Here is a 115,343-nt window from a genome sequence, read left to right on the forward strand (position 1 = left end):
GGCCTCGACCGCTTGCTGCGTCATCGGGTGATAACCCGACTTGGCTTTGGCGTAGACCTGCTCAGCATAGGCGAGGCCTTCCGGCGTCTTGGCGAAGGCCTTGTACAGCGGCATGGTGAGGTACAGGCGGCCGATGCGGCTCATGTGCTCGGCGGCGGCGCTCCACACGTCCTTGTCGCCGGCGGCGATCGCATGGGTGTACCAGCGCATGCCGATCTCGGCGTTGGGCGTGCCGGTGAGATGCCAGGTCGCATCGAGCTGCTTGAGCTTGTCCAGCGGCGCCACGTCCGGCATGCCGTCCAGGAAGTACATCCACTCCTGCGTATTCCAGCCCTTGGCGTCGAGCTTGTCGGCGGCCAGGGTGCCGGCGAGGAAAGCGGCGCGTTCCTTGTCGATCGCATCGAAGCGCGGCGACGACGGCAACGGCGCGTTCTTTGGAATGCCCGGGTCGTACACCCAGGCCTTCACTTCGTCCCAGCTCATCTTGCCCGGATTCTTGTCGAACAGATTCGCCTTCAGGTAGTCCAGCATCTGCTCGGTGGTGATGCTCTGGAACGCGAAGTGGTTGAAGTAGCCCTTCAGGTACTCATCGAAGGTTTCACGACCAAAGCGCTGCTCCAGCGTGCGCAGGAACCACGAGCCCTTGTCGTAGGGAACTTCGGAAAGCGAATCGTCGGCGCCGATGCCGCGCGGCTCCGGAGCGAGGCGCTGCGAATTGACCGGCATCTCGCCGATGGTCTTCTGCAGTCCGCGTGCCGACAGCAAGGCTTCCTCATCGGCCAGGGTCTTGCCGTAGACGGCCTCGGTGATGCGGCCCTGCACGTACGTGGTAAAGCCTTCATTGAGCCATATGTCGCGCCAGGCGGCGCTGGTCACCAGGTTGCCCGACCACGAGTGGGCCAACTCGTGCGAGATCACCGAGACCAGGCTCTTGTCGCCCACCAGCAAGGTCGGCGTGGCGAACGTCATGTTCGGGTTTTCCATGCCGCCGAACGGGAACGACGGCGGCAGCACCAGCAGGTCATAACGGTCCCAGGCGTACGGACCGTAGAGCTTCTCGGCGCTGGCGATCAGCTTTTCGGTGTCTTCGAATTCCTTCGCCGCCTTGCCAACCACACTGGGCTCGGCATACACGGCTGAGCGCGGACCGGTTTCCTTCGCGGCGATGTCGCCGGCGGCGATGGCCAACAGGTAGGAGGGAATCGGGTGGGGCTGGTTGAATCTGAAGTTGCCATCGAGCGGATGGTTGGCGTCGTTGATCGCGCTCATCACCACGCGCACATCCTTCGGTGCGGTCACGTTCGCGGTGTAAGTGAAGCGAACTGCTGGGGTGTCCTGCAGCGGTACCCACGAGCGGGCGTGGATGGATTCCGACTGCGAGAACATGAAGGGCAGCTTTTTGTCCGCCGTCTGTTCCGGCGTCAGCCATTGCAGGCCCGATGCGGTGGGCACGGTGGTGTAGACGATGCGCACCTGCGCCGGCTGTTGCGGCGTGGCGATGGTCAGCTTGCTGCCCAATTCCTTGTCGCGCGGGGCCAGGGCGAACTTCAATGCATTGGCATGACCCTTGGCGTCGATGCCTTCGATGCTGGCGATCTTCAGGTCGCGCGTGTCCAGCGCCAGCGAGGTGGCCTTGGGGTTCTTCCAGTCCAAGGTCAGCGTGGCTTTGCCGTCCAGCTGTTTCTGCGGGAAGTCGATCTTCAAGTCCAGATCCAGGTGGGTCACGCGGACCTGGTCGGGCTGGGCGAAGGAATGCGGATCGGCGGCGAAGGCGCTCAGCGGCAGCACGAGGGCGCCGACGGCAAGGACATGTAACGGGCGCATCGGGGAGACTCCATCAGCAGGAACGCCGAGTATGCCATCGACGGTGTGACGGCCGCCGGTACCGATGGTCATCCTGGAAGGGATTCCCGTTCCCTCACCGTCATCCCAGCGAACGCTGGGATCCAGTGCCTTGAATCAAGAGCCGAAGTCGCTGGATCCCAGGTTTCGCTGGGATGACGGTACGTTTAGGCGGAGGCGCGGAACCGCGGCTCGAACGTCAATGCGTGGTGCTAGCCGGCGCCGGACGCTGCAGCGAACCGATGTAGTCGCGCACGTCCTGCTTGGACACGGCACCGCGGTGGGTCGTGTCGATCTGGTCGAAATGTGCCTTGATGAACGGCACCTTCTCGGCCTCTTCCCGGGTCAACAGGCCGTCATGGTTCTTGTCGGCGATGTCGAAGTTCTTCATGGCCTTTTGTGCCGTGTTGGCGATACCGCCGTAGCCCGATTGGGCATGGCTGGCCGCCACGGCAAGCAACATGGCGAGCATGGCAACGGCAAGACGGGTGCGATGCATGGCGATCCTCTCCGGCAGCGGTTCGAACCGAGTATGGCATCGCGGCCGTGAGTGGTTCGTGCCCGCTCACCCCTACCGGACTGGCGGCGGCGAGCGGGCAGGCTGCTCTCAAGCGGCGCCAAACTCCAGCGCCGCGGTCAGATCGCCCGGCGGCGGCCCACCTGCAGCCACCATCGCCTGCTCGCGCAGGGTCAGGCCGGGCAGCTTTTCCAGGCCGAAGCGACGGGTCAGGAAGCGTGCGATGGAGCCGGTGTCGTAAATGGTGTGGTCGACATGGCCCTTCTTGGCGAACGGCGACACGATGACGGCGGGGATGCGCGAGCCGGGTCCCCAGCGATCGCCCTTGGGCGGCGCCACGTGATCCCACCAGCCGCCGTTCTCATCGACGGTGATCACCACCAGCACCTGCTTCCACGCCGGTGATTTCTGCAGCGCATCGATGATGCGCATGATGTGGCGATCGCCCGCGTCCACGTCCGAATAACCGGCGTGCATGTTCAAGTCGCCCTGCGGCTTGTAGAAGCTCACCGCCGGCAATCTGCCCGCTTCGATATCCGCGATGAAGCGGTTGTCTGGCGCGGTTTCGCCCACGCCGCCATCACGCAGGTGCTGAGCGCGTGCCGCGGTGCCGGGGGCGAGACTCTTGAAATAGTTCAGTGGCTGATGATGAATCTGGAAGTTCGGGCGCTGTGGAAACTGGTGCTGGTCGCCGTCGCCCTTGCCATCCAGGGCCAGCTGCCAGGCGCCGCCGTACCAGGCCCAGTCGACACCGGCCGCGGACAGCACATCGCCAATGTGCTTGTGCGTCTGCGGTGGCACCGTGTTGGGGCTGTCCGGATCGGCCAGGGCCGGGTTGCTGCCCGATTCCGTGGCGCTGGGCGCGTAGGGCGGCATCATCGTATTGACGGCCCAGAAGTCGGGCGTCAACGAGCTGCGTGAGGCGAAGCGAGGCGTGCCCGCCATCGCGCTGGCCGGCGAATCGCTGGCCAGCTGCAGGCGTGCATCGGTCGGTTCGCCGCTTTCCGTCTTGGCGATATTGAAACGTGCCGGGCTTTGATCGGCATTTGGGTAATACGGCGGTTGCGCGGCCACCAGGTACTGGTGGTTGAGGAACGAGCCGCCGAAAGCACCCATGAAGAAGTTGTCGCACAGCGTGAACTGGCGCGCGAGTTGCCACAGACGCAGGTGTGCCGCGCTGTCTCCGTAGTGGCCCATGACCATGGCGCCGGTATCGCCCCAGGCGACGAAGCCGTCGTTCTTGCCACCGTTGATCTGCAGCTGGTTGTTGTAGAAGCTGTGCACCAGATCGCGCGTGACCACGCCGTGCGGCAACGGCTCGCCCTTGCCGGTACGCAGTGCCCAGGGTGCATTGGGCAGGCCGACGAGATCGTCCTGCTTCACTTCGTAATTGCGGTGATTCACCGTCTGCGCGTGTGGCACCAGGCCATGCCAGATCGGCGGCAAGGTCTTCAGGATCGAGCCGTCACGATCGCGCTGCAGATAGCCCTCGGGCGTGAGCGCGGCGAGTGGTCTTTCCACGCCGGGGAAGTTCGCGAACAGATTATTGAAGCTGCGATTTTCCGCGTAGATCACCACGACCTGCTGAATGTGCTCGCGCAGGGCGGCATCGAGCGCGGTCGGCGTGCTGTCGGCGACCGCTTTGCCCGCGCGCGCGCTGCCCTGGTAGCCGCCGATGGCCAAGGCAGCGCCCGTCACCGCCATGCCGCCCAAGAGGCGGCGGCGGGACGGATCGATGGGTTCTTCGGGCGTGGAACCGTCGGTCGTTGGTGGCGTCTGCTTGGTCACGGAGCGGCGTCGTCGTAGAAGTGGGACAGGTCGACCTTGGTCTGTTCAAGCGACTTCTGGTCCAGGTAGATCATATGACCCGAGGGATAGAAGCCGAACGAGATGTTCTTCAGATGCGCCGGTTCCAGGCCCAGGTGCGAGAGATCGAACTCGGTGGCGTAGAACGGCGTGGCGAGGTCATAGTAACCGTTGGCCGAGAACACCTTGAGGTGCGGATTGCGGCGCATGGCGTCGCCGAGGTCGCTACCCACGTACGTGGCCTGGGTCCAGCCGCCGCTGTTCTTGCGCTTCCAGTCCCAGCTCTTGCCGATCACCCCGTAGTTGTTGGGAAGGTACGGACGGTCTTCGGTGAACTTCAGCTCGTTGGCAGCGTACGCGTTGAACGTGGCCACATAGGCGCCGGTGATGGCATCGCTGGCGGTATCGCCGTCGGGCGTCTCGCCGGCGGCATCCGGGTCGATGCCTTCGAAACGGCCGTCCAGGCGGCCGACCGTGCGCCGATCGTCACGCATCAGTTCCTTGCGGAAACGGCTGGGGCCGATACGCAGGTTCGCGTCCTTGATGTACTGGGGCGACAGGCCGAGATACTTGCTCAGCTGGTTGGCGACGCGGTCGCGCTCAGCCGGGTCGATGGCATCGCCCTTGGCCAGCGCCAAGGTGTAATCGCCTGAAGCAAAGCGGCGCACTTCCGCCAGGAACGTGCCGATATCGGCCGGCTTGTTCGGCACCTTGTTGTGGTACCAGGCGATCGCCGCTTCGGTCGGCAGGTTTACGATATAGCCGTGATCAATGCCGGGGGCGGCGACGGTGAAGTCGAGGATCGACGACATCAGCACGATGCCGTTGAGCTCCATGCCTTTTTCCTGCAAGGCCTTCGCCAGCACGGCGGAGCGCGTGGTGCCGTAGCTCTCGCCAAACAGGAACTTGGGCGAGTTCCAGCGGTTGTTCTGGCTCACGTAGCGGTTGACGAACTTGCTGAAGGCATCGGCATCCTGGTCGACGCCGTAGAAGTCCTTGCCCTCGGCCTTGCCCACCAGCTGCGAATAGCCCGTGCCCGGCGCATCGATGAACACCAGGTCGGTCTTGTCGAGCAGGCTCTGTTCGTTGGGCACCGTACGGTACGGCGCCGGCGGAATAGGCTTGTCACCCTCGTTGGCCACGCGCACCGGGCCATAGGAGCCCATGTGCAACCACATGGACGACGAGCCGGGGCCGCCGTTGTAGAAGAACGTCACCGGGCGCTTGCCACCCTTGCCGCCGTCCATCGTATAGGCGACGTAGAAGAAGCTCACCGTGGGCTTGCCCTTGTCGTCGCGGATCAACATCGTGCCCGCGGTGGCCTTGTAGTCGATCGTGCGGCCGTTGATCTTGATGCTGTGCTTGGTCGTTACCGCGCGCTCGGCCGGAATGGGCTGCTCATCCGAGGCAGTCTTGTCGGCCTTGTCCGCGTCTTTCTTGTCGGCCTGCGCCTTGGGCGCGTCCTTGCTGTCGGTGTCGGCCGCGTGCAGCGGCAGGGTGCCCAGGGCCAGCACGGTGGCGAGGGCGAGCGAAGTGAGTGCGTAGTGGCGCATGGGGATCGTCTCCGGTACGGCGCAGATCAAAGGTGGGTGGTGTTGTCGTAGTAGCGGGACAGATCGCCCTTGAGCTGCTGCAACGCCTCGGTGTTCAGGTAAATCATGTGTCCCGAGGGGTAGTACACGAAGTGCAGGTTGCCGCGCAGGGACGGCTCCAGGTTCATGTGCGACAGGTCGTACTCGGTGATGAAGAACGGCGTGGCGAAGTCGTAATAGCCGTTGACCGACAACACCTGCAGGTTCGGGTTGGTACGCATCGCATGCGCGAGATCACCCGCCACATACGCCGTGGGCAGCGGACGCTTGATGCCGGCCGCCTGGTGCTTCCAGTCCCAGTCCTTGCCGATGTCACTGAAGGTCGGGCGATATTCCAGATCGCTGTGATAGTTCAGCTGGCTGGTGACGTAGTCGTGGAAGGCGGTGACGAATGCACCGCTGATGCCGGCATCCGAAGCGTCGTATTCCGGTGTCTCGCCAGCGGCATCTTCATCCACGCCTTCGAAGCGTGCGTCGTAGCGGCCCAGCGTGCGGCGTTCGTTGCGCAGCAGCTCCTTGCGGAAACGGGATGGCTCCACGCGCAGGTTCGCATCCTTGATGTAGCTCGCCGGCATGCCGGTATAGCTGGCCAGCTGGCGCGCCACCGCATCGGCTTCGGCGGGCGGCAAATCCTGACCCTTGGCGAGTGCGGAGGCATACGGCCCACGCGCAAACGCACGCACTTCGTCGAGATAGGTCTTCAGGTCGGCCGGCTTGTTGGCGAGCTTGTTGTGATACCAGGCGGCGGCCGCGTAGCTGGGCACGTAGCCGACATACATCTCGTCGTAGCCAGGAATGCGCACGCCATAGTTGAGGATCGAGGACATCAGGATCACGCCGTTGAACGACATGCCCTTGTCCTGAAGTGCATCGACCAGGGCGGCCGAGCGCGTGGTGCCATAGCTTTCGCCGTAGAGGAACTTGGGCGAGTTCCAGCGGTTGTTGACCGTGACGTAGCGCTGGATCGCGCGCGAGAACGCCGAGATGTCCTGGTCGACGCCCCAGAAATCCTTGCCCTCGGCCTTGCCGACGGGCCGTGAATAGCCTGCGCCGACCGCATCGATAAACACCAGGTCGGTCTTGTCGAGCAGGCTGTCGTTGTTGGGCACGAGCCTGTACGGCGCGGGCGCCGTGGCCTGCGGGCTGGCCGTCTCGATGCGCACCGGCGCGAACGAGCCCATATGCAACCACATGCTGGAAGAGCCGGGGCCGCCGTTGTAGAGGAAGGTCACCGGACGCTTTTCGGCCTTGCCGTTGTCGACCGTGTAGGCCACGTAGAAGACGCTGGCCTGCGGCTGGCCCTTCTCGTCGCGGATGATCAGGTTGCCGGCCGTGGCCGTATAGGCGATCGAATGGCCACCAATGGTGACGTTGTGCTTGGTGCGCACGGCGCTTTCGGTGGTGGGTGCCTGGACGTCTTCATCCTTTGCGCTAGCGGCCTTGTCGGTGGGGGCGTCCTTGGCCAGCAGGGCGGTGCAAGGTGACAACACGAGACTGCCGCTCAGCAGCAGGTAGAACAGACGGCGCATGCGAATTCCCCGGGCGACGATTGGATCGATGTAATGTCGTTGGAGTATGCGCATCGCGGTCCGCGCGCGACCGTGACAAAAGTACTGGGTGAGCCCGCGACCAAGGTCGCAGGTCTTTGCGCCTGTTTGAGTTCCTGCTTGGCTCTTAGTCCTGCAGCAGCGCGCGCCCGGCGTTCCACATGGCGCGCGTCAGCGGTCGGTTCTCGTGGGGCGTCTGCAGCACCACCAGGGTGGTCGTGCTGATGCTGGCGTGGATCTTCAGCAGGCGGTCGAGCACGGTTTCCAGGTGCGCGATGGACATCGCCACCACGCGCAGCAAGGCCGAGTCTTCACCGGCCAGGCGGCGGCAGTCGAGCACTTCGGGGATGTCTGCCACCAAGGTGCCGACGCGTGCGCAGATACCGCCGTCGCAGCGCAGCCGGATCATGGCATCGATCTCGTAGCCGAGCTTGCGCGGGTTCACCACGGCTCGATAGCCAGTGATGATGCCCGCTTCCTCCAGACGCTTGACGCGCTCGGCCACGGCCGGGGCGGAAAGGCGCACCTTGCGTCCCAGTTCCGCATAACCAAGGCGCGCATCCTGCTGCAGGGCTTCCAGCAGTTGCCAATCCGTTACATCCCAAATCGGTTTCGATTCAAAGGTAAGTGCGTTCATTGGACATTTCGTTCGTTGGCGAAACATCCGCATCGTACGCTGATCCATTATTCAAGCGCACCCGCCCTCCGACATACGATTTGCACGCTTTCCCACGGAACCTCCCCATGCAAACCCCGGAACGCCTCGACGGGCGCGCCCTTACCTATATCGGCATCGCCCTGCTCACCTGGTCGTCCGCCTATGCCGCGATTGCCTACGCGCTGGCCTCGTTCACGCCCGGTGAAGTGGCGCTTGCACGCCTGGCCATCGGCTCGCTCTGCTTTGCCGTACTCCTGCTGGTGAAGCGGGTGCCGATGCCGGCGCGGCGCGACTGGCCGCAGCTGGCGCTCCTCGGTGTAATCGGCCTGACCGCCTACCATCTCTGCCTCAATACGGCTGAAACCCGGGTCGCCAGCGGCACGGCGGCGATCCTGATTTCGCTGGTGCCGGCCGCCACCGCGGCGCTGTCCGCGATCTGGCTGCGCGAACGCCTGTCACCGCGCACCTTGGTCGGACTCGGCGTGGCCCTGGTGGGCGTGGTGATGGTGGTGCTGGCCAGCGGCAAAGACGTGAAGTTCGAGCCGATGGCGGCGCTGGTGCTGGTAAGCGTGTTGTCGTCGGCGATCTTCTTCGTGGGACAGAAGCCGTTGTTCGCGCGCAACAGCATGCTGGGCGTCACAGGTTTTACCTTCTTCGCCGGCATGCTGGGCACGCTGCCGTTTGGTTTGGGCTTGCCGCATGCCTTGACCGTCGCGCCCGCGTCACATATCTGGGCGCTGGTGTGGCTGGGTATCGCGCCAACCTTCATCGGCTATATCGCGTGGAACGCCGCGCTGCACCGCGCCTCCGCCTCGCAGGTCAGCAGTTTCATCTACTTCTCGCCACCGATCGCGGTGCTGATCGGCTGGGTATGGCTGGGCGAACGACCGGGCTGGCTGACCTTGATCGGCGGCGTGGTTACCGTGGGCGGCGTGGTGCTTGCCAATGCACGTCGCCGTGCGCCATCGTCCGCCGCACCGGTGACGACGACACCCGTCAAACAACACTGAGACGCCATGACCCAGTCGACGACCGCACTTTATATCGCCAACAAGAACTACTCTTCGTGGTCGCTGCGCCCGTGGGTGTTGCTGAGCGAGCTCGGCATTCCGTTCGAGGAACGTCAGGTGGCCTTCGACCAGGGTTCCAACTGGAGCCGCTTCCGCAGTTTCTCGCCCACCGGTCGCGTGCCCTGCCTGCAGGATGGCGACACCGTGGTATGGGATTCGCTGGCGATCACCGAATACCTTGCCGAACGTCATCCACAGGTTTGGCCGTCCGATACGGCGGCCCGCACCTGGGCGCGTTGTGCCGCGGCGGAGATGCATTCCGGTTTCGCCACCCTGCGCGACCAATGCGGGATGAATTGCGGCATTCGCGTGCGCTTGCGTGACATCGGCTCGGCCCTGAAGGCGGATATCGTCCGTATCAATGAACTTTGGACCGAAGGCTTGGCGCGCTTTGGTGGCCCTTTCCTCGCGGGCAAGACGTTTACCGGGGTCGATGCGTTCTTTGCGCCGGTAGCGTTCCGCGTGCAGACCTACGACCTCGCGCTGGATCGCCCCGCCGCGGAGTATGCGCAACGACTGCTGGCGCTACCGTCCATGCGTCGCTGGTACGACGCCGCACTCGCCGAGACCTGGCGCGACCAGGCGCATGAGGAAGAAACGCTGCATTTTGGCGACGTCGTCGAAGACCTGCGCCAAGCCTAGATCGCGGGCCTGGGCTATCGCTTCAGACTGTGCCGGCGACCACCTCGCCGCGCCGGCGCGCCTGCCATCGGCCCATGGCGACCAGCACCAGTCCCACGGCGATAAACGCCAGCAGGACGAAACAGGCGTCGATCACCACCTGGACATAACCCAGCGTCGGGACGTCCAGGAACGGATAGGGATACCAGCCATCGCCGGCGCCGCGTAGCAGCACGTAAAGGAAATACGCGGCGGGATAGCTTTGCCAGACCAGTACCTGCTGCCAGCGCAGGTCTCTCTTCGCTACGGCCAGCCACCAGTAGATGAGATACAACACGGGCATGATGTCATGCACGATCACGTCGGCCAGCAACTGCCAACCCTCGGGGTGCCACAGTCCGCGCAACATCACGTTGTAGATCAGGCCCACGATGGTGATGCTCATCGCCAATGCGGTCTTCACCCCGGAGCGCAGGAAAAATCGCGTGACCGCGCCGCGCGGCCCGATCGCAGTCGCGGTAAGCGCCGCTGCCACCAACAGGTTCGTCAGGATCGTGTAGAAGCCCAGCAACAACCACACCCCGGCGAGCAAGCTGCCAGCCTGACGAACGGCCATCCAGAACTGCAGCACCAGCCCGAACCAACCGAGCAGGGCGCCTAGCGTGGCAAGCGGGCGATAGGGTTGCGACATGGATGGATCCGAGGCAAAGGCGTGGCAATCACACCACGGTGCCATTGCAGGATCCGTGATGATTGACGCGCCGCGGGACTAGAACTTGTAGCCGCGGTGGATCGCCACGATGCCATTGGTGAGGTTGCGCACGTCGACGCGGCCGAAGCCGGCGCGCTCCATCATGCTCTTGAGCGTTTCCTGGTCCGGGTGCTTGCGGATCGACTCGGCGAGGTACTGGTAGCTGTCTGCGTCGCCGGCGAATAGCTGGCCGAGCTTGGGCAGCACCTTGAACGAATGGAAGTCGTAGAGCTTGCTGAAGAGGTCGCTCTGCACGCGCGAGAATTCAAGCACCAGCGCACGGCCACCGGGCTTGAGCACGCGGCAGATATCGGCCAGTGCCTTGTCCTTGTCGGTGACGTTGCGCAGGCCAAACGCCATGGTGACGGCGTCGAAACTGTTGTCGGGGAACGGCAGCGCCTCGGCATTGAGCTGGGCCCAGCGCAGGCCCGTGACCATGCCGCGGTCGGTCATGCGGTCGCGACCGACGCCGAGCATGGCCGCGTTGATGTCGCCCACCACGATCTCGCCTTCCGTGCCCACCACGGGACGCAGCAAGGCGGCGATGTCGCCGGTGCCACCGGCCAGATCGAGCACGCGGTCACCGCGGCGTACACCGCTCACGCTGACGAAGTGGCGTTTCCACAGGCGATGGACGCCGAACGACATCAGGTCGTTCATCAGGTCGTAGCTGCGCGCCACCGAGGTGAACACCTGGCCGACCAGCTTCTGCTTGTCGGCGACAGGCACGTCGCGGAAACCGAAATGGGTGGTGTTGGGGTGCTGATCGCTCATGCGTACATGGTAGCGGATCGGCGCCCCGAGCTCCTTCTCCCCTCCGGGGAGAAGGTTGGGATGAGGGGCGGGTGCTCGCCCAAACGCTTCAAAAGAGCCAACTCTGAACGGGCCTCATCGCAAGATTGACCCCTCACCCCGGCCCTCTCCCCTCCGGGGAGAGGGCGAAGTGGAGTGTCTTACAAGACTTCCTTGCCTTCCTGCTTGTACACCACGCCGTCCTTCATCACGAAGTTGACCTTCTGCATCAAGGTGATGTCATCCAGCGGATTGCCCGGCACGGCGATGACGTCAGCGCGGCGTCCGACGGCAATCTGGCCCAGTTCGTCCTGCTTGTGCAGCAGCTCGGCGGCGTGGGTGGTGGCGGCCTGCAGCGCATACATGGCGGGGATGCCTGCCTGCACCATGTACTGGAACTCCTTGGCGTTCTGACCGTGCGGATAGACGGCAGCGTCGGTGCCGAAGGCGATCTTCACGCCAGCCTTATAAGCTTTGCCCGCCGTGGCCTGGATGATCGGGCCAACCTGCATGGCCTTGGCCGCTACCTGCGGCGGGTAGTAGCCGGGTTTGGCGGCCATTTCCTGCACGTACTTGCCGGCGATGATGGTGGGCACGTACCAGGTGCCGTGTTCCTTCATCAGCTTCATGTCCTCGTCGTTCATGAAGGTGCCATGCTCGATCGAGTCGACGCCGGCCAGCACGGCGCGGCGGATCGCCTCGGCACCATGCGCGTGCGCGGCCACGGTGAAGCCGTAGTCGTGCGCGGCGGTGACCACGGCCTTGATCTCCTCGATGGTCATCTGCGCGTTGTCGGCGCTGCTGCTTTCGTCGAGCACGCCGCCCGAGGGCATGATCTTGAGCAGGTCGACGCCGTCCTTGTAGTGCTGGCGCACCGCCTTGTAGGCATCCTCGGGGTTATTGATGATGCCGTCCTTGGCGTCCGGGTTGCCGGCCAGGGTCATGCGATAGCCATCGGTCGGGTCGGCATGGCCGCCGGTGGTGCCGATCGGCTTGCCGGCGGTAAAGATGCGCGGCCCCGGCACGATGCCGGCGTTGATTGCGTTGCGCAGGGCGATGGATTCGTTGTCGCCGTCACCGACATTGCGCACGCTGGTGAAGCCGGCCAGCAGGGTGCGGCGGGCGTAGACGGTGGAGCGGATCGCGAAATCCGCGGTGTTCCAACGGAACTGGTCGGTGTAGGCGGTGGGGCTGGTCTCGGAGGTCAGATGCGTGTGCGCGTCGATCAGGCCGGGCATGCAGGTGGCATCGGCCAGGTTGACCAGCGCATAGTTGCCGCCGGCCGCCGTGGCGGCATCACGATAGGGTTTGTCGTCAATGGAGCCGGCGCGGATCTCCTTCACGCGGCCGCTCTCGATCACCACCGTCGTTTCGCCCAGGAGCTTGCCCGCGGCGGGATCGACCATGCGCGCGCAATGCAGCACGGTAACGTCATGGTTGGTGTGCGTGGCGTCGGCCGCGATGGCGGTCGGCAACGAAAGGGCGGCGGCAATAGCCAAGGCGACGCGTGCAGACATGGTGAAGCTCCCCGGGATGAAGCAGCCATCTTATGGGCTGCGGCACCCGTGCGGAGGCGTGACTTCCGTCACCCCTCCGCGGTTTTCACGGGAGCTTCCCTCAGTCCTTGCGCGGGGCGTCGTCGCCGGCGTCTTCGGCCACGGGCGTGACCTCTTCATGCGCGTGCACGTGGTGCTCCGACACCACGTGGCGCTCGTGCAGCGCTTCGCTGGAGGCATCGGCCGGAACGGGTTTGGCCACGTCAGGCTTGGCGACTTCCGCGGGCGCATGCGCTTCCTTCTCGCCATCGCCACCCGGGGTGATCTTGAGGATGGAGTGGCGCACTTCGCGGGCGAGGATCACGCGTGCGTCGCGCACCATGTCTTCCAGACCGCGGTCGTAGTCGAGCTTGCCGGCGTCGTCGGTCCACACAATGCGGCTCTCGCGCAGCTTATGAATGAAGCCGCGGAACAGCGCCTTGTCGAAGAACTCCGGTGCCGACAACTCGTTGAGCAGGCTGAGGCGCTGTGCCGTGAGAGCGCAAGCGTTTTCCAGCTCGGCGGCAGTGAGCGTGTGCGGTCCGTTCTTCACCAGCGCGGCGATGGTGATGTAGTAACGCTCGAACGCCTGAATCAGGCTGCGCGCAATGATCTTGAGCTGGTAGGCCGCGTCGTCCTGTCCGGGTCCGCGCTCCAGCACGCGGCCGTCGCCGGTGGCTTCGAGCAGGCCGCGGCGCACGAAGAAATCGATGGTCGCCTGCAGTTGCGTACAGAAGCCGTCTTCATCCCATGGCAGGAACAGCTCGCCCTGGATGAACGGGTAGATGATGCGCCCCAGGCGCAGCACCGAGCCGCGCGACATGCGGCGGTTGTTGAGAAAACAACACGCCACCCAGGCGGCTGTCGCCGTGAGATGCAGCACGTTGTTGCGGAAGTAGCTGAGCAGCACCGCCTGCTCGCCCTCGGTCATCAGCACGTCGCCGAGCGGATGGCGCACGCGACGAATCCAGCCCATCTGCTCGCCATAGGCGATGATGCCCGCCGGGTCCATCGAGGTCAGCGTGACGCGATCCGAATACGGCAGCTCTTCCAGCAGCGACTTCATCAATTCCAGCTGCGCCAGCAGGTCGTTCTCCGCCATCGCGTGCTTGGGCGTGGCCAGGATCGCCAGCGCCAGCAGGTTGATCGGGTTGACGTCGGCAGCGCGGTTGATATTGATCTGGATGCGATCGGCGAGATCGTCCACCACGCGGCCCAGCCATTCGGGCTTGTGATCCGGATTGGCGGTGGTGACGCGCCAGTTCGCGCTGGCGGCATCGAGCAAGGGATTCAATTCAATCGGCTCCCCGAAGTTCAGCGCCACGTGCCCATAGCGCTGGCGCAGCACTTTCAGTCCGCGCAGCAGGCCGAGCAGTGATTCCTTTTCCTTCGGCTTGCCGGAGAGTTCACCAACATAGCTCTTGCCCTCCATCAGCTTCTCGTAGCCGATGTACACAGGCTGGAACAGCACCGGACGGCGCGGCGCGCGCAGGAAGGCGCGCACGGTCATCGCCAGCATGCCGGCGCGTGGCGCGAGCAGGCGCCCGGTACGCGAGCGACCACCCTCGATGAAGTACTCCATCGGCACGCCGCGATCGATCAGCTGCGCCACGTATTCGTTGAACACCACCGAGTACAGCGCATTGCCCTTGAAGCTGCGACGCAGGAAGAACGCACCGCCGCGACGCAGGATCGGACCGATCACCGGCAGGTTGAGATTCACGCCGGCCGCAATGTGCGGCACGACCACGCCGGAGACATGCAGCTGATAGGACATCAGCAGGTAATCGGTGTGGCTGCGGTGGCAAGGTACGTACACCACTTCATGGCCCGGCGCCGCGGCGCGCGCCTTTTCGAAGTGGTGCATGGCGATGCCGTCGTACAACTTGTTCCAGAAGTTGGAGAGCAGGAACGACGCCGAGCGCACCACCGGGTGCGAGTAGTCGGCGGAGACCTCCATCACCATGTCGTGCGCTTTGCGCCAAGCCTTGGCGTGGCTGATGCGTTCCTTCGCCGCGGTCGATGCGATGGCTTCACGCACAGGTTCGGCATTGAGCACCGCGTCGACCACGGTGCGCCGATGCGACAGGTCGGGTCCGATCACCGCCGCGCGAATACGCCGGAAGTGCGTGCGCAGCACCCGGGCGATCTTGCGCGCGAAGCGTTCCGGGCGGACGTCGCCGGCCTCGTTCATCACGCTGCGCAACGAGACCGGGGTGGAGAAATGCACCACCGTGTCGCGGCCGTTGAGCATCAGGGCCAGCAGGCGGCGGAAGCGGCCCACCACCACCCAGTTCTCGGAGAACAGCACGCTGAACCAGCCTGATTCGCGGGTGGGTGCGCGGCCGACATAGATGGAGACGGGCACGATCTGGATGTCGCGGTCCGGCTCGACTTCGAGCGAGCGGACCAGTTGGCCGAGCGGCTCGTTCGGCGAGCGCTTGCGATTGCGGCCGAACAGCCAGCCGTCGCGGCGCGCCAGGGCGAATACCGAACGCCTGCGGCGCGTGCCCGATAGCGGCTGCATCGGGCTGGGCAGCCCGGCCTCGCGGCAGGCCCGCTCGAGGATCAAGCCGTCGGAAAAGCCATCACGCTCGATCACATAGCACACCGGCGCGCCCGCCTTCAGCAAGGCAGCCGGTTCGGCGGGATCGCGGCGGATGCGCACCCAGGGTTCGAGTAGTTGCCCGGCCAGGTTGAACCACCAGGGCGCGCGGCTACGGGCGGGAGTGTCCGTGGTCGACATATTTTGCATCCCCGAATTGTAACTGGTGCGTTGGCGAAACCGGCTCGATCGGTTAGTGCTTGGTGCTTGTCGCGTTGACGGGCTGCTTGGTCGAGGTCTGCACCGGGGTCGGCGCGCTCGCCGATGCCGCCGGTGCCACCGCGCTGCTGGCCGGGGCGGGCGGTGCCACCAGCCGGTCATGCGCGTCGCGCACGTTCTGCAGCATGTCCTCGCTATACCAGCGGCCACCTTGCTCGATCAGGTTCGATTCGGTAGATAGCGGCTTGCCGAGCAAGCTGTAATCGATGCGCACGCGCGCATGGCCGTTGCGGTTTTCCAGCGTCGTGACCCGGACCGAGTCCAGCGTGTCGTCGATCGACAGGCCATAGATGCTCAGCACCTGCTTGATGCCGAGAAAGCCGGTGCTGTATTTCTGCATCGCCGTGTCGAAATCCATCGACCGCAGTGCTTCGGGCGTCTTCAGGTCGAGCTGGCGCGCGGTGCCCACCACGACGGCAATCGCCCGTTTGGCCTTGGCCTGGTCAAACCACGGAACCTGCTGTGCCCAAGGTGCCAGCACGTTGATGACATCGTTGGCCTGCTGCTTCTGCAGGTTGGTCAGTTCCTTGCTCTGGGCCACGCCGGTGGCGACGATGGCCTGCCCGATGCCGATCATTACCGGCAGCTGGTCGTGATACTGCTGCTCCAACTGGGTCAGCTTGGGCCGGGCCAGCGCGTAGAGCTTGGTCTCCGCATCCGGGGCTGTCAGCTGCTGCACATTGTTGATGAAGTCCGCGCGATCCTCGGCGCTGATGGGGTGCTCGTCGGGCCGTGGGCGCACCCAGTCCGCACGCAGTGTGTCGAAGTCGGCTGGCGGCAGCGAGTGTTTCCAGAAGTCGGCGAAATCCCCAGCCTTGATCAGCGCCAGGGACTGCTGCACGGAAGCCTCGGGCGTTTCGCCGCCAGCGGTCACGACCACCGGGGCAGGCTTGTGCGAGGTCATGAACAGCGCAGCTGCCGAGGCCAGCAGGAGCAGGGCGCCGAGGCCGGCGGCGAAGTAAACAGATGAACGACGCATGGAGTCTCGCGATGGTGGCGCCCGGTGAACCAGCGAACGGGGCGGTCGGCTGAGCGTAAGGGTGTCGACTCCGCGTGAACAAGAGCCAGCGGGCGCGGTGGTGACGGGCGCCAAAAAAGAAAACCCCGCGGGCGTTGGGCCTCACGGGGTAATCCGGCAGAGCCGGAAGGGAAATGGCCTTGCCTGCGGAGTTTTTCAAGGTCAGCAGGTGTCAGCGGGGGAGATCTTACTTCCCGACTGAAGTTAAAGCAATACTTTAAGTTACGCTACGTAACTTGCTGTTGTGCTTGCTTATTAATCAAAGCGCAGCGACTGGATTTTCTGGCGACGACGGTCGTCGCGAGGCGCGCTCCAGTCATTATTAAACAAAGCAGGCTCCCACGCGCCATAGGTCGGATTGGGCAGCACGAACCAGTGCGTGCCGACCCAGCCCATATAAGGGGCCATGGCCTTCTGGCGGCCTTCCGCATTGTTGGCCAATACGGTCACAAAATCGCCGATCTGGTCGCCAAACTGCATCAATACGCGATATTTGTGGCTGACCAGCTGGCGCCGGCAACCTTTCTCCGTGCCCACTTGCTCGCAGTCCTCGACGAACGTGCCCAGGCCGAGGAAAGCCTCCGGGCCGGAAACCGGCAGGCCGGCCTTGCGCAGATTGGACAGGGTGGCCTGGTCCAGGTCCTTGGCGCGGTTGGAAATATAGATCACTGCGATGCCATTGCTGGCTGCGAACTGGGTGAACTCGACCACGCCGGGCAGGGCGCGTGCGCGTTCTTCCTTGCACCAGGCGGCCCAGTCGGCCTCGTTGAATTCGCCACCGCTCTTGATCAGGCGCGCCTGGTAGGGCGAGTTGTCCAGCACGGTCTCGTCGATATCCAGCACCACGGCGGGCGTCAGGCCCTTGGCCGGCGCGACGCGGTCGTCCTTGGGCAGGGCGTCCCACTGCTTGTCGGCCAGGGCGGGCAGCAGGCGCGACTCGGCATCGCGATAGGTCTGCAGGTAGATCAGGTCGTGCTCGATCGCGGTCTGGCTCCAGGCGACGGCATTGAGATTGTCGTCGGCGGGCGTCGTGGCGGTAGGTATGGCCGCGGCAGCAGTGGCCGTGATGGGGTGGGGCGGTGCCTTGGGGGGAGCGACAGAACAAGCGGCGAGCAGGGCCAGGGCGGCCAGAGCCGTCGGCAGACGAACAGACATGCAGGATTCCCGTGGAGACTTGAACGAGCAGGATCGAACAAGTTTACGACAGGGCGGTGTCTACCTCGGGGCGCGTCACCCCGTGGAACGCGACGGAAAGTCACAGAGCGTTTCCCGGGGCTGGCGGCTGCCCCGTGCTGCTGACAGACTCGGAGCACCCCCGCTGCTCGTATGAACTGCATGGAATCAGTCTCAACCGTCCAACGATCGCCATCATTTGCGGTGCGGGTGTCCAGTTATGTGTTGGCCGGCGTGGCGTTGCTGCTGGTGCTGGGGCTGCGCCTGCTGCCCGCCTTGTTTGCGGGTCTTCTGGTCTACGAGTTGGTGCAATCGACGGCGCCGCTGCTGGGCAAGCGTGTTCCCAGCGACCGCGCGCGCGTGCTGGTGGTCGCCTTGCTGGGCACCATCGTGGTCGGCTTGCTGGTGCTGTTGATCCTGAGCGCGGTGAGCTTCCTGCGCAATGAAATCGGCAATCCCGAAGTGATGTGGCAGCAGCAGCTGATGCCCCTGGTGGAAAAGGCGCGCCAGCAACTGCCCGCCTCGGTAGTGGGTTGGCTGCCCGACAGCGTGGACGATCTGCGCGTGATGGCGATGGAGTTGACCCGCAAGCATTCGGTGAGCCTGCAAACCATCGGCAAGGCGGCTGCGCGGGTGTTCGTGCACATTCTTATCGGCATGGTGCTGGGCGCCGTCGTTGCGCTGAGCCGGGCGCGTCCGCCGCATCAGGTCGGTCCTTTGGCGGCTGCCTTGGGCCTGCGCTGTCAGCGCCTGGCCGAAGCGTTTCACAACATCGTGTTCGCGCAGATCAAGATCTCGCTGCTCAATACGGTCTTCACCGCGATCTTCCTGCTGGGCGTGCTGCCACTTATGGACATCCATGTCCCGCTGGCCAAGACCCTCGTCGTCGTCACCTTCATCGTTGGCCTGCTGCCGGTGATCGGCAACCTGATTTCCAATACCGCCATCACCATCGCCGGCCTCTCGCTGTCGCTCGGCGTGGGCATCGCCGCACTCGGCTTCCTGGTGCTGATCCACAAGCTCGAGTACTTCCTCAACGCGCGCATCGTCGGCGGCCAGATACGCGCGCGCGCCTGGGAATTGTTGGTCGCCATGTTGATCATGGAAGCCGCTTTCGGCCTGCCCGGCCTGATTGCCGGGCCGATCTACTACGCCTACCTCAAGAGCGAGCTCGAAGCGGAAAGGATGATCTGATGGTCGGCGCGCGCCGGCTGCGCGTTTGCGACGATTCGTCTTGAACCCTTGCATCGGATGAGGGATCGGCTGGGCTGCATGGCCGGCACCTTAGTGGGGCGCGACTCCGCGGCGAGACGCGCCTGACGTTCCAGAGCCATGCCTCGACGCCGTCGCGGCTCAACGGAGTGGCGCTGAGGCAAAGCACGACATCGGGACCATGCTTTGGCGTCGGCCGGCCCTTTCGAACACATAGCCTCGCTCACTGGGATTTCGCATTGTCTTGCGAGGACCCGCTATGGCGATTCTGCAGATTTCCAAAAATCATTTGAAATCAGTGCTGACGTGAGGCTTGCGGGCACGCGATAAGACGCAGGAAATCTCGCCTAATTTTGAAATTCTGTGAAAAAATATAAACGAAAAATTCTTCATTTATTAACATTTCATTTCATGTTAATAACCATCCGCGGGGTTCGTTTTGCCCTGATGGACGTAAGAAGCCTGTTGGGGACGGGCCGCCGTGATCGCTAAAGCGCGCAGACGCATGGATGCGCGACGTTAGTCACGACAATAAGCAAGTAGGGGAGAACCAATGTTGAAGTCCAAACTCACGGTCGCCGTTCTGGCGGCCTTGACGGCGTTCGGCTGCACGTCTGCCTTCGCCGGCACGACCGATGCCAATCCGCCAACGCAGCAGGATGCCGTCGCGACACAGGATGCCAGCCAGGGTCCAAGCGCGGACGAGACACCTAGTCAGCAGCGGGCAAGGCGCCTCGATACGGTGACGGTCACCGGCACGTTGATCAACAACGCGCAGATTCAGACCGCAACGCCGACGTATACGATCACCGGCGAAGAGATCAAGGCGCGCGGCTTCACCAGCGTGCAGGACGTGCTGCAAAGCTCGGTGATGGCGACCGGGTCGGTGCAGGGGCCGCAGCAGAGCGGCGGCTTTACCCAGGGCGCGCAGACCATCAGCCTGTTCGGCCTGAATCCGGAATACACGCTGACCCTGATTGACGGCAAGCCGATCACCCAGTTCGGCCAGCTGTACAACGGCCAGAGCAACTTCACCAATATTTCCAACATCCCGCTCGGGGTGATCGACCACATCGACGTGCTGCCGGGCGGCGCATCGTCGATCTACGGTTCGCAGGCGATTGCCGGCGTGGTGAACATCGTCACCAAGCAGCATATGGACGGCGCCGAGGTCACGGCACGCGCGGGCGGCTATGAGCAGGGCGGCGGCGGTAACCAGCGCTTGTCGCTGACCTTCGGTCACCAGTTCGGCAAGCTCGACGTGCTCGGCGCGTTCGAGTTCAACAACCAGTCGCCTATCTGGGCCTATCAGCGCACGTTCACCGCCACGAATCCGACACCGGTGACGGTGGCACGCGTGGAGAACTACGGCACCCTCGATACCTATACCGGTGCCGTGCAGGGCTATATCAGCCCGCCCGACAATTGCGACGCGATGAGTGGGCTGTTCAATGGCACCACCACCGAATCGCATTCCACGGTGGCGACCCGCACCGGCACGTTCTGCGGTTCACGTAACGTCTTCGGCTACACGACTTTGCAAAACCAGAGTCGCAGCTACGACGGCATGCTGAAGTTGAAGTATGACGTGAACGACTATGTGCGCTTGTACAGCGACACCCTGGTCGACTGGCAGCAGCAAAAATTCACGCCCGGTTCCGACTTCAACTGGTGGGGACCGATCAATTCACCTTCGGGTCTGATCGAGGACACCGCCGGCAACATCCTGTATCCCGAGCGCGTGTTTTCACCGGAAGAAGTCGGCAACAACTACTACAACCAGCTGGGCCGCCAGAACGACCTGATGTACCAGGCCGATATCGGCGCCAATGGTTCGTTCGGCGATTCCAACTGGTTGTGGGACATTTACTTCCTGCGTTCTGGCGACCGTACCAACACCAGCACGCCGGAGCGCATGGCCACGGCGGTGGACGGCTTCTTCGACAATATCCTAGGGGGAGTCGTTGAGCAGGATCCGATCTCCGGCCTCAATGTCTACAATCCGAACTGGCAGAAGTTCTATACCCCGCTGACGCCGGCCCAGGTGGCCAGCTTCATGCAGAACATCAGCGGATTCACCAATACCTGGATCAACAATACCCGCGCGACCATTACCAACAGCAGTCTGTTCCCGCTGCCGGGTGGCGATGCCGGGTTGGCCGTACTGGTCGAGGGTGGCAGTCAGGCCTGGCATGACCCCCTCAACCCACTCATCCTCAATAACGAGGTGTGGGGCCTGACCGGCACCTCAGGCGGTGGTGATCGCACGCATGCGGCCTCGGCGTTCGAGTTGAACCTGCCAGTGCTCAAGATGGTGACCGTCGACCTGTCGGGTCGTTACGACCACTACAAGACCGACGGTGGTGACAACGGCAAGTTCACCTACAAGGCCGGTCTCGAGTTCCGTCCGATCGATACGCTGCTGCTACGCGGCAACTACTCCACTTCGTTCCTGGCACCCGACATGTCGGCGCTGTTCCTCGGGCCCAGCGGCAACTACCAGAACATCACCGACTACTACCTGTGCCAGACCCAGGGTGGTGGCCAGGGCTGTACCGCCAACTTCACCTACGAAACGGCCGGTACCACGCTGGCGAACCCGAAGCTCAAGCCCACCACGGCCAAGAGCTGGTCGGCGGGCTTCGTGTGGGCTCCCATCACCAACATGAGCCTGACCGCAGATTTCCTGCATATCAACATCACCAACGAAGTGGCGCCGCAGCCAGCCGACCTGTTGATGCGCGAGAACTCGCAGTGCCTGTTGGGCCAGTTGCCGGCCAACTCGCCTGACTGCCAGGCAGCCCTGTCGCAGGTCACCCGCGATCCGCTGACTGGTAACGTCACCAACATCACCCAGTACTTCATCAACGTCTCCAACGAGACGACGGAGTCGGTGACCGCCCAGGCCAGCTACCGCTTCAATCCGACGCCGGTGGGCAATTTCCGCCTGCAGTTTGACTACAACAACATGCTGAAGCACGACTACCAGATCTATCCGGGTGGCACGGTGATCAATCAGCTGACCAATCCGCTGTACAGCTCGGAGTTCAAGAGCATCGTCAGTGGTGACCTCAGCTGGTCGTTGCATAACTGGTCGAGCACGGTGTTCTGGCACCGCTATGGCCCATCGCCGAACTACACGGCCATGGTCAACGGTCCCGGCTACCCGGGAGCGGCGCGGGTGTCGCCCTGGATCACCTGGAACTGGAGCGTGACCTACTCGCCCACCAAGGACGTGGACGTGTCCTTGTTGACCAACAATCTGACCAACAAGATGCCGCCGAAGGACGGCTCGTTTGCCACGACGTTCCCGTACTTCAACACGCAGAACTACAACGTGTACGGACGTCAGGTGATGTTGCAGCTCAATTGGCGGTTCGGTGGGAGCACCGGCAAGTCTGGGTAACCGAATCACCCGTGACCCGCAGGAGTCGCCCGGGCGATGCCTGCGGGTCAATGGGAGGTATGTGTTGGCTGTCAGCGACGCGGTCGTTGGCAACCTCCGGTAAGAGAAAGGCCCCGCTTAACGGCGGGGCCTTTTCTTTGCCAGCGTCATCCGAGTGGCGCGTCACCCGTGGGACCACGCAAGGCACTTAGCAGCGGCTCGTCTCGCAGCGGCTCGCCCCATTGGTTGCCGTGCAGCAAGCTATCCAGCGGTAGTCGCGAGCGCCAGCCGGCGGTTTCCAGCTCGGGACGCGCGAGGAACTCGCTGACGTAGCCCAGGCAGAGGTAGGCGAGCGGAACCACGTGCGTCGGCAGGCCCAGCACGGCGGCCAGTTCCACCGGGTCGACAATGCTGACCCAGCCCACGCCGATCCCTTCAGCGCGTGCGGCCAGCCAGAGATTCTGCACGGCCAGGCAGGTGCTGAACAGGTCGGCGTCCAGCATGGTGTTGCGGCCCAGCACGTGCGGGCCGCCACGTGTGCGGTCACACGTGATGCACAGGTTGATCGGGCTCTCGACGATGCCTTCGAGTTTGAGTCGGCGGTAGAGCGCCGCGCGATCGCCGGCGTAATGCTCGGCCGCGTCGGCATTGGCGCGGTCGTACAGCGCCTTCACCGCCTGCTTGGTTTGCAGCCGGTCGATCACGATGAAATCCCAGGGCTGCATAAAGCCGACCGAAGGTGCGTGATGCGCGGCGTGCAACAGACGTGCGAGCACCTCGGGCGCGACGGGATCGGGCAGGAACTGCGAGCGCACGTCGCGGCGCTCGTGGATGGCGCGATAGAGTCCTTCGCGCTGCGCATCAGTGAACGCGTGATCATTCATGGCCGCTGATTACCCGCCCGCCAGCATCGCGGCGATCTTCGCCATATGCGATTCGGCCGTCTCGCGCACCACTTCCTTGTCCGCCTCCGGGTCCTTGCCTTGCCAATGCAGATCATCCTGTGGCAACTCGTGCAGGAAGCGGCTCGGCTGGTTGCTGTGTACTTCACCGTAGCGTTTGGTCTTGGACGACCACGACAGCGTCAGCATTTCCTTGGCGCGGGTGATGCCTACGTACATCAAGCGTCGCTCTTCATCGATGCGGCCCTCGTCGATGGCGCCGTCGTGGGGCAGGGTGCCGTCCTCGCAGCCGACGATAAAGACGAAGCGGAATTCCAGGCCCTTGGCCGCGTGCAGGGTCATCATGCGCACGGCATTGCCGGGTTCATCACGGTCGGCATGACTGAGCAGGGCAAGCTGCGCCGCGAGATCACCCGCGCTGTTGTTGCCGCGCTGCATGGCGCGGAACCAGTCCGCCAGTTCGCGCAGGTTGCCGAGGCGGCGCTCACGCAAGGTGGCGTCGGTGGTGCTGGCGGCGATCTGTTCGGCGTAACCGGTGCGCTTGAGCACGGTTTCCACCAGGTCGGCGGCGCTTTCGTGCAGCGAGGCGCTGCGCAACTCGTCCATCAGCGTGGTGAAGGAAGCCAGCGCGGCGGCGGGGCGCGGCGTCAGCTGGCGCAACACGGCGTCGCTGCGCGCGGCTTCCAGCAGGGGTGCATGACGCGTCTGCGCGATCTGGCCCAATTTCTCCAGCGTGGTCGAGCCGATCTCGCGCTTGGGTACGTTCACTACGCGCAGGAAGGCGGCGTCGTCGCTGGGATTGGTCAGCAGGCGCAGATAGCAGAGCAGGTCCTTCACTTCGGCGCGGTCGAGAAAGCTCAGTGCACCGGTGAGGTGGTAAGGCACGCGGGCCAGCCGCAGCGCTTTTTCCAGCGGCCGCGCCTGGAAGTTGCCGCGATAGAGGATGGCGATATCGTGCCAGCGCGCCTTGTGTTTCTCCGCCAGGGTGGCGGCGATGGCGGCGACTTTTTCGGCTTCGTTCTCGTTGTCCTTGCACTCCAGTACTCGGATTTGCATGCCTTCCGGATGCTCGCTCCACAGCTTCTTTTCGTGCAGGTGCGGATTGTTGGCGATCAGCTTGTTGGCAGCGCGCAAGATGCGTTTGCCGCAGCGATAGTTCTGCTCGAGCTTGATCACGCGCAGCGTCGGCCAGTCCCTGCCCAGTTGATCGATATTCTCGGGATTGGCGCCGCGCCAGGCGTAGATCGACTGGTCATCGTCGCCCACGCAGGTGATGCCACCGCGATCGCCAGTCAAGGCCTTGAGCAGTCGGTACTGGGCGTCGTTGGTGTCCTGGTATTCGTCCACCAGTAGATAGCGCAGGCGCTCGCGCCAGGCATTGCGGCATTCCTCGTCGCTTTCCAGGATGCGCAGCGGCAGGCGAATCAAATCGTCGAAATCCACCGCATTGAAGGCGGCAAGACGCTGCTGATACATGTCGTAGATGGTGGCGGCATCCAGCTCACGAGGGCTGCGTGCGGCGGCCAGGGCCTCTTCCGGCGACAGCCCGCCGTTCTTGGCGCGGCTGACCAGGTTGCGGATGCCGAACAGCACATCCGGCTTGACGCCCTTGGGCGACAGTTCCTTGATGATGCCTTCGCTATCGTCGGCGTCGAGCACGGAAAAGCCACGGCGCAGGCCGGCGCGCTCATGCTCGATCTGCAGGAACTTCAGCCCCAGGGCGTGGAACGTACACACGGTGAGCGCCGCAGCGTCCTCCGTGGTGATCAACTTGGCCACACGCTCGCGCATTTCCTTCGCCGCCTTGTTGGTGAAGGTGATGGCGGCGATCCTGGACGGCGACAGTTTTTTGCGGGTGATCAGATACGCGATCTTCTGCGTGATCACGCTGGTCTTGCCCGAGCCTGCGCCGGCCAATACCAGCAGCGGGCCGTCGCAATGTTCGACGGCGGCCAATTGTTGGGGATTGAGCATGGTCAGCGCGGTATCTTGAGCGGCGCACGATGGTAGCAGAGGCGGCCCAGATCGTTCGGTCGCGCGGTCCCAAAGGCCGCATTGGCACGGATTTCCTTCCGCCTGCCACGGGGCGCCGCTCAAGGTGCTGCGCCCCTGAGGGCCTGTTCTCTGTCTCTCCGCCCCACGCCCTCGCCAGATAGCCCTCTTGCATGCTAATGAAGGCGGTAAGCTCCTGAAGCCTTTTGCTTTCGGTTAGCTTGCTCTGGCCAGCCAGGTGTCGACCAAAAGACTCGCAAGGGCTGGCCCTCGAACAGGGAGTGAGACGGACCTCAACCGGGTAACATCAGCGCCCCGCGACAGGAACGACCATGGCAAAGCTCTACTTCTATTACTCGGCAATGAATGCTGGCAAGACCACGACATTGCTGCAGAGCGCCTACAACTATCACGAGCGCGGCATGCGCACGCTCATCCTCACGCCCGCCTTCGACAATCGCTTCGGCGATGGCGTGGTGGCTTCGCGCATCGGCCTGAAGGCGAATGCGCGCCGCTTCGGTGCCGACGAAGATCTGCTCGCCGTGGTGCAGGCCGATATAGCGGCGCGCGGGCCGTTGCATTGCGTGTTTGTCGACGAGGCGCAATTTCTCGGCAAGGCGCAGGTATGGCAGCTCAGTGATGTGGTCGACCGCTTGAACATACCGGTGCTGGCCTTCGGCCTGCGTACCGATTTTCGCGGCGAGTTGTTCGAGGGCAGCCGCTACCTGTTGGCCTGGGCCGACAAGCTCGAAGAGATCAAGACCATTTGCCACACGGGCCGCAAGGCCACCATGGTGGTGCGCGTCGATGAACAGGGCCGCGCCGTGACCGAAGGTCCCCAGGTTGAGATTGGCGGCAACGACCGCTATGTCTCGGTGAGCCGCGCCGAGTTCAAGAACATTACCGAGGGACACGGCCGGATCGAACTGCTGCAGCCCATGCTACCGCTGGGCGAAGGGCGCTGAGCCCATCGCGACCACACTAAGGAACCGGTATGTCCAAGATCACCATCCCCGCCTGGCAACGCCCGCATTGGCAGCCGAGCAGTGAGGAAGCCCTGCTGCAGTTCTACGTGTTCGGCAAGTTCGAGCCCGTGCGTGCGCCGTCCGTCGATTACGGCAGCGAAGGCCTGCCCGAGGGCATGGGCCTGACCAGTCATCACCACAACGCGCTGCGCCAGTGGGAGGGCTATCCACTCAAGGGCGGCATGGGCCGGATGTTCAAGGACGATGCACCGGAAGCCTACAAGCTGGCCCTGGAATCACCCGAAGTGCTGGTCGTGCGCGGCCACATCCCCGACAGTTCGGACACCGGCTACCTGCGCGACACGCTGGGTGTGCTGGCGGCGCTGCTGGATGTCGGCGGCAAGGCCATCCTCGACCCGCAGACGCTGAGCCTGTTCGACGCCGACGGTTGGCGCCGGCAGTTCCTGGTGCGCGATGGCGCGCCGATCCGCAACCACCTGCTGATCTTGCGTGACGCCGAAGAAGAGCCCGGACGCTTCTGGGTGCATACCCGTGGCATGCGCAAGTTTGGGCGGCCAGACATCAGCGTGCGTAACGTGCCGGAAGCCGACAGCGATCGTGCCGGCCTGTTGTGTGAACGATTGGTGGAACTGGAAGCGCTGGGTGCGCACTTCGCCGATGGCCAGAAGCTCGAGGCCGAAGGCCTGGGCGGTGATCTGGTCGCGCAGCTTGGTGGTGGGCTCGAGCATCCGGATTTCAACAATACGTATGTGGAGTTCCGCTGGCCGGATTAAACGTGCTGGTCTCCTTCTCCCCAAAGGGGAGAAAGAGCCAAGAGCTACCGCTGACAGCGCGGACACCAAAACGTCGAACGCTGGCCCAGCACCACCTGCCGAATCCGCGTGCCACACACCTGACACGGTTCCCCCTCGCGCCCATAAACCTGCAACTCGCGGAAGAAATAACCCGGCGCACCGTCCGGATTGATGAAATCGCGCAACGTCGTGCCACCGCGCTCGATCGCCCAGGCCAGGATGCGTTTCACCTCCGCTGCCAGCCGCGCATAGCGCGCTCGCGACACACCGCCTGCTGGCTTGCGCGGATCAATGCCTGCCGCAAACAACGCTTCGCTGGCGTAGATGTTCCCCACGCCCACCACGATGGCGTTATCCATCAGAAACAATTTCACCGCTGCCTTGCGCCCGCGCGACAGATGCCACAACAGGTCGCCGTCGAAATCGTCGGTCAGTGGCTCGGGGCCGAGCGAGGCAAGCAGCTCATGGGTTTCGCCGGGCGCTTGCCACAGCACGCTGCCGAAGCGTCGAGCATCGGTGAAACGTAGTACGCGGGGGCCCTCCGTGGTGGTCGGTTCCAGCGCGATATCGACATGATCGTGTTTGCCGACCAATGCATCGGGCGGCAACACACGCAGCACACCTGTCATGCCCAGGTGCACCAGTGCGCTGCCAACTTGCGTATGCAGTAGCAGATACTTCGCGCGTCGTTCGACGGCATCGATGCGTTGGCCCGGCAACAGCCCGCTGATTTCCGGCGGAATCGGCCAACGTAAATCGGGGCGACGCAATATCACCCCCGTAACGCGCCTGCCGACAACATGCGGCTCGATCCCTCGACGGGTGGTTTCGACTTCGGGCAATTCAGGCACGATGAGACTCGATTGACATGGAAGAGCGGGTCCTCAGCTCCAGTCGGCGTGGAAGCTGCCGGGCTTGTCGATGCGTTCGAACGTATGCGCGCCAAAATAATCGCGCTGCGCCTGCAGCAGATTGGCCGGCAGATGTTCGGCGCGATAGCTGTCGTAGTAGGCGATGGCCGAGGCGAAACACGGCACGGCCACGCCGGCACGCACCGCCGTCGCCACGACCTCGCGCAACGCATCCTGGTACTGCGCGGCGATATCGCGGAAATACGGGTCGAGCAGCAGGTTCTTCAGTTGCGCGTCGTGCGCATAGGCATCGGTGATCTTCTGCAGGAAGCGCGCGCGGATGATGCAACCGGCGCGGAAGATGCGCGCGATGGTGCCGTAGGGCAGCTGCCACTGATATTCGTCCGAGGCGGCGCGCAGCTGCGCGAAGCCCTGGGCATAGGACACGATCTTGCTGAAGTACAGCGCGCGCCGCACGGCTTCAACAAAGGCAGCGCGGTCGCCCGTGAAGGTAGTGGCCTTCGGGCCCGGCAGCACCTTGCTGGCGACAACGCGTTCCTCCTTGAGTGCCGAAAGCAGGCGTGCAAAAACCGACTCCGTAATCAAGGGAAGCGGCACGCTCAGGTCGAGCGCGCTCTGGCTGGTCCATTTGCCGGTGCCCTTCTGGGCGGCGCGGTCAAGAATCATGTCGACCAGCGCGTTGCCGGATTCATTGTCTTTCTTGGTGAAGATATCGGCGGTGATGGTGATGAGGTAGCTGTCCAGCTCACCCTTGTTCCACTCACCGTAAACCGTTGCGAGTTCGTCGTTGGAAAGGCCAAGCACGTCGCGGAGCACTGCGTAGCTCTCGGCGATCAACTGCATGTCACCGTATTCGATGCCGTTGTGCACCATCTTCACGTAATGGCCGGCGCCATTCGGGCCCATATAGGCCACGCAGGGTTCGCCATCAGGAGCGCGCGCAGCGATTTCGGTGAGGATGGGCGCGACCAGGTCGTAGGCGTCGCGCGGGCCGCCGGGCATGATCGAGGGGCCATGCAATGCGCCTTCCTCACCACCGGAAACGCCGGTGCCGATGAAATGCAGGCCCGCCGCACCCAGCTCGCGTTCGCGACGGATGGTGTCCTGGAAAAACGTGTTGCCGCCATCGATCACGATGTCGCCCTTGTCCAGCAGGGGCTTGAGCTCGGCCAGCGTGGCGTCGGTGGGTTCGCCGGCCTTCACCATCAGCAGGATGCGTCGCGGCTTTTCCAGCGAATCGACGAACTCGGGCAGGGTGTAGGTGGGTACGAGTCGCTTGCCGGGATTCTCGGCGATGACCTGATCGGTGCGTTCGCGGTGGCGGTTGTAGATGGACACGGCATGGCCGCGACTTTCGATGTTCAAAGCAAGATTGCTGCCCATCACAGCCATACCCACTACGCCGATCGCCTGCTGACTCATATCGTTGCTCCTGCCGAGGGATGGCCTAGATATGGGGAGGAGCGGGCGGGGCGCAAGTGGCCTTGTCGCTGGTCGTGCGGGTGATGCCGCAAAGCGGCCTACTTCGCCCGCTTGATCTCGCCGGTGACCGGCCTGGGCATGTAGCGTACGGAAATGAGCGCCACACGCTCACCCACGCGCACATAGCGCTGCGGGCCCGTGACCGACGTTTCCCCGAATTCCAGGCGCTGACCGTCCAGGCTGAGCACGGCCAGCGGCGGGGACAGGCCAATCTTGGCGGGAATGAAATCGCTGGCCGGGCGCCAACTGAGCACGACGGCCGCCGCCGTATTGACGATCTCGCCAAGGCGTCCGTCATCGGCACGCGCTGGCGTGCCGTCGGTGCGCCACCAATGGCCGTCACGCCGCGCGTAGTGTTCGGTGGGACCTTGGCCTAGGTTGAGTTCCACCTGAGTGACTGAGGCGGGCGTCAGATTCAGCAAAGTGCCAGGATCTTTCGCGCGATCGCTCTGCCATTGCCAGCCGGCCACCGCGACCAGCGCGACCGCGCCGCCGATCATCCACAAGCATTGGCGCACGGCTCGCTTCATGCGCGGCGCCGGCGCCAGGTGATCCATCCGCCGATGCCCAGCAGCAGCAGCGGCAACACGACCAGGAAGCCCAGGGTCACGCCGCTCAGCTGCGCCTGCGAAATTTGCAGCACGCGGTCCGGCGCGCCCCGCGGCGGCAAGTTGACCAGGGCGTCGTCGCCGAGCAGCCAGTCAAAGATGCGTTCACCCAGTGCGCGATTGCCGCCATTGCCCAAGAACGTGTTGGAGAGGAAGTCGCCGTCGCCGATCAGCACGACGCGCTGCTCTTTCTTGTCCGGGCTAGGCGAAAGCCGGGTCATCGCAAAGGCAAAGTCCAGCGGGCCCTTCAGCTCGCCGAGGCTGGCGTCGTACTGGACCGTGGAGCTTTGTGCATTGTCGATGGGTTTGAACTCGGTCCAGCTTTGCGCGCTGGAGCGCAGGAACGGCATCACGGTCCAGTCGCTGCGTGCGCTCACCGCCAGGGCAGAGACTTGCGGGAACAACGTGGTCAACGTCAGGCCGCGCGTGATCGGGTTTACCGGGTAGCTTCCCAAGGTGATCATGCGCGGGTCGTGCAGGCCCAGCGCCGCGCCCTGGCCATCGACGAGGACGCCGGGCAGCACGCGCACGCTCAGCGCATCGGCCAGCGACTGCAGATGCAGGTCATCGTTGCTCGGTTCGGTTAGCCACAGCAGGTTGCCGCCATTGGCGACGTAGTCGGTCAGCGCCTTCGCCGCCGCATCGGGCAACGCCAGTTCCGGGCTCGCCAGCACCACCAGGTCGGTGTGTTGCGGTACCGCGTTCACTTGGGAGAAATTCAGCGGCACGGCACGCATGCCGCGCCCTTCCAGCTGCGCCATGAAGGTGCCGAGGTCTGCATTGCCCTTGCCGTCGGCGCGGCGCTCGCCGTCACCGGAAACGAAGGCCACGATGCGCTCGCCGCCACGTGCCAGGCGTTCCAATCCATTCGTCATGCTGCGCTCGGACAATTCATCCAGACGCTGCTCACGACCCAGATAATGGATGATCAGGGCGCCGTCGACCGTGATGCCCAACTCGCGCATCGCGGCCGGGTCCTGCTGCGGATCGACGAAGCGCAGCGACAGGTCATTCTTCACGCGCTGATAGCGCTGCACGAAAAGGCTGATGGTGTTGCGCAGATCCCCTTGCGGGCTGGCGTAGCTGACGATCTCCACCGGGCCACCGAGCGTCGCCAGTACGGCACGAGTTTCGGTCGACAGGCTGGCGCGGCCGCCGTAAGTCCAGTCCGTAGCGAACTCATACCGCATGGTGAGGTAGCCCAGCGCGCCCGCGCCAAGCAGCAGGGCCACGGCGAACAGCCAGCTGTTCAGATGTCGGAACAGGCGCGTCATCAGCCGCGCTCCCGCTCGGAGGCCAGGCGTTGCGTGGCAAGCGCCAGCGCGACCGCGATGACCAGCACGAACCACATGACGTCGGCGCTGGAAACCAGTCCACGCAGCAGCGACTCCAGGTGATTGCTCATCGACAGCCAATTGAAAAAGCCGTTGCCGACGCCAGCCATCTGCGCGCCCAGGTTCACGCCAGCCAAGGCCAGTCCGAGCATCAGACTCATGGCGGCCGCCATGGCGGGAAGCGCCGTGAAGGCCGAGCAGGCCACGCCGATGGCGGCGAGCGTGGCCAGCATCAGCAACAGGCCCAGCGATGCGGACGCCAGCTTGCCCCAGTCCAGGGTGACGCCATGCGCGAGACTCAAGGGCATGACCAGTGCCAGCACCAGCCAGATCAGCAGCCACAACATCAGCGCGAAGTACTTGCCCAGCACGATATGCGAGGCGGGCAGGCCGGCGGCGAACCAAAGCGGCAAGGTGCCGTTGCTGCGCTCGCCGGCCAGGGTCGACATGGCCAGCAGCGGCACGATCACCAGCGCCAGCTCTGCAACACCGAACGGCAGCATGCCGCCGGTAAGGATGCTGCTCAACATCGGTATGCCGACCAGGTCGGTATAGCCGGGGCCGCCGGGTAGCGCGGCAAGCTTGATCTGGCTGGCCAGGAAACCGCCCAACAGCAGCACGAAGCGCCAGGCCAGCAGGGCCAGCGTCAGTGCGGCGAGCACCCAGGCCAACGGCCGGACAAACAGGCGCCGAAGTTCCAGTCGCGTTACCGCGAACACGCCCATCAACGGCAGGCTCATGCGGCTTGCATCCGGTCGCGGTTCTCGTCGCCGCGCATGGCGATATCGAAGAAGGTCTGTTCCAGCATGCGGTGGTCGTCGTCTTTGATCGGGCCGTCGTAGCGCAACTGGCCTTCATGCAGGATGGCCACGCGATCGCAGGCGGCCGTCACCTCGGCCAGCAGATGCGTGGAAAGAATGATGGCAGTGCCGGCAGCAGCCTGTTCGCGGATCACGCCACGCAATGCCGCCACTTGTACCGGGTCGAGCGCGTTGGCGGGTTCGTCCAGCACCAGCAGGGAAGGTTCATGCAGCAGCGCACAGGCCAGCCCCAGCCGTTGGCGTTGGCCCTGCGACAATACGCCGGCCAGTCGAGGGGCCAGCGAGCCCAGGTCGAGGCGCTCGATGATCTTCCTGCAGGCCTGTGCCAGGGCCGCGCCATGCAGGCCGCGCAGGCGCCCATGAGCGTCCAGATGTTCGCTGACGGTCAGTTCTGGCCACATAGGGGCACGTTCCGGCAGCCAGCCGATGGCACGGCGAGCCAGTTCGGGATGCTCGATAAAGTCCTTTCCATTCAGCTTGATGCTGCCTTTATCGGGCACCAGGGCCCCGGCCACCATGGCCAGCGTGGTCGACTTTCCCGCACCGTTGACCCCCAGCAAACCCAGTACCTGTCCCGAGTCCAGCTGCAGGCTGAGATCGGTCACGGCAGGTCGCCCGGCGCGGTGGCGGGTTATGTGATCCAGTTGCAGTACGGCGGTAGGCGCGGTCATTGCATGATTGTCACGGGACCCCCACTTATAGACAACTGGGTGAGGGCCCTAATGCGTGGCACAGCACATTAACTTTGTCGCACGAAAGAGGTGCGACAATATTTTGCGTTGTCCATGCTGGCGGGTACGGAAACCCCTCGCATAGACTGATATTTCATACACCTGGGTGTTTCCCATGCTCGACGCAGTCCTCAATTTCTTGTCCAACGGCATCACGCATGCCGGTTGGCTCAGCATGTTGATCTACATGCTGGTCATGACCCAGCTCACCATCTTCACGGTGACGCTGTACCTGCACCGCTGCCAGACGCATCGCGGTGTGGACCTGCACCCGGTGGTGGCGCATTTCTTCCGCTTCTGGGGCTGGCTCACCACGGGCATGGTCACCAAGGAGTGGGTGGCGGTGCATCGCAAGCACCACGCCAAGGTCGAGACCGAGGAAGATCCGCACAGCCCGCAGATCTACGGCATCAAGAAGGTGTTCTGGGACGGCGTCTCGCTGTACCGCGATGCCAGCGAAGTGAAGGAAGACCTCGAGAAGTACGGCCGCGGCACGCCTGACGACTGGCTCGAGCGCAACGTCTATGGCGCCCATCCGTATTGGGGTCCGACCCTGATGCTGGTGATCAGCTTTGCCCTGTTCGGCGTGATCGGCGCCGCGCTGTGGGCCGTGCAGATGATGTGGATCCCGTTCTGGGCCGCCGGCTTCGTCAACGGCATCGGCCACTGGTGGGGTTACCGCAACTTCGAAAGCGCCGACACCGCGACCAACCTGATTCCCTGGGGTTTCTGGATCGGCGGCGAAGAGCTGCACAACAACCACCACGCCTTCCCGAGCTCGGCGAAGTTCGCCCTGCGCAAGTGGGAGTTCGATATCGGCTGGGCCGCCATCTGCGCTCTGCGTGCCGTGGGCCTGGCCAAGGTGCTGCGCGTGGCGCCGTCGCTGGACGTGCGCCCGAACGTACACCTGCCGGATGCCGAAACGCTGAAGGGCGTGCTCACCCATCGCTTCCAGGCGATGACCGACTACTACCGCAACGTGATCATCCCGACCATGCGCGACGAAGCGCAGCACGCCGGCGACAGCATCAAGTCGACGCCGCGCCGCATGCGCCGTGCGCTGGCCGACGGTGGTCGTTGGCTGGATAGCGAAGGTCGTGACCGCATGCAGGCCGTGCTGGCTAAGCGTCCGACCTTGAGCACGGTGTGCGATTTCCGCGCCCGCCTCGCCGCCCTGATGGAGCAGCGCGGTCCCGACCAGGCGCTGAAGGGTCTGCAGCAGTGGGTCGCCGAAGCGGAGCAGAGCGGCATTCGCTCGCTGCAGGAATTCGCTGCTCGACTGAAGAGCTATTCGGTCGCCAACGCCTGATTGGTTTTGCCACCGAAGTGATGAAAAGCCCGCCGAAAGGCGGGCTTTTTTTTACGTCTGGATTCTCGTCAGCGGGGCGTGCCGTGACAGGCGCCCGCCTACTCGGCTTTAATGGGAAAGTTCTTGGGAGCGTGAGCGGGGCAAGGATGGGCTTACGGGTAATTGTCATTGGAGCGACCGGTGTGTTCGGCTCTCGTATCGCGCAACGTCTGGCTCGCGATCCGCGTTTCTCGTTGACTATCTCCGGGCGCCGGTTGCCTCCGCTGGAAGCACTGCGTGTGTCGATGGGCGATCCGCTAGTTCAGGTCGCAACGCTGGATGTCGAAGGTGATGATTTCCCGCGGGCCTTGGCGCAGCTCAAGCCGCAGCTGGTCATCCATACCGCAGGTCCGTTCCAGCGACAGGACTATCGCGTCGCCGAGGCGTGTCTGGCTTGTGACAGCGATTACATCGATCTGGCCGATGGCCGTGATTTCGTGTGCGGCTTTGATCGCCTGGATGAGTCCGCCAGACATGCAGGTCGCCTGCTGGTCAGCGGTGCATCCAGCGTGCCTGCCTTGAGTTCGGCTGTCGTCGATGCGCTAACGCCACGCTTCGGCAGGCTCGATCGTATCGAGCACGCGATCAATCCGGGCAACCGCACGCCGCGCGGTGATGCCACGGTGGCTTCCATCCTCGGTTATTGCGGTCGCCCGATACGAGTCTGGCGGCAAGGGCAGTGGGCAAACAGCCATGGCTGGATGGATAGCCAGCGCCAGGTGTTTCCCTTTGGTCGACGCCGAGTCGGCGTGTGCGACATTCCGGATCTCGAACTATTTCCTTCACGCTATCCGCAAGTGCGCACCGTCGTTTTTCGCGCTGGCCTTGAGCTGCCCTTGTTGCAGTGGGCTACCTGGTGCGCTGCGGTGCTGGTGCGGCTTGGTCTTGTTCGCGACCTGGCATGCCACGCGCCCTGGATGCGGCGCCTGAGCGAGCGTTTCATCCGTTTTGGAACGGATGTCGGTGGCATGAGCGTCGAGATGCGTGGCGAGGATCGAAATGGCGTGGCGCTCCACCTCCGATGGTGGCTAGAAGCGGATGCGGGCGACGGGCCGCAGGTGCCAGTGACGCCCGCTGTCGTGCTGGCGCGACAACTCGCGGACGGGAGGGTGGAGGCTAAAGGGGCGTTGCCGTGCATGGGGCTGCTCACGCTTGAGCAGATAACCGCCGGCTTTGACGGATTTGCGCTGCGTACAGGCTTCGAGCTAGTGCGCTAAGGACTCTGATCTATTCGATAAATCGCCAGGCCTGGTCGGGCTCTGGAAGTCGGCACTGGGAGCGCCTGCCGAAGAGCCGGTAGCGATGTCTGGCCATCCAGCGATAAGCGGGATCACGCAGGCCTGGCGGTACGGCACGCACAGCAGCACTGGCGTAACGCCAGCGCCCACCGAGCTGCTTGAGCACGCGGGCGATCGCATCAGTATTGCTGAAGCCGTGGCCATCCTGCACGAGCAGGAACGACGATGGATCGTCGGGTGAGAGGCCGTGTGCGATAAGCAGGGATCGCCCCTGCGCGCCTTGCATGGCCGCGAGCCGAAAAAGGCCGGCGTGATCGTGACGGAGAATGAAATCCACCCAGCGACTGCAGAGCACGCAGACGCCGTCGAATACGATGACGGGCGGACTGTTGTCACTGGCCATCGGCCAGCTCCAGCCAACCGCGATAGGCGACCAGTTGTCCGATCAGCGGCAGTCGCACATCGATATCAAAGGCATAACGCCCACCGTGCGCACCGCTGCGGGACAGCACGTTGCCGCACAACCAAGGCGGCAACGGCACGCCCAGCAGGCGGGCGCTGCACAACTTCCAGTCGATCACGTCGCCATCGCGGCGAAGTTTGAAGTGCAGCGATACCGGTCCGAGGCGTTCGCGCAGTTGCCTGCCGTCGACGCTGCGCAAGGTAGAGCGCATATGCCCGCTCGCAAAGCGCCGGATCCAGGTTTCCTGGCCATTACGGCGTTCAATAGTAAGCGCCAGCGCCTGGTCGGGGCCGGGCTCGGGTAAGCGCAGCAGGCGTCTCAGCAGTCGCGCCGGCAGCCGTGAGCTACCTTCGACCGTCGCGTAGCCTGCGGCATGCACCCGCGCGTCATCGCCGTGCATGCGCCGAACGGGTGTTGCCAGCTGGCCCCATTCGGCGGAGCCAAGCAGCGAGTGGAACAACGCAGGGGGCATGGGCATCACGCGCATGATGCGTGGCGACGCGGGCGGCAGCAAGTTCGGGCCGGGTTTATCGGCATGTTCGGGGCGAGATGCCCTGGGGTCCGGCTTGGGCAACAAAAAACCCGCCTTGCGGCGGGTTCTTTGCGGAGACTTGATCGTAAGCCGCAGTGCGGATTACTTGATCTTGCCTTCCTTGTAGATCACATGCTTGCGGACGACCGGATCGTACTTCTTGAACTCGAACTTTTCCGGCGTGTTCTTCTTGTTCTTCTGCGTGGTGTAGAAGTGGCCGGTACCGGCCGAGGAGATCAGGCGGATCTTGTCTTGTTTGCTATTAGCCATGGCTCAATCCTCAGACCTTTTCGCCGCGAGCACGCAGGTCGGCGATCACGGCCTCGATGCCATTCTTGTCGATGGTGCGCAGTGCGTGGTTGGAAACGCGCAGCTTCACCCAGCGGTTCTCGCTCGGGACCCAGAAGCGACGCTCATGCAGGTTCGGCAACCAGCGGCGACGGGTTTTATTGTTGGCGTGCGAGACGTTGTTGCCGGTCTGCACACCCTTTCCGGTGACTTGACATACACGGGCCATGATGACCTCCGTAATCGGTGTACCGCCCGTTAGCCAGGGCGACATCGGCCCAGCGGCGCTGTGCGCCACGCGATGCTGGAGGGTGTTGATTTCGGGGTCTGCCGTGAGGTCCGCATCGCGTCGCGAACGTGCCCGAAGCATCGGGTCGGCATAGTCGAGCCAGGCATTCTCCCAGAAAAACAGGGTCATGCGCAATATTTGCTCAGTTCGGGGGTATCCGCATGGCGGCCTGCGGGGATGTATGGAACAATCCAACTCTTTGCTCAACCGCATATCGCACTTTTTTACGAGGGATTTCCCATGGCAGATTTCACCGCCAACGGCCCGGCCAATGGCCAGGCTGGCCAGCCGCAGCTGGTGTTGCAGAAGATCTATGTGAAGGACGTGTCCTACGAGGCACCCAACGCCCCGCAGATCTTCCAGGAAGTGGGTGAAACGGAGGAGCAGCCGCAAGTGCAGCTGAACCTGGGCCAGAAGGCCGTCGACCTGGGCAACGACCTGTACGAAGTGGTGCTCAGCTTGACCCTGACCTGCATGCTCGGCGAGCGCACGGCCTATTTGGCCGAAGTGCAGCAGGCTGGCGTGTTCGGCATTGCCGGCTTCAGCGAAGTCGACCACGCCGGCATCATCAACAGCTACTGCCCGAACCTGTTGTTCCCGTACGCACGCCAGGTGCTTTCGTCGCTCGTGCTGGAAGGCGGCTTCCCGCCGTTCCTGCTGCAGCCGATCAACTTCGATGCCCTGTTCGCCGAACAGCAGCGTCGCGTGCTCAGCGGCAGCGCCGCTCCGATGCTCAATAGCTGATCCGATAGAGCCTGCTTATGGAAGAGCGTCCGATCCTGGCCGTTCTCGGCGCCGGTTCCTGGGGCACTGCGCTGGCGGCCCTCGCCGCGCGCAACCAGGTGCCGACCCGGCTGTGGGGCCGTGATGCCTCCGCGTTGAAGGCGATGGCCGAAGGCCATCGCAATCATCGCTATCTGCCGGATGTCGAGTTGCCGGCCGAGCTGGTCTACGAGCCCGACCTCGCCGCTGCTTTGCGCGGCGCGCAGGTCGTGCTGATCGTGGTGCCGAGTCACGCGTTCGCCTCCATGCTGGAGGACATCGAGCCCTGGCTGGAGCCCGGTGCCCGCATCGCCTGGGCCACGAAGGGTTTCGAGCCGGGCACCGGCCGCTTCCTGCACGAACTGGTGGCCGAGCGTTTCCCGGGGCGTGCCGCGGCGGTCGTGACGGGCCCGTCGTTCGCGCGCGAAGTGGCCGCTGGCATGCCGAGCGCCGTCACCGTGCATTCCGACGACGACGCCTTCGCCCACGAACTGGCCTTGTTGCTGCACGCGCCGAACTTTCGCGCCTATTCGGGCAGCGATGTGTTGGGCGCGGAGCTGGGCGGCGCGATGAAGAACGTGTTGGCGGTCGCCACCGGCGTCGCCGACGGCATGGAGCTGGGCCTCAATGCCCGCGCCGGCCTGATTACGCGTGGCATGAACGAAATGCTGCGACTGGGCGTGGCCTTGGGCGCGCGTCCTGAAACCCTGATGGGCTTGGCGGGGTTGGGCGATCTGGTGCTTACCTGTACCGGTGACCTCTCCCGTAACCGCCGCCTGGGCCTGGCGCTCGGACGCGGCCAGGGCATTGCAGAGGCCGTTCGCGAGATCGGCCAGGTGGTGGAAAGCGTGCTCACGGCGGACGAAGTGGTCCGTCTGGCGACCAAGCACGAGCTCGACTTGCCTATCAGCAGCGGCGTACGTGCTGTCCTGCACGGCGAGGTCACGCCGGCCGAGGGCCTCAAGTTGCTGATGGGGCGCCAGCAGAAGCCTGAGTATCCCAAGGGATTATTCGGTCCGTTTTGAGCTGTGAAGCCATGTGTCATCGTCCGACATCAAAAACCGGACGATGAGACGCGCACTCGTGCAAGTCCCTTGCTAAGCTCAATGTTTTGGTCGCCCTAGCGGACTGAAAGCGCATGCAGTCACCGGACGATAAACAGCACGGCGAACTGACTACGCCTCGTAGTGACAGCGGTGGCGAGACATTGCCTGGTGTCTGGCGCAAGCTGCTGGCATCGGCGGCAGCGGGTGCGCCTTATGAACAAGGCGTGCTGGGCTTTTTCCTCGAAGTGATGCCTGAAGAAGGCATGCCCTACGCACATCTGGACGTCGCGCCCGTGCTGTTGTCCGTGGCCGAGCAGGGCGGTCGCTTCGTGCGTCCTGCGCCGCTGGACAGCAAACATCTGCAGCAACGGCCACTGCAACCGCACGAGCAGCGTCTGGCCGCTACCGTGCTCGGCCTGCCGCAGAGCTTGCGCAAGAGTCGCAGCTACGCGCGGCTGTCTGGCCACGTCGGCGATGCACTGCTGGCGGAGATTCTCGATACCTCGCCGTGTTTCCTGGGCGGCCTCGCCGGCCTGCGCGTGTCGCGCGGCAAATCGCATCAACTCAATTGGCAATGGCGTCTGGAGCAGGACGGCAGCCAGCGGCTGCTGCCTTCGTTGCCGACCAATCATCGCCTGCTGCGCATCGATGGCTTGTGGTACATGGACGCCGAGCGCGCCGAGCTGGGTCATCTGGAGGCGCCGCTGGAAGAAGCCCAGTGGCTGGACCTCCCGCCGCTGAGCCACGAATACAGCCAGATCTTGCGCGACACCTTGCCGCGCAGCCGGCTGGCGCATCGGCTGCCGCTGCCGCAGGTGCTCGGCGAAATGCGTCGCGCCGAATTGTCACCCAAGCCTGTGCTGACCCTGCACGCGCTCACCCGTCATGCCCGCCTGGCCGCCGGCACACCGCCGCTGGCCTATGCGCGCCTCGCCTTCGACTATGCTGGCGAGCGCCTGCCTGGCCGCGGCGGCGAGCCGTTGGTGCGCCGCGTGCGCAATGGCCACCTGTTCGAGATCACCCGGCGTCGCGCGGAAGAACTCTCCGCGATGGAGCAGCTGGAGCGTGCTGGCCTCACGCCGGGCGTGGATACCGAAGGCCTACCCTGGGATATTGCCGACACGTTGCCCGAAGATGCCTGGCTTTTCCCCGGCAAAGGCTACGCGGGTGCGCTGGAAGTGAACACGCCGGCGCGCTGGCTGGCGCTGCGGCCCAAGCTCGAAGCCGAAAGCTTTGTGCTCGACTACGCGCCCAGCTTCCCGTTCGAGGTGCTGGAAGGGCCGGTGCGCTGGTACGGCAATGCGGTCGAAGATGCCGACGATCACGCCTTCGACCTAGAAATCGGCATCGAGGTCGAGGGCAAGCGGCATAACCTGCTGCCCGCCGTGGCGCAGGCCTTGGCCGAGCATCAGCTCAACCTCAGCCCCGCTCCGAACGAGCCGGAAGACGCCGTTTGGTACGCGCCGGTGGACGAACGCCGCCGCGTGCCGGTGCGCCTGAAGGAATTGCGCGGGCTGCTTGCACCACTGGCCGAGTATCTCGAACGCCCTCGCAACAAGCTTCACCTGCCACGCGTGCAGGCGGGCCGCCTGGAAGAACTGGTCGAAGCCTTGCCCAGTGGCAGTGAGCTGGTCGCACCGGACGCGCTGCGTGGCTTCACTGCTCGCTTGCGCGATGCGGCGGAGCGGGCCAGCGATGCCGTGCCGGAAGGCCTTACGGTCGAACTGCGCCCCTACCAGCGCGAAGGCCTGCGCTGGCTCAACGCACTCGCTGAAGCGGGGGTGGGCGGCGTGCTGGCCGACGACATGGGTTTGGGCAAGACGCTGCAGCTGATCACTCATCTGCTCGCGCTGAAAGAGCGCGGCGCGCTGACCCAGCCCGCGCTGGTAGTGGTGCCCACCAGCCTGATTCCGAACTGGCAGGCGGAAGTGGCCCGCTTTGCCCCCGCGTTGCGCGTGCTCGCGCTGCATGGGCCGCAACGCGGCGGCGATTTCTCGCAGCTCGGCGCGCAGGACATCGTGCTGACCAGTTATGCGCTGCTGCCGCGTGACGTGGTCACGCTGCGCAAGCAGCCGTTCGCGCTGATCGTGCTGGACGAAGCGCAGCAGGTGAAGAACCCCCGCACGCAGGCACGCCGCGCGGTGCTGAGCCTGCGCGCGCCGCGCTGCATCTGTCTCACGGGCACGCCGTTGGAAAATCATCTGGGCGAGCTGTGGTCGCAGGTCGACCTCGCGGTGCCCGGCTTGCTCGGCGACGAGGGCGCGTTCCGCCGCCATTACCGCCTGCCGATCGAACGTCATCGCGATCCCGATTGCCAGGCTCGCCTCAATCGCCGCCTTGCGCCCTTCATCCTGCGCCGGACCAAGTCGCAGGTGGCGTCCGAATTGCCGCCGAAGACCGAGATCACGCGACGCGTGATCCTCGAAGGCCGCCAGCGCGAACTGTACGAGAGCCTGCGTCTGTCACTGGCCGAAGAGCTGCGCGAAGTCATCGCCCAACGCGGCATCTCGCACAGCGGCATCGTGGTGCTCGATGCCTTGCTCAAGCTGCGCCAGGTTTGCTGCGATCCGCGCCTGGTGAAGCTGGAGGCGGCGCGCGGCGTGCGCGATTCGGCCAAGTTCGAATTGTTGATGGACATGTTGCCCGCGCTGTTGGGAGAAGGCCGCAAGGTGCTGCTGTTCTCGCAGTTCACCGAAATGCTCAAGCTGATCGCGCATGAGCTGGATCGTCATCGCATTCGCTATGTCACGTTGACCGGTGAAACCCGTGATCGTGCCGAGCCGGTGCGCCAGTTCCAGGAAGGCGAAGTGCCGCTGTTCCTGCTCTCGCTCAAGGCGGGTGGCGTCGGCTTGAACCTCACCGCGGCAGACACCGTGATTCACTACGACCCGTGGTGGAACCCGGCTGCGGAGGCGCAGGCCTCCGATCGCGCGCATCGCATTGGTCAGGACAAGCCGGTGTTCGTGTTCCGCCTGATCACCGGCGGCACGGTGGAAGAGCGGATCGAGGAAATGAAGGCGCGCAAGGCCGAGTTGGCCGAAGCCGTACTTGAAGGTGGCGGCACGCGCGAGAAGCTCAGCTTTGATCAGTCGGATCTGGATGCGTTGCTGGCGCCAGGTTGATCTGCCTTCTCCCTCTCCCCTTCGGGGTGATGGCTGGGGTGAGGGGTCAATCTTGCGCCAACGCTTGATCGAAGCGCGCTCAATCGAAGCGTCACCGCGAGCACCCGCCCCTCACCTCGATCCTCTCCCCAGAGGGGAGAGGAAGAAAGCGTCTCAACGCCTCGCCCGCAACAACCCATCCACCGCCTGCTGCCACTGCGGCGACCCTACCGGCAATTGCGGCGCCTCCTGACCCAGTCGGTGCTGCACCGCGTGATTCCACTCGTCCGAGCCGGGGTCGGGTCCGTGCCCCTCGGCGTCGGTGACATGCACGCGGCTGTCGACCCACGCATACCATGCGGTGGAGCCGAGCACGGCGTTGTCGGGCACGTTCTGGGCGGACTTTGGTTGCGGCGGTTTCTGCTCGGGCGGTGGTGAGGTGGGCGAACACGCGGCGAGCAGGGCGAGCGGGAGCATGGCGAGATATCGACGCATGGCGGCCTCCGATCAGCGGACAGACCTTGAGACTAACCGCAGCGGTTCCCGCGGCGATGAATCGCACCTGACATGCAGGGTGCGACACGCGCACGCCACACGCCTCAACGGCGCGCAGCGACCTCGTCGATATGCTTGAGCAGATCCGCCGGATCTTCATACACGCGGAATGCACCGGCATCTTCCAGCTCTTCCTCGCCGTAGCCACCGGAGAGCAGGCCTACACCCAGTGCGCGCGCACGTTGCGCCGCAAGCATGTCCCAGATGCTGTCGCCGATGACGAGGCTGTAGTGGACGTCTACGCCGAGTCGCTCTGCCGCGGTGATGAAGAGATCCGGATCGGGTTTGGCATAGCGCACCTGATCGCGCGTCACCACCGGCACCTTCGATGGGTCGACGCCGAGCGCCTCGAGATTGTGTTGTGCCGTCTGCATGCGCCCGCTGGTGGCAATCGCCCAGGGAATCTTTTCGTCCGTGAGGAAGGCAAGTAGTTCACGCGCACCAGGCAACGGCCGTACCGCGTCCTGCGCGGCCTGCCGGTTGTACGCCTCGGCGTGCCACTGGCGCAGTCGCGTCAGCCGATCCTCGGTGATTTCTAAACCTGTTTCGCGCAACAGCATGTTGGCGAACAAGCCACCGCTCATGCCGATCTTGCGATGGATGCGCCACACCGACAGCTCGACACCTTCGCGATCGAGCGCTTCCTTCCAGGCCAGCACGTGCTGGTAAACGCTGTCAACGAGCGTGCCGTCGAGATCGAACAGAAAGGCAGTGCCATGGTGCGACATGGGGTGATGCCGTTGCAAAAAAGGGTGGGCCGAGAATAGCACCAAGCGCGCTGCGTCCCTGGCGAGCACCGCACGCCAGTCGGGATTTTCTCGCTCGTCATCACGGGTAAAAAAATATGCCGTGGGATGACAGACAAATGGATTCGGCCCGTGGATCCTACGAGCGCCCGACAAATTGAGTAGGACAAAGATCTTTAATTTGTAGTCCTAAATCATGTCGGGTTGAGGGGTTTCGTGATGGCCGTGCGCGCCGTGGTGCAAGGACCACGCGTGGCACGGGCCCGGCCGCGGCTATCCGGAATTCGCCCAGGGGCCGTCGGCACGCAGCTGCTTTCGGTGGCGTGGGGCGTCATAACAGTTCGCAGGGGACGATATGAAAAGTGCAGTCACGGTTCTGGCCATGGGCTTGTGCGTAACGAGCGCTGCGCTCTATGCCGCACCACCCGTAAGCAGCGGGATGGTTCGATTCAGAGGGCTGATCGTGCAAGACACCTGCGTCAGCACGGTACCGGCCTCGCTTGACTCCGGGGCGCTACGCAAGCACTCCACTTGCGCAGACATGGCGGCCAGTGGCGGCACTGCGGCGCATGGCCCGGTCTACGACGAGTCGATGACCATGATTGCCGGCCACTCCGGCGTGGATGTGCTCGACTACCACATCGATAACCTGCAGGGAGTATCGGTCGCGTCGGTTCATTGGCTTACCCGGGACTACGACTGAGCCGCTGTACTCGACGACTACGTCGACCTCGTGCGCTCAGGCTCGAGCAAACAGCTTCGCGTACTTACGCGGAACTACAGCTGAGCGCGTCCGCGATAAGAGCCCCCGCGCTCCATCTTCGAGCGTGGGGCTTTTAGCCGCCACCAGCGACCAGAGGCCTGCCCGCTTCTAGCACGGCCAGCGCGGCGGCGCCGAGCAAGCCTGGCTCGGGGTGGACCATGGCCACGGTAGGTACCTGTTCCATGGTTTCGCGGAAGCGGCCCTTGGCCTCAAAGCGCTCGCGGAAATTACCTCGCTTGATCCACGGCAACAGGATGGGCAAGACGCCACCGGTGAGGTAGACACCGTCCCAGCCACCGAGGCTGAGCACGAGATCGCCCGCCACGCTGCCGAAGATGCCGGCCAGCGTTTCCACCGTGCGCACGCACAGCGGGTCGGTGCCCGCCTCGGCGCGCGACGTGATGTCTTCGGGTGTGTATTCCTCGGCCGGCTCACCAGCGATGTCGGCGAGGGCGAGGTAGAGATTGACCAGGCCGTTGCCGCAGATCATGCGCTCGTTGGAAACACGACCGAAGCGGTCGTTGAGGCGGTGCAGGATCTCCACGTCTTCCGCGGTGTGTGCGGCGAAACCGGCGTGACCGCCTTCGGTTTCCAGCACGATCCAGTGAGATTCGCGGCGCAGCAGGCCGGCGACGCCCAGGCCGGTGCCCGGGCCCATCACCACATAGGTCTGCGGCTCGCGCGTACCGAGTGGCGGCAGCGGCTGCGGGCCGACCGACGACAGCTGGTCGGCGAGCAGCAGGGGCACGGCCATGGCCTGCGCGGCGAAGTCGTTGACCAGGTGCACCGAATCCATCTGCAGTTCGGTCTGCAGCGCATGCGCCGCGACCTGCCAGGGATTGTTGGTGACCTTGACCGTCTCGCCCTCACTGATGCGACCGGCAGCGGCGATGATGCCGCGCTGGGCGCGGTGCCCGGTGTCTTCGAAGTACTGACGGATCGCGTCAGCCAGAGAGGCATAGTCCTTGACCCGGTAACGACGAACGCTGTCTTCCATCAACGGCGCGGCGCGACCGGTATCGGCCAGAGCGAAGCGCACATTGGTGCCACCGAGGTCAGCAAGCAGGGTCGGGGCGGCACGGGCTGGCGTTCTCATGGAGGGTCCTGGCGGAGGGGAACAATAAGCGTGACTCCCCGACGCCTGTTCGTCCAGTGGTTCACCGGGTTTTGGACGGTAATTCGGGCCCCGGAGGGCCGCCCCCACCATGCGCGGTGGCATGGTCTGCATGAACTATTCGGCGTTTCGAAACTTGCTGCGTTCCAGGAGTCCGTTCAATGCCTCAGCGACGGCCAGGCACTCGCCCCCTTCCTACCCGTCTACCCGTCCGCCCGCCTAGCCGTCATCCCCGCGAAAGCGGGGATGACGGTGAGGGAGGAGTACCGCTTTTTTGCCTATCTCTTCCCTCGTTACCGAAGGCTTGAACGGGCCCTTACAGCCTTCGTCGCATCGCTAGTGCTGCGTGGCCGGCGTCGCACCAGGTCGCCCAGCACGCGGATCGTAGCCCGTCATCATCGGCTCTCCCGCAGGCGGCAGCCCCCGCATATGCGCCACCAGTTGCGCATCCACCACCCCCCCGCGATTGCCCCAGCTTGAGCGCACGAAAGTCAGTATCTCGGCCACCTCATGATCCGTCAGCCGATCTCGAAACGCCGGCATGCTGAATTGACTCGGCGCGTCGCGACCCGACGGCATGGTGCCGCCATGCAAGACCAGTCGAATGACCGAACGCGGGTCGTCGCCGTTGATGATCGGGTTGCCCGCCAGCGCGGGATACACATAGCCATAGCCGTGGCCATCCGTGCGATGGCAGGTGGCGCAGTTATCGATATAGAGCTGCGCGCCGGGTGCACTCACCTTGCCGGCGAACAAGGCGTCGCGCGTCGCCTGGTCGTAGGTGACGGGCGTTTCCTGGCGCGAAGGTGTAAGCGACTTCAGAAACGTCGCGACCGCGGTGAGGTCGTCGTCACTCATGAACTGCGTGCTGTGCTCCACCACGTCGTACATCGAGCCGAAGATGGCGCTGCGTTCGCTGCGTCCGCTCTTGAGTACAGTCACCAGCTCGGCGTCGGTCACGCTGCCGAGCCCGCTGGCCGGTTCGCCGCGCAGGCTGGGCGCAACCCAGTTGTCGCTTTCGCCGCCACTGAGGAATAACGGGCTGTTGCCCAGCGAGCGCTCCTGCAGCGTGAACGCCCGGGGCGTATGACAGGCACCGCAATGGCCCAGCCCTTCCACCAGATATTCGCCGCGCGCCAGCACCGGGTGTTGCGACATGGCCACCTGCATGGGTTCGACCTTCGGAGCGAACAGCCAGCGCCAATAGGTCAATGGCCAGCGCATCGACAGCGGCCAGTGAATGCGATTGGGCAGATTGTCCTGCTCCACCGGCGTTACGCCGCGCATGAAATAGGCATACAGCGCCTGGATGTCCTGGTCGCTTACCCGTGAGAACGAAGGGAACGGCATCGCCGGGTACATGGTTTGTCCCGACGGCTTGATGCCGCGCCGCACGGCGCGCTCGAACTGACCGTAGGTGTAGCTGCCGATGCCGGTCTTCGGATCCGGCGTGATGTTGGTGCTGAAGATGGTGCCGATCGGTGAAGCAATGGGCAGCCCACCCGCAAAGGCCTTGCCGCCGGGCGCCGTATGGCAGGCGGCGCAGTCGCCGAGCCTGGCCAGGTATTCACCCTGCTTGATCTGCGCATCGGTTGGCATCGGCAACGTCGCTGCGGCATCGCCACCACCGCGGCCCAAGGCGAAGGTGGCCAACCAGGCCAGCACGACCAACACGATCAACCAGAGGACGATACGTAGCAGGGCGCCACCACCGCTACGACGACGATGGGCCAGGGTGTTCATGCCTGCACCAGGGGGCCGGGGTTCTTGAGGTAGGTCTCGCGGATCGCCTTGACCGATCGATAGGTCAGGCCGCCGATGAGGCCGGTCGGGTTGTAGCCGATGTTCTGCGGAAACGCCGATGCGCCGGTGACAAACACGTTATGCACGTCCCAGCTTTGCTGGAAGTTGTTCAGCGCGCTGGTGTTGGGGTCCTTGCCCTGGATCACGCCGCCGGTCGTGTGCGTGGTCTGGTACTGGCGCGTGTCGTAGTGATCACCCGGTTTGCGGATGGTCTGCGCGCTCTGGCGCGGTTTCATCTGGTCGACAATCTCCTGCGCGCGGTCGGTCAGGAAGCGCGTCATCTTGTATTCGTTGTCGTGCCAATCGAAGGTCATGCGCAGCAAGGGCAGGCCGAAGCTGTCCTTGTAGGTGGGATCAAGGTCGAGATATCGATCGCGATAGGACATCACCGAGCCGTGCGTCTGCACGCCGGTGGTATGCAGGTAGCTGTCCTTGGCGGCGCGTTTCCACTTCTCACCCCACGCGGGCGTGCCCGGCGGCAACGTCAGTTGCTGGATCGGACGTCCACCGGTTTGGCCGCCCAAAATGTAACCGCCGCCGACGAAACCGTGCGGGCCATGATCGAAATGGTCCGAGTTGAAGTCGTCGATGATCTGATTGCCACCCGAGCCTGCAGAGGCGAACGGGTTGATCGCCACGTCCTTGTCGTAGAACAGCGCGATGCTGCTCATCATCTGGTACGCGTAGTTTTTGCCGATGACGCCGGTGCCGGTCTTCGGGTCGTACGGCTTGCCGATGCCCGACATCAGCATCAGGCGCACGTTGTGCATCTGGAAGGCGGCGACGATCACCAGGTCCGCCGGTTGCTCCACCTGCTGGCCCTGCGCATCGATATAGGTGACGCCCGTGGCACGCTTGCCGGTGTTGTCGAGATTGACGCGGGTGACATGGCTGTTCGTACGCAGCTCGAAATTCGAGCGACGCATCAGCACCGGCAGGATGGTGGTCTGCGGCGAGGCCTTGGAATACATATAGCAGCCGAAGCGCTCGCAATAGCCGCACAGATTGCACGGGCCCAAGCGTGCCCCATACGGATTGGTGTACGGCTGCGAGGCATTCGACGAGGGCTGCGGGAATGGCTTGTGGCCGAGTGTACGTGCCGCGTCGGCGAACAGCTTGGCCGCGTAGTTGTCGGCTACGGGTGGGTTCGGATACTCGCGTTTGCGCGGGCCTTCGAACGGATTGCCACCGTCCTTGATTTCGCCGTTGAGATTGCCGGCGCGTCCCGACGTGCCGCAGACATATTCGAACTGATCGAAGAACGGCTCCAGCTCGTCGTAGCTGACGCCGTAGTCCTGGATCTGCATGTCCTCCGGCATGAACTTCTTGCCGTAGCGCTGCGTGATATGGCTTTCTAACTCCATATCTTCGGGCGACGGCCGGTAATGCTGGCCGTTCCAATGGATGCCAGCGCCACCGACGTGGGTGCCGAACAGGAACGAACCGTACTGCCGATACGGCACGGCGGTTTCATCCAGCGTGTGGCGGATCGTGATGGTTTCGCGCGCCAGTGGCTGGAACAGGCCTCCACGGATGCCATAGGCCAACTCGTCGGCGCTGCGCGGATAAGCGAAATCCGGAGAGGTGTCGCGATAATCCCCGCGCTCCAGCGCGAGGATGTTGATGCCTGCATCCGCCAGTTCCATGGCCATGATCGCGCCGGTCCAGCCAAAGCCGACGATCACCACGTCGACCGGTTTCATGCGCGTCATGATTTCGCTCCCTTGATGGACACGGGACCGAGCGGATAGACCTTGCCGGGCTGTTCGATCCAGTCGGCAAAGTCGGCGCGCGCACCGGGAAAACCGATCATCTTCCAGCTGCCCATGTTCTTGTTGCCGCCATACATCGGGTCGGCGAAATAACCTTCCTTGGTATTGGTCAGCAGCAAGGAGAAGAAGGCGGTGGCTGGCAGTTGATCCAACTTGATGTCGCCTTTCTCCAGCCCATGCAGCACCTCGTCGCGTTGCTCGGGGGGCAGGGCAGAGAAGTGTTTGTTGTGCTGCTTCTGGCACCAGTCGTCGACGGCGGCGATACCGGTGCGATAGAGGTCGCGGGGTGCGAAGCGCAGTTGATAGCCCAGGGTGGGCGGCGTATCGGGCACAAACGGCCCTTGCATATACCAGAGGCCGCCGTGTCCGTAGGCGTCATCCATCTGGCGATCGAGAAATTCGGGGACGCCCAGTTCCAGTGCACCGGGTCCGTCTTCGCTGGAGGGAATCAATCGATCCACCGCCGCCTGGATGAATTCCCATTCGGGCGCGGTGAAGTAGTGGGGCGTATACGCCGGCCCCGCGGTGGCGGGTGCGGCGCCGCCCTGGGACTGTGCGATGGCCGACGTCCCGAGCAGACTCACCGCCGGAACGGCGACCAGTGACTGCCGTAGAAAGTCGCGCCGAGACGGCGAGCCGAGCTTGTCCGACATGGCATTCCCCGGGCGTTCGAAAAATCCCGATCATGCTGTGCCGCCCAATGACTGCAAAACGTGAAGGTTGCGGCGCCGTGCTCGCCCGGCCAAGTGAGCTTCCAAGGCACGCGTTTCGAAGGGCCCTATCTGCCTTCACGGCCAGTCGACCGGCGGCATTGTCACAATCAAGAAACACGTTGTCGCAGCGGCTTCACGCGCGTCACCAAGCATAATGAAGGGGAGCAGCGCGGACGTTCCGCGTGACATCGCGTCGCGCCGAATCCTTACCAGCGCGCAGTCAGCCAAGACGAGTGCCATGGATACCTCACGCGAACAAAGCCAGCTGCGCCTTTCCATCGTTCTGGCCTTGCTGATAGGCGCGGCAAGCGTGGTGGCTGGCCTGTTCATGCGCTCGCAAGCCATCGCCTTCGACGGCTTCTATTCGCTGGTCGATGCCGTGCTTACGGGTGGCTCGCTGGCAGTCTCACGCCTGGTCGCCAGTGAAGGCAGCCGCCGATTCCAGTTTGGCTATTGGCATCTCGAGCCGTTGATCGTGGTGTTCAATTCGGCCGTCCTCGCCGTCGTGTGTAGCTACGCCGCCTTCACCGCGGTGCACGACCTGCTCACGGGTGGGCACGAGCTGTCGTTCGGCATCGGCGCCGCCTGGGTCGCGTTCGTGGGCGTGTTCTGCATGGGCATGGCGTTCTATATGCATCGACACGCTGTCGCGCTGGGCTCGGTCTTGCTGCAGGTGGATATGCGCAGCTGGTTTATCAGTGGCTGCATCAGCATTGCCGTGCTGGTCGGCTTTGGCATCGCCGCCATCATCAAAGGTGGTCCGCTCGATCATTGGACGCGCTATATCGACTCCACCATCCTGCTTCTGCTCACCCTCGCCTTGCTGCCACTGCCACTGAAGAGCCTCTGGCATGCGTTGCGCGAGGTGCTGCAACTGGCCCCGGACGAGCTCGACAGCCGCGTGCGCTCGGTGATGGAGGCCTTGGTGAAGGAGCAGGGCTATCTAAGGTTCGACAGTTACGTCGCCAAGATCGGCCGCATGCGCTTCATCGACATCCACGTCCTGGTCGAGCCGAGTCGACCCCTGGGCACGATGAGTGAAGTGGATGCCGTGCGCAGCGACATTGCCGCCCGGCTGGGCAGTGATATCCGGGTGGAATGGCTGACCATCACGTTCACCGGCAAGCGCGAGTGGATGTGACAGCCGGCCATGAGTGGCCGGCAACGGTAACGTCAGCCCAGCCGCTGCAACCAATCACCCAGTTGCTTCAGCACCTGACTACGCGCCGGCTCCGCCTCGTTGAACAACTCGTGGTACAGCGCATCGAAATAACGCGTGGTGAGCTTCTGGCTGGCCCATGCGCCCGCGGCAAAGTCGCGACTGCCCGAGGGATCGACCAGTCGGTCAGCGCCGGCCACCAGCAACAGCGTAGGCACGGGTAGCTGCGAGGAGTCGCGAATGGCGTTCTCGCCAGCGCGGAAAATGAAATCGGCCATGCGCGGCGTAACCCAGCTGTGACGCAGGGCATCGCCACGATAGGCCGGCTGCACCTGGGGGTCATGCGAGAGCTTGTCGGCCGGCAGCCCGTTGGGCAGCGGCAGGCTTGGCACTACGTGGGCGAGCACGGCAGCCAGGCGCTGCAACCATCGGCCCTCCCAGCAACGGAACGCTGGCGAGGAAAGCACTAGGGCGGGCGGCTGCAAGCGCTGATCGAGCACGGCGCGCGCCGCGACCAGTCCACCCATGCTGTGGCCCAGCAGTAACGGCGGGCGGGGCAGGTTGGAGGCATAGTCGTTGTAGACCGTGGCCAGGTCTTCGAGTAGGTCGTCGCGGTGGCGCATCGCGCCGCGCATGCCTGGCGTCTGGCCGTGGCCGCGCTGGTCGTAGCTGCGCACCGCATAGCCGCGCGTGCGGAACCACATCGCCAGCCGCTGATAGCGGCCGCTGTGCTCACCCAGGCCGTGCACGATAAGTACCGCATCCTGACTGCGGGCTTGGGGCCAGTCGCGCACGAACAGGCGCTGGCCATCGGCCATGGTCAGGTATTGGGAGCTGTCGCTGGCGTGGTCGCGCGGGTGATTCACATTGCGGCCCTGAAAGGAAAGGCCGAATTCTGCATCAAGTGGAGGGCGCTGTGGCTGTTCCTCGGAAGTCAGGGACTCAACGCTGCCCCGAACGGGCTACCCCATGCCGGCCACCTCCACGGAGGATGGGTGCATGATGTCGGCTGCGCGTTGCCAAACGGCCGTGAAGCCCCCATCTCAAACCCATCGCCGAGCTGTTCCGACGCCAGCCCAAGTCCATGCCACTGCATGATTTTCATCCCGCCGTCGCGGCCTGGTTCCAGGGCGCGTTCGCCGCGCCAACAGCACCGCAAAAGGCGGCGTGGCCGGCCATCCGCGCGGGTCGGCATACCCTGGTCGCGGCGCCGACGGGTTCGGGCAAGACGTTAACGGCGTTTCTTTCCGCCATCGACATGCTGGTGCGCGAAGGCCTTGCCTATGGCGGCGCGCTGCCCGACGTCACCTCGGTGGTCTACGTCTCGCCGCTGAAGGCCCTGTCCAACGACATCCGCATCAACCTGGAGGTGCCGCTGGAAGGCATTCGCGCGGAGCTAGCCAAGCTGGGGCTGCCCGATGTGGATATCCGCACCGCCGTGCGCACCGGCGACACTCCCCAGGCCGAGCGCACCGGGATGCGCAAGCGCCCTCCGCACATCCTGGTCACCACGCCAGAGTCGCTGTACATCCTGCTGGGCTCCGAATCCGGCCGCGCCATGTTGGGCGGGACGCGCACCGTGATCATCGACGAAATCCACGCCATTGCTTCGAGCAAGCGCGGGGCGCACCTGGCGCTGTCGCTGGAGCGCCTGGAATCGCTATGCCAGCGGCGATTGCTGCGGATTGGTTTGTCGGCGACGCAGAAGCCGATCGAGGAAGTGGCGAAGTTCCTGATCGGAGCGCGCACCTTGCTCCCTCTCCCCACCGGAGAGAGGGCTGGGGTGAGGGGCCAATCTAGCGACAAGCCCACTTCAGATCGAGCTTCGATCGACTCTCCCGCAAGCACCCACCCCTCACCTCAATCCTCTCCCCAGAGGGGAGAGGAAGGAAAAGCGACGGCTCGCGCACCCACCGCTCCAGCACCGCGCGAAGACGTCTGCATCATCGACGTCGGCCACACCCGCCACCGCGACCTTGCCATCGAAGTACCCCCAGTACCCCTGGAAGCCGTGATGTCCAACGACTGCTGGGCGCTGGTCTACAACCGCCTCGCCCAGCTGGTGGAGTCACATCGCACCACCCTCGTCTTCGTCAACACACGCCGCATGGCCGAGCGCGTCTCGCGACATCTCTCCGAACGCCTTGGCAAGGAAGCCGTAGCGGCCCATCACGGCAGCCTCGCCAAGGAACAACGGCTGGATGCCGAGCAACGCCTCAAACGTGGCGACCTTGCCGTACTGGTTGCCACGGCCTCGCTGGAACTGGGTATCGATATCGGCGACGTGGACCTGGTGTGCCAGCTCGGCTCACCGCGTTCCATCGCCGCGTTCCTGCAGCGCGCCGGTCGTTCGGGCCATGCGGTGGACGGCACGCCCAAGGCGCGCCTGTTTCCCGCCACGCGCGACGACCTGGTCGAATGCACGGCGCTGCTCGACTGCGTACGCCGTGGCGAGCTTGATGCGTTGATGCAGCCGCCACAGCCGCTGGACGTACTCGCCCAACAAATCGTCGCCGAAGTCGCCTGCCAGGAATGGAACGAGGACGCGCTGTTCGCCCTGATGCGTGGCGCCCACCCCTACCGAAACCTTACCCGCGCGCAATTCGACGCCACCGTCCGCATGCTGGCGGAAGGGTTCGCGACGTCGCGTGGCCCACGTGCGGCCTATATCCACCGCGACGCCGTGCATGGCCAGCTACGCGCCCGGCGCGGCGCACGCCTCACGGCGATAACGTCGGGCGGCGCCATTCCCGATACCGCCGATTACCTCGTGGTGCTGGAGCCGCAAGCCACCATCATCGGCACGGTAAACGAAGACTTCGCCGTCGAGAGCCTGGCCGGCGACGTGTTCCAGCTCGGCAACACCAGCTATCGCATCCAGCGCGTCGAGCGTGATCGCCTGCGCGTGGAAGACGCGCAAGGCGTGCCACCGAATATCCCCTTCTGGCTTGGCGAAGCGCCCGGTCGCACCGCTGAGCTATCGCACGGCGTCTCGCGCCTGCGCGAGGAAATCGCCACGCGTATTGACGAAGGCGGCGTGCCCGCCGTCATGCACTGGCTGCAACACACGCTGGGATTGAGCGAGGCCGCCGCACAGCAACTCGCCGACTATCTCGCCGCCGCCAAGGCCGCCCTCGGCGTGCTCCCCACGCAAACCACCTTGGTCTTCGAACGCTTCTTCGACGAATCCGGCGGCACCCAACTCATCATCCACACACCCTGGGGCAGCCGCATCAATCGCGCCTGGGGCCTGGCGCTGCGCAAGCGCTTTTGTCGCCAATTCAATTTCGAACTGCAGGCCGCCGCCACCGAAGACGCCATCGTGCTGTCGCTGTCCACCAGCCACAGCTTCCCGCTTGAAGAAGTGGCGCGCTATCTGCACTCCGACTCCGCCGAGCACGTGTTGATCCAGGCCTTGCTGGATGCGCCGCTGTTCCCCGCGCGCTGGCGCTGGAACGCCACCACCGCGTTGGCCTTGCCGCGCTTCCAGGGGGGCCGCAAAGTGCCGCCGCCCTTGCAGCGCATGAAGAGCGAAGACCTGCTCGCCGCCGTGTTTCCGGATCAGGTGGCCTGCCTGGAAAACATCGTCGGCGAGCGTGACATCCCCGATCATCCCTTGGTCAACCAGACCCTGCACGACTGCCTGCGCGAAGCGATGGACGTGGATGGCTTGCTGCATATCTTGCACGGCCTGGAGGACGGCTCGATCACCGTGGTCGTCCGCGATCTCGCCGCCCCCAGCCCTCTGGCCGGCGAAGTACTCAACGCCGCGCCTTACGCCTTCCTCGACGACGCACCACTGGAAGAGCGCCGCACCCAAGCCGTGCAGTCCCGCCGCTGGACCGACGCCGACAGCGCCGACGATCTCGGCCGCCTCGACCCGGAAGCGATCACCGCCGTACGCGAAGAAGCCTGGCCACAAGTACGCAGCGCCGACGAAATGCACGAAGCCCTCGGCGTCCTGGGCGGCATAACCCAACACGAAGCCGACAACAACGAAGGCTGGACCAACTGGCTAAACACGCTGGCGAAGTCCCATCGAGCTACCGCCCTTACTCCCTCTCCCCTCCGGGGAGAGGGCCGGGGTGAGGGGCCAACCTCGCGAGATGACGTCCACGAAGCGAAGACAAGCTCTTCCAACGCTTCAACTTTGCTCCCCCTATCCATCCACACCTCCGCCGAAAAACTCCCCCTCTGGCACTCCATCCACCCCAACGCCACGCTTGAACCAGCCATCACAGCACCCACCGAATTCACCACCCAAACCTGGACCCGCGAAGACGCCCTACTCGAACTCGTCCGCAGCCGACTCAGCGCACTCGGCCCCGTCACCGTGGCCCAACTCGCCACAGCCATCCAGGTACCCACCACCGACATCGACCTAGCCCTGATCCGCCTGCAATCCGAAGGCTATGTCATGCAAGGCCGCTTCACCCCGGAAGCGTCCGAGATCGAATGGTGCGAACGCCACCTGTTGGCCCGCATCCACCGTTACACCATCGGCCGCCTGCGCCGCGAGATCGAGCCCGTAAGCCGGCGTGACCTGATGCGCTTCCTGTTCGACTGGCAACACGTGGCACCGGGTTCACGCCTCAGCGGCCCCGACGCCCTGCCGGCCGTGCTCACGCAGCTCGAAGGTTTCGAAGCGGCGGCCGGTGCATGGGAAGCCGAACTGCTACCCGCGCGCATCGACGACTACGCCATCAGCTGGCTCGACGACCTGTGCCGTGCCGGCCGTATCAGCTGGAGCCGTCTGCGCACCGGCAGCGGCGGTGGTGGCGGCCCCGTGCGCGCGACACCCATTGTGCTGCTGCCGCGCCGCAGCCTACCTATTTGGACCGGCGCAGCGTCCAGTGGCGACAACGTACAAGACGTACTGATCTCCTCGCGCGCCCAAGCCGTACTCGATGCACTGCGCGACGAAGGCGCGCTGTTCTTCGACGAACTGCTCCACGCCACGCATTTGCTACGCACCGAACTCGAAGGCGCACTCGGCGAACTGGTCGCCGCCGGCCGCATCACCGCCGACAGCTTCGCCGGCCTGCGCGCCCTGCTGGTCCCCGCCGCCAAACGCGACGCCCACCGACACCGCCGCCTCCGCCGCCACATGCTCACCGGAATAGAAGACGCCGGCCGCTGGTCAAGGGTAAAACCCCAGACTCTTCTCCCCCCCGGGGAGAAGATGCCCGGCAGGGCAGATGAGGGGCGGGTGCTCGCGAAAGCGCTGAACTCTGCGGGAGCAAGCACTGGATCTTCGCCAAAGTCCTCGGCAGTGAGCGAAACCCCCGACCCCACCGAACACATCGCCCGCACCTTGCTCCGCCGCTACGGCGTCGTCTTCTGGAAACTGCTAGAGCGCGAAGCCCCCTGGCTCCCCACCTGGCGCGAACTCCTCCGCGTCTACCACCGCCTGGAAGCCCGCGGCGAAATCCGCGGTGGCCGCTTCGTGGAAGGCCTGGTCGGCGAACAGTTCGCCCTGCCCGAAGCCATCGCCCGCCTGCGAGCCACCCGCGGCGCCGAAGCGCAAGGCGAGCTGGTCTGCGTCAGCGGATGCGACCCACTCAACCTGGTAGGCACCGTACTGGCAGGCAACAAGCTGCCCGCCCTGGTCGGCACACGTGTGCTCTACGAAGACGGCGTACCCGTCGCGGCCCTGGTAGCCAGCAAGCCGCAATGGTTGGTGGATGCCTCGCCAGCGCAGCAACAACACTGGCGCAATGCACTCCTACGCCGGACCGAGCACGATTCGCTCAAGGCCGACGCACGCGCCGCGGGTTACTCGCTGTAGTCAGCGATATAAACCAGCAAACCGTCGCGCTGGCGAAACTCGCTGCGCCCACCCAAGGTAATCGATTGCCCCGCACGCACGCCGTTGGGCAGATCCACGGCAAACGTGCCATCAAACAGGATATGCGCCGTCGCCGTGCCGTCGCGTTCCTCATAGGCCAGTATCATCTGGCGGCGCGCGGAGAACAGGTAGCGCGAACTCTCCGCCAGGCGGCGCAACTCATCCACGCCCAGCGTGCGCACGCTCAGCACGCCCGCCGTGTAATTCTCGAACACTACCTCGCGATGCATGGTCGCCAGCATGCCGTCGACATCTATGCGGTTGTACGCGCCAAGGTAACGTTCAATCAATTCGCGCATGGCGCCTTCCTATCAATGCGCCCGCTCCCAGGCGCGCTGCCGGCGAGTCTACGTCACCCGCGCCCGGAAACCGACCTCCGGGCAGCGGAGCACGCCAGTTCCCAGGCCAACCGCCAGCCCGCCAGGTCGACGCCAAAGCCCCAACAAAGCTAACATTGCGGCCTCCCGCACCGGCCATCAGGCGCCGGTGCAAGCAAGGGCCTATAGCTCAACGGTTAGAGCAGAGGACTCATAATCCTTTGGTTCCAGGTTCGAATCCTGGTGGGCCCACCATCCCTGCGTAGAAGCCACGGTTATTGTTCTCTAAAGCATAACTTGTCCGTTTGGGACACTTTATGGTTGAAATAAAGCATAAAGTGTCCCGCCGGCCCGTAGACCACTCGCACCGCTGCCCGAGAAACCCTGAGCGAGCTGAGATGTCTGCTTGCGACCCGGAGCGGACGTAATCGCGGGCAAATGGTGGTCGCAGAGGGGGAGAAATGCAAAGCGGTTACCCAAACACCGTGGTTCTTCGACTGGTCAGAAAGGCACTGGAAGATCTCTTGGAAGAGAAGGTTTGCCTCACAGAAGGTGTGAGAAATGTGGCGCAGTGGGGATGGTCCAACCACGGACTGGATGAACTGCTATTTCGCCCATTTGTTTGCGTTGACTCTGAAACGGATAGGTTTCCAGTTGGCCGGACCCGTGATCTTTGGAACCCTGACCGCCTTCAGGAGGTTGATTCGGAAAGAATCGCCATCGAAGCGCACTATCGCAGCTGGATTCTGGGAAGCGCAACGAACTTATTAGACGCGGTGGTTGCCACTCTTCCGAGGTCAACATTCACCGATCCTGACCCAACGTAGTGTCCGCTCCCGACCCGTAGCGGACATCTCTCGCTTCAAGGGTAGAAGGGGCCGGTGTACTACGCGGTACCGCTCATCACAGGGGATTAGATCGGCCAAGGACAAAGCTAGCCTTCCTTGTTGCGCCATTGGTGGCGTCCGTAATGCATTGGTTGATCGAGCTGGTTGCCTACAGCTTTCGAGTGGGAGAAAGCCTCTATGGCCCCCTGTCGTTTCTAGCCATCATCGTGACCTTCGCCTATTTTTGGACACTAGTTGCCGCGTTTCCGGCATACCTGGTTCTTCGCAAGTATGGCTGGGCCAAGAACGTGCCGATCTTGGCCATTGGAACCATTCTCGGGTGGCAGTTCATTGCTTACTGCAATGGCAGGCGCCCGCTCTTGCACGCTGAGGGTTTCGCCATTGGCCTTATCGCAGCCCAAGGTTCAGCCTTGTGTTTGTCGACCTGGTGGATTTGGGCCCAACAGCCGGACCAGGGCGTACGCTAGAGGCCGTGTTGATGACGCTCGAATCGCCATTGACGTTCGCCGCACAATCCGGGATACGCCGCGGCGATCGTTAAAGGCGCCGTCTTGGGGCCACGCCACCTTGCTGCTGCGCTCCGGCTACTTCCGAAGCCAGTCGTGGGACCGGACAGAAGGTAATCCAAAACCTTTGGTCTCCTTCTGGATTCACATAGAAACCAGCGTCGTGTTTATCCATGCCGGGTCGCTGTACGAACGTCTGCTTGAACCAGCCGTCGAGTGCCGAAACAACCGCCGTGATCATGGTGTTCGCGTTTTTGGTCGCATGGTCTTTGCCCCCCGAAACTGCGATCCACAGAGCAATGGAATTTGCGGGCGTCAGGTATACCCACCATGGAAAGCCAATGTCCACATTGACTGCCACGTTCACCGGCGCGAGTTGATGGTATGTATGTTCCTGAATAGTTAACGGCGGAGTTAGGTGGTGTGCAGACGGGATTGGCACCACGGAGAGTTCAAAGCTGGCGTCGATGTTGACTGAGGGATCTGGGAAATCAGGTACGCTCTGCATTAGGCGTAGACTGATTTCCATCTTGTTGCCTGTGATGGCGACAGTGATTGGATCCTGGTCCGACGAAAGATAGACACCCGCCGAGCGTTGCTGTTCGATCTCGTATTTAATCACTTCGACTATAGCGAAGGCTGGCTCAGCTGACAGTGCCACGCACGCGCTCAGGTCAGTGTTGATAGTGACCACCCCAAGTACCTTAGAGTAGGCACCGGCCCGCGCTCTCAACTGGTAAGTCGTCGTTGACTCTGGCGCAACCGGCATATTCCCGGCTGCGGCGACCGACGTCCCTCGAATATCAAGATAGACGGTAACGTCGGTCTGCTCGGGTAGCTCAACGCTCCAACTGAGGGTTGAACGGCCATAAGGCTCGATCGTTAAGGGGGCAGCCGAGAACACCAGGAGGGTGGTTTCGGCAAGCGCTGTCTGACTTGCTTGATCTACCGTATTGCCATCGGACGGATTGCCATCGGGTGCGGCCATGGCAGGCTCCCAGGTAATGGTCAGATACTAAGCGGCACAAAGCCCTTGACGCACAATAAGCGAAGCTCCTCGCACAAGGCGCGATGTCGATGGACGTTTCCGCTGGCTTCCCTTCCGGCCAGAGTGATCCCGCAAGCGCATTGACCCGGCCCCGGCGGGGCCAGCGAGCTCGCGCCAATCCACGCCGCGATCTTGACCTGGCACGCTAGCAGGCAGTAGGCAGGACCCGCAATATCACTTACGGTAACTAGGAACTGCAATCAGTTAGCCGCCGATCCGAATCTGCAGGTCGATGCCTGGAAGCAGGGCGTTGCCTTCGCATGACCCAACACATTGATGGCCCTTCTCAAAGTGGTTGAACGGCTGTGGACGCGGGATCGCTTACAGAAGCAGGTCCACACGATCAGCGATACCGCCGGCCTACTAGTGGGCTCGCTAATCAATTTTCTCGAGTCCTTCGGCATGATTGGCGACAAGCTGGAGGCTGCTCACACGGCCTATGCGAAAGCGAACAGCCAGCTGCACGACTCGAACACTTCGGTTCTGCAGAGGACGAAGCGCCTCGTGGAGGCTGACGCCAAGGGTAAGAAGTTGATCCCCGAAGGACTGCAGCCAGCCACAAGCGATGCGCTGCCACTGCTCGCGGACGATTCAGCCACGTAGCGTGACCGTCATGGTCCGCTTTCGCCAGCGGCCGCCAAATGGCGGCTTGCATGTGTTGCCTTGGTAAACGTCACGACCCAACTTCACTTGCATCCTCATGACCGGTGTTGGCACCGCTAAATGGCAATGAAAGAAGGAGGCCTGCGCTTTGGCAGATTCTCTTGGATTTCAGTCATTGCGACCAACTCGCAGCCAAGGAAAATGTCATCCAAGGCAAACGCACTGCGGCGCCTTGTTTACCGCGCTTTTGCCGCTTTTGCCTAGGCTCCTTTTTACTTGTCGAGGCGCTCTGCAATGCAACCAAAAATTCTGGCCATTTCCGGTAGCTCACGTCGTGGTTCGCTCAACCAAAAGCTGCTGAACGAGGCTACCAAAGGCGCAAGTTTGGCCCGCGCTTCGGTTTCCAGCGTATGCCTGTTCAATCTTCAACTGCCGATCTATGACGGCGACTGGGAGGTAACACATGGTCTTCCAGAAGGCGCTCGTTCACTCCGACGCCTCATTGCCGAAAGCGACGCTTTGTTGATTGCAACGCCCGAGCATAACGGTGGGTACACCGCCATGTTGAAGAACGCCATCGACTGGGCGAGCCGCCCCGACGCCACCGCAACATCAGACATTGATGTCTTCAAGGGCAAACTCGCAGCAGTCATCTCCGCCTCGCCCGGCCTCTTCGGCGGTGCCAGGTCGCAGCTGGCATTGCATGTGATCCTGCAGAAACTCGGAGTGCTGGTCATACCTGAGACCTTTGCCCTGGGATCCGCCCATCAAGCCTTCGATACAGAAGGAGCATTGACGGATCCGGGTGTACAAAAGCAGGTTCGAGCCGTCGGCGAAGCTCTCGCCAGGACTACGAAGGCCCTGATCCGCGGCAGGCTCGCCGACGCGTCCGCCGCCATCGCAGCCTAGACCTGCTAGAAGGACCTGGCTCGGCGCCAATCCGGTCTTCGGACGGAGAAGTGCCAAGACTAGTGGCACAGAAACCATGCATCAGGTTGCCGCTGCCGACACTCAAGTTTTGGACAAGAACTCGATGTGGCCTGTGATTGCGCCACTTTGAGGCCCTCATTCCTTGGACGGCCCATCTCCACCGCCTCGAAGTGGAGGCACACATCGATACCAGACGGCAGGCTCCCGCGGTTCTGTTTCGACGATGTTCGAATCGCTGACAACGGCCTCGCCAACCTTACCGAGCTCGTCTCCATTCATTGTCAAATGTCAGCCAGCTGATTCGCCGCGAATAATTGAGAGAACGACATGCAAACAGAATATGCAAAAGCGAAATTCGTCGAAACCTGGTCACCGCGCCTTCTTGGTGTCCTGCGCCTAGTTGCCGGCCATCTGTATCTCTGGGAGGGAACAGCGAAGGTGTTTCACTGGCCCCATGTCGCAAAGTTCGACAACGTGACCCTTCTGTCCCTGTTTGGCGTTGCTGGTGTCGTCGATATTATTGGAGCGCTTCTTCTGATCAGCGGACTCTTTACGCGATGGGTCGCATTCATCTTGTCCGGTGAAATGGCATTCGCCTATTTCATGGTCTTTCAGCCGCGCGGCTTGTTCCCTGTGCAAAACGGAGGAAACGACACGATCCTGTTGTGTTTCATCCTTCTCTTTATCTCCGTTGCTGGCGGCGGCGCCTTTACTCTCGACGAGATCATCAGCAAGCGGAGGAAGCTCGCCATCCAGTGAGCCCCGGTCGATTGCAATTCGCCGGGTGCGATCACGGATAGCTACCAAAAGGAATTTTGCCCCTGGCTGCTCTTACGTAACGTGCCTCCGCTCTGGACGAACGGGCAGATCCTTCCGTCAATGAGTAATCAACAATGCATATTCTGTTGAAAACCTTAGATCCACTTTCGGATGATGGGTACGAGGCGATGGCGACCGTGTTTCGAGCCAGCGCCGAGACTCTACTGGCGTCCGATACTGATCCGATAGCGCATCGCGAGCTCCCGACTTGCCTTTTGCTAAGGCATGCTTCCGAACTTTTCCTGAAGTCGACGCTAGTAGTGACCCATCGGGCGTTTACGACGAACGCGCTGGGATATCCGGCGATCCCGGTGGACGGTAAGACAAGGCCGCTCACCAATGTCCATGGCCTGGGTCCTCTCTACGGCGCCTTGATAGCGACGCTGAATGAACATCGTATCGCGCTGGAAGAACGCACCCGCACGGCATGGCTGCCGATGCCTCGCGAGCTGGATGATGCTATCGCCGCCATTGACGAAATGGATGATCGCGGAGAGTTCTTCTGGAATCTGGCCGAATGTGGCAACACCAAGTCGAATCGCAACCCCATTAGGCCGGAAGAAATTTTGGCGTGGGATCCGGTCGCGCAGGACTACCGCAAGGCCTTTGTCGTTTTCGATCAGAACGAGGAGATCGTGAAGGCCTTTGACTATCACTCCGGGCTCCTGAAGCGAGAGCTCGCAATTCTCAAGGCTGCTTGCGAGTTGCTCAACTGCTTCCACGTGGCCTTGCGCATGGAGCTGGCGGGTGAGTGGTGAGATCACTGGTTTCCACAACGAACGTCTTTAGGGTTCGCCCATGAGTAATCGCGTTGCACTCCACAGGGCCCTTAACCGCATCGAAGGTCATCTCCCAAGGATGCTCGACGACCATCCTGACCCGGCCGACTTCTGGCCCGCCTTTACGACAGAAGCGGACGCAATTCTTGAGAGCGCTGGTCAGGAGCATGAGTGGGTTGCGGACAGGCTAGAAAGGATGCTGGCCTTCCACGGAGCTCCCGCCCCTTAGGGAACGAGAGGCGACCCGACTCCCGAGAGCCGCCTCACCACTTTCCAGAATTGCGACGGCGTATAGACCGGTCGTAGCTGCCGCACATTCATTAGATCAAGCAAGGAGATCCGCTCGCACCGGCCTAGCAATCCTTCAAAAGTGGCAGGAGACATCCATGAACGCACGTGAAGAGCTGATCGAGAAGAGCATTGCCTTTCTCGGTGAGTTTAAGAACAGAACCGCAGGGGCCGAACTCGAAATTTGGCTTAACGAGCACTGCGGACCTGGCAGCGAACTCTACGAGGACTTAGCGCGCCTGATTCGTCAGGGTGTTGAAGAGGGCTGGGCAGCCGATGTTGAGATCAGCGGAAAACACTACCGCCGCAGTCGGCTGGTGGAGCCTAGCGAGCGCACACACTATTTCAGCCTGACAACCGTCTTCATGGACAGTTACGGCGGTGCTGAAGCGCTCGGCCACACCCCCGATGCCGACTATGTCTTCAGGGGCGACTACCACCTGCACCCCTATGGCGAGCTCAATCTGGTCGTCCCTCTCGACCCTGATGCTCAGCTTATGGGCCCGCTTGGATGGCGAAGTGCCGGCTGGACGGCGCCCTCTCCTGGAAGCCATCACTACCCGGAGGCCAGAAGGGGCCGACTCATCGCTTACTTCTTCCTGCCTGCAGGACGCATTTCCTACGACATAAGCCCATTGCAGCACCACAGTGAGCTCGACGACATCCCTGGCACGGTTGTCTTTACGGCGAAACGGTCAAAGCAGGGTTACTGGGTCAACCAGTTCTGTATGAGCCTCATGAAAGAGGTGAATCGAGAACGGTTTCGGGCGAATGAGCGCGCCTATCTCGACGACTGGAAGATGACCGAAGAGCAGAAACAGGCGGTTATGGCCCGGGACTGGAACAAGCTACTTAGTCTGGGCGGAAACATCTATTTCCTGGCCAAGCTCTTTTTCACCGATGGCAACACCTTCCAGTACGCGGCCAGCCAGATGACGAACATGAGCGAGGACGACTACGTCGCCATGATGCTGGCGGGCGGCCGTTCACCCGAAGGTGTTCGCTCCATCAGCAAGAGGAATTGAACATGGCACGCATTACCGCCGGCATCGCCGCCAGTCACGTCCCCGCGATTGGCGTCGCGTTTGATAACAAGAGGACGAGCGACCCGTATTGGGCGCCTGTCTTCAAGGGCTTCGATTGGGTCAAGGAGTTCGAAAAGGATGAGAAGCCCGATGTCATCGTACTTGTCTACAACGATCACGCTTCTGCCTTCGACCTATCGATGATTCCGACGTTTGCAATTGGCTGCGCCGATGAATTCGCCATTGCGGACGAAGGCTTTGGGCAGCGGCCGTTACCTCCCGTACCTGGACATGCCGATCTCGCCGCACATATTGCGCAATCGGTCATCCTCGACGAATTCGACCTCACTGTCGTCAACGAAATGGCTGTCGATCATGGCCTAACCGTTCCGTTATCCCTCATGTTCGGCGAAGTGGATAAGTGGCCGGTCAAAGTCGTTCCCATCGCCGTGAATGTCGTCCAGTTCCCACCGCCCACTGGCAATCGATGCTGGTCACTTGGCGAGGCGATAGCGAGGGCCGTTGAGAGTTTTCCCGAGGATCTGAACGTGCAGATCTGGGGCACCGGCGGCATGAGCCATCAGTTGCAGGGTCCTCGCGCTGGCCTGATCAATGCCCAGTTCGACAACGCGTTCCTACGCGATCTCGTCTCCGATCCACAGCGCCTGCGCCTGATGAAGCACATCGAATATCTCCGCGAAAGTGGTTCGGAGGGCATCGAAATGGTGATGTGGTTAATCATGCGTGGCGCACTTGGCAGCAATGTCGAAGAACTCCATCGCTTCTACCACGTGCCGGCCTCCAACGCCGCTGTAGGTCACATTGTTTTACGGCCCACGTGATTAGTAGAAGCGGCCCGCAAAGGGCGGTTCGCCGCCCCTCGAATTTTCGCAGATCCTGCTCGTTTCCCGAAAGGGAGGAGAAGTAGCAATGAAAATCGCACTTGTCGGAACCGGTGCCTTCGGTGAGAAGCATCTCGACGGGCTGAAGAATGTCGAAGACGTCGAAGTTGTGAGCTTGGTTAGCCAATCTTTGCCAAATGCGCAGGAGGTGGCAAAAAGGTATGGCGTGAATCATGCCACGACGAATCTTGCGGAAACCCTGGATCGCCCGGACGTGGATGCCGTCATCCTATGCACGCCAACGCAGGTCCATGCCGAGCAGGCCCTCCAGTGTCTCGAGGCTGGAAAACATGTGCAGGTGGAAATCCCGCTTGCGGACCGACTCGTTGACGCTGAAGCAGTGCTTGCGAGCAAGCGAAAGACTGGCTTGGTCTGCATGGCCGGGCACACCCGTCGTTTCAATCCAAGCCATCAATACGTTCACAACAAGATCAAGGCGGGTGTGCTGACCGTCCAACAGATGAATGTGCAGACCTACTTTCTGAGGCGCAAGAACATCAACGCCAAAGGTGAGCCGCGCACATGGACTGACCACCTTCTCTGGCACCACGCCGCCCACACGGTCGATCTGTTTGCGTATCAGGCGGGAGCGATCGTCAAGGCAAATGCGCTGCAGGGGCCTATGCATCCCGAACTCGGCATTGCCATGGACGTGTCGATCCAAATGAAGGCTGCAAGCGGCGCGATTTGCACACTCTCACTGTCGTTCAACAACGATGGTGCGATCGGCACGTTCTTTCGCTATATCTGTGACAACGGCACCTATATCGCCAGGTACGACGATCTCGTTACGGGAAGCGAAGAGCCGGTCGACGTGTCGAAGGTAGCCATGTCGATGAATGGCATTGAACTGCAGGACCGGGAATTCATCGCAGCGATCCGCGAAGGTCGCGAGCCAAATGGGAGCGTTGAGCAGGTCATTGACTGCTATCGAGTGCTCGGCCAGCTGGAAAACCAGCTTCGAAACTGATCGTTCGTAATCGAGCCGTTCACGAGGGCGACACCTCCCTCCTCTACCTCCCCTGGATAGAGGGCGGCCACATAGACACCATTGGAGTGGCTTGCATGAAAACGCAGGTCTGGCGGAGCCGTGTCACCGTCTTCGCGATTTCAGCAATCGACATAGCTTTGAGTTTCTACTGCCCACCCGGGCAGGCGGCGATATTCCGCACCCTGATCACTCAGGTTGCGTTGGTCATGGCCTGCCTCTCCATCGCTTACGTAGCGAAGATCCTTGGCAACCGATGCTGGCGATGGCGCCAGTCGATATCCCGTTATTGCGGGGATTGCCAATCCAAGCAACGCCAGACGATGGCCTGATCGACATGGCGACCCTGACCTTCATTCGTCGATGGCTACACATGGCGAGTTCGCGCGCTGCTGTGGATCCACGCCTAGTCGACGAGATCGAATGCATGGCATCCGTGTTGCTGGCGACGCTTATCGCCAAGGCGGTGGGCATGCCCAACATCTCCTGGGCAGCGATATCCGGATACTTTGTGATTCGCGGAAGGATGACGGAGATCCTGACGCGGGGCAGCCTCCGCCTGGTTGGGACCACTGTTGGCGCCCTTCTCGCAGCGTTACTTGGCCCGCAGATTCTTCCTGGCCCGATGGCCGTCGCGTGTGTCGGCGCTTTCGTGGGCCTACTTTCGATCTATGGCGCACTGACGGCGCAGCGCTCCCAGGCCTGGCTGCTGTTCGGACTAATGTTCGGACTGACCCTGTTTGACAAATACGAGCATACAGATCACTTGTTGCGTGAGATTGCCGCTGGGCGCCCGCTCCAAGCCGCTGTTGGGATCATCGCGGCGATTGTCGTTGGGTATGTGTCCTCATTAACCGCCAGGCGCTACTGGCCAGCCCTTGTAGTCCCTGCGCCGAAAGCCATTGACTGGTCATCGGAAGCTGCGGCGCGCGCGCTTCTCGGTGGCCTGGCGATCTTGCTTCTTCCGTGGGCTTACGTGGCCTTCGCCATCCCCGGGCCAGCACAGGGCTACGTCACCATCATCACCGCGATGTTGTTTCCTCTAGCAGGCGCACCACGACGCTCAAAGTTGATTGCAACACGCCTGATTCAACGGATAGCTGGCAGCCTCGCTGGCGGTGCTGTGGCGGGTCTTCTGATTCTCATTGCTCACGGTATGCCAACACTACTCATCGGTGGCATGACACTGAGTGTTGGTGTCGGACGGTACGTCGAGAACCGCAAAAGTCAGATCGCTCACGGGGGCACGCAGTTCATTCTCACCGTGCTTGTCGCTCTCGCAGCGGACAGTTACGAGCAAGCCAACATTGAGCCCGCCATTAGCAGGCTCTGCGGCATCTTTTTCGGAATGACGCTGCTCGCAGCTGTCACGTTCACATGGAGTGCCGTCCTTCTTCCCACACTCAGGGCGATATCTCTAGCGTCATTTTCCTCTCGCTCTTGATACCCCGATGGCTCTCCCCATGCATTTCCGAACCGGATGCTCAAAAGAGCGACAAGCGCTGTGGTGCATCACAGCCGCCCTCGCTCAATCCGTGGTCTGCGCCAGTGCGCACACCCAAGACGCCATGCCAGCTGCGCCGGAACGCAGCCTCCGGACTGCGATTCAGGCCGGCAACGTCTCGCAGTCCAAGCCCCCCTTGGAGAACGATGCGGTGCCGAGCGAAACGATCGTTCCGTCACCCGAAGTGGCATCGGCAAACGATCAGGATTCAGAGCGTAGTCGATTCCAACATTGGCAGGCCAACAATCCGATCGGGCGCCAGCTTCGCGAACTGAAGGACGAAGGCATCGCCCTCAACGGTCGCTATGTAGACAACGTTGCGGCAAATCCCGTGGGAGGCGTGAAGCGTGGCAGCGCGGAATCCCACTGGTTCGAGCTCCGTGCTGATATCGATCTTGACCGCGTGGCAGGCTGGACAGACACGCGCTTGCACATTCAGGGCGCCGACTTTGAAGGGCAAAGTCTGGCGGTGAGGGATGTCGGAAACTCCGTAAGCTTTCAGCAGTCCTGGCGCGCCGTGTCCGGGTGGCGACTCACCCAGCTCAATGTCGAACATGATTTCGGAAAGCTAAACGTCCTGGTTGGACGAGCTGCGCTCAATTCCTACTTCAACTCATCGCCGTTCAATTGCGTCTTCATGAGCAATACGTCGTGCCTTACGGCATATGGTCCGATTGCTGCGATCGGCATAACGGCGTTCCCTAACTCTTCCTGGGCCGCAAAGTTTCGCTACTCGTTCGACGATCGTACCTATGTTCAAGCAGGCGTCTTTGACTACAACAGCAAACTCAATCTTCCAGGCAAAGGTGGCGTCGACTTCTCGCTCTTCCAGGGAACAGGTACCCTGGTTGCGTTAGAGACCGGGTATGACACGAACTTCGCCAACGATGATTACCCGCGCCGCTATCGGCTTGGTGTCGATATCAACACCGACCCCGGCATCAGCCCTCTCTACGACCGCCATGGGCAGCCGGCAGGCATCAGTGGCCAGCCGCGCGCCGAGCAGACGGGAACTCGGATGGGCGTGTACGCACTTGCTGACCAAGTTGTATGGCGACCCGATCCAATGAGCCAGCGAAACTTAGCGCTGTTTGGCCGCGCGTTCTACAACGCGGGTGCGCCGACGGCGATCGACTCATTCGCTGCCATCGGCCTTGTTAAAACCGGCACTTTCGCCGGTCGCGATCAGGATACGATTGGCGTCTTGGTCTCAGACGTTCGCTTCAGCTCTGAAGAGCTTGAATATCTACGCGAGCTGCGGAAGAAGGCCGGAGGAGTGGGGAAGCCGCATCGAGACGAGATCATTGGTGAGGTGAACTACGGATACGCCGTTGCACCAGGAATCCGGGTCCTGCCCAATATCCAGTTCGACATTCACCCAGATTCCATCAACGCGCCGCATTCCAAAAGAAACATCCCTTCCGCGATCGTCGTTGGCGTTCGACTCGATATCTGGCTGGCGCCGCTTTTCACGGGTCAGCGATGACCCTTGGCTGTCGCCCGCTGCCACTGCAACTCGGGTAGTGGATCATCCGATCGACAGAAAATAGGCGCCGCCACGGGCGCCCCGACGGGCCATTCGCGTTGAGCACTTCAGTTGGTCAGCCCCATGGCAGGCGCGCAGCCAACACGACGCCCACCCTGAAGATGCCAGCAGCCATTGCTCTCGGTTCGCATTCCTATTGAGCTGATTGTCAGGTAGCTATCGCTCACCAGAATCAACTTCAGCCCGAGCGGAATCCGCACTCTCGGCTCCCGTCATCAGATCCCACACTCGATCCACGTCACCTTCAGCGAGCAACTGGTACGCGGACTTGCCATCGAGACACCTCTGTCGAAGACACATCCAGTTTGCCGCCCGGTCTCGTGTGCCAAAGGTATACACAGCCATGCTCGCCAACGTGGATGCCCTACGCTCAAGCAAGGCAAAGGCATCCTTTCTGACCGTATCGCGCAATGCCTCGACCTCGGCGATATCGGCCACGATCTGTTCGTACTTGCATGACTCTTTATACATAGCGATTCCTATTGTTGCCCCAAGTTGAGAGTGCCAGGCGGTGCATGATCGTGAAGCGACTTTTTCGCCCATGGCGTGCATTGCGATCACCGCCCAATCGAGTTTCTAATCTCGATCACCAGATTGAATGCACTTGAGAAAGCCAATGACGAACTCCGCATCGCCCTGAGCCACAAGCTGACGAGCCGAAAGATTGCCGAGTTCAACGATAGGCACATTGCGGTACCAGTCCATCGCAGCAGCTACGTTTGGCTCAATTTTTCTTGCGAGCCCGAGAACTGCGATGGTGGCGGCGAGTGATGAGCATTTGCGGTTCACGTCCACGCGGTTTGCCGTTGCGGGCAATTCTGGAATCTGGGGGCCGTGTCCGAATGAATTGCCCCGATTAAGAGCAAAGATGCGAGGGTTCTTCACGACGCAGTCTCTGTTGGTTCATATGAAGGACGATGAGTTGCAAGCCGCATCGGACCATCGAGAGGACCGGGTCACGACAGGCCAGCCGTGCCAACAGGCAGGCCGTACTCCACGCCCCGTCGGATTCGCGCAGGGACGCTGGTTGTGCAAGAAGGTCGTGGGGTGGCCTCCTGGCAACGTCTACATAAGCCGCTCGGTCTGCACCATTCGGGGACCAAACAGAGGCGGAGAAGCGGACCTACGTAGGGTAGGCTCGGGCGCGCTGGAAAAAGCCGAGGCACTCCGTCTGTACGGCCAGGGAAGGGTTCAAGCGTCAGATGTCTTCCCATGCGCACCCATTGCAAGTCGCGGGAACGAGGCCGCTCGGTCTTCATGGAAGCGCTCCGGGTGGGGTCTATGGAGAACATGCTAGAACTGGAGCAGAATCTGTAAAATGACCAAGACCCAAGAGATTCTGCCAGTTGCCGCTGGGCCGGCCGACCGGCCGAAGGTGGTCGTTTTCCTCGCATTTCCTGAAATGGGCCTATTGGACATCTCGGGGCCCCAGACCGTGTTTTCATCGGCCAATCACTTCCTCGAGGAGCGCGGCTCTACGGGCTATGAGCGCCATACGGTCAGCATGGCTGGCGGCGTCGTGATGACTCTCGAAGGTATTGGCATTCATACCCGTCCAACTCGCGAGCTAGACGAGGTCGAGATCGACACAATTGTGGTGCCCGGGGCTCGAGATATGTTGGTGGTGCTAACTGACGACGCGTTGGTGTCGTGGTTGCGCACAGCTTCTCACCGAGTACGGCGCGTCGCGTCAGTGTGTTCTGGCGCGTTCCTGCTTGCGGAGGCCGGGCTTCTCTGTGGGCGGCGAGCGACGACACACTGGCTGTTCGGTGACGCTCTATCTCATCGGTACCCGGACATCTCGGTCGAGCCCAATGCGATCTATGTGCATGACGGCCCTGTCTGGACTTCGGCCGGAGTCAGCACAGGTATCGATCTTTCCCTGGCGTTAGTGCAGGAAGATCACGGGCATGCTCTCTCCATGCGGGTCGCGCGGCAACTCGTTCTATACATGAAACGGCCTGGTGGGCAGACGCAGTTCAGTGAGCTTCTCAAGGCGCAAACAAGCGATGAGGGCGTCTTCGCACCACTGCATGCCTGGATCGAAAAGCACCTCAGCGATTCACGCCTTACTGTGGAAGACCTCGCAGAGCAGGCGCATATGGGGCCTCGCAGCTTCGCCCGAAGTTACAAGGAGAAGACAGGCCAAACCCCGGCGCGAGCCCTGGAACTATTCCGTCTCGAGGCGGCACGGCGCCTGCTGGAGCAAACACGGATTAGCACTGCGGAGGTGGCGCGAAAGTGCGGCTTTGGATCTGAGGAACGTATGCGCGTGACGTTCAAGCGTCATCTGAAAATATCGCCAAGCGACTACCGCAAGCACTTCTTCGCTAGCTAAGAGTTCGATTCCGAGCGTCTTCTAAGACGTCGACCCGCGCCCCATCTAGCGAGTCACGGCGGCTGGATGCATGAAGAACCGCTAGACCTAATGATCCGGGGTTCCTTTGGCGACCAAAGGAGGCGAAAACTCTAATGTAGTCATTCGTCGTGAGTGTCGGCTTCACTATAAGGTCCGCTTCCAACCCGAAGCGGACGCAAGTGGCACAAATCGCTCCATCAAAGGGAACTATGGAACGCCTTATTTGGCTTCGACGAAGTGCCGCTTATGCAGTCGCCGTTTGGTGTCTTTGGCGCACGGTGGATACCATCTTCAGGGCCTTTAAGGGACTGGAGTCGCCGACTTGGGCGATTGGTATTTCGATTGGCTTAGGCACGCTGGCCGTAGGTCTGCTTTGCATGAACAGGATTGCGCGTCGAGTTGCTGCCGTATTCGCACTTCTGACGGCAATGATCTTCCCGGTCGGCTATATCAATCCCTTCAATGCGATGGACCATCTTGGCGCCAGTCCACCGCCCCTGGCAGGAATCTTGGTGTGGATGCTGCCATTGGTCACTGGGTTGCTACTGCTCGCCTGGCTGTTAGACCCCCTCGGAGTCGTACACCACGCGGTACTGAAAGCGCTTAATGTCATGTCCGCTCCCGACCCGTAACGGACGCGGTGCACGCTGACTCGCTGGACTCGCGAATCGAAGGAACCGAATGAAGAAGAGCCCCATCTTGGAAAAATTGTTGGAAGTCGCCGATGGAGACACTGACACCCTCCGGGAGCTGGATAGTAACGGCGACGATTTCAGTATTCCGCGGGAGGTGGAATTCATGCTGTTGGCCGACTCGAAGGAAAGCGCGGACAACGCGGCCGACATCATCAATGACTTCAAATACGGCACGGCTGAGGTCCTGAGCGAAGAGGGGGTTTACAGCGTTCAGGTGGTCATCTTCATGCCCGTGATGCAGAACGTAATCCTCTCGATTTCTGGATTCATGCAGTGCTTCGCTCAATCCTTTGGCTTGAAATATGATGGATGGGGATGCATGGTCCAGAAGGGTTGAGATGTCCGCTTCCGACCCGGAGCGGACATTTCGGTTTGTGTTGAAATGGCCCCTGGATTTTCGACTGCTGGGGACGGCGCAAGTGGGTGGGTAAGTGTGGGCGAATTTTTGGGCGATGCCAAAACTGCTTAGATTCATGACGGGTCACGCGTTCGCGTGCGTGATTTTTCTTATCGTGTCCGTCGTGCCGAACGAATCCTTCGCTATTAATGGACGTCACGTCTCCCAGGCGGAATGGTGGAGCAGCGGAGCCGGGTTCTTTGCATCCATCATCGGCATCTTTGGTCTGGCGGCCGGTGTGGCCATTCTTAGGAAGAAGCCTTGGGCGCGCATGGCCTATCTTGGCTTTGCAACCATCGGACTAGTCATTCCTTATCCAATCTTTGGGAACTGGGTACTTGGATTGGTCGGTGCACTGGTTGTGGTAGCCGCCGGGCTTTATCTGTTCAAGATCAAGGCGGTTGTCGCGTATTTCGAACAAGAGGCACGCGTGCAAGTTGGTAGCTGAACCGAGGGTCCGCTTACGACCCATAGCGGACCCACCAGGTTAGAAGACCATACGTGCTTCCGTATTACTCTCGTCGCGAAGAGTTTCCCATGAAGATTGACGCGGTCCGAAAGTACGTGATGGCGCTCGAGGCGGTGACCGAAGAACCGCATCATCAGTCATCGTCGTTTCGGGTACGGGGAAAGATCTTCGTCACGGTTCCACCCTGCAGGGACGTTATTCACGTCTTTGTGGGCGAAGAGGACCGTGAGACTGCGTTGGCGCTGTATCCCAATTTTGTCGAAAAGCTGCTGTGGGGAGGCAAGGTTGTTGGTTTGCGAGTGGTGCTGGCGTCGGCCAGCGCCAATGCGGTGAAGTCACTGGTCAGCAAGGCGTATGAGACACGTGTACTGAAAGATGCGGGCGCAAAATCCCCTAAACCAAGCCGCTTTTGATGCCTGCCTCCGACCCATAGCGGACCTAAGCGGCAAGTGACCGACCACAGGGGTGGTATGGAAGAAACCAACGATTTATTAGAAGCCATTCGTTCGTTAAACAGCAGATTTCGCGTCGTGCAAAGTGATTCGCAACGCTTTGAGTTGGCTTTGACACGCGTTGTCCTTGCGGGCACGGAGGGCTCCTACGTCATAGGTTTCACGTCACCTCGAGGTGGCTGGGCAATGGAGTGGGATTCAGCGCACTCCAAATGGATCGATCGTCCCGAACTTTCCAGTCCCACATCAGGGCTCATCGCCGAGGCTTTTGTGAAGCAGGTTTCAAGCGGTTACTCGGTGAGCTTTTCAGATCGCAGGAACCCGTTAGTGCGGTGGGGATTCACTGCTGACGCGATCTCAATTCGCCCGGCGGTTCAGGACTGATCATTCATACAGGTTGGGCGGCTCGCTGCCGCCTTGAAGGTCCGCTACCGACCCGTAGCGGACCTAATAGGAACGTGCACTTGGCTAAAGATCTGGACGCGGGGGTGATCCGAGCCAGGGCCGGTAGCGAAGGTGAATTGTTTCGAGCATCCAGGCCGCCTCTGGCTCGGGGTGGTTACGTGAAGCTCTCAGCCAAGATGCAAACGGCAGCCAGTAACGACTCAAATGGGAGCTCGTTGTCGGCACCAAGGAAGTAGACGCGGCACCTGGCAAGCATTGAGTGAACCTCATGGTGGTCGTCCAAACTATGGGCGCGTTGGGAGCCACCGAGTAGGTCGCGACAGCACCTACGGATGAATTGCCTTCCTGAGCTTTCCTGGCCAGGTAGAAGCCGAGCGCTGCTGAATAGGTGATGTTTGCAGGTCCACTTGCGAGGACTATTCTAATATCCGTCACGAGGTGGCCTGGCCAAGTCGCTCTGGCTTTGAAAGAGGCACTGCCCGCATGTTGCGCATTGACCCTTGGCTCGACGGCGAAGTTTATCCGGCGTACAAGATCGCCGCGTTGGTCTTCGCGTTGTCGAACGAGGGGGTAGACCCGACGGCTGCCTTAGAGGGAACGGGCCTTACCCCCGAGCAACTTCAATCCTCTGAGACGCGGGTTTCAAATCGTCAGACGAGACAGACGCTTCTGAACGCTCTTCAATTATCTTCGACCACAACATGCGGTCTTCGGGCAGGAGAACGCATGCGGGTCACGTCCTATGGTATGTACGGCTACGCACTGATCAGTAGCAGGTCGCATCAAGAGGCGTTGCAGTGTGCCCTGAAATACCACCGAGTCATGGGTCCGGTGGCGGAGATGACGTATGCCCAGGAAGGTGATCAAGCTATTTTCATCTATACGCCCCTGTTCACGCACGATCCGTCCGATGACTTGTATCGACTGTCGATAGAGTTCCAGTTCTCAAGCCTCCAGACCCTGAACCGCGATTTGCACGGGCCGAGCTTCAAATTCTCAGACGTTCGCCTGAAGTTTTCGGCGCCGAAAAATGCGCACGAGTACAAGACGTTTTTTGATTGTGACGTCCTGTTCGATCAACCGCAGAACGAGCTGCGCTTCGATCTGCGTTGCATGGAAGATCTCATGCAATATGCAGATCCGATCACGAAGGCCATGGCTATGGAAACGTGTGAGAAGGGCTTAGCCGTCGCCGAAAAATCGGGCGGTATTGCCGGTGAGGTCTACCGGATACTGCTCAAGCATCCCGGGAGATTTCCGAACATAGAAGCGGTAGCTGAGGCGATGAAGACCAACGCGCGGATCTTGCGTCGGCAACTGAGCGATGAAAATTCATGCTTTCGAAATATCTTGACGGACGCGCGAATGCACTTGGCGGTTGAATACCTCAAGAACACGGAAATGACCAACGAGGAAATCGCCACCAGACTTGGCTACAGCGAAGCGGCCAATTTTCGACACGCACTTATCCGCTGGGGTCAACACAGCCCTTCTCACTACCGCAAACAATAATTCCCTCATTCGGATCCGCGCCTGGCTAGCGACCATCCCCGCCTCGGTCCCAGGCTGTCGCCACAAAGACTTGGTCAAAACTAACCCCCATCCCGCACAAATCTAACCTCGTGCGGCAGTGGCCTGACCGATAGCCTTTTCTCCACCGAAGACGAAGGCCGGCATTTCTGTAGCGAGCCGGCAAACGTCGAATTGTGCGGTCGCGATATTTCGATTCAACACAGCGGTGCCTATGGCGCCAGGGCACGCTTTTGCCCGCCGTCGTGAGGCAACAACATCATCGAGCGCGAAGCCAATCAGGATCGGGCTCAAATTTGACTTGTACAGCGAGGATTACCATGTCAAACGATCAAAAGACGTCTTTAAATGTCTCCGGACGGAAGGTGACTGTTGTCGGGGGCGGAGTAATCGGCGCTTCGTGGGCGGCGATCTTCGTGGCGAACGGCATGCGGGTGACCGTCAATGATCCCGATCCTGACGTTGCGAAGAAGGTCTTCTCGTATTGCGAGGAAGCGAAGCCGTCTATTCGCGCGCTTGGTTACGCCGATTTCAATATCAATGACATCTCTTTTGAGAGCGACTTGGCAAAGGCGTTGGAAGGTGCTGACTACGTCCAGGAGAATGGTCCCGAGCGGTTGGACTTCAAGAGTGATCTCTGGAAGAGGATTGAAAGTGAAGCGCCCGAGAACGCTCTTCTTCTCTCATCTAGCTCAGGGATAGAAGCAACGAAGCAGTCTGTGGGGATGAAGCAGCCCGGCCGATTGCTCATTGGCCATCCCTTCAATCCTCCTCATCTGATGCCCTTGGTGGAGGTCGTGCCTGGCGAGAAAACGCCCCGTGAGCTAACGGCAGGGGCCATCGAATTCTACGAAGCGATCGGGAAAGTTGCGCTTGAGATCAAGGTGGAGGTCCCGGGTTTCGTGGCCAACAGGCTGCAGAGCGCCATCTTCAGGGAGTGCGTCTACCTCGTGAAGGAGGGCGTCGTTTCGGTCAGTGATCTCGACAAAGTGGTGACGAGCTCACTGGGCATTCGTTGGGCGACCGGAGGACCCTTCCTCTCGTTTCATCTCGGAGGCGGCGCCGGTGGGTTCGCGCATTTCATTGACCACCTTGCTCCGGGTATGGCCTCACGTTGGAAAGGCCAGATGGCGACGGATGTTCAATTTGATGAGGACACGAACAAGCTGCTCCTCACTCAGATTCGTGAGGCCTACGGCAATTCATCTATCCCGCTTCTCAACGCAGAGCGGGATGTCAAGGAAGTTGCCGTCATAAAGGGGTTGCAGGGCGGCATCGATAGGTTGGACGGAGCCGTATGAAAACTTCCCACGTCGAAGCCACGATCCTACGACTGAAGGACAACCCCGATGCAAGCTGAGCAGACCACCGGCTTCAAACGAATCGCTGCTTTGCGCATCGATCAGCCGTCGATATTTTCGATCAACCATGCGGGCGGCGACTTCCAGGTGATTGTCGATGACCTGGACGGCGTGCCTGACGGCATTCAAGTCGACAAACGCAGCAACGTCGTCTACTGGACAAACATGGGTCGAGATTTCAACGCCGACGATGGTAGCGTTGAAGCGATGGTCCTCGATGGAACCAAGCGAACGCTGCTTGCAGGCCGTGGAGCATTGACGACGCCAAAGCAAATCGTCCTGGATGACGAGCGCAACTTGCTCTACTGGTGCGATCGCGAAGGATCCGCCGTATTTCGCAGCAAGACCGATGGCAGCGAACTGACCCGGTTGGTTGATCGATCGAGTGCGGTCGGAGGGAAAGGGGCCATGCTCAACCAGTGCGTCGGCATTGCGTTGGATAAGTCCAATGACCGTCTTCTTTGGACGCAGAAGGGGCCACCCAAGGGCGGGCAAGGACGGATCTTCTGCGCGGGTCTGGAGGTTCCCGCCGGTGAAACGGCCTCTAACCGATCGGACATCAAGGTGCTTCTCGAGCATCTTCCTGAGCCGATCGATCTGGAGATCGACGCCGAAAACTCGCTGCTCTATTGGACGGATCGCGGCGCGCCGCCTTACGGCAACAGCCTAAATCGAGCCACGCTCAGCCCTCATGGGCTCATCGAGCCACAAGTCATTTGCACTGGCTTCGCCGAAGCCATTGGTCTGGCGGTCGACGCGACAGCGCACGTTGCGTACGTGGCGGACCTCGCCGGTCAGATCTGGTGCGTTGACCTTGGAACGGGAAGGTCCGAGGTGATGTTCAAGCGCGGAAGGATTACCGGCATTGCTCTCTATTGAGCGACTTCTACCACTTACTTTTTTTCAGGTGAAATACGATGAAAGCTGAAATGAATCTCGAAGGGCGGATTCGCCAAAATTTGAAGAATCGCGTTGCCAGCGATTCTGCGGATTCTTTTGATATCCGGGCGGAAACCGAGGCCGTATTGAACGACGTCGGTGCTTCCTTGGCAGAATTTGGAGGCGACATATCATTCTATGGCCAGGACCCGATCATCCCTAGCGTTCTTCGTTATGGCGCGTTCTCCGCGATCGGCTTGGCAGCCAAAGCCGCACAAGTAGCTTCGATATGGAAAATGAAGACGGGCCAGTCACAAGACATCCGAGTGGACGTCCGAAAGGCCCTGCGTCGTTTTGCGACCTTCTACGAAGGCTATCTGGAGACGGTTAACGGATTCCCGGGAAAAACGGACTCAGAGGGTGATTCGGGGGTACGTCGAAACTACTACAAGTGCAAGGACGGCCGCTGGATCTACTTGACATGCAACTACCCCGCGTTGCGCACCAAGGCCCTACAGCTGTTGCAGTCGGCTCCCGGTGAGAAATTCGTGGCTGAAGCCATTGCAACATGGGATTCGTTCACTCTGGAGCAAGCTGCTGAGGAGGCGGGGGTACCCATGCATGTCCTGCGCTCGCCGGAGGAGTTCCTTTCACTGGACCTGTTCCAAGAAACAATCAAAAACATGCCACTCATCTCGGTCGAGAAGTTGGCGGACAGCGATCCCATGCCGTTTCAGTCGCACGGTGACGTGCTTGGAGGTATTCGCGCGCTGGGCCTCGGACACGTTATTGCGGGAGCTGGCGTGGGGCGAGCATTGGCCCTACATGGTGCGGACGTACTCAACATCTGGCGTCCGAATGACTACGAGCACTCGGTATTTCACTACACGTCTAATGTTGGCATGCGCTCGGCCATGCTCGACATGACTGTGAAGCCAGGGGACAGGGCCAAGTTCGACGACTTGCTGGCAGGTTCCGACGTCTTCTTTTCCAATCGACGCAACGGCTTCCTGCAGCGGCATGGGTTGACGGCTGAAGAGCTTTGCAAGAACCATCCTGGTCTCATTTGTGCGTCTATCTATTTCAATGGCGAGCAGGGCGTTTGGTCCAATCGCGTTGGCTTCGATGTCTCCACAGGCGCGTTTGCAGGCCCGTACTGGCTGGAGAGCGAAAACGGGAGTCGTGGTCCTATCGATCAACCGCGCATGACACCGCAGATCGGCATCATCAGCGACTACGTGGCTGCGTGGCTTGGAACCGTTGGGATTCTGCAGGCGCTCAAACGTCGCGCCGTCGAAGGCGGCAGCTACAAGGTCAGCGTTTCATTGACGCGCACCGTTTCTTGGTTGATGTCGCTGGGCATCTTCGATCAGGAATATGCACGATCGACGGCCAACTCGAACGATGAGCACGCCTATATCGACCCAGATCCCATCCTGGCCGAGACTCCGATGGGCTTGTACAGGGGCGTGGCCGAGCAGGTAGAGATGACCCGCACCCCGGGGCACTACAAACACCTGCTGTTGCCACTGCGCTCCAGTAAGCCGGAATGGGAGGAGGTCTAGTCATGGCCTCTAAGGCTGGAACGATTACGCCCTTGAAGATGGCACGGAAGCCAAGGGTGATCATCATCGGCGGCGGGTTTGGTGGGATAGCCGCGGCGCGGGCCCTTCGGAATGCCGATGCGGAGATCCTTCTCATCGATCGACGCAATCACCACATCTTCCAGCCACTGCTCTATCAGGTGGCGACTTCGGTTCTCTCTTCCGCCGAAGTCGCTGCGCCCATCCGAGAGTTGGAGGTACGCCAGAAAAACCTGAGTGTCCTTCTTGCGGAAGTCACCGGCGCTAATCTCACTGAGCGCACCATTGATGCGGTGGCCCCGGCAGGTGAGGCGCGCAGAATAGGATTCGATCATCTCATCGTGGCCACGGGATCTATCCCGAGCTATTTCGGACATGACGAGCTTGTAAGTCATGCACCATCGTTGAAGAATTTGAACCATGCGGAGAGGATTCGAACCAAGATACTAGTGGCGTTCGAACGAGCCGCCGCGACCAGTGATGAAGGCGAACGCGAACGGTGCATGACGTTCGTCCTGGTTGGCGCTGGGGCGACCGGTGTGGAGCTTGCAGCGTCATTGGCAGATCTGGCGAAGTCGACGTTGCGACGCAACTTTCGCTACATCAATCCAGCGGATGCTCGCATTGTCTTGCTGGACGGCGCGGATCGAATTCTGCCGAGCTTTTCCATGCAGGCTTCCGACGCAGTGGCCATTCGCCTTAAAAAGCTTGGTGTGGAGGTCGTGACGGGAGTCAAGGTCGAAACCGTTGATGAGAACGGTGTGGTAGCTGGCGGTAACCATATCTCAAGCGCCACGGTTCTCTGGACAGCGGGCGTCGTGGCATCACCGATTCCACGTATGCTTGGCATACCAACGGACCACGCTGGTCGGGCCCTCGTAGACCCATTTATGAGGGTCGCGCCGCATGTTTTTGTGATCGGCGATGCGGCGTCAATTACGCAAGGCCAGCATCCGGTCCCCGGTGTTGCGCAGGCCGCGATCCAGCAGGGGAGGTATGTTGGTCGACTGATCGCGAAAGAGCTAATCGGGCGTACGGTAGAAACAACCTTTCGCTACTTCGACCTGGGAAACATGGCGGTTGTCGGCAAGAACTATGCGGTGCTTCAGCGAGGATCGCTGCACGCAAGCGGCATTCTTACCTGGCTCCTTTGGGCATTCGTTCACATACTGACACTGCCACGGCTGCAAAACCGATTTCGGGTACAGAACCAATGGCTCTGGTCATATCTAACCAGGCAGCGAAGTTCGCGACTGATTCGAGAGGAACCTGGTCCGACCTAGCGCAGCTGCCGTTTCGGCATACTAACAACCCCCATCCCGCACAAATCCAACCTCGTGCAGCAGTGGCCTGACCGATAGCCTTTTCTCCACCGAAGACGAAGGCCGGCATTTCTGTAGCGAGCCGGCAAACGTCGAATTGTGCGGTCGCGATATTTCGATTCAACACAGCGGTGCCTATGGCGCCAGGGCACGCCTTTGCCCGTCGTCGTGAGGCAACAACAGTCATCGAGCTCGAAGGCAATCAGGACCGGGCTCAAATGTGACTTGTACAGCGTGGTTTACCGAGGAAATCATGACAAAGCTCAAGTACAACGCCATGGCAGCGGAAGAGATGCAGCTTTTTGCCGAGCAAGCTCGCGATCGCGGAGCGTCACTTTCCAATGCAGATAGGAGATCGCGCACTCAGCCGCGCCATGTTGCTCGCATTACGAGATGACAACCTACGCCTCGCAGGGCTCGTGCAGTCAAGTCGCGACGTACGTAGTGACATGACGATAGCTTGCTTTCTCGGTGGCTGGATCGACGAGGCGGGCCGTCGCACTTGGCTTCTGTCAAAGGCCAGTCGATTCGCACGGAACCCGTCTACCAGCATTCAGCAAGAACAGACTTTTTTTCGCAGGCAAACATTGTCCATTACTAGGAGTCGACTTTTATGAAACACATTAAGGTACCTTTGGTGGTTGCTGCTCTGACATGCTCATTCGTCGGAGTGGCGTCGGCGGCCACTCCGCTTGAGCCGGCAACGCAGAAGTTTATCGATGGCCTTGCCGCCGCAGGCGGCCCGCCCATTTACACGCTAACTCCCGACCAGGCCCGCAAGGTCCTTGACGACGCGCAGTCTGGCCCTGTCAATGTGTCGGCGGCGCATATCGAGGATCGTACGATTCCGGTTGGCCCCAAGGGAACAACGCGCATTCGCATCATCCGTCCTGACGACGTTGGAGGGGTGTCTCCAGTGGTGATGTACTACCACGGTGCTGGCTGGGTCATGGGCGACGTGAAGACGCACGATCGCTTGGTGCGCGAGCTCGCGAATGGCACCAAGGCAACGGTTGTCTTCGTCGACTACGATCGCTCACCGGAGGCTCAGTATCCGATCGCGATAGAAGAAGACTATGCAGCGACCAAGTACGTTGCCGAGCACGCCAAGGAACTGAATGTCGATGCTTCGCGCATGGCGATTGCTGGAGATAGCGTTGGCGGCAACATGGTTGCAGTGGTATCGCTCCTGGACAAAGAGCGCAAGGGTCCGGCCATCAAAGCGCAGTTGCTGTTCTATCCGGTCACGGATGCCAGCATGAGTGACGTTTCTTATGCACAGTTTGCCGATGGTCCGTGGCTGACGAAGGCCGGCATGAAGTGGTTCTGGAACGCCTACCTCCCGGATGTATCCAAGCGTATGGACCCGCATGTTTCGCCCCTTAATGCGTCGTTGGAGCAACTTAGTGGCCTGCCGCCAGCGCTGATCATTACGGACGAAAATGACGTCCTCCGTGACGAGGGTGAAGCCTATGCTCGCAAACTATCTGAGGCGGGCGTGCGTGTGACGTCCACGCGTTATAGCGGGACAATTCACGACTTCGTGATGCTGAATGCACTTGCAGATACCCCCGCGGCACGCGCGGCGACCCAGGAGGGCATTGATTTCCTCAAAGAGCATTTGCACTGATGTTTGCATGTCAACGACTCAGCCCTTTCGTCGGGAATGGTGGGTCGCTAGGTCAAGGTGATCTTGGCCCATGGATGGGCCTTCTTTCTGACCCACGTTATTACTGGAAGAGGTACCCCATGAGGCGTTCGAATATTGAACTCCCCGCAAGCTGGCGCCGATCCGATCATGCTCGACCGCATGATCGATGTCGCAATGGCGATTTGGCCTTGCCTCCTCACAAGGGGCATATCTCTAAAAGCCCAAAAAACGCGGAGCTTCTGCAATAACGGGTGCTGGCTTTGGCGAATAGCTCCGACTGACATTCTGGTTGCCCATAACCATGCCCCTGATGAGCCTGCGAACGGCCTTCCTGCGGCGGCGGCCGCGCTGCATTCGGCTGTCCAGCAGGTCATGGGGCAGCCATGCCGGCAGTTACACTTTATTAATATACTCAGCGGTATAGTTATTCCATGTCGTGAGACATCAGTCCCATCGCTTAGCCGGGCCTCCCCTCCCTCCCTAAGCAGCGAAAGAGACGGATGACCGAAGCCCGCAGGCTCCCCTTGCGGGCTTTTTTTATCTGATCTGAGTGCCAGTGCCGACGCTGCAGAAACCATCCGGGAGCGTCACCCCAATCGGGTCCGGTACATTGAACGGACTTAGCTCTTAGGTCTGCTTTCGACTGCGACTTCAGCCGATTGTTGCAACACACTAAAGAATGCATCAGCGCCCTGCCTGCCGGCCGGCGCAGGTCAGCCCAGGCGTGCTCGCAAGTTGCGAGAACCGAGCAGAATCATCATCACCATCTCGGTCATCTGGCGGATCAGGTCTGCGTCATGCTCGGGCGGCTGGTCCAGCGCATGCGTGCCCATCGCGAAGATCAGGCGCGTGATGGCCCTGGCAGCCAGCGCCGGGTCGTGCAGGGGTTGATCGGCGGCTTCGGTCAGGCGCACCAGCTCGACCCGCAGTTCTTCCTCGAAGAAATCGAGCTGGCGATCGACGGCGCGCTTGAAAGCGTCGGACCCGGTTGTTCCTTCCCGCAGCAGCACCTGCAGCAGCCCATCTCCGGAGCGCAGCTGCGACATGAACGCTTGCACGGAGCCGCGCACTACTGCGTTGCCGCTCACCACATTGACGCGCGCCTGGTCGACCACCTTGCGCAAGGCCTCGCCGGACAGCTCGATCAGGGCGACGGCGAGGTCGTCGATGTCGCGGAAATGGCGATAGAAGCTGTTGGGGGCGATATCGGCTTCGCGTGCGACCTCGCGCAGGCCAAGGCTGGACACACTTCGGTGCGGTCCGAGCAGGCGCAAGGCGGCCATCAGCAGGTCGCCCCGGCTGATCTGGTGTTTGCGTCCGGCCTCAGGGGCCTCGACGGGGGCGAAGGATGGGGTCATCGGCACGGAAGAAATGGGCTCGGCAAAGGATAGCAGACACCTGTATATACACTTGTATATACAGGTGTATATTTGATCGTATAATGCCCTGATGGAAACTGCTATTCGCCGACCAAACTGGCTGTCCCGACTCAATGCGGTGTGGGCGCCGCCTGCCGTGCTGGATTTCTGGCTGTCCCGCCTGAACCCGCTGTGGTCCTGGGGCCACGCACGGGCGCGGGTCATTGAACTTCACCCCGAAGCCGACGGCGTCACCACGCTGGTGCTGCGCCCGAATCGCCACTTCCGCGGCTTTCGCCCGGGACAGCACGTCACTGTCGGTGTCGAGATCGACGGCGTGCGCTACACCCGTTCCTACAGCGCGTCGGACATGCCGCGCGCGGATGGACGCATCCGAATCACCGTGAAAACGGTGGAAGGCGGCAAGGTCGGCGCGTTTCTGCAAACCATTCCCGTGGGCAGCGTGTTGTCACTGGGCCAGGCATTTGGCGAACTGTGCGTCCCGGATGAGCCGGCGCCTTGCCTGATGCTGGCTGCCGGCAGCGGCATTACTCCTCTGCTGTCCCTCGTCAACGCGCAGGCGGCGGCGGGCTTCAGGCGACCGGTGCGGCTGGCGTACTGGGCCCGCACACGTGCGCAGCTGGTGCAAGCCGAAGCGCTGCGAGCTTTCGCCTCGCGCCACCCGAACTTCAAAGTGCACTTCATGCTTACCGGCGAGGCCTCGCAGGCCGCTGATGAGCTGGAGGGACGGATCGAGCCGCGCCACCTGACCACGTTGCTGTCCGGCGATGAACAAGCCCACGTGCTCGCGTGCGGTTCCTACGGCTTCGTCGAGCGCGTCCGTGAAGTGCTTGGCGACCGTTGCCTCTCCTTCCGCGCCGAAGCCTTCAGCCCACCGCCGCGCGTTATCGACGCCAGCGACCAGGGTCACGTACGCGTGACCTTGCTCAAGAGTGGACAAACGCTGGACATCCCGCGCAACAAGTCCTTGCTGGAGGCGTTGGAAGAGCAAGGCGTCAAACCGCGACACGGCTGCCGGATGGGCATCTGCAACACATGTGCCTGCGGCAAGTCGAGCGGCGCCACGCGCCATCTGCACGATCGCAGCGTGCAGCACGAACCCACCCAAGCCTTGCGCCTGTGCATACAGGCGGCGCAAAGCGATCTTTCCCTGGAACTTTGAAAGCCATGTCCAAGATCTACAGCCGTGCCCTGAGTCCGGACGAACTGGATCGCTTCGGCGAGGAACTGGATGCACTGCGCGCTCGCACGCTGGCGACGCTTGGCCAGGGCGATGCCGACTATATCCGCAGGATCATGGCCGGCGTGCGCTGGCTGGGACTGGGCGGACGCGTGATGCTCATGGTGGGTGCCATTCTGGGCGGCACCGTGATGCCACTGCTGCTGTGGCCGCTGTGCATCCTGGGAACGGTCCTGCTCGGGCTGTCCAAGATCCTAGAGAACATGGAGGTTGGCCACAACGTGATGCATGGCCAGTACGACTGGATGGGCGACCCGGCATTGCAGGGCCGCAGCTACGAATGGGACATCGTCGGCACCAGCGACAGCTGGCGCAAGACGCACAACTACAGTCACCACACCTGGACCAACGTGCGCGGGATGGATGACGACATTGGCTACGGCCTGTTGCGCATCTTTCCCGAGCAGCGCTGGAAGCCGTTCTACCTGATGCAGCCCGTGGTGGCAGTGGTGTTCGCGCTGCTGTTCGAGTGGGGCGTCGCCCTCCAGGACCTGCGCATCGGCCGTTGGTTCGCGGGGAAGATGAAAGGACGCACCCTGTTGAAGATGACCACCCCGGTGGCGAAGAAGGCTGGCAAGCAGGTGCTGAAAGACTATCTGTTGTTCCCGCTGCTGGCGGGGCCGTACTTCCTGCCGGTCCTGCTCGGTAACGTCGTGGCGAACTTGATCCGCAATGTGTGGACTTACATGATCATCTTCTGTGGCCACTTCACCGCCGACTCGGAAGTGTTCCCGAAGGAATGCGTGCGCAACGAAACCCGTGGTCATTGGTATCTGCGCCAGTTGCGAGGGTCGTCCAACCTCACCGGCGGCCGGATCATGAACCTGTGGAGCGGAAACCTGAGCCACCAGATCGAACATCATTTCTATCCGGACATCCCGGCAAACCGCTACGCGGCGATGGCGGTGGAAGTCCGCGAAATCTGCGCGCGCTATGGTCAGCACTACAACACCGGCTCCCTGCCGAAGCAGTTCGGCACGGTGATATGGCGGATCTTGCGCCATGCGTTTCCCAGCAAGCCAGGTCCGGCACGCCCGTTGATTGCCGCGGGTTAGTCGGAGTCGGCTCGGTCGCCCTGCGCGTACCGACACATGACGGCACGAGAGCTAACAGCAACGTAGGCCTCAGGGCCCGCTTTCGACTGCGCCTTCAGTGAGTCAACGCAATACTCCTTTCGCTCGCGCGTCTATAGTGTGTTGCGTCGACCCACTGAAGTCGCAACCCATAGCGGACGTCTAACTCACCGAGTTCTTTGGAGCGGCGGCATGGCGACGCATACGACCCTGAAGATCGAAGTATTCCTTGAGGATCTTTTCTCGGCGCCGACCGCTGACATGCCGCGTGTCTTCGATCCCTGGAATGCTGTCTCCAGTGATGACATTGCTCCCGCCGCGGTGGAAGGGCGTCGCGAACGCCTGAGGCTTCATCTGTCTGCACCCGCACCGAAGCTTCTGCTCATCGGCGAGGCACCGGGCTATCAAGGCACACGCATAACGGGTTGCCCGTTCACCTCCGAAGCCCTGCTGCTGGAGGACGGCGTGCCACGCATAGGCAAGCTTTGCGACCGACTTACGTCGCGGCGGCTTCCTTGGCGCGAGCCGTCGTCCACGATCGTGTGGCGCGCGCTGCGCGACGAAGGCCTGGCGGACCACACTATCCTGTGGGGTGCCTTCCCTTGGCATCCTTACGGCGCATCTCCCTTGTCGAACCGAGCGCCGAATGAAGCCGAGAAGGCCATGGGCGCGCCCTTGCTGCGCAAACTGGTTTCTGTGTTTCCAGATGTCACCGTGGTCGCGGTCGGAAATGTCGCCGCTGATTCGCTCCGAAAGCTCGGCATCGAAGCCGACAAGATCCGCCATCCTTCCAACGGTGGCGCTACTGCATTTCGGGCCGGGCTTGCCTTGGTGGCGAAGCATCTCTAGGTGACAAACAGCACAGAGGTCAGGCTGAGGTTGCCCGAGTTTGACGGGAACCCTCAGCATTCCCAGAGCTCGGTCCGCGTCGCGCTGAGCCGTTGCCTACTCGCTCCAGGCGATGCAGTAGTGGCGATCGCGGATATTTGGCGAGCATATCGGTGCCGGTGGATTCAGGGCGATGCGTGCGGCAGCCAGGCGCGGAAATCGCCGCTGCAATGGAGTAGGGCCATCAGATAAAGCATGCCGTTGTAGTAGCGCTGTGGGCCACTGGGCACCGGACTCGCCCACAGGGTTTGGACGAAGGCCAACCTGCGGGGGTCGGTGGCAATCAGGCTCGCGACTGCGTTGGTGGCGATCAGGCCGGTGACGCGGCCGCCGCCCAGCGGCGTGCCGTCCAGCTTGTACAGGCCCTGATAGGCGTCCATACCTTGCGCATCGAAGAATGTCTGCAGGCGGTTGCTCATCTCGACTTCGCGAGGGTCCTGCGCCCACCAGGACCCATCCACGGACCAGTTCATCGCGCTACGCCAGGCGTCGTAACGGAAATCAGCGGAATCCTTCCGCCATGATGCCGCCCATGGCGTGCCGTCGAAGTTGCCGTAATCGGGAGTCAGCGCGGTCTTTGGGTGCGCGGTGGTGGCTAGGTAGTCGCGGCTGACCTGCGCAGCTTCGTGCCAGAACGCCCGGTCGGCCGGCGGCCCAACCCGCGCCCAGACCTCATAGAAGGCCGGCAAGTGATAGGACGCATCGGTGTGCGCCGCGTTCACCGCGTCAGGCGTAAAGCGCACCATCTTCGTCTTGGGATCGAACAGGCTGAGTGCCGTCATGCGACCGTGGATGGTCTGGCCGGTGATGGCCTCCCGGTGCAGCACGTTGCGGAGCAGGCGGTCGGCCTGGGCGCGGTAGTCGTAGAGGTCCTGGCCGTTACCCCAGCGCGCGGCGGCGAAGTACAGCGCGGTGATCATGTACTCCTCCCCATCGGGCGCGGGCATCGGATCATTGACCACGCCATCCGTACGCACCGACCAGGCGAAATAGCCGTACGCCGGATGCGCCGGATCGCGCTGGTACATGTGGGTCATGGCCCAGTTCCAGAGCGCATCAAACTCGCGTTTGTGGTCCAGTTGTACCGCGATCATCATTCCGTATGAGATGCCCTCCGAGCGCACGTCATCGTTGTTGATGTCGTGGATGTAGGCCAGCGGCCCGGCCGCGTTACTGCCAGCCTCGTAGTAGAGCGCCTGCGTGGCAGGATCGCCGTGGAACAGTTGTTGGAAGGCTGCGTGAATCTTTTCTTCTGCGTCAGCGCGGGGGTGGCCCGCTTCGGCGAACAGGTCCGGGTAATGGCCGCTAGCGACAGCACCGGTCGGCGCGGCCGCCGGCCGCTGACTGCCCTGAGCCAGAGAACCCAACGAAGTAGTCAGTAGCAAGAGACAGAGGATGAAGGCGGACTTGGACATAGGTTTGGGTTCCGGGCGATGGTGAATCGCCCCGGATTTCTCTGAGGCTAAAGAGTCTTGGGTGGGCCGCGCTGGTGCGCGGATTGGCTTTGCTGATGGTAGTAGATCGCTGCAGCCTCCGCAGGTGGCGATGTGTCTCATGGATGAGGGCGGGCGGCGGTGATTGAGCCAGTCCACCCAGGTGAGGGTCGCCAGCTCGACTGCTGCTCGGTTGGGCCAGGTGCCGCGATGCATGGCCTCGGCCTTGTGCAAGCCGTTGATCGCCTCGGCGAGCCTTCGATTCGAGCGATCTTTCGCAACGTGTCGACTGATCGATACCAACGTGCAATAGCTTCCCAGTCACGCGAGTGTTTTTATCTTTCGGTCAAGCGGCAATGCGGGTTGCATTGGCTCCGCTGAGTGAGCGTCTCCACGGCGAGTTAGCAGTCAAAGCGCTTGCGCGGTCTCATGACTCTACCCAAAGCAACATCGCGGTGATGTGCCATCCAGCATGCTAGCCGACGGCCGACCCGTAGAGACTGGCACGCTCGGCGCATGTGCTGCACGGGTGAAATCGCCCAGCGGGATCTCCCTGCAAAAACCGCCCTGTCGTAGAGATCGAGCCAATGACTCTTTCCCATGGTTGGGAAAGAGATTCCACATTCTCTCATCTAATCAACGAATGGCGGTAAGCGCAGAATGCGCCAACTTTCCTTTCCACTTTCGCTGGAGAACCCGTGAAAAACCCACGTACCATCATCATCACTGGCGCCTCGCAAGGCATCGGCGCCGGCCTCGTTTCCCGATTCCTCGACCGCGGCTACAACGTTGTGGCCACCTCACGAAAGGTCAGTGATTCCAAGGAATTGCCTGTTTCTGACCGCCTTGTTCGCGTCGACGGCGATGTTGCTGACCCTGCCACGGCGAATGCCGTTGTCGAGGCAGCAGTCAAAACCTTTGGCTCGGTCGATGCCCTCGTGAACAATGCCGGCATCTTTATTGGCAAGCCGTTCGTCGATTTTCCCATTGAGGACTATCGCAAGCTGCAGTCGATCAATGTGGACGGATTTCTGTTCATGACTCAGCGCGTCGTGCGCCAGATGCTTGCCCAGGGGACGGGTGGAAGCATTGTCAGTATCACCTCGCCGCTCACGCAGAACCCGATAGCCGGAGCGATGTCCACCGTCGCCATGATTACCAAGGGTGGCATCGAGGCCGGCTCGCGTAACCTGGCGATGGAATATGCGACTCAAGGCATTCGCGTGAACATCGTGGCTCCGGGCATCGTGGACACGCCGATGCATACGGATAGCCCGAAGGATGTCATTGCGATGATGTCGCCCATTCAAGGTATTTCGAGCGTCGATGAAATCGCCGACGCCGTGGTCTTTGTCACCGAAGCGCCGCGCGTGACTGGTGAAACGATTCGCGTGGACGGTGGCGGCCATCTGGGGAAATGGTGATGAGCGTCGACATAGTAACGAGTGTCGGCCAATTGATTTCGCTGGAAGCCATCCGAAATCTACGAGTCCTCTACTGCCACCATTTGGACAGTGGCCGGATCGACTCCCTCACCCAGTTGTTTACCGAAGACGCCATTGTCCAGGTGGATCGAGGCCGTTGGAGAGGTCGTGAAGAGATTCACGCCGGCCTTTCGGCAGCCTTCGCCGAGTATGACGTCGAGCAGCGTGGCAGCTACCCCTTCGTTCACCTAGTTTCCAACCAGTGGGTTGAACTACTGGACGAAAACCGCGCCGAGGGTCGCTGCCACTTGCAGTTCTTGCTGACCGAACGAGCCGCCGAGGCAAACCCACTCGTACTCATGGGCATCTATGCCGACGAGTACCGCCGCGTCGATGGTCGTTGGCTGATCAGCCGCACACGCTTGGACGTCATCTGGCCAAGGCCCGACGTCGCTGGTGGTGAACCTGGCAACGGACTAGTGCTGCCGTCCTGATCCCCTCCGCGTCTTTTTACCGTGGAAGAACGAAGCAGCCCCGCGACGCGGGGCTCCTTCGCCTCTTCCTATCGGTCGCTTGTCAAATCTCGGCGCAAAAGTTGCGCGCGCCGCCATCACATCATTAGATGGGATAATGTGAAAAATCATTCCCAGCCACGGGAAAATGCGCGCATGCTCGATCTCAACGACATTGCCGTCTTTGTACGGGTGGCCCGGCTGGGGAGTTTCAGTCGCGCGGCGCAAGCGCTGGCTATGCCGGTGTCCACCGTCAGTCGCCGGATCAGCGTGCTGGAGGGCGAGCTTGGGGTGACGCTGCTGCAGCGGACCACTCGCAAGCTGAGTCTCACGGAGCAGGGTCGCGCTTATCTTGATCAGTGCGGCGAACCGCTTGCGCAGCTATGCGCGGCCGAGAGCGTGCTGACGCAGACACAGAAACAGCCAGAGGGACTGCTTCGGATTTCGGTACCCGTCGTGTTCGGGAAGGCAGACTTCCACGACTTCCTGTCCGACTTCATGAAAGCCTATCCACTCATCAAAGTGGACCTTTTTGTCACCAACGTGTTTCTCGACCTGATTGCCGAGAACATCGATGTGGCGATCCGATTCGGTGAATTGCGCGACTCCACGCTCGTTGCCCAGCGCATCGGCAAGAGTGTTCGTTACCTCGTGGCAACGCCATCGTACCTGGTGGATCGTGCACCCCTGGAAAAGCCCGAGGATCTCGTCGAGCACGAGTGCGTCATATTGCAGGGGCGAAACAATGAGGCTGAATGGCATCTGGTAAAAGGGCGCAGGCACGCCAAGGTGCATGTGCACGGGCCATTTTCAGGCCGCGATTTCGAGAGTGTCAGCGCGTTCGTCTATCGCGGTCATGGCGTGGGTCTGATGTCATCGGTGTATTGCGACGAAAAGGTCGCTAACGGCGATCTGGTGCGCTTATTGCCCGATTGGTCCTCGCCCGAGATCCTTATTCACGCGGTCTATCCCACGCGGCGATATATGCCGTCGCGACTCTATGTATTTCTGGATGCATTGCGGGCTTGGTCAGCGACGTTTTTCCCCGCCTGAAACCGCGGTTACAAGAAATGTCGGTCTACGGTGCGCGCCGTTTTCGATGGCAGGGAGTGCCGGCAAGAGCTCGGAGGCAGACGCTGGCACGTCGATATGCGACAGAGGTGCACCCTTCCTCTGGCCCCTTTTACACGGAAGCGTCCGCTATGGGTTGCGACTGTGTGAAAACACAAAGCGACTTTTTTAGCTGAGCAGATTTTCCTCAGGATGATCCGCGGGGATTCGGTTCCGGGCCACTCGCGCTTTGAGAGTAAGCCAGCATTCGCGTAGGAGGCATAACGTCGTTGATGGGCTCTCGTCTTCACGCAGCCTGGATCCCATCCGAACCTGACGCGTCGGCGTCGTCCGACGGCGCGGCGCGCAATCAAGCAGGAACGTACGTCAGCCTGATCACATCCTCGCCGACTAATTCGCTGGCAACGAAGCGGAGCGGCGGCCGAGGGCCCGCGAAGAATGGCTTGCCGCGACCAAGCACGACGGGGTGGAGGTAGAGTCGATACTCGTCGATGAGACCAAGGTCGGTCAGGCTTTGCGCCAGCTCTGGTCCGGCGACTTCGATCTCCCCAGCGAGCCCGGCTTTCAGCCCCCGTATCGCCGCCTCGATGTCACCTGCGACAAGGGTGGCGTTCGGGCCGACTGACTTCAGCGAGCGCGACACGACCCATTTCGGTTGGCTCAGCCACGCCGCCGCGAAGTCGCGTTCCTCCGCGCCCCACTCAGGAGAATCTTCGTCCCAATAACGCATGATCTCGTACATACGGCGGCCGTACACACTACCCGTCAGGTCGCGCGCTTGCTCTATGAAGTGACGAAAGAGCAGCGGACTAGGGGCAAATGCCTGGTGGTCGACGTAGCCATCCAGGGACTGGTTCATTCCGTAGACAAGCTTTGCCATGGGAGATCTCCACTCCAGAGCCTTGAGGATAGCTCGAGCTGCCGTTTCTCAGGAGTGAAGCCGAACAAAAGCTGCGCGCCGCTTTGTCGGTGTAACCAATAACCATAGGGTGCCAAACAAGGCGAGCCTTCTCAACAAGTGGCATGACATGGCTGCAGTCGAGCGCTTGGAAGTGCGATAGTAGAAGTTCCACTTTTGATGGATTTGGTGATGGATAACGTTGGTCCAGCATTTTGCGCCATCTATCGTTGGCGCCTCCATCCGGGCTCCGAAGAGTCCTTTGTGCAGGCTTGGTCGCGGGTCACCAAGTTGCTCTTGACCGAACGGGGGTCGCTGGGCTCACGCCTGCACCGTGGCCCCGACGATGTTCGGTATAGCTATACGCAGTGGCCATCTGCGGCGGCCAAAGCCGAAGGTCTGGCTCGTCCGTCCGTCGATCCGGAGGCCTGGCAACAACTACGAGCGGCCATTGCCGAGAGCTTGCCGGAGTTGATCCTTGAGCCGGTATCTGACTTCCTTGCTCCACTTCCACAAGATGGCTTCTCAAGTAGCCCGGCGAACTGAGTACTTCTCAGATTAGCCATGTTGCGGGTCGGGTACAGTGCCCGGCATGCTTGAACGTCAGCTGTCGACCCAACGCAGACCTTTTCTCAATCTCAACCAGAGAGGCAGCCATTACCGCGATGAGATTCGGCTCTGACACAAAAGTCACAGTCCATAGCGTTGGAGTCATGGCGAGCTTCCTCGGCCGGATGACCTTTCCTTGACGAATAAATCCTGCATGCGCGCTCCCTATCGCAAATGGATGGCGTCCCTGGTGATGCCAGGCGCGCTTGCGATGCTCCTGGGGGCTACAGCGGCATTGGGAGCGGCTGAACCTGATCACCGGGCCGTTGCCATCACGAATGTGATGATCGTCGACGTCGACGGCGGGCACACCGTCGGTCCGCGAACGGTCCTAGTGGAAGACGGCCGCATTGCTTCCATCGGCGCGCCGGGCGCAGTGCGCATACCTGACTCGGCCCAGCGTGTCGATGGTCGGGGACGCTTCTTGATTCCCGGCCTGACGGACATGCACGTCCATCTGTTCAATCTCTCCTCGCACCGCCCACCCAACGACTGGTCATTTGCCATGTACGTCGCCAACGGGGTCACTGGCGTGAGGGACATGCGCTCCGATGCGGCATCGATCCTCCTGGTGAAGCGCTGGCGCTCGGCCGTGGACAATGGAGAACTCGTTGCGCCGCGCGTGCTTGCTACCGGTATTGCCGTGCACGGCAAATCACCGGGCGATGCAGCCGCTGGCGTGGACGCCGCCGCCGCTGCCGGTGCCGACTTCATCAAGGTGTTCTCTGACGTCCCTTCCACGCACTGGCGCGCCATCCTGGCCGAGGCAAGATCTCGATCGCTGCCAGTGGTTGGGCATGTGCCCGCGAGTGTGACGCTGTTGGACGCCGCGAACTCGGGGCAACTTACCAGCGAGCACCTGACACAGGCATACGAGGCCTGCTCATCCGCCGAGGGCAAGATTCTGGAGGAGCGCCAGGGTCTCAGTGACGACGCCTTGATGTCGCGCGCCAGCTCGCAGGAGGCGAAGGTTCTCGATACGTTTGACCAAGCTGTTTGCCGACGCATGGCGAAAGCACTGGCCACTACCGGTCAGGTGCAAGTCCCAACGCTCGTGCTTGCCGACGAAGACTCATTCGCCCAAAGCGCTGACCATGGCGACGATTCCCGCTGGCGACTTCTTCGCCCCGACGAGCAAGTGCGTTGGCAGCGATTCTTGGCGGACTACACGAAGGAAGATGCGACATTGGCAGATCTGCGCTGGCCGATCGCCCACCGCATTGTGTCCATCATGCACCAGGCTGGGGTGCCGATCATGGCAGGCACGGACTCACCCATGCCGGGCGTCTACCCGGGGTTTGCCCTCCATGAGGAATTGCAGTTGCTGGTGGCGTCGGGACTTACGCCGCTTGAGGCACTGCGCGCTGCGACGCTGGAGCCGGCCCGATTCCTCCATATCGAGGACACGAGCGGCTCGGTGGCCGTGGGCAAGCGGGCCGACTTGGTGTTGCTCGATGCTGACCCCACCAAGGACATCCGCAATACCCAGCGTATTCGCGCGGTGATGCTTGCTGGCCGCCTCTTGAAGCGCAGCGACCTTGACGCGTTGCTAAACGATGCTGCCAAGGTGAAGCATCCGTGACGCGAGCCGTAGTGGACGCGCGCGGGATGGCTACCCATTGACCAGGGCTATATAAGGCTTCAAGAGCACGAGGTCGTGCTCTTCCGGCGACTCTGACCAGGTCGGGTCGTCAGGTTGGCTTTCGGCGCAACAGAGACCTGACCCATGCATGCCAGCGCCCGATATCTACTCGTTCCTTGGTTAGGCATCTCACCAGGGCGACTTCTCTACGCCAATGAAAAGCCGTTGGTGGACGGAGCTTCCAGGTGACTTCCTGCCCATGCCACTGCTCGGAGGAACGCGTATAGATGTCCCACCGCATTTTCCGGAACAGCTCATGAAACAGATCGTCTTGATCTTTGCGCTGCTCTTTGCGCCGCTTGCATGGGCCCAGTCAGATGACCTCGGCGACTTCGTGACGAGCTATGCACAAGCGCACAAGTTCAACGGCACGATCCTCGTGCAGAAGCCCGGTCAGCCGGCACTTGCCAAGAATTTCGGCATGGCCAATATCGCGCTCAAGGTGCCAAACACGCGGCAAACAAGATTCAAGATTGCGTCCATCACCAAGCTGTTCACTTCGGTGTTAATCATGCAGCTCTACGAGCAAGGGAAGCTCGATCTCGATCGCCCGTTCAAGGCCTACCTGCCCGACTACACTGGGCCGGCGGCCGATCAGGTGACTATTCACCAGCTGCTCGATCACACCTCCGGCTTACCGAATATCGACAACGTCAAAGACGCTGCCGACGCCATCGAGCACGGTCTTCCCGTGTATCAAGTGCCCTACACAAGCGACCAGCTGTTGAGCAAATTCTGCAGCGGTGCGTTGGTCAATGTCCCGGGCAAAGTATTCGACTACAACAACGCTGATTACATTGTGCTCGGCAAGATCATCGAGCACGTCGTGGGACAACCGTTTGACCAGGTGCTAAAGACGCGAATCTTGCAGCCGTTGCAATTGAAGAACACCGGCATGCTGCATCAGTACGAAATTATCGATGGACTGGCGGACACGTACTTCTATCGTGATGATCTGAAAGCGCTGGCCAATGACTTGCCCGTGTATCCGGAGAACTGGTATTCCGCGGGGGCGATGTATTCCACCAGTGATGACCTGCTTGCGTTTACCAACGCGCTGTTCGGGCTCAAGCTGATCAAGCAAACCACCCTCGACGTCATGTTGAAGCCCGGCCTCGACGATTACGCCTTTGGCGCGTGGTCATACGAGACCAAGGTCAACGGCAAGCCGCACCCGATAATGAAGCGCCCCGGTCGCATCATGGGTGCTCAGACACAACTGCTTCACGTGCGTGACCAGAACATCACGATCGTGATCCTTAGCAACACCGGCACCACCGATCTGGATGAATTCGTGGCGGCCATCGCCAAACGTGCCATCGACTAGCGTACCGTGGACATCTCGCCACGCTTCGAGCCCAGGATGGAGCCCAATCAGCCGGCTAGGGGCATACCGGCGTTCATCGCCCATTGGGCGGCGAAGGCCCGCTTGTATGCGGACCGCGCTTCGCCGCGGGGGACATAGGCAGCCAGGTTCGGAAATTCGTCAAGAATGCCCGATAATTTCAGCCTGAGCAGCACCGACACCATCATCAGGTCGCCCGCGCTTTCACGTTCACACATGAACAAGGCCGGCAAAGAATGGCCGGCCACCCCAAAGCACGGCGCGAAGTTGGGAGACATCCCAAGTCGACTGGAAAATAGTCCTCGGGGAGGAGTTAGCGACGGCTCCCCTTCTTGGGCTTGGCCTGATCCTTTTGCAATGCCCCTACCTGCGCCGCCGCCGCTGGCATCCCGAGATCATTCGCAACGTAGTGCTCCAGAATTCGTGTCGTGAGGTTGACGGTCACAAAGTCATCCGGCGTCTTCGTGTCCTTTCCATCGGTTGCTGGGTGATATTCGATGCGCAATTGCTTGTCGTCGACGATAACCCGCAGATAGCCGTAATTCGTATCGTCGTAACTCTCGAGGACGATCTTGTTGGCGTTGCGAGATGCGTTCTGAATGATTTGTGGGGCACGCAGACCCGAGATGTTGAGCTTCTGGACGTTATGCCCACCGTTACCGCAAACCACGTACGGGATCTGAGAGCCGTCCGCTCGTGTGCGCGTGAAGCGTTGATAGTTGTGTGCATGCCCGGACAAGAAGGCGTGCGGCCAAACGCCAATCTTGTCGCACAAATCGTCCAGCTGCTTTTGAAGTTGAATGCTCCATCCGTGACGAGACACCGTGTACGGCGGGTGGTGATCGAGGAAGAGCAGCGCGCCTTTGTATTTCTCCGCCTTGACTCGCTTGAGGGCTGCCTCGACAAAGGCGAGCTGGCTATTACCGACATTTGCATCGGCAATAACGCCCGGATCCTCCAGCGTATTGCTGTAGAGAGCGATAATCCGGACGAATGGCGCCTCAAAAGTAAAGAACACCCCTGGCTGTATTTGCGCCGTACGCGACAAGCCGCCGGCCTCGGGGGTCACGGCAAAGGCCTCTGCGCAGAAGTTGCGCTGGAACGCTTCGAGCGATTTCGCGTGCGCCAGCGGCGAGACCATGCCGTCGTGATTTCCGGCTACGGCGAGTATCGGCGCCGGGTAGTCGCGATACGGCTCATAGAACTGATCGTAATAGTAGGTGACCTCACCGAAGCTGTAGACAATGTCGCCGAGAAGGAAATTGAATTGCGGTATCTCCTCTCTCCTCGTTTCGTTGAAGTCGCTAACCATCTTGTCCGTGACAGCGCTTTGCTCCTTGGGGCCGCGCGTACTTCCACAATCGCCTGTCGAATGGAAAACGAGTTGTCCGGCCTTGACGATGTCTTGCACGACGGCGTCGTTGCCACCCAGGACGTCGTTCATGGTAAGGCGCGGTTCAACACCTCCGCGTGGCTTCGGAAACGGCAGCGCATGCAGTTTGTGCGCGGCGTTGAGAGCGTCGATGGCCTTGTAGGCTGCGTCATCTGACGTATTGGAGTGGCTGACCCGAAAATAGGTTGGATCCGGCGTCGGTTGCGGTTGGGCAAATACGGGGTAGCCAATAGTTCTGTCCACCGAACGATGCATTGAGGGCGCTGGATCAGCGACTACCGGTGCTTCGGCATGGGCCTGCGGACGCTTAGTCCCGCCGGACTTGCTCTTCTCGCGCTTCATGTGAGCCCCTTTAGCTGACTGTGACTGACGAAAGGCTGTGCTGTCTGCAACCGTCACGAAAATCCCGCAGATGCTGCTCCCGAACGGATAAAGGACAAGTGAAATGGGCGCTCCTATGTCCTGGCCGCGTTCGTGAAGATCGAGAGGGGGAGAGGCCACCCCAACTCACGTGCTGCCGAATCGGGAGCCGAACGTGGGGATTCTGTACTTGAGAGCGTTCGCTCTAGCACAAGGCCGGAATGGCGGATCGATTTTCACGGCGACGACCACGCAAAATGGCGGCCCAGGAACCGCAAGTGCGGATACAGCCGTCTATCTCAGCCGGTTCACAAGTACTGTTCCGCCAGTATTTACTCTCGGCCGGTCGAATGAGAACGCGTACCCGGTTGGCGTCCCGGGCAGGCCGGGGCGTGCGGGTTGACGCACCGGAATTGATTTAAGCTAACGACGGGAAGCATCTGGCCTGGTGGCCAGGTCAATACGGGGGGAATCATGTCCAAGCATCACGGCCGCTTCGGCGGCATCGCTTTGTCGTTCTTGCTTGCCGCGTCTTGGTCACATAGCGCGGCTGCTTCTAACCCACCAGTGGCTCAGATGGCGGCCACCTCCACGAGCATAACGTCACCCGTGGTTTCATTCGGCACCTTGCCAGCCCTTCAGGTATCGACACCGAAGCCGGGAAGTAACTATGTCCCGGGTGACTTCAATGGCGACGGCACGTCGGACCTGCTGTGGTTCAATCCCATCCTCAGTCAAGTTGGCTATTGGACGATGAACGCCACGACCGTGGGCGTACCATTTTCAGGCGGTGGCGTGACTCGCGTCGGAATGGCTTCGTATGCGGTGACTCCCGGTTATTTCATTGGCGCCGTGGGGGACTTCAACAACGATGGTTACGGCGACCTCGTATTCACCAGTGCCAATCACGATCTTTGGCTGTGGACCAATGATCAGCACGGTCATTGGCAGTCCACCGAGATAGGTACGTATCCCAGCCAGTGGCAGTTGGTCGGTGCAGGCGATATCGACGGCGATGGCTATGACGACCTGCTGTGGCTCGACCCCTCGGAGTGCAAGTTCGCCTACTGGACGATGAAGGGCGCGGTCCGAACCGGCTATAGGGTCATCGATATCGCCTGTGGCTACTATCCCATTGGCATCGGGTATTACCAGCCGTCCAATCGCCTTAGCATTCTGTGGTCCAGCGCCGCCAATGATCTCTACATATGGGACAGCAAGCCGGCCGGGTTCGTCTCCTATAACCTCAGCAGCTACGTGGGAAGCATGGCCAATATCTGGGCCTTGGGCGGCGGTTACATGGGCAACGGCATGGGCATCGAGTACTACCAGGCCAATAGCAATTCGCCAGGTGGCCTCGCCACGGGCAGCATTTTTTCTCGCATCTTTGATGCTCGGGGCAACCAGACCGGTTTTCAGGGCGGCATGAACTGGGACGGCGGCGCGTCACCCTTGGGTTCGGGTGGCTACGTCATCCAGGGCAATGGCGTTAATGCCACCGGCCTGTACTCCATCGAACAGGCAAGCAATACGATCACTACGGGCGGCCTGCCTGGGTCCGATATCATTTTTTCGGGTAACGCACCGACCTTGACCAACTATGTCAAGTGGACCTACCCCGTCGGTTGGTGGGTCGTCGGTGCCCCCGCCAATGGAACAGCCAACCCGGCTAACTGGTAACGGCCTGACGGTGGCAACACCGCGCGGGCAACACCGACCGGGGCGCGCTCCGCACCCCGGTCGGTCTATCGCGCCTATCGCGCCTGCAAAAGGTTATGTCGCCGTTCCACCGGGAAGACGGTGCATCGATCAGCGCTCGGCCGATCTTTGCTGTTGGAAGTGATGATCCTGGCGTGATGCGCCACACCGATAGGTGAGCTCTGCTCCGATTCGCTGGTCAGCATGGCGGTGCCGATGCAAGGAGAGCAGGCCGCCTTGTGCGACCTTCTCACTGATACACGCTAATCCGGTGACAAACATCCGGGGCAGGGCAAGGGCGGAGCACCTACCACGGTCCAGTTCAGCGGATAGCTCCAGGTATCATCGTCTAGCAATCCGTCTTTGGACCGGGAAGTCGCTGTGCCGCCAACCTCGGCGCCACCCATCGGTGGCATGCCTCGGGTCAGCTGCTCATCACATTTCTTCGCTCCGGCGTACTGACAACAAATAGATGGCCAGGCGAAAATACTTGCGAATCGTAAGGCGCACGCCTGGTTGCGGCTGCCTGGGGATATGCGTAGATTGCCGCCGTCAGCAAGATGCGGTAGGCAGCATCATCTACAGGGGAATTCACCGCGGCAATGGCGCAAGGGTCTAATTGGCTTCGTGCATTTTGCGCTTTGCTCCAACCGATCTAAGGGGGTGGTATGGTCAAGGAAGTCCTTGAGAGAGCCCTGCTGCTCTCCGTATGCCTGATGCTGTCGCCTGTCGCGCGTGCCTCTGACAGCGCTGGCGTAATTCCGTACATCGACATGCATCCGCGAGCCGAAACGGTGGCCGCGGCGGAACGCTCTTTCCCTGCGGCCCAAACATCGCTCTGTCTCGGCGAGGCATGCAGTGGTCCGTCGATAACAGCGGCTTCAATCCCACGGGCCCTGGCGGCCAGCACGCGGCCGTCGACGGCGACCTGTATCAATAGCAGCGGACAACACGCTGCGGTGCCTTACGACATCAACGGGGATTGCATATCCGATCTGTTGTGGATGAACGATGAGACGCATCAATTTGGTTGGTGGTTGCTCGACCCCATCTCATATCCCAATGGAACGATTACCACGCAAGTTTCGCAGCTCATTTCTGTATCGCCCGGTTACTGGATAGCTGCTACGGGTGATTTCAACAATGACGGCCTGGCCGATCTGATCTGGACCAGCAACAGTCGCGACCTCTACCTCTGGACCAGCCATGGTTCTGGGTTCGATCCCGCATACATTGGCACTTACCCTGCGGGCTGGACCTTGGTCGGCGCCGCCGACATCGACGGTGATGGCTACGACGATCTGATCTGGGAAAACCAAAGTGCCTGCGAATTCGGCTACTGGTTGATGAAAGGAACCCAGGTGGTAAATCGCACGACAATCTCCGTGACCTGTGGCTACCACATCGCTTTCATCGAGACCGCATTCGACTCACCCAATGGCACAACACCGGCGATCTACTGGCAAGGACAAGTCAGTCAGAGCGGCACGGCGCCTACCTATCTGTGGTTACCTCAGAACCAGACGCTGAATGCGTCATTCTTTGGATATCTATCCGGAAACTGGACATTCGTTGCCGGGCTGCTGCAGCGAAACAGCCTTGGTGCAATGGAGCCGCTGACTGTGTTTGACACCGTCGCCTCTGACACCAGCAATACATTGGTGTGGACGAGTAACTGGATCGTCGCGGGGGGTGGAGGCCAGCAATCCTTGATGCCCGGTTATCAGGTGGTCGCTGCTGGTCATTTCACCTACTCCGCGTGCAATTGCATGCCGAATAACCAAGAAATACTGTGGGCCAACAGCGCGGGCAAGCTCGATGTGTGGACCATAGACACTACCAATCCGCAAGGTAACCCGGTGATCTACAACTACCTGAAAGGCGAGGCATACTCCTTGCCTGACTTTCCTGCCGGCAGCGGTTGGCATGTCGTCAGGCCTGGCTTGCAAAATTAGTCTCGGGCGGGATGGCTAGGTGTCGCCTTGCGATCGGAAGCGACGTTTTCATTTCATTTAGGGTTTTAGAGGAGCCGGCGGCGCGGTGCGCGGTTGGCCCTCTCATGGGTCCGGGAGGATCGCGCCTGTGCCGGGGATGCCTGACTCCTTGGTGCTGTCGCCGCGTCCTTCAATGGTTCGGGCTGGCTGTTCGTCCGCCTCGTCTCCAGCGGTGCCAAGTACGTTGAAAGAACAGTTCCCGACTATCAGCGCCTGACGACGGCCAATCGGCCCCATCCCTCTTCGTCGGCCGCTGACCATCTCACGACGGGCTTGTTCTTTGTGCCCTGACGGGAATGGCACTTCCTATCGTCTGGGCAATCATTTTTGTTGCGGACCTCATTGTTGCAGATGAGGGCTGGGGCTTGGAGCGCCAGGATGGTCCGCTTCCGACAGCGATGACGCTGGATCTCTGCAAGGGCTATCGGTCCTTGCTGTGCCGACTTCAAATTGGACATCTAAAAGGCTGCGGACATTGGCGGCCGTACCAAACGGTGCTTTGAACAGGCGGTTTGGAGTGCATGCGCGCGCGCACGGAAAGATTTGGTGAGAGGTAGGGTATTTTTCGGTGCGTGGAAAAAATGTCTTCTCGCTATACCGTCTGGCGGCCCGGGCGCCGAAGAGGGGGTGCCCTCGCAAGACGTCACGGGAAGGCTTAGGTCAGCAGAAATGAGGGCGCAAGGCGTCCCGCCTGGCCATGGGTGGCGTCTCACATTATCCCTCGGGGAATATCTGATGCTTATTGAAAAACGGTATCGGCCATGGTGCGTAGCCCTGGCCATGACGCTGGGGAGCGTCGTGTCACCGGTGGGGTCTGCGGCGACACCACAAGCCACCAATGCCTATCCGGATTATCAGCCGGACAGTCCGCGAATCCACGCGGCGATCGACAACGGCAAGCTGGCGACCGTGCAGGGTAGCCGGCCGGCGCTGGCGGTAACCAAATACGACAAGGGTCCGCTGCCTTCTTCGCAGCTGATCCGCAACGTCACGCTGCTGCTGAAACGAAGCGATGACAAGCAGAAGCAAGCCGACGCCTACTCGGCCCAGTTGACCAATCCAAGCTCACCCTATTTCCATCACTGGCTCACGCCCACGCAGATCGGTCAGATGTTCGGACCCGCGCAGTCGGATATCGACAAGGTGACGCAATGGATCAAGTCGCAGGGCTTGACCGTCAATTCGGTATCGCCGACGGGAATGACCATTCACTTCTCCGGCACCGCCGGGGCACTGGGCAAGGCATTCCACACCAGCTTGCATAGCTACTCGGTCAACGGCGAGCAGCATTTCGCCAACGCTGGTGCGGAGCAGATTCCCGCTGCACTGCAGGCGGTGGTGCAGAATGCGGCTCCGTTGCACAACTTCTTCCCGAAGCCGCTCTATCACAATGTCGGACTGGTGAAGAAGGACAAGAAGAGCGGGCAGTGGAAGACCTTGGCCAAGGATGCATCCGCTCCGGACTTCACCGTGCCGCCCGGAACGAATTCCGGTACGGCGTATGACGTGGCACCGGCGGACTTCAATACGATCTACAACGTCAATCCGCTCTGGCAACAGGGCGCGCCGATTCGCGGTGCGGGACAGACGGTGGTCGTGCTTGAGCAGTCGGACGTGCTGCCGGCCGACATCCAGGCTTTCCGCCAGGCCTTCCTGCCAGCCAATGCCACCGGCACGGTGAGCTATATCCAGCCACTTCTTTATCCGGCGGATACCAGTTGCCCTGATCCGGGCGAGGTGTATCCGGACGAAGGCGAGGCGGCGCTGGATGCCGAATGGGCCGGCGCAGCCGCACCGGATGCCAACATCGTGGTGGCATCGTGCAGCGATCAGGGCGGAGCGACTTTTGGCCCGTTCCAGGCGGCGGAAAATATCACCCTTGGCACGGATAGCCGCTTTGCGGTGATGCCGGGAATTCTGAGCCTGAGCTACGGCGAGTGTGAGCCGGACGGCTTTGTGGATGGCATGGCCGGTCTCGCCGGCTTCCTCTGGCAAACAGCCTCGATGGAGGGCGTAACGGTATTCGTTTCGTCCGGTGACGCGGGTGCGGTGGCTTGCGATCAAGGCGCGGAGGTGTCCTTCCAGGGTGCGACGGTGAACGGCTTGGGCGCAACGCCGTACAACGTGGCGGTGGGCGGTACCGATTTCCATGATCGGGGGGAGGCGAGCAAGTACTGGACCTCGACCAACCTGTCCTTGAATTCGTCTGCCATCAGCTACGTGCCGGAGATGACCTGGAACGACTCGTGCGCGAGCAGCGTGATCTATCCCTTGCTCGGCTTTGGGAGCGGCGTAGAGTCCTGCAATAACCTTAGCCAGGCCCAGCAGAGGGCATTCTTGAATACCGGTGGCGGTGGCGGTGGTGCCAGCACGAACTGGTTCCAGCAGCCATGGCAAACAGGCATCTACGGCAGCAGCAACTACAACTTCCGCACCCTGCCGGATGTGTCGCTGTTTGCAGCCAATGGCTTGTTCGGTCACGCGCTGGTGTATTGCATGTCCGACCCGAACGTCGGTGGCACGCCTTGCGACTACAGCAACCCCGACGACGTGTACTACAACAGCGCCGGTGGCACGTCGTTCGCCGCACCTGCGATGGCGGGCGTGCAGGCGTTGATCAACCAGGCTGTGGGGCGGAACGGCAGTAACTATCTGCTGCCGGGCAGCGGCAACATCCTGCCGGCGTTCTATGCTCTTGCGGCCAAGGAATATGGCACCAATGGCTCGCCGAACACGGCGATGCTGGCTGCGTGCAATTCCTCCAACGGTGCATCGATCAACAGCGGTTGCGTGTTCAACGACATCACCGTGGGCGATATCGCCGAACCCTGCCTGGCCGGTTCCAGGGATTGCTATTCGGGCGCACAGGTGGAGAAGTTTGGTATTTCCAATGCCGGTGGCGTGACCACGCTGGCACCTGCCTGGATGACCAATGCGGGCTATGACAACGCTACGGGTCTGGGCAGCGTCAACGTGACCAACCTGGTGCATGCGGTGGCCAAGTTCTATCGGCCATTCCAGCACGGCTATGTGGCTCCGTACGACTTCATGTCCTCCTCCCATGGCGTTGGCGATGGATTCAGCGATATCGCGTTGGTGGATCCGGTCAAGGGCACCTTCACCTCGCTGGGCATGAAGGGCTCGGTGGTTGTGCAGACGGCGACTAAATCGGTTGCCGCCGGTTATGGTATCGGTGCTGTCGGCAATATTCTTGGCGGCAACGGTGTTGGCCAGTTGGCGTGGACTGGTTCGGACAACCGCCTGTATCTGTGGGACGGCGACGGCACCGGCGACTATTTTGGGATGTCGATCGGCAGTTCCTATGGCGCCGGATGGAAATTGATCGGCGCGGGTACGCCCGATGGCAGCAAGCAATCGCAACTGTTCTGGTTCAACGCGACGACGCACCAGTTCGGCTGGTGGAAGGTCGCCTACAATTGGACCACGTTCAAATATGAAGCCACGCTCTCGCCGATCACCACCGTGGCCGCGGGCTTTGTTCCGACCCTGGCCGATGTGAACGGCGATGGCTACGCCGATATCGTGTGGACCAGCACGATCGACAACAGCGTCTATGTGTGGATCAACGACCAGCAGGGCGGATTCGCCACGCACCGTATTGCCGATCATCCAGCTGGTTTCGTGTTGTTTGGTGCGGGTGATGTCAATGGCGATGGCAATACCGATCTGATCTGGACCAACCCTGCCAGCAATCAGATGGCGTGGTGGCAGATGAACGGTTTCACCGTGCAGTCGCAGCAGACTCGCAGCGTCGCTCCGGGCTATACCATGGCGGCCATTGCCGACTACGACGGCGATGGCCTGGCCGACATCCTGTGGGTGGGTACGGCCGGCGACGTCTACCAGTGGCAAAGCAATGGCAGCGGCTTCCAGTCGTTCAGGGTCGCAGACGCCGCGGGCAATCCGTTGGTGATCCCGGCGGGCACGCAGGTGCAGGCGAGCCGTCTGCAAGGCTCGGCGGCTGGTGGTCAGAACACCAGCGTTGGCTCGAGCCACTGATCTTGCTTCAGCGACATGTTTGAAGGGTGGCCGGGCAACCGGCCACTTTCATGTTGAAGATGGCGAGCAGGGCACACGCTTGTCGCGGTGGGCGAACTCCTGGACATCCGTGAACGCCAGTACGGGATATGGGCCGGCGTCATACTCATGCGGACTTCATTAGCGGAAGGGCACCCAGCGCCAGTACTTCCTGAGTCGGTAGCGCTCCCCGAGCCGTTGGCGACCCTCATCGCTTCGGCACCACTCCGCTGGAGAATCTCTGCATTCGCTCGACGTCCGCTTCCGACGGCGGCCTCAACCGGTCGATGCAACACGCCTGCTGCTTGCGCACCTGTCGATGTGTTGCATCGACCGGTTGAGGTCGCCACCTGACTGGACATGTTCGTCTCCGTGTAATGGGGGTGATTTGCAAGACAGCCAGGCGTACCTGGATCTCACGCACCGTCATGCCGCGCATACGGCGACTCCGGCACTCCTTAGCTTGCGCGGACTCATGGTGTCTCCGGGTCAGGTGGCGGTGTCCTGCCAATGGCCCGTTTACACAAAGTCCAGGACACGCCCAATGGCGGCCGGTCCCGATAGCCCAGGGAATCCTCTTTGTCCTCTCATCCTGCTTGGTGAGATTTGGTGAGTCGAGCGAATTAATTGCGGGTGACGGTGGACGGTCTGTTCGCATACCGTCGGGTGAGTCTGGCCATGTCATTGCTGCGTCATTGCAGCGTCATCGTGATATGGCCACGGGGGGAGAGAGCGGGGCAACAACGTCACCAGCACTGAGCCGCAATCCGCGGCCCGGCTAGAGCTGTTTTGGCTTAAAAATGGGGAGGGGATATGCATATCCGATGTCGAGAAGGAAAGAAGGCGTCTTGGGCGATATGCCTGGCGCTCACTGTCGTGGCGCCGCTTGGCGCTCAGGCGACCAATGCACAAGCAGGTGTCTCCCCGGGCCTTGCCCCGGATGCGGCCCGGATTACCAAGACGATCGATAACGCCCATCTGACTACCGTGGTGGGAAGTCGGTCGTTGAAAGCGCAGATCGCAACCGACCAGGGCACGTTGCCTGGCGGCAAGCTGATCCACAACATGACCTTGCTGCTAAAGCGTAGCCCGGACAAGCAGAGCCGCTTCGACGCCTACGTGAATCAGCTGAACAATCCTGGTTCGCCGAATTTCCACAAGTGGCTGACCGCCAAACAGATCGGAACCATGTTTGGCCCCGCCCAGTCGGACATCGGCCAGGTAACGGGCTGGCTGAGCGCGCAGGGCCTGAAGGTCGACAAGGTGTCGCCGACCGGCATGATGATCCACTTCTCCGGTACGGCTTCAACAGTGAGTCGTGCGTTCCACACGCAGATGCACAGCTTTGCGCTCAAGGGCGAAGCGCATTTCGCCAATACGGTCGAGCAGCAGATTCCCGAGGCGCTGTCGCCGGTGGTACAGGGCGTCGCTTCGCTGGACAACTTCTTCCCGAAGCCGCAGTACCACAATGTAGGCGTGGTCACCAAGGACAAGCACAGCGGCAAGTGGAGCCAGGTTTCCACGAGTCCGGAATTCACCGTGCCACCGGGTACGGCGGATAAGCAGACGGCCTATGACGTCGTCCCGGCGGACTTCAACAAGATCTATAACGTCGAGCCGCTGTGGAGCCAGCCCACGCCCATTCGTGGTGCGGGTCAGACGATCGCCGTGCTGGAGCGCACCGATGTGCAGCCGGCGGACATCAATACCTTTCGCCAGGCCTTTCTACCGGCGGATGCGCAGGGTGTCGTCAGCTATGTGAATCCAGTGGCCCAGATCGTCAATAATGGGGGCCTTCAGCCAGTCATCGACCCCACCTGCGCGGATCCCGGCCTGAATGGCGATGAAGGTGAGGCGGCCTTGGATGCCGAGTGGATTGGTGCAGCGGCACCCGATGCCAATATCGTGTTCGCCTCCTGCGATGACACCAATAGCCCGCAGTTCGGTCCGTTCACTGCGGCGATGAACCTGCTCGATAACCCGGATGTCCCGCCACCGTCGGTATTCAGCCTCAGCTACGGCGAATGCGAAGTCCTCAGCATCACGAATATCGTCAGCGAAGTTGGTTTGATTTGGCAGCAGGCCGCGGCCCAGGGTGTCACGGTCTATGTGTCATCAGGTGACGCGGGTTCGGCCGGCTGTGACCAGAATCAGCAAGCAGCGTCGTTCGGTATCAACGTCAACGCCATGTCCTCAACGCCATTCAATGTGTCAGTAGGCGGCACGGACTTCGACGACTATCACCAGACGAGCCAGTACTGGACTGCGACGAATCTGCCGGGTGGCCTGTCGGCAATCAGCTATATCCCCGAGCAGACCTGGAACGACTCCTGCGCCAGCAGCAAGCTGGATGCCGTACTCAAGCTAAGCGACCGCCTGACCGCATGCAATACCGCCGCAGGTCAACGCTTCCTCAATACGGCCGGTGGCAGCGGCGGCCCCAGCCTCTTCTATACGCAGCCCATCTGGCAGACGGGAATCTATGGTGCGCCCAGCAACGGGACGCGCATGCAGCCGGATCTGGCGTTGTTTGCGGCCAACGGTCTCTATGGGCACGCGCTGGTGTTCTGCATGTCGGATTCGAGCGTCGGTGGCACCACCTGTGACTACAGTAATCCGGACAACGTGTACTACAACAGCGCCGGCGGTACGTCCTTCGCGGCACCGGCAATGGCCGGTATCCAGGCGCTGATCAACCAGGCCGCGGGCCAGAGTCACGGCAACATCACGCCGGCGTTCTATGACATTGCGACCAAGGAATACGGCACCCGCACTTCGCCCAATGTCGCCAAGCTGAGCGCGTGCAATTCGTCCAACGGAGCGGCAATCGACAGCAGCTGCGTGTTCAATGACGTCACCCAGGGCGATATCGACGAGCCCTGTTATGCAGGAACGTCGGATTGCTACGTGGGCGCCGCGGGCAATCACTTCGGCGTGCTGAGCCACGGCGGCGATGTCAGTCTGGCGTCCGCATGGATGACCGGTGCCGGCTACGATTACGCCACTGGCCTGGGTACGGTCAATGCAGCCAATCTGGTCAAAGCGATGGTGGCATACGACCTGCCACGCAAGACTGGTTACGCCGCACCGGCGGACTTCCTGAGTCCCTATATTCCGGGTGTCGATGGTTACAGCGATATCGCCTTGGTCGATCCGGTTGCCGGCATTTTCACCGGCATCGCCATGAAGGGTAGCGTCGCCGAGCAGGTGACGTCGCAGTCGGTTGCCAAGGGCTACACGATCGGGGCCATCGGTGGTTTCTACCAGCACTGGGATGATCTCGCCGGTACTGCACCGAAGTTTGCCTTGACGGGATTCAACATGGCCAGCCTGGCCTGGACTGGACCGGACAATCAGCTGTATGTCTGGCTGTCTGACGGCGATGGCGGCAAGAACAGCTATATCACCCATCAGGTTGGCAGTCCTTACGCGGCCGGCTGGAGCCTGGTCGGGGCTGGTGATTTCGACGGCATCGGCAAGGATGAGCTGCTGTGGCGCAACAACGCTACCGGCCAGATTGAATGGTGGCAGCTGGATCTGACGCTGACATTCAGGTTGGGTGCCCGTCAGTACCACTGGGCCATGGAAACACCCGCGCCGCTGTCAGCTGCCTCGGGTTACGTGCCGACGGTCGCCGATGTTAACGGCGACGGTTACGCCGATATCGTCTGGACCAATCCGAACGACAACAGCGTCTACGTGTGGATCAACAATCAGGCGGGTGACTTTGTGCGTCAACGTGTCGCCGACCATCAGCCAGGCTTTGTCCTGTATGGCGCGGGCGACCTCAATGGCGATGGCAAGACCGATCTGATCTGGACCAATCCCAGCACGAATCAAATGAGCTGGTGGATCATGAACGGCTTCACCATCGTGGATAAGGAAATCCGTAGCGTCGCGCCGGGCTACACGATGTCTTCCATTGCCGACTACGACGGTGATGGTCTGGCCGACATTCTGTGGGTTGGTAAAGCCGGTGACGTCTATGAGTGGCAGAGCACCGGCAATGGCTTCCAGTCATTGCAGGTTACCGATGCCGCGGGTGCACCGCTGATCATCCCGGCAGGTGCGAAAGTGCAGGCCACCCGCCTGCAGGGATCGGCCACGGCTGGCTACACCATGCCGTAAGCAAGTCAGCCATGCATGCATGGCTGACAAGTTGTGTAGTACGCGTGAGGCCGGACAAGCATGTCCGGCCTCACGTCTTTTCTGCGACCCAAATTCCGATAGCGACCCAGGTGCAGTATTCGACGTCATGCGCTAGCCGCACACGCCCGCTGAAGACCAGCCAGGTATCGGCAATACACTGCCCTTTGCCTTTACGTTCGATCAGGCGCAGTTGCAATCATCGATGCATGACCTTAGCCGCGTGCCTGGTGTCTTCCCCGTGCACACCTAAACTGGACTTCGCTGTCGATCGGATCGGTGCTGCGACCTGAAATGATGTCGGTCGTCCGACCCGTAGCAGACGTCGCGCCTTGCCGTAGCAGACATCACGCGTTGATGGGCACTCATGCGATGGGGGCGCCTCCATCAGGCTATTGATCTTAGCCACCGAGACCCCGTTCCATCACCGATGGAGTATTGTCCGCGCCTTCGCCAGATCCTCATGGATTGGAGGGGGCTTGAGATGCATGGCGGGCGATAACGACGAAGAATGATTCCCCAAGCGCGCTAGCGATGAGGAAAGATGCCGGATGTCACGGTCAAATCGCCAGTACGAATCCCGTTCCATGCACAACATCGAGTGGGAGCGGTATGCCCAGATTGGCCAGTACTTTTCGGCGCAGGCGATAAATCACCGCATCAAGTCGATGAGGGTCAAAACCAGTCACGTCGTCCGTCAATGCGGCAATGAGGGACTCTCGTAAAACAACTTCGATGGGCTGCTTCATGAGGGCGTGTAGAAGGCGTCGTTCTGCACTGCTCAACCTCACCTTGCCGCTGGCTGGCGATATCAGAAACCATGCGTCGGAGCTCAGGCGCCACGTCGCTCCGTCGATCCGCGTCGGCGGCATCAATCGGCGAGCGACGCTTTGAAGGGTTGCGACAAGCACTTCGATTTCGACCGGCTTGGAGAGATACGCGTCAGCTCCTTCGGTCAGGCCTCGTACTAAATCCGAACTCTGCGAACGTCCGGTCAGGATGACGATGCCGATGCCAGAGTGTTCCGCGCGCAACGATCGAGCGACATCAAAGCCGTTTCCGTCGGGCAATCCTACATCCAAGAGAATGATGTCGGGCATTCGCTTGTCCATGGCCTCGTGCATTTCCTTGACGCGGCCGGCCGTTATCACCTCGAAGCCAAATCGACGAAGCTTAGGCACCAACACCCTATCCCGAAGCAGTGCATCGTCCTCCAGGAGCAGGATGCACAGCGATGCAGCCTGATCACTCAACTCAAGCGAGTTGGACGACAGCGACACGACTCGTCTCCATCAAATGAAATGCCCAACAAAGAAAACCAGCAACGCTGGAAAGAATCCCATCGATGGGCGGAACGCGCACGGTTGAACCTTGCCCGACTGAAACGGGTTCACCCCGAAAGGCTGTGTCGTCGACACGGCACGCGATGCCCGCAACATGGTGGCCGGCTTTGGCCAGGCGCTCTGAGAGTGCGCGGCCTGTTCCACTGGATTCGCCTGCGATGAGAAAACCTCGTTGAGACATGAGTGGACCGGGAGCTCCTCAATAGAGCTGATGAAAGGACGATTTCGCCCATGAAGCGCGATGGCGATGCGCTCCAGGCATGACGCTGGTAGGTGAGTGGGAAGCGTCTTGTGAGTAGGCGCTACTCGCTATCGCCAATGAATTTGCCTAGCAGCCGGCGCAACTCATCGAATTCGTCCTTGCTGAAGTTCTTCACGCGTGCGTTGAGAACCTGCGGTGCGATCTGCGGAAGCTGCGTGGTCACGGCTTCACCTCTGGCTGTCATCTCGAGGTTGATCACACGCCGATCGTCGACGCTGCGAACCCGTTTTAGCAGTTTTTTGTCTTCGAGCTTGTCCAGCATGCGCGTCATTAGACCGGTATCGATGCCTAGCACCTTTGACAGTTCAAAAGGCGTTGTCGCCACGCCGCTCTTCAGCGAAAGCAGGATGCCCATGTGTTGACTGGTGATCTCCAGATCCCTGAGGGCGGCGTCCATCTCGGCGATGATCATGTTGCGCGCTTTGTTCAACAGGAATCCGACACTTCTGGTGAGCGCGAAGTTTTTGCTGGTGTAGTGGTTCATCACGGCATGCTCGATATCTTTGAATGCCGGCTCTTGGCGACAAGTGGTCGACGTTATCTGATTAACGAATATCTGAAAAGACAGATAAATGCAATGCCTTGGTGATCGGGGTTGTGATCATGAAATGGGTGGGAACGTGTTTCAGGCCCATGATGTCCGGCATCGCAAGAAGTCGATATGGCGTACGCGGCTATCGCGCGATCGGTGAATGAGGTGGCGGAGCTCGATCACGAGATCGTCCTTGTCGCCCAAACTGGCTATGTTTTCTTCAGCAGGATATGTAGGCCTTCGAACGACGGAGCCCACTGCGTGGTCAGTGCACGGCCGCGATTCTCGGGGCCTTCGTCAGGTAGCCGACAAACTCCGGCTTCAAATGGTGACAGCGTCTCATCTCCGCTTTCTTATCTTCTTGCGCTATCGATCGATGATCCCATACGCAGCGCTGACTGGGTGCCTCGCAGACTCGCGAAACGTCTGCTTCACGCCGTGAGAATTTCGTGGAAATTCGGCCAATTTGCTGTGTGTGACGGACCGAAGTATTGGGGCTAAGCTCGGTCCGCTGTTGGTCGCCTATGCCTGAAATGTTGGCCTCATCAGTACGGTCTTGTTGTCGTCGAGATGACGTACCTCGGGGGAGGTCGCATGCGATTCAGCACACGGTCAAGAACGTCGTTGGAAAAAGCGGCGATCTCAGCCGGGCGGCTGCGTGCCCTACCGCGTCTTCGTATTTCGCAGCGATTCCAGCCAGGCGATTCAAAGAGAGGCATGTCGGAAGTAGACGTCGCGAGGCGCCACATCATTCGCCATTCGCCATGGTTACCTGACCTGTCGTTGCACAACAGAAATCGCGATGGTTTCTGGCTTTAAACGCAAATGTTGAACGCGCTGGTTAGCGTGCATTGAAGCAAAGCGGCGGCGTAGCAAAGTCGAATGCCTGGCAGCGGGGAGCTGGCGGGTAGACGTGCAAGTGTGGATACAGAAGGGCGAAAGAACTCTCTTACCATTTCGCAAAGAAGGGGTGGAACAATGAATAAAAGATCGACTTGGCCCTTAAGGGTCAGCGTCATGGCGGCTGCCTTTTTGGCAGCCGGCGTTCACGCGCAGGCGAATGGCGATGCTGAAGCACCGCGCATCGATGCATCAAAAATTGCCAACGGGGGCTCAACCACCCTGAAGGGAACGGTTCCGCTGCATGTGCTGACCAGCACCGACTCCGGCGCCAAGCGGTCGACGGACGAAATACCGGCGATGACGCTGATCCTGAAGCGTAGCGCCAATAAACAGAAGCAGCTCGAGGGCTATCTGGGCTCGCTGAACAATCCAGCGTCGCCGAACTACCACCAGTGGCTGACTCCAAGCCAGCTTGGGCAGATGTTCGGGCCCAATGACAAGGACATGGAGACCGTCAAGAAGTGGTTGTCTTCGCAGGGCCTTGCGGTCAAGTGGGTGTCGCCCAGCAAGACCATGATCCGCTTCTCCGGCTCGGTTGGCGCAGTCCAGACGGCCTTCCATACCCAGATCCATCAATACACCGCCGATGGCAAGCTGTACTACGCCAACGCCACGGAACAGCACGTGCCCAGCGCCCTGACGCCAGTCGTCGCCGGCGTGGCGTCGTTGAGCAACTTCTTCCCCAAGCCATTGGTTACGAAGTCCCAGCCGGTCAAGCGCAATGCCAAGGGCCAGTGGGAACCCGTCGGTGGCGTATCCTCGAACTTCAATTTCTCCATTAACGGCAACGTCTTCTACGACGTCGTTCCGGCCGACTTGAACACCATCTACAACGTCAATCCGTTGTGGAAGCAAAGCACGCCCATCCGCGGCGCCGGGCAGACGGTGGCCGTGCTCGAGCATACCGACGTGCTCAATGCCGACGTCGCGACGTTCCGTTCGACCTTCATGCCCTCCGACGCCAAGGGTGTGTTCTCGCAGCTTCACCCGCTGGCATTTGCCGGCGATACCAGTTGTGCGGACCCTGGGACCGGTCCGGATGAAGGCGAAGCGGCTCTCGATTCCGAGTGGGCCGGTGCAGCTGCTCCCGATGCCAACGTGGTACTGGCCTCTTGCGCAGATAGCGGTAGCGAATTCGGTGCCTTCATCGCCGCGCAAAATTTGTTGTTGCAGCCCACGCCACCGGCGATCCTGAGCCTGAGCTACGGCGAATGCGAGCTTGTCAGCGCCGCGGTAGGCGACACCAATGAAGCCATCAACCTGTGGGAGATGGCCGCGGCCGAAGGTGTCACCGTATTCGTGTCCTCCGCCGATGCCGGCTCGGCCGGCTGCGATCAGAACTTGTCCGCGTCTACCTTCGGCATTGCGGTCAATGGCCTGGGTAGCTCGACTTATAACGTATCGGTCGGCGGTACCGACTTCGACGACCTGAAGAACCAGAGCAAGTATTGGGCGCCAGGTAATGGTGCGCTTGGGGCAAGTGCACTGAGCTACATTCCAGAGCAACCCTGGAACGACTCTTGCGCCAGTAGCAAGCTCTATCCGTTGCTGGGCTATTCCGATCCCGTGACGTCGTGCAACTCGTCGAACGGCTTCAACTTCCTCACCACGGCGGGTGGCAGTGGCGGCCCGAGCTATCTTTGGGCGCAGCCACCCTGGCAGACCGGTGTAGCGGGTATGCCGCAGACCACCTCGCGCAGTCTTCCTGACGTCTCGCTATTCGCCGCCAACGGCCTCTATGGCCATGCGTTGATCTTTTGCATGTCGGATGCCTCGGAAGGCGGCACCAACTGCAATTACCTCGATCCCGTGGCGACAATCTTCAACAGCGCGGGCGGCACCTCCTTCGCCGCGCCGACCATGGCGGGCATCCAGGCATTGATCAACCAGAACGCCGGCACGACGCATGGCAACATTGGGCCGATGTTGTATGACCTGGCCCGCAAGCAATACGGCAGTGTTGCTTCGCCCGCGCCCCCCTGCAGTACCAACAGCGCCAACGCTAACTGCATCTTCCACGACGTGACAGTAGGCGACAATGACGTGCCTTGCGTTGCGGGTACCGCGGATTGCTTTACCAAGGGTCAGGACTTCTTCGGCGTGGTAAGCAACGGCGGTGCGGACTCCCTCGATCCAGCATGGAAGGCTGGCGCGGGTTACGACTACGCCACCGGCCTGGGCTCGGTCAATGTGCAGAAGCTGGCGAATGCCGTTGCCGCAATGGATGCACGTCGCAATATTCCGCGCACATGGGATCTCGTCGGTTTCGGGAACGTAAGCGGCAATGCTCCGATCGCCCCCGGCGAAGAAGCCGTGCCACTCGATGGGCATAGCACCATCCTGTTGATCAAGACCAGCACGGGCGACGCGTCCATGCTGCTCATGAATGGCGGAACGATTACCGATAACGAATCGTTCAACAGAGTGTTCCATCCTGGCGACCAGGTGAAGTCGGTTCCCATCGACCTGTTTAACGGCGGCGTCCTGGTGGGCCAGACCGTGATGGAAACCGATAACCCGACCACCAACACCCCGTCGCTCTTTGTCTACAGCTGGGGAGAAGTGACCTTCAACCTCCCGAACTACCCGGCAGGGTGGACGCTGGTGGGTTCGGGTGTCGTCGACAGCAGTGGCGTGTCCAAGGAAATCTGGCGTAATGATGCCAGTGGCCAGCTCGGCTTCTGGACGATCAACTGCTCCGGTAGCATCTTTTTTGGCAAGCTTTGGGACATGAATTGCACTCGTACGGTCGACGGCACCATGGCCGCGGCAAGCGGCTACACGCCACGCCTGGCTGATTTGAACGGCGATGGTTACGTCGACATCGTGTGGACGGGTCCGAAGAACGACATCTACTACTGGATCAACGACGGTACCGGCAATTTCACCAAGACCTATGGTGGTACGTTCACGGCTGGCTGGACCCTGGAAGGCGTTGGCGAGATCGTCGGTAGCGGCAATACCGACCTGATCTGGTCCAACGCATCCACGAACCAGGTAGGTTGGTGGATCATGAACGGCACGACTGTGGTTGACCGCGAGGTCCGTAACGTAGCGAGCGGCTACAGCATCGCTTCCATCGAAGACTTCGATGGCGATGGTCTGGCGGATATCCTGTGGACCAACGCCAAGGGCGACGCCTATGTCTGGCAGGGCCTCGGCGGTTCTTTCATCTCGCAGCACGTCGCGGATGGCCAGGGCAACGTCTACACCATCCCGGATGGCTATGTCGTGCAGAAGAATCGCGTGCAGGGTGTCAAGGCGGTAGCGCCTATCAATGGCCCAGCGGTGGCGATCACCAAGCACTAAGTAAGTGAGCAGACTGAACCGGCGCTCGTCGAGCGCCGGTTCAGAATTCACGATGGAAAGACAGGGCACCAGAGCGGCGATGAAACCGATCGCTGAAAGCGTGACCGCCGCGCTGCGCGCAGTTAGTTCGCCACTTCCTGCAGGTCGGCTTTGATTGGTTTCAGGCGCTCAGCGTTCCGGCTCCAGTGAGGGGTCGAACAGCTCGTAGAAAGTCCGGGCGGCCGCGCATTGGCGCTGCAC

Annotated in this window: 91 protein-coding genes, 1 tRNA gene and 4 pseudogenes (1 of these 96 running past the window's edge); 53 read left to right on the top strand and 43 right to left on the bottom strand. The window is 61.4% G+C overall.

Annotated elements, in window-relative coordinates; all coding sequences use genetic code 11:
- From OUZ30_RS01020 to OUZ30_RS01045, 6 genes are all read right to left on the bottom strand, one after another.
- Window positions 1-1,824: the 5' portion of a M1 family metallopeptidase gene (locus tag OUZ30_RS01020; protein ID WP_266180297.1), read on the bottom strand. Its footprint begins 42 nt before the window's first position; 1,824 of the gene's 1,866 nt are visible here — the first part of the coding sequence; it begins with the start codon at window positions 1,822-1,824; the stop codon falls past the left edge of the window.
- A 217-nt stretch (window positions 1,825-2,041) separates the two neighbouring features.
- A complete protein-coding gene (locus OUZ30_RS01025) occupies window positions 2,042-2,341 on the bottom strand; it encodes an EF-hand domain-containing protein (protein WP_266180298.1) in 300 nt (99 codons plus the stop codon).
- A gap of 108 nt (window positions 2,342-2,449) precedes the next feature.
- A complete protein-coding gene (gene acpA, locus OUZ30_RS01030; RefSeq protein ID WP_425601503.1) occupies window positions 2,450-4,063 on the bottom strand; it encodes an acid phosphatase in 1,614 nt (537 codons plus the stop codon).
- A gap of 80 nt (window positions 4,064-4,143) precedes the next feature.
- Window positions 4,144-5,718, bottom strand: coding sequence for a S10 family peptidase (locus OUZ30_RS01035; protein WP_266180300.1), 1,575 nt, complete (start codon window positions 5,716-5,718; stop codon window positions 4,144-4,146).
- 26 nt (window positions 5,719-5,744) lie between these two features.
- Entirely contained in the window at window positions 5,745-7,286 is a 1,542-nt protein-coding gene (locus OUZ30_RS01040; RefSeq protein ID WP_266180301.1) for a S10 family peptidase, read from the bottom strand.
- Between the two features lie 145 nt (window positions 7,287-7,431).
- Window positions 7,432-7,941, bottom strand: coding sequence for an Lrp/AsnC family transcriptional regulator (locus OUZ30_RS01045; protein ID WP_266180302.1), 510 nt, complete (start codon window positions 7,939-7,941; stop codon window positions 7,432-7,434).
- 107 nt (window positions 7,942-8,048) lie between these two features.
- Between OUZ30_RS01045 and OUZ30_RS01050 the strand changes: the two genes are divergently transcribed.
- Window positions 8,049-8,972 carry a DMT family transporter gene (locus OUZ30_RS01050; protein WP_266180303.1) on the top strand — a complete coding sequence of 308 codons (924 nt, stop codon included), beginning with the start codon at window positions 8,049-8,051 and terminating at the stop codon, window positions 8,970-8,972.
- Between the two features lie 6 nt (window positions 8,973-8,978).
- Complete coding sequence (locus OUZ30_RS01055) at window positions 8,979-9,674, top strand: glutathione S-transferase family protein (protein WP_266180304.1); 696 nt, start codon at window positions 8,979-8,981, stop codon at window positions 9,672-9,674.
- A gap of 22 nt (window positions 9,675-9,696) precedes the next feature.
- Here the strand turns inward: OUZ30_RS01055 and OUZ30_RS01060 are convergent, their stop codons facing one another.
- From OUZ30_RS01060 to OUZ30_RS01085, 6 genes are all read right to left on the bottom strand, one after another.
- Entirely contained in the window at window positions 9,697-10,344 is a 648-nt protein-coding gene (locus OUZ30_RS01060) for a Pr6Pr family membrane protein (protein WP_266180305.1), read from the bottom strand.
- 78 nt (window positions 10,345-10,422) lie between these two features.
- Window positions 10,423-11,178: a bifunctional demethylmenaquinone methyltransferase/2-methoxy-6-polyprenyl-1,4-benzoquinol methylase UbiE gene (gene ubiE / locus OUZ30_RS01065; RefSeq protein ID WP_266180306.1), complete on the bottom strand. Its 756-nt coding sequence runs from the start codon at window positions 11,176-11,178 to the stop codon at window positions 10,423-10,425.
- Between the two features lie 179 nt (window positions 11,179-11,357).
- Window positions 11,358-12,713, bottom strand: a complete 1,356-nt coding sequence (locus OUZ30_RS01070) for a metal-dependent hydrolase family protein (RefSeq protein WP_266180307.1) — start codon at window positions 12,711-12,713, stop codon at window positions 11,358-11,360.
- 100 nt (window positions 12,714-12,813) lie between these two features.
- Window positions 12,814-15,477 (bottom strand): glycerol-3-phosphate 1-O-acyltransferase PlsB, encoded by a 2,664-nt coding sequence (plsB, locus tag OUZ30_RS01075; protein WP_266180308.1) that lies wholly within the window; start codon window positions 15,475-15,477, stop codon window positions 12,814-12,816.
- 52 nt (window positions 15,478-15,529) lie between these two features.
- Window positions 15,530-16,534: a hypothetical protein gene (locus tag OUZ30_RS01080; protein ID WP_266180309.1), complete on the bottom strand. Its 1,005-nt coding sequence runs from the start codon at window positions 16,532-16,534 to the stop codon at window positions 15,530-15,532.
- 294 nt (window positions 16,535-16,828) lie between these two features.
- Window positions 16,829-17,728: a 5'-nucleotidase, lipoprotein e(P4) family gene (locus OUZ30_RS01085; protein WP_266180310.1), complete on the bottom strand. Its 900-nt coding sequence runs from the start codon at window positions 17,726-17,728 to the stop codon at window positions 16,829-16,831.
- Between the two features lie 180 nt (window positions 17,729-17,908).
- Between OUZ30_RS01085 and OUZ30_RS01090 the strand changes: the two genes are divergently transcribed.
- Entirely contained in the window at window positions 17,909-18,940 is a 1,032-nt protein-coding gene (locus tag OUZ30_RS01090) for an AI-2E family transporter (RefSeq protein WP_266180311.1), read from the top strand.
- Between the two features lie 571 nt (window positions 18,941-19,511).
- The gene (locus tag OUZ30_RS01095) at window positions 19,512-22,364 is read left to right on the top strand and encodes a TonB-dependent receptor plug domain-containing protein (RefSeq protein WP_266180312.1); all 2,853 of its coding nucleotides are present in this window, start codon (window positions 19,512-19,514) and stop codon (window positions 22,362-22,364) included.
- Between the two features lie 146 nt (window positions 22,365-22,510).
- On the opposite strand, the gene bluB is transcribed toward OUZ30_RS01095, so the two are convergent.
- Complete coding sequence (gene bluB, locus OUZ30_RS01100; protein ID WP_266180313.1) at window positions 22,511-23,227, bottom strand: 5,6-dimethylbenzimidazole synthase; 717 nt, start codon at window positions 23,225-23,227, stop codon at window positions 22,511-22,513.
- A gap of 9 nt (window positions 23,228-23,236) precedes the next feature.
- Entirely contained in the window at window positions 23,237-25,219 is a 1,983-nt protein-coding gene (locus tag OUZ30_RS01105; RefSeq protein WP_266180314.1) for a UvrD-helicase domain-containing protein, read from the bottom strand.
- A 350-nt stretch (window positions 25,220-25,569) separates the two neighbouring features.
- Between OUZ30_RS01105 and OUZ30_RS01110 the strand changes: the two genes are divergently transcribed.
- Complete coding sequence (locus OUZ30_RS01110; RefSeq protein ID WP_266180315.1) at window positions 25,570-26,202, top strand: thymidine kinase; 633 nt, start codon at window positions 25,570-25,572, stop codon at window positions 26,200-26,202.
- Between the two features lie 29 nt (window positions 26,203-26,231).
- Complete coding sequence (locus OUZ30_RS01115; RefSeq protein WP_266180316.1) at window positions 26,232-26,996, top strand: hypothetical protein; 765 nt, start codon at window positions 26,232-26,234, stop codon at window positions 26,994-26,996.
- Between the two features lie 44 nt (window positions 26,997-27,040).
- Here the strand turns inward: OUZ30_RS01115 and mutM are convergent, their stop codons facing one another.
- From mutM to OUZ30_RS01145, 6 genes are all read right to left on the bottom strand, one after another.
- Entirely contained in the window at window positions 27,041-27,868 is an 828-nt protein-coding gene (gene mutM, locus OUZ30_RS01120) for a bifunctional DNA-formamidopyrimidine glycosylase/DNA-(apurinic or apyrimidinic site) lyase (protein WP_266180317.1), read from the bottom strand.
- Between the two features lie 33 nt (window positions 27,869-27,901).
- Entirely contained in the window at window positions 27,902-29,311 is a 1,410-nt protein-coding gene (gndA, locus tag OUZ30_RS01125) for an NADP-dependent phosphogluconate dehydrogenase (RefSeq protein WP_266180318.1), read from the bottom strand.
- A gap of 98 nt (window positions 29,312-29,409) precedes the next feature.
- Window positions 29,410-29,901: a hypothetical protein gene (locus OUZ30_RS01130; RefSeq protein WP_266180319.1), complete on the bottom strand. Its 492-nt coding sequence runs from the start codon at window positions 29,899-29,901 to the stop codon at window positions 29,410-29,412.
- Window positions 29,898-31,253, bottom strand: a complete 1,356-nt coding sequence (locus OUZ30_RS01135; protein ID WP_266180320.1) for a GldG family protein — start codon at window positions 31,251-31,253, stop codon at window positions 29,898-29,900. The genes OUZ30_RS01130 and OUZ30_RS01135 overlap by 4 nt, the downstream gene beginning before the upstream one ends.
- The gene (locus OUZ30_RS01140) at window positions 31,253-32,053 is read right to left on the bottom strand and encodes an ABC transporter permease (RefSeq protein WP_266180321.1); all 801 of its coding nucleotides are present in this window, start codon (window positions 32,051-32,053) and stop codon (window positions 31,253-31,255) included. Before OUZ30_RS01140 ends, OUZ30_RS01135 begins: the two co-directional genes overlap by 1 nt.
- Complete coding sequence (locus OUZ30_RS01145) at window positions 32,050-32,805, bottom strand: ABC transporter ATP-binding protein (protein ID WP_266180322.1); 756 nt, start codon at window positions 32,803-32,805, stop codon at window positions 32,050-32,052. Before OUZ30_RS01145 ends, OUZ30_RS01140 begins: the two co-directional genes overlap by 4 nt.
- Window positions 32,806-32,980: 175 nt before the next feature.
- Here OUZ30_RS01145 and OUZ30_RS01150 point away from each other — a divergent pair, with 175 nt between their 5' ends.
- Together OUZ30_RS01150 and OUZ30_RS01155 are read left to right on the top strand one after the other, a co-directional pair.
- The gene (locus OUZ30_RS01150; RefSeq protein WP_266180323.1) at window positions 32,981-34,174 is read left to right on the top strand and encodes a DesA family fatty acid desaturase; all 1,194 of its coding nucleotides are present in this window, start codon (window positions 32,981-32,983) and stop codon (window positions 34,172-34,174) included.
- Window positions 34,175-34,320: 146 nt separating this feature from the next.
- Window positions 34,321-35,430 carry a saccharopine dehydrogenase family protein gene (locus OUZ30_RS01155; RefSeq protein ID WP_266180324.1) on the top strand — a complete coding sequence of 370 codons (1,110 nt, stop codon included), beginning with the start codon at window positions 34,321-34,323 and terminating at the stop codon, window positions 35,428-35,430.
- Between the two features lie 10 nt (window positions 35,431-35,440).
- Here OUZ30_RS01155 and OUZ30_RS01160 read toward each other — a convergent pair whose 3' ends face one another.
- From OUZ30_RS01160 to rpmB, 4 genes are read right to left on the bottom strand one after another with little or no spacing between them, the layout of a single operon-like run.
- Entirely contained in the window at window positions 35,441-35,854 is a 414-nt protein-coding gene (locus OUZ30_RS01160) for a thiol-disulfide oxidoreductase DCC family protein (protein ID WP_266180325.1), read from the bottom strand.
- The gene (locus tag OUZ30_RS01165) at window positions 35,844-36,491 is read right to left on the bottom strand and encodes a DUF4166 domain-containing protein (protein ID WP_266180326.1); all 648 of its coding nucleotides are present in this window, start codon (window positions 36,489-36,491) and stop codon (window positions 35,844-35,846) included. Before OUZ30_RS01165 ends, OUZ30_RS01160 begins: the two co-directional genes overlap by 11 nt.
- Window positions 36,492-36,548: 57 nt before the next feature.
- Complete coding sequence (rpmG, locus tag OUZ30_RS01170) at window positions 36,549-36,716, bottom strand: 50S ribosomal protein L33 (RefSeq protein ID WP_008211962.1); 168 nt, start codon at window positions 36,714-36,716, stop codon at window positions 36,549-36,551.
- 10 nt (window positions 36,717-36,726) lie between these two features.
- The gene (rpmB, locus tag OUZ30_RS01175; protein ID WP_266150965.1) at window positions 36,727-36,963 is read right to left on the bottom strand and encodes a 50S ribosomal protein L28; all 237 of its coding nucleotides are present in this window, start codon (window positions 36,961-36,963) and stop codon (window positions 36,727-36,729) included.
- 300 nt (window positions 36,964-37,263) lie between these two features.
- On the opposite strand from rpmB, the gene secB reads away from it, so the two are divergent.
- The 3 genes from secB (at window position 37,264) to OUZ30_RS01190 (ending at window position 41,953) form a co-directional block, all read left to right on the top strand.
- On the top strand, window positions 37,264-37,767 hold the full coding sequence (secB, locus tag OUZ30_RS01180) for a protein-export chaperone SecB (RefSeq protein WP_266180327.1): 504 nt from the start codon (window positions 37,264-37,266) through the stop codon (window positions 37,765-37,767).
- Between the two features lie 17 nt (window positions 37,768-37,784).
- Window positions 37,785-38,810 carry an NAD(P)H-dependent glycerol-3-phosphate dehydrogenase gene (locus tag OUZ30_RS01185; RefSeq protein WP_266180328.1) on the top strand — a complete coding sequence of 342 codons (1,026 nt, stop codon included), beginning with the start codon at window positions 37,785-37,787 and terminating at the stop codon, window positions 38,808-38,810.
- Between the two features lie 113 nt (window positions 38,811-38,923).
- Window positions 38,924-41,953 carry a DEAD/DEAH box helicase gene (locus OUZ30_RS01190; RefSeq protein ID WP_266180329.1) on the top strand — a complete coding sequence of 1,010 codons (3,030 nt, stop codon included), beginning with the start codon at window positions 38,924-38,926 and terminating at the stop codon, window positions 41,951-41,953.
- Window positions 41,954-42,106: 153 nt separating this feature from the next.
- Here OUZ30_RS01190 and OUZ30_RS01195 read toward each other — a convergent pair whose 3' ends face one another.
- Together OUZ30_RS01195 and OUZ30_RS01200 are read right to left on the bottom strand one after the other, a co-directional pair.
- Entirely contained in the window at window positions 42,107-42,427 is a 321-nt protein-coding gene (locus OUZ30_RS01195; protein ID WP_266180330.1) for a hypothetical protein, read from the bottom strand.
- Between the two features lie 104 nt (window positions 42,428-42,531).
- Window positions 42,532-43,215 carry an HAD family hydrolase gene (locus tag OUZ30_RS01200; protein WP_266180331.1) on the bottom strand — a complete coding sequence of 228 codons (684 nt, stop codon included), beginning with the start codon at window positions 43,213-43,215 and terminating at the stop codon, window positions 42,532-42,534.
- A gap of 373 nt (window positions 43,216-43,588) precedes the next feature.
- Between OUZ30_RS01200 and OUZ30_RS01205 the strand changes: the two genes are divergently transcribed.
- Window positions 43,589-43,936, top strand: coding sequence for a hypothetical protein (locus OUZ30_RS01205; protein ID WP_266180332.1), 348 nt, complete (start codon window positions 43,589-43,591; stop codon window positions 43,934-43,936).
- 133 nt (window positions 43,937-44,069) lie between these two features.
- On the opposite strand, the gene glk is transcribed toward OUZ30_RS01205, so the two are convergent.
- The 4 genes from glk to OUZ30_RS01225 form a co-directional block, all read right to left on the bottom strand.
- Window positions 44,070-45,092: a glucokinase gene (gene glk, locus OUZ30_RS01210; protein ID WP_266180333.1), complete on the bottom strand. Its 1,023-nt coding sequence runs from the start codon at window positions 45,090-45,092 to the stop codon at window positions 44,070-44,072.
- 354 nt (window positions 45,093-45,446) lie between these two features.
- Window positions 45,447-46,853 (bottom strand): cytochrome c, encoded by a 1,407-nt coding sequence (locus OUZ30_RS01215; RefSeq protein ID WP_266180334.1) that lies wholly within the window; start codon window positions 46,851-46,853, stop codon window positions 45,447-45,449.
- Window positions 46,850-48,625 carry a GMC family oxidoreductase gene (locus OUZ30_RS01220; RefSeq protein WP_266180335.1) on the bottom strand — a complete coding sequence of 592 codons (1,776 nt, stop codon included), beginning with the start codon at window positions 48,623-48,625 and terminating at the stop codon, window positions 46,850-46,852. Before OUZ30_RS01220 ends, OUZ30_RS01215 begins: the two co-directional genes overlap by 4 nt.
- Window positions 48,622-49,338, bottom strand: a complete 717-nt coding sequence (locus OUZ30_RS01225) for a gluconate 2-dehydrogenase subunit 3 family protein (protein ID WP_266180336.1) — start codon at window positions 49,336-49,338, stop codon at window positions 48,622-48,624. Before OUZ30_RS01225 ends, OUZ30_RS01220 begins: the two co-directional genes overlap by 4 nt.
- A 298-nt stretch (window positions 49,339-49,636) precedes the next feature.
- Between OUZ30_RS01225 and OUZ30_RS01230 the strand changes: the two genes are divergently transcribed.
- Complete coding sequence (locus OUZ30_RS01230) at window positions 49,637-50,539, top strand: cation diffusion facilitator family transporter (RefSeq protein ID WP_266180337.1); 903 nt, start codon at window positions 49,637-49,639, stop codon at window positions 50,537-50,539.
- A 32-nt stretch (window positions 50,540-50,571) separates the two neighbouring features.
- Here the strand turns inward: OUZ30_RS01230 and OUZ30_RS01235 are convergent, their stop codons facing one another.
- Complete coding sequence (locus tag OUZ30_RS01235) at window positions 50,572-51,423, bottom strand: alpha/beta hydrolase (protein WP_266180338.1); 852 nt, start codon at window positions 51,421-51,423, stop codon at window positions 50,572-50,574.
- 218 nt (window positions 51,424-51,641) lie between these two features.
- Here OUZ30_RS01235 and OUZ30_RS20395 point away from each other — a divergent pair.
- Window positions 51,642-52,298: pseudogene (locus OUZ30_RS20395) on the top strand (DEAD/DEAH box helicase); the annotation flags it as partial.
- A 159-nt stretch (window positions 52,299-52,457) separates the two neighbouring features.
- Window positions 52,458-56,345, top strand: a pseudogene (locus tag OUZ30_RS01240) (Lhr family helicase); the annotation flags it as partial.
- Here OUZ30_RS01240 and OUZ30_RS01245 read toward each other — a convergent pair.
- Complete coding sequence (locus OUZ30_RS01245) at window positions 56,333-56,704, bottom strand: nuclear transport factor 2 family protein (RefSeq protein ID WP_266180340.1); 372 nt, start codon at window positions 56,702-56,704, stop codon at window positions 56,333-56,335. The pseudogene OUZ30_RS01240 and the gene OUZ30_RS01245 overlap by 13 nt on opposite strands.
- 197 nt (window positions 56,705-56,901) lie before the next feature.
- Between OUZ30_RS01245 and OUZ30_RS01250 the strand changes: the two genes are divergently transcribed.
- A tRNA-Ile gene (locus OUZ30_RS01250) sits at window positions 56,902-56,977 on the top strand.
- Between the two features lie 715 nt (window positions 56,978-57,692).
- Window positions 57,693-58,037: a hypothetical protein gene (locus OUZ30_RS01255; protein ID WP_266180341.1), complete on the top strand. Its 345-nt coding sequence runs from the start codon at window positions 57,693-57,695 to the stop codon at window positions 58,035-58,037.
- A 70-nt stretch (window positions 58,038-58,107) separates the two neighbouring features.
- Here OUZ30_RS01255 and OUZ30_RS01260 read toward each other — a convergent pair whose 3' ends face one another.
- Window positions 58,108-59,064, bottom strand: coding sequence for a hypothetical protein (locus OUZ30_RS01260; protein WP_266180342.1), 957 nt, complete (start codon window positions 59,062-59,064; stop codon window positions 58,108-58,110).
- Between the two features lie 336 nt (window positions 59,065-59,400).
- Here OUZ30_RS01260 and rmuC point away from each other — a divergent pair, with 336 nt between their 5' ends.
- The 10 genes from rmuC (at window position 59,401) to OUZ30_RS01310 (ending at window position 68,448) form a co-directional block, all read left to right on the top strand.
- A complete protein-coding gene (gene rmuC / locus OUZ30_RS01265; protein ID WP_266180343.1) occupies window positions 59,401-59,727 on the top strand; it encodes a DNA recombination protein RmuC in 327 nt (108 codons plus the stop codon).
- Between the two features lie 294 nt (window positions 59,728-60,021).
- A complete protein-coding gene (locus OUZ30_RS01270) occupies window positions 60,022-60,636 on the top strand; it encodes an NADPH-dependent FMN reductase (RefSeq protein WP_266180344.1) in 615 nt (204 codons plus the stop codon).
- A gap of 348 nt (window positions 60,637-60,984) precedes the next feature.
- Window positions 60,985-61,416 carry a DoxX family protein gene (locus OUZ30_RS01275; RefSeq protein WP_266180345.1) on the top strand — a complete coding sequence of 144 codons (432 nt, stop codon included), beginning with the start codon at window positions 60,985-60,987 and terminating at the stop codon, window positions 61,414-61,416.
- Window positions 61,417-61,550: 134 nt separating this feature from the next.
- On the top strand, window positions 61,551-62,234 hold the full coding sequence (locus OUZ30_RS01280; protein ID WP_266180346.1) for a hypothetical protein: 684 nt from the start codon (window positions 61,551-61,553) through the stop codon (window positions 62,232-62,234).
- A 407-nt stretch (window positions 62,235-62,641) separates the two neighbouring features.
- Window positions 62,642-63,568, top strand: coding sequence for a protocatechuate 4,5-dioxygenase subunit alpha (gene ligA / locus OUZ30_RS01285; RefSeq protein WP_266180347.1), 927 nt, complete (start codon window positions 62,642-62,644; stop codon window positions 63,566-63,568).
- Window positions 63,569-63,570: 2 nt separating this feature from the next.
- The gene (locus OUZ30_RS01290; RefSeq protein WP_266180348.1) at window positions 63,571-64,410 is read left to right on the top strand and encodes a class III extradiol dioxygenase subunit beta; all 840 of its coding nucleotides are present in this window, start codon (window positions 63,571-63,573) and stop codon (window positions 64,408-64,410) included.
- Window positions 64,411-64,498: 88 nt separating this feature from the next.
- Window positions 64,499-65,440 carry a Gfo/Idh/MocA family oxidoreductase gene (locus tag OUZ30_RS01295; RefSeq protein ID WP_266180349.1) on the top strand — a complete coding sequence of 314 codons (942 nt, stop codon included), beginning with the start codon at window positions 64,499-64,501 and terminating at the stop codon, window positions 65,438-65,440.
- 95 nt (window positions 65,441-65,535) lie between these two features.
- Window positions 65,536-65,790 (top strand): hypothetical protein, encoded by a 255-nt coding sequence (locus OUZ30_RS01300; RefSeq protein ID WP_266180350.1) that lies wholly within the window; start codon window positions 65,536-65,538, stop codon window positions 65,788-65,790.
- A 95-nt stretch (window positions 65,791-65,885) separates the two neighbouring features.
- Window positions 65,886-66,902, top strand: coding sequence for an FUSC family protein (locus OUZ30_RS01305; RefSeq protein ID WP_266180351.1), 1,017 nt, complete (start codon window positions 65,886-65,888; stop codon window positions 66,900-66,902).
- A 19-nt stretch (window positions 66,903-66,921) separates the two neighbouring features.
- Window positions 66,922-68,448 carry a carbohydrate porin gene (locus OUZ30_RS01310; protein ID WP_266180353.1) on the top strand — a complete coding sequence of 509 codons (1,527 nt, stop codon included), beginning with the start codon at window positions 66,922-66,924 and terminating at the stop codon, window positions 68,446-68,448.
- A gap of 216 nt (window positions 68,449-68,664) precedes the next feature.
- On the opposite strand, the gene OUZ30_RS01315 is transcribed toward OUZ30_RS01310, so the two are convergent.
- Window positions 68,665-68,979, bottom strand: coding sequence for a DUF2384 domain-containing protein (locus OUZ30_RS01315; protein ID WP_266180355.1), 315 nt, complete (start codon window positions 68,977-68,979; stop codon window positions 68,665-68,667).
- A gap of 105 nt (window positions 68,980-69,084) precedes the next feature.
- A complete protein-coding gene (locus tag OUZ30_RS01320) occupies window positions 69,085-69,393 on the bottom strand; it encodes a hypothetical protein (protein ID WP_266180356.1) in 309 nt (102 codons plus the stop codon).
- Window positions 69,394-69,826: 433 nt separating this feature from the next.
- Here OUZ30_RS01320 and OUZ30_RS01325 point away from each other — a divergent pair, with 433 nt between their 5' ends.
- From OUZ30_RS01325 to OUZ30_RS01380, 12 genes are all read left to right on the top strand, one after another.
- Window positions 69,827-70,846, top strand: coding sequence for a GlxA family transcriptional regulator (locus OUZ30_RS01325; protein WP_266180357.1), 1,020 nt, complete (start codon window positions 69,827-69,829; stop codon window positions 70,844-70,846).
- A gap of 230 nt (window positions 70,847-71,076) precedes the next feature.
- Window positions 71,077-71,499: a hypothetical protein gene (locus OUZ30_RS01330; protein ID WP_266180358.1), complete on the top strand. Its 423-nt coding sequence runs from the start codon at window positions 71,077-71,079 to the stop codon at window positions 71,497-71,499.
- A gap of 49 nt (window positions 71,500-71,548) precedes the next feature.
- Window positions 71,549-71,899: a ribonuclease E inhibitor RraB gene (locus OUZ30_RS01335; protein WP_266180359.1), complete on the top strand. Its 351-nt coding sequence runs from the start codon at window positions 71,549-71,551 to the stop codon at window positions 71,897-71,899.
- 160 nt (window positions 71,900-72,059) lie between these two features.
- Window positions 72,060-72,407 (top strand): hypothetical protein, encoded by a 348-nt coding sequence (locus tag OUZ30_RS01340; RefSeq protein WP_266180360.1) that lies wholly within the window; start codon window positions 72,060-72,062, stop codon window positions 72,405-72,407.
- A gap of 89 nt (window positions 72,408-72,496) precedes the next feature.
- Window positions 72,497-72,841, top strand: coding sequence for an MmcQ/YjbR family DNA-binding protein (locus OUZ30_RS01345; RefSeq protein WP_266180361.1), 345 nt, complete (start codon window positions 72,497-72,499; stop codon window positions 72,839-72,841).
- Between the two features lie 57 nt (window positions 72,842-72,898).
- The gene (locus OUZ30_RS01350; protein ID WP_266180362.1) at window positions 72,899-73,264 is read left to right on the top strand and encodes a hypothetical protein; all 366 of its coding nucleotides are present in this window, start codon (window positions 72,899-72,901) and stop codon (window positions 73,262-73,264) included.
- 504 nt (window positions 73,265-73,768) lie between these two features.
- Window positions 73,769-74,797 carry an AraC family transcriptional regulator gene (locus OUZ30_RS01355; protein ID WP_266180363.1) on the top strand — a complete coding sequence of 343 codons (1,029 nt, stop codon included), beginning with the start codon at window positions 73,769-73,771 and terminating at the stop codon, window positions 74,795-74,797.
- A 338-nt stretch (window positions 74,798-75,135) separates the two neighbouring features.
- Window positions 75,136-76,116, top strand: coding sequence for a 3-hydroxyacyl-CoA dehydrogenase NAD-binding domain-containing protein (locus OUZ30_RS01360; RefSeq protein WP_266180364.1), 981 nt, complete (start codon window positions 75,136-75,138; stop codon window positions 76,114-76,116).
- A gap of 48 nt (window positions 76,117-76,164) precedes the next feature.
- Complete coding sequence (locus OUZ30_RS01365; protein ID WP_266180365.1) at window positions 76,165-77,055, top strand: hypothetical protein; 891 nt, start codon at window positions 76,165-76,167, stop codon at window positions 77,053-77,055.
- A 38-nt stretch (window positions 77,056-77,093) separates the two neighbouring features.
- Window positions 77,094-78,620, top strand: coding sequence for a CoA transferase (locus OUZ30_RS01370; RefSeq protein ID WP_266180366.1), 1,527 nt, complete (start codon window positions 77,094-77,096; stop codon window positions 78,618-78,620).
- A 2-nt stretch (window positions 78,621-78,622) separates the two neighbouring features.
- A complete protein-coding gene (locus OUZ30_RS01375; protein WP_266180367.1) occupies window positions 78,623-79,921 on the top strand; it encodes an NAD(P)/FAD-dependent oxidoreductase in 1,299 nt (432 codons plus the stop codon).
- Window positions 79,922-80,573: 652 nt separating this feature from the next.
- Entirely contained in the window at window positions 80,574-81,590 is a 1,017-nt protein-coding gene (locus OUZ30_RS01380; RefSeq protein ID WP_266180368.1) for an alpha/beta hydrolase, read from the top strand.
- Window positions 81,591-82,324: 734 nt separating this feature from the next.
- Here OUZ30_RS01380 and OUZ30_RS01385 read toward each other — a convergent pair.
- A complete protein-coding gene (locus OUZ30_RS01385) occupies window positions 82,325-82,969 on the bottom strand; it encodes a TetR family transcriptional regulator (RefSeq protein ID WP_266180369.1) in 645 nt (214 codons plus the stop codon).
- A gap of 91 nt (window positions 82,970-83,060) precedes the next feature.
- Here OUZ30_RS01385 and OUZ30_RS01390 point away from each other — a divergent pair, with 91 nt between their 5' ends.
- The 3 genes from OUZ30_RS01390 to OUZ30_RS01400 all read left to right on the top strand — a co-directional run bounded on the left by OUZ30_RS01390 (window position 83,061) and on the right by OUZ30_RS01400 (window position 86,152).
- Complete coding sequence (locus OUZ30_RS01390) at window positions 83,061-84,152, top strand: ferredoxin reductase (RefSeq protein ID WP_266180370.1); 1,092 nt, start codon at window positions 83,061-83,063, stop codon at window positions 84,150-84,152.
- A 5-nt stretch (window positions 84,153-84,157) separates the two neighbouring features.
- Complete coding sequence (locus OUZ30_RS01395; protein WP_266180371.1) at window positions 84,158-85,285, top strand: fatty acid desaturase family protein; 1,128 nt, start codon at window positions 84,158-84,160, stop codon at window positions 85,283-85,285.
- A 210-nt stretch (window positions 85,286-85,495) separates the two neighbouring features.
- On the top strand, window positions 85,496-86,152 hold the full coding sequence (locus OUZ30_RS01400; RefSeq protein WP_266180372.1) for a uracil-DNA glycosylase: 657 nt from the start codon (window positions 85,496-85,498) through the stop codon (window positions 86,150-86,152).
- A 164-nt stretch (window positions 86,153-86,316) separates the two neighbouring features.
- Here the strand turns inward: OUZ30_RS01400 and OUZ30_RS01405 are convergent, their stop codons facing one another.
- Entirely contained in the window at window positions 86,317-87,606 is a 1,290-nt protein-coding gene (locus tag OUZ30_RS01405) for a family 8 glycosyl hydrolase (RefSeq protein ID WP_266180373.1), read from the bottom strand.
- A gap of 47 nt (window positions 87,607-87,653) precedes the next feature.
- Window positions 87,654-87,876 (bottom strand): annotated as a pseudogene (locus OUZ30_RS01410) (IS3 family transposase); the annotation flags it as partial.
- A gap of 446 nt (window positions 87,877-88,322) precedes the next feature.
- On the opposite strand from OUZ30_RS01410, the gene OUZ30_RS01415 reads away from it, so the two are divergent.
- Genes OUZ30_RS01415 through OUZ30_RS01425 form a run of 3 tightly spaced genes read left to right on the top strand, consistent with a single transcriptional unit; the run spans window position 88,323 to window position 90,613 of the window.
- Window positions 88,323-89,048, top strand: coding sequence for an SDR family NAD(P)-dependent oxidoreductase (locus OUZ30_RS01415; RefSeq protein WP_266180374.1), 726 nt, complete (start codon window positions 88,323-88,325; stop codon window positions 89,046-89,048).
- Window positions 89,048-89,542 (top strand): nuclear transport factor 2 family protein, encoded by a 495-nt coding sequence (locus OUZ30_RS01420; RefSeq protein ID WP_266180376.1) that lies wholly within the window; start codon window positions 89,048-89,050, stop codon window positions 89,540-89,542. The genes OUZ30_RS01415 and OUZ30_RS01420 overlap by 1 nt, the downstream gene beginning before the upstream one ends.
- Window positions 89,543-89,563: 21 nt before the next feature.
- Window positions 89,564-90,613 (top strand): LysR family transcriptional regulator, encoded by a 1,050-nt coding sequence (locus OUZ30_RS01425; RefSeq protein WP_266180377.1) that lies wholly within the window; start codon window positions 89,564-89,566, stop codon window positions 90,611-90,613.
- 367 nt (window positions 90,614-90,980) lie between these two features.
- On the opposite strand, the gene OUZ30_RS01430 is transcribed toward OUZ30_RS01425, so the two are convergent.
- Window positions 90,981-91,511, bottom strand: coding sequence for a dihydrofolate reductase family protein (locus OUZ30_RS01430; protein ID WP_266180378.1), 531 nt, complete (start codon window positions 91,509-91,511; stop codon window positions 90,981-90,983).
- Window positions 91,512-91,709: 198 nt separating this feature from the next.
- Here OUZ30_RS01430 and OUZ30_RS01435 point away from each other — a divergent pair, with 198 nt between their 5' ends.
- From OUZ30_RS01435 to OUZ30_RS01445, 3 genes are all read left to right on the top strand, one after another.
- Window positions 91,710-92,075 (top strand): antibiotic biosynthesis monooxygenase family protein, encoded by a 366-nt coding sequence (locus OUZ30_RS01435; protein ID WP_266180379.1) that lies wholly within the window; start codon window positions 91,710-91,712, stop codon window positions 92,073-92,075.
- Between the two features lie 217 nt (window positions 92,076-92,292).
- The gene (locus OUZ30_RS01440) at window positions 92,293-93,720 is read left to right on the top strand and encodes an amidohydrolase family protein (protein ID WP_266180380.1); all 1,428 of its coding nucleotides are present in this window, start codon (window positions 92,293-92,295) and stop codon (window positions 93,718-93,720) included.
- Window positions 93,721-94,036: 316 nt separating this feature from the next.
- Window positions 94,037-95,107 (top strand): serine hydrolase domain-containing protein, encoded by a 1,071-nt coding sequence (locus OUZ30_RS01445; protein WP_266180381.1) that lies wholly within the window; start codon window positions 94,037-94,039, stop codon window positions 95,105-95,107.
- Window positions 95,108-95,154: 47 nt separating this feature from the next.
- Here the strand turns inward: OUZ30_RS01445 and OUZ30_RS01450 are convergent.
- Window positions 95,155-95,328 (bottom strand): annotated as a pseudogene (locus OUZ30_RS01450) (glutathione S-transferase family protein); the annotation flags it as partial.
- Window positions 95,329-95,438: 110 nt separating this feature from the next.
- Window positions 95,439-96,860 (bottom strand): metallophosphoesterase family protein, encoded by a 1,422-nt coding sequence (locus OUZ30_RS01455; protein WP_266180382.1) that lies wholly within the window; start codon window positions 96,858-96,860, stop codon window positions 95,439-95,441.
- Window positions 96,861-97,352: 492 nt separating this feature from the next.
- Between OUZ30_RS01455 and OUZ30_RS01460 the strand changes: the two genes are divergently transcribed.
- From OUZ30_RS01460 to OUZ30_RS01475, 4 genes are all read left to right on the top strand, one after another.
- Window positions 97,353-98,558 carry an FG-GAP repeat domain-containing protein gene (locus OUZ30_RS01460; RefSeq protein ID WP_266180383.1) on the top strand — a complete coding sequence of 402 codons (1,206 nt, stop codon included), beginning with the start codon at window positions 97,353-97,355 and terminating at the stop codon, window positions 98,556-98,558.
- A gap of 686 nt (window positions 98,559-99,244) precedes the next feature.
- Window positions 99,245-100,531 (top strand): FG-GAP repeat domain-containing protein, encoded by a 1,287-nt coding sequence (locus tag OUZ30_RS01465; protein WP_266180384.1) that lies wholly within the window; start codon window positions 99,245-99,247, stop codon window positions 100,529-100,531.
- Window positions 100,532-101,305: 774 nt separating this feature from the next.
- Window positions 101,306-104,590 carry a protease pro-enzyme activation domain-containing protein gene (locus OUZ30_RS01470; protein ID WP_266180385.1) on the top strand — a complete coding sequence of 1,095 codons (3,285 nt, stop codon included), beginning with the start codon at window positions 101,306-101,308 and terminating at the stop codon, window positions 104,588-104,590.
- Between the two features lie 1,023 nt (window positions 104,591-105,613).
- A complete protein-coding gene (locus OUZ30_RS01475; RefSeq protein WP_266180386.1) occupies window positions 105,614-108,736 on the top strand; it encodes a protease pro-enzyme activation domain-containing protein in 3,123 nt (1,040 codons plus the stop codon).
- 578 nt (window positions 108,737-109,314) lie between these two features.
- On the opposite strand, the gene OUZ30_RS01480 is transcribed toward OUZ30_RS01475, so the two are convergent.
- Entirely contained in the window at window positions 109,315-110,034 is a 720-nt protein-coding gene (locus tag OUZ30_RS01480; protein WP_266180387.1) for a response regulator transcription factor, read from the bottom strand.
- A 365-nt stretch (window positions 110,035-110,399) separates the two neighbouring features.
- Window positions 110,400-110,843, bottom strand: a complete 444-nt coding sequence (locus OUZ30_RS01485) for a MarR family winged helix-turn-helix transcriptional regulator (RefSeq protein ID WP_266180388.1) — start codon at window positions 110,841-110,843, stop codon at window positions 110,400-110,402.
- Window positions 110,844-111,908: 1,065 nt separating this feature from the next.
- On the opposite strand from OUZ30_RS01485, the gene OUZ30_RS01490 reads away from it, so the two are divergent.
- The gene (locus OUZ30_RS01490) at window positions 111,909-115,103 is read left to right on the top strand and encodes a protease pro-enzyme activation domain-containing protein (RefSeq protein ID WP_266180389.1); all 3,195 of its coding nucleotides are present in this window, start codon (window positions 111,909-111,911) and stop codon (window positions 115,101-115,103) included.
- Window positions 115,104-115,343 lie beyond the last annotated feature (240 nt).

This window comes from Dyella humicola (assembly GCF_026283945.1).
In the GTDB taxonomy this organism is placed as follows: domain Bacteria; phylum Pseudomonadota; class Gammaproteobacteria; order Xanthomonadales; family Rhodanobacteraceae; genus Dyella; species Dyella humicola.

Coding starts and splice junctions, on each gene's coding strand:
- OUZ30_RS01025 (WP_266180298.1), bottom strand. CDS start 2,341: ATGCATCGCACCCGTCTTGCCGTTGCCATGCTCGCCATGTTGCTTGCC.
- acpA (WP_425601503.1), bottom strand. CDS start 4,063: ATGGCGGTGACGGGCGCTGCCTTGGCCATCGGCGGCTACCAGGGCAGC.
- OUZ30_RS01035 (WP_266180300.1), bottom strand. CDS start 5,718: ATGCGCCACTACGCACTCACTTCGCTCGCCCTCGCCACCGTGCTGGCC.
- OUZ30_RS01040 (WP_266180301.1), bottom strand. CDS start 7,286: ATGCGCCGTCTGTTCTACCTGCTGCTGAGCGGCAGTCTCGTGTTGTCA.
- OUZ30_RS01045 (WP_266180302.1), bottom strand. CDS start 7,941: ATGAACGCACTTACCTTTGAATCGAAACCGATTTGGGATGTAACGGAT.
- OUZ30_RS01050 (WP_266180303.1), top strand. CDS start 8,049: ATGCAAACCCCGGAACGCCTCGACGGGCGCGCCCTTACCTATATCGGC.
- OUZ30_RS01055 (WP_266180304.1), top strand. CDS start 8,979: ATGACCCAGTCGACGACCGCACTTTATATCGCCAACAAGAACTACTCT.
- OUZ30_RS01060 (WP_266180305.1), bottom strand. CDS start 10,344: ATGTCGCAACCCTATCGCCCGCTTGCCACGCTAGGCGCCCTGCTCGGT.
- ubiE (WP_266180306.1), bottom strand. CDS start 11,178: ATGAGCGATCAGCACCCCAACACCACCCATTTCGGTTTCCGCGACGTG.
- OUZ30_RS01070 (WP_266180307.1), bottom strand. CDS start 12,713: ATGTCTGCACGCGTCGCCTTGGCTATTGCCGCCGCCCTTTCGTTGCCG.
- plsB (WP_266180308.1), bottom strand. CDS start 15,477: ATGTCGACCACGGACACTCCCGCCCGTAGCCGCGCGCCCTGGTGGTTC.
- OUZ30_RS01080 (WP_266180309.1), bottom strand. CDS start 16,534: ATGCGTCGTTCATCTGTTTACTTCGCCGCCGGCCTCGGCGCCCTGCTC.
- OUZ30_RS01085 (WP_266180310.1), bottom strand. CDS start 17,728: ATGTCTGTTCGTCTGCCGACGGCTCTGGCCGCCCTGGCCCTGCTCGCC.
- OUZ30_RS01090 (WP_266180311.1), top strand. CDS start 17,909: ATGGAATCAGTCTCAACCGTCCAACGATCGCCATCATTTGCGGTGCGG.
- OUZ30_RS01095 (WP_266180312.1), top strand. CDS start 19,512: ATGTTGAAGTCCAAACTCACGGTCGCCGTTCTGGCGGCCTTGACGGCG.
- bluB (WP_266180313.1), bottom strand. CDS start 23,227: ATGAATGATCACGCGTTCACTGATGCGCAGCGCGAAGGACTCTATCGC.
- OUZ30_RS01105 (WP_266180314.1), bottom strand. CDS start 25,219: ATGCTCAATCCCCAACAATTGGCCGCCGTCGAACATTGCGACGGCCCG.
- OUZ30_RS01110 (WP_266180315.1), top strand. CDS start 25,570: ATGGCAAAGCTCTACTTCTATTACTCGGCAATGAATGCTGGCAAGACC.
- OUZ30_RS01115 (WP_266180316.1), top strand. CDS start 26,232: ATGTCCAAGATCACCATCCCCGCCTGGCAACGCCCGCATTGGCAGCCG.
- gndA (WP_266180318.1), bottom strand. CDS start 29,311: ATGAGTCAGCAGGCGATCGGCGTAGTGGGTATGGCTGTGATGGGCAGC.
- OUZ30_RS01130 (WP_266180319.1), bottom strand. CDS start 29,901: ATGAAGCGAGCCGTGCGCCAATGCTTGTGGATGATCGGCGGCGCGGTC.
- OUZ30_RS01135 (WP_266180320.1), bottom strand. CDS start 31,253: ATGACGCGCCTGTTCCGACATCTGAACAGCTGGCTGTTCGCCGTGGCC.
- OUZ30_RS01140 (WP_266180321.1), bottom strand. CDS start 32,053: ATGAGCCTGCCGTTGATGGGCGTGTTCGCGGTAACGCGACTGGAACTT.
- OUZ30_RS01145 (WP_266180322.1), bottom strand. CDS start 32,805: ATGACCGCGCCTACCGCCGTACTGCAACTGGATCACATAACCCGCCAC.
- OUZ30_RS01150 (WP_266180323.1), top strand. CDS start 32,981: ATGCTCGACGCAGTCCTCAATTTCTTGTCCAACGGCATCACGCATGCC.
- OUZ30_RS01155 (WP_266180324.1), top strand. CDS start 34,321: ATGGGCTTACGGGTAATTGTCATTGGAGCGACCGGTGTGTTCGGCTCT.
- OUZ30_RS01160 (WP_266180325.1), bottom strand. CDS start 35,854: ATGGCCAGTGACAACAGTCCGCCCGTCATCGTATTCGACGGCGTCTGC.
- rpmG (WP_008211962.1), bottom strand. CDS start 36,716: ATGGCTAATAGCAAACAAGACAAGATCCGCCTGATCTCCTCGGCCGGT.
- rpmB (WP_266150965.1), bottom strand. CDS start 36,963: ATGGCCCGTGTATGTCAAGTCACCGGAAAGGGTGTGCAGACCGGCAAC.
- secB (WP_266180327.1), top strand. CDS start 37,264: ATGGCAGATTTCACCGCCAACGGCCCGGCCAATGGCCAGGCTGGCCAG.
- OUZ30_RS01185 (WP_266180328.1), top strand. CDS start 37,785: ATGGAAGAGCGTCCGATCCTGGCCGTTCTCGGCGCCGGTTCCTGGGGC.
- OUZ30_RS01190 (WP_266180329.1), top strand. CDS start 38,924: ATGCAGTCACCGGACGATAAACAGCACGGCGAACTGACTACGCCTCGT.
- OUZ30_RS01195 (WP_266180330.1), bottom strand. CDS start 42,427: ATGCGTCGATATCTCGCCATGCTCCCGCTCGCCCTGCTCGCCGCGTGT.
- OUZ30_RS01200 (WP_266180331.1), bottom strand. CDS start 43,215: ATGTCGCACCATGGCACTGCCTTTCTGTTCGATCTCGACGGCACGCTC.
- OUZ30_RS01205 (WP_266180332.1), top strand. CDS start 43,589: ATGAAAAGTGCAGTCACGGTTCTGGCCATGGGCTTGTGCGTAACGAGC.
- glk (WP_266180333.1), bottom strand. CDS start 45,092: ATGAGAACGCCAGCCCGTGCCGCCCCGACCCTGCTTGCTGACCTCGGT.
- OUZ30_RS01215 (WP_266180334.1), bottom strand. CDS start 46,853: ATGAACACCCTGGCCCATCGTCGTCGTAGCGGTGGTGGCGCCCTGCTA.
- OUZ30_RS01220 (WP_266180335.1), bottom strand. CDS start 48,625: ATGACGCGCATGAAACCGGTCGACGTGGTGATCGTCGGCTTTGGCTGG.
- OUZ30_RS01225 (WP_266180336.1), bottom strand. CDS start 49,338: ATGTCGGACAAGCTCGGCTCGCCGTCTCGGCGCGACTTTCTACGGCAG.
- OUZ30_RS01230 (WP_266180337.1), top strand. CDS start 49,637: ATGGATACCTCACGCGAACAAAGCCAGCTGCGCCTTTCCATCGTTCTG.
- OUZ30_RS01245 (WP_266180340.1), bottom strand. CDS start 56,704: ATGCGCGAATTGATTGAACGTTACCTTGGCGCGTACAACCGCATAGAT.
- OUZ30_RS01255 (WP_266180341.1), top strand. CDS start 57,693: ATGCATTGGTTGATCGAGCTGGTTGCCTACAGCTTTCGAGTGGGAGAA.
- OUZ30_RS01260 (WP_266180342.1), bottom strand. CDS start 59,064: ATGGCCGCACCCGATGGCAATCCGTCCGATGGCAATACGGTAGATCAA.
- rmuC (WP_266180343.1), top strand. CDS start 59,401: ATGGCCCTTCTCAAAGTGGTTGAACGGCTGTGGACGCGGGATCGCTTA.
- OUZ30_RS01270 (WP_266180344.1), top strand. CDS start 60,022: ATGCAACCAAAAATTCTGGCCATTTCCGGTAGCTCACGTCGTGGTTCG.
- OUZ30_RS01275 (WP_266180345.1), top strand. CDS start 60,985: ATGCAAACAGAATATGCAAAAGCGAAATTCGTCGAAACCTGGTCACCG.
- OUZ30_RS01280 (WP_266180346.1), top strand. CDS start 61,551: ATGCATATTCTGTTGAAAACCTTAGATCCACTTTCGGATGATGGGTAC.
- ligA (WP_266180347.1), top strand. CDS start 62,642: ATGAACGCACGTGAAGAGCTGATCGAGAAGAGCATTGCCTTTCTCGGT.
- OUZ30_RS01290 (WP_266180348.1), top strand. CDS start 63,571: ATGGCACGCATTACCGCCGGCATCGCCGCCAGTCACGTCCCCGCGATT.
- OUZ30_RS01295 (WP_266180349.1), top strand. CDS start 64,499: ATGAAAATCGCACTTGTCGGAACCGGTGCCTTCGGTGAGAAGCATCTC.
- OUZ30_RS01300 (WP_266180350.1), top strand. CDS start 65,536: ATGAAAACGCAGGTCTGGCGGAGCCGTGTCACCGTCTTCGCGATTTCA.
- OUZ30_RS01305 (WP_266180351.1), top strand. CDS start 65,886: ATGGCATCCGTGTTGCTGGCGACGCTTATCGCCAAGGCGGTGGGCATG.
- OUZ30_RS01310 (WP_266180353.1), top strand. CDS start 66,922: ATGCATTTCCGAACCGGATGCTCAAAAGAGCGACAAGCGCTGTGGTGC.
- OUZ30_RS01315 (WP_266180355.1), bottom strand. CDS start 68,979: ATGTATAAAGAGTCATGCAAGTACGAACAGATCGTGGCCGATATCGCC.
- OUZ30_RS01325 (WP_266180357.1), top strand. CDS start 69,827: ATGACCAAGACCCAAGAGATTCTGCCAGTTGCCGCTGGGCCGGCCGAC.
- OUZ30_RS01330 (WP_266180358.1), top strand. CDS start 71,077: ATGGAACGCCTTATTTGGCTTCGACGAAGTGCCGCTTATGCAGTCGCC.
- OUZ30_RS01335 (WP_266180359.1), top strand. CDS start 71,549: ATGAAGAAGAGCCCCATCTTGGAAAAATTGTTGGAAGTCGCCGATGGA.
- OUZ30_RS01345 (WP_266180361.1), top strand. CDS start 72,497: ATGAAGATTGACGCGGTCCGAAAGTACGTGATGGCGCTCGAGGCGGTG.
- OUZ30_RS01350 (WP_266180362.1), top strand. CDS start 72,899: ATGGAAGAAACCAACGATTTATTAGAAGCCATTCGTTCGTTAAACAGC.
- OUZ30_RS01355 (WP_266180363.1), top strand. CDS start 73,769: ATGTTGCGCATTGACCCTTGGCTCGACGGCGAAGTTTATCCGGCGTAC.
- OUZ30_RS01360 (WP_266180364.1), top strand. CDS start 75,136: ATGTCAAACGATCAAAAGACGTCTTTAAATGTCTCCGGACGGAAGGTG.
- OUZ30_RS01365 (WP_266180365.1), top strand. CDS start 76,165: ATGCAAGCTGAGCAGACCACCGGCTTCAAACGAATCGCTGCTTTGCGC.
- OUZ30_RS01370 (WP_266180366.1), top strand. CDS start 77,094: ATGAAAGCTGAAATGAATCTCGAAGGGCGGATTCGCCAAAATTTGAAG.
- OUZ30_RS01375 (WP_266180367.1), top strand. CDS start 78,623: ATGGCCTCTAAGGCTGGAACGATTACGCCCTTGAAGATGGCACGGAAG.
- OUZ30_RS01380 (WP_266180368.1), top strand. CDS start 80,574: ATGAAACACATTAAGGTACCTTTGGTGGTTGCTGCTCTGACATGCTCA.
- OUZ30_RS01385 (WP_266180369.1), bottom strand. CDS start 82,969: ATGACCCCATCCTTCGCCCCCGTCGAGGCCCCTGAGGCCGGACGCAAA.
- OUZ30_RS01390 (WP_266180370.1), top strand. CDS start 83,061: ATGGAAACTGCTATTCGCCGACCAAACTGGCTGTCCCGACTCAATGCG.
- OUZ30_RS01395 (WP_266180371.1), top strand. CDS start 84,158: ATGTCCAAGATCTACAGCCGTGCCCTGAGTCCGGACGAACTGGATCGC.
- OUZ30_RS01400 (WP_266180372.1), top strand. CDS start 85,496: ATGGCGACGCATACGACCCTGAAGATCGAAGTATTCCTTGAGGATCTT.
- OUZ30_RS01405 (WP_266180373.1), bottom strand. CDS start 87,606: ATGTCCAAGTCCGCCTTCATCCTCTGTCTCTTGCTACTGACTACTTCG.
- OUZ30_RS01420 (WP_266180376.1), top strand. CDS start 89,048: ATGAGCGTCGACATAGTAACGAGTGTCGGCCAATTGATTTCGCTGGAA.
- OUZ30_RS01430 (WP_266180378.1), bottom strand. CDS start 91,511: ATGGCAAAGCTTGTCTACGGAATGAACCAGTCCCTGGATGGCTACGTC.
- OUZ30_RS01435 (WP_266180379.1), top strand. CDS start 91,710: ATGGATTTGGTGATGGATAACGTTGGTCCAGCATTTTGCGCCATCTAT.
- OUZ30_RS01440 (WP_266180380.1), top strand. CDS start 92,293: ATGCGCGCTCCCTATCGCAAATGGATGGCGTCCCTGGTGATGCCAGGC.
- OUZ30_RS01445 (WP_266180381.1), top strand. CDS start 94,037: ATGAAACAGATCGTCTTGATCTTTGCGCTGCTCTTTGCGCCGCTTGCA.
- OUZ30_RS01455 (WP_266180382.1), bottom strand. CDS start 96,860: ATGAAGCGCGAGAAGAGCAAGTCCGGCGGGACTAAGCGTCCGCAGGCC.
- OUZ30_RS01460 (WP_266180383.1), top strand. CDS start 97,353: ATGTCCAAGCATCACGGCCGCTTCGGCGGCATCGCTTTGTCGTTCTTG.
- OUZ30_RS01465 (WP_266180384.1), top strand. CDS start 99,245: ATGGTCAAGGAAGTCCTTGAGAGAGCCCTGCTGCTCTCCGTATGCCTG.
- OUZ30_RS01470 (WP_266180385.1), top strand. CDS start 101,306: ATGCTTATTGAAAAACGGTATCGGCCATGGTGCGTAGCCCTGGCCATG.
- OUZ30_RS01485 (WP_266180388.1), bottom strand. CDS start 110,843: ATGAACCACTACACCAGCAAAAACTTCGCGCTCACCAGAAGTGTCGGA.
- OUZ30_RS01490 (WP_266180389.1), top strand. CDS start 111,909: ATGGCGGCTGCCTTTTTGGCAGCCGGCGTTCACGCGCAGGCGAATGGC.